Consider the following 111,302-nt stretch of genomic DNA (forward strand, 5'->3'; position numbering starts at 1 on the left):
CTCCAGGGAGACGACGAGCCAGATCAGGCTGATGGCGAGGAAGAGCAGCAGCGCGCTTTGCGATAGGCGGCGCATGCCGACCTTGCCGACGAGCCTCGCGTTGAGGAAGTTCGAGAAGGCGAGCACGGCGGCGACGCCGGCGAAGATCAAGGGAAACAGCTCGCCGACGTGGAAGACGTCGAGATAGATCTGCTGTGCCGAATTGATGAAGCCGAACATCGCGCCGAAGATGAAAGTGCTGGCAAAGGCATAGCAAAGCGCGATGCGGTTGGTGAGCACGATGCGGAAGCCGCCGACCACCGCGTTGACCGTCAGGGGCCGCCGGTATTCCGGATGCAGCGTCTCCGGCAGGCGCAGCAGCGACCATGCCGAAACGATCAGCGCGCCGACGGCCATGGTGACAAAGATCCAGTGCCAGGTGGCGAAGAGCATGATGAACTGGCCGATGCTGGGCGCGACGACCGGGATCGCCATGAACACCATGAAGATCAGCGACATCACCTCGGCCATGCGACGGCCTTCGAAGGTGTCGCGCACGATCGAAACGGCGATGACGCGCGTGGCTGCGGCGCCGAGGCCCTGCACGACACGGCAGGCGAGCAGGATGCCAAAGGTTGGAGCAACAGCAGCAGCAGCCACCGCCGCGACATAGATGATCAGGCCGGCGACCAGCGGCGCGCGGCGGCCGAAACGATCGGAGATCGGTCCGAAGAAGAGCTGTCCGGTGCCGAAGCCAAGGATATAGGCTGTGATCACGTACTGGCGGTGGTTTTCATTCTCGACGCCGAGCGAGGCGCCGATCTGCTGCAACGCCGGCAGCATGATGTCGATGGCGAGCGAATTGAGCGCCATCAGCGCCGCGCAGAGCGCGATGAATTCCCAGCGCGGAATAGGCAAGCTTGTTGCCGATCGCTGCGCCGCAACCTGCTTGTCCACGGCAAAATCCGATCTTGCAAACGAACATTGCGCCGGCAATCCGGCGCATCGGTTCGTCCCGTTCCCGTACCGGGAACTACAGTGCCGAGGTGGGGGCAGCCCCGGAAGTCTTGTTTAGCGTAATTCCGGACGGAAAACCGCTGCGCACTTTTCCCTGGAATTGCTTTGGCAGGCCAGGTAGCCGACTGGCGTTCAATCAGGCGGCGCCTTTGACGCTTACGCCCTTCTCGACCAGGAAATCCTGGAGCTCGCCGGCCTGGAACATCTCGCGCACGATGTCGCAGCCGCCAACGAACTCGCCCTTGACGTAGAGCTGCGGGATGGTCGGCCAGTTGGAATAGTCCTTGATGCCCTGGCGCAGTTCGGCCGAGTCGAGCACGTTCACGCCTTTGTAGTCGGCCCCGATATAGTCGAGGATTTGGACCACCTGGCCGGAGAAGCCGCATTGCGGGAAGCCGGGCGTTCCCTTCATGAAGAGCACGACGTCGTTGCTCTTCACTTCATTGTCGATGTAGTCGTTGATGCCACTCATGGACGATCCTTTCATGCCTGTGGGAGTCAGGCTCGAAGCATGTCCATCAAATAAACCCATAGGTTGGCTGAAACAAGACGTTAGCCGCGACGCATCCGAAATGGCGCAACGGATGGCGCCATTTGGGCCAAGCCCGAGTTACGACAGGCTCAGTCGGGGACGCCGGTCTGAAGCGCCAGCGCATGCAGCGCGCCGCCCATCTTACCCTTCAGCGCGTCGTAGACCATCTGGTGCTGCTGCACGCGGGTCTTTCCCCGAAAGCTTTCCGCCACCACTTCGGCCGCGTAGTGGTCGCCGTCGCCGGCCAGGTCGCGAATCGTCACCTTGGCGTCGGGAATGCCTTCCTTGATAAGTTTTTCGATGTCGTGGGCATCCATTGCCATGGCAAAATCCTGTTCGAGCGGCGGCAGCTAGGCAGCCTTTACGATATGACTCGCGTGAGCCTAAAGCCTTTCCGGTTCGGATTGAAGCCGTTCCGTCCACGATGGAGGACCTACGGGCTATCCTGCCGACGAACCGCACCATCCTCGGCGATGTCGTCGCGCGTCGAGAAAGCGCGGCCCAGGCTGAAGGTCAGCACATAGAGCGGGACATTGATCACGAAGCTGACGATGGGGAGATAGCTGGTCATCTGCCAGAGCGGCGAGAAAAACGGCAGGCCGTAGCCATCGCACATAAGCGAGGAGCCATACGCCCAAAGCGCTCCGATCACGACTGAAACGGCAAAGAGCTTGACGCAGGTGACGATATGCCTTGCCCGAGCCGGCTCCGGCAAGAGCCGCTCCCAGAGGACCAGGCATAGAATCGGAACCGCATAGGCGAGGTTCTGGACGGCGAGCATCGGCAGGGCGCCGTTGGCCGCGGCGAGGAACTCCGCCCGCGTTTCGAGCCGCGGACAGACCTCGCTCGAGGTCGTCGACAACAGGAGAAAGACGAACGGGCCGAGAAACCAGAAGAAGAACAGGGCAGGCCAGAAGACGACTGCAAGCAGCGCCCGGACCGCCAGCCTGGTCAAATGGCCTGTTCCATGAAGCGCGGGAACCAGCCCTCATGGGCGGCCTTCAATTCACTGACCGGTATGGCCCTCGCCTCGCCGAGTTTCAGCACGTCGCCGCCGGTCGTGCCGATCCACGGCGCGAAGATGCCGAGCTTACCCTGCTCCTCGCGGATCCTGTCCCATTCGCCGCTTTGCGGGTCGATCGACAGCGTCAGCAGGTAGCGGCCCTGGTCCTCGCCGAACCAGACCGGGATCGGGTCGGTGCCGGTGAGACCAGGGATGGTGGCGCCGATGCAGGAGGCCATCGCCATTTCGGCCAGCGCCACGGCAAGGCCGCCGTCGGAGACGTCATGGGCGGCAGTCACGATGCCCGAAGCGATCAGCGAACGCACATGGTCGCCGACGCGCTTTTCATGGTCGAGGTCGACGGGCGGCGGCGGGCCGTCGGCGCGGCCATGGATGTCGCGCATATAGACGGACTGGCCGAGATGGCTGCCCCATGTCGGCGGCGCGCCGACCAGCACGATCATCTGGCCTTCGGCGGCAAAGCCGATGCGGGCCATCTTCGACCAGTCGGCGATCAGTCCGACGCCGCCGATGGTCGGCGTCGGCAGGATGCCGCGGCCATTGGTTTCGTTGTAGAGCGAGACATTGCCGGAGACGATCGGGAAGCCGAGCGCGCGGCAGGCATCGCCGATGCCCTTAATTGCCCCGACAAGCTGACCCATGATCTCCGGCCGCTCCGGATTGCCGAAATTGAGGTTGTCGGTAGCGGCAAGCGGCAGGGCGCCGGTGGCGGTGAGATTGCGCCAGCATTCGGCCACCGCCTGCTTGCCGCCTTCATACGGGTCGGCCTCGCAATAGCGCGGCGTGACGTCGGAGGAGAAAGCCAACGCCTTGGTCGGATGGCCTTCGACGCGCACCACACCGGCGTCGCCGCCGGGAAGCTGCAGCGAATTGCCCTGGATCAGCGTGTCGTACTGCTCCCACACCCAGCGGCGCGAGGAAAGATCCGGACCGCCGAGCATCTTCAGCAGCGCGTCGGCGACATCGGCTTTCGGCGCATCGCCGGCCGCGAGCGGTGCGGGCTTCCTAGCTTCGATCCACGGGCGGTCGTATTCCGGCGCCTGGTCGCCCAGTTCCTTGATCGGTAGGTTGGCGACCTCGTCGCCCTGATGCAGCACGCGGAAGCGCAGGTCGTCGGTGGTCTTGCCGACGATGGCGAAATCGAGGCCCCATTTGCGGAAGATCGCCTCGGCTTGCCTTTCCTTCTCGGGGCGCAGCACCATCAGCATGCGCTCCTGGCTCTCCGACAGCATCATCTCATAGGCGCTCATGCGCTCCTCGCGCACCGGCACCTTATCGAGGTCGAGCTCGATGCCGAGATCGCCCTTGGCGCCCATCTCGACCGCCGAGCAGGTGAGGCCGGCGGCACCCATGTCCTGGATGGCAATGACGGCGCCCGACGCCATCAGCTCAAGGCAGGCCTCCAGAAGGCATTTTTCGGTGAATGGGTCACCGACCTGGACGGTTGGGCGCTTCTCCTCGATCTTGTCGTCGAATTCAGCCGAGGCCATGGTGGCACCGCCAACGCCGTCGCGACCGGTCTTGGCGCCGAGATAGACGACGGGCAGGCCGACGCCCTTGGCCTCAGACAGGAAGATGGCGTTGGTCTTGGCGAGACCGGCCGCGAAGGCATTGACCAGGATGTTGCCGTTGTAGCGGGGGTCGAAATTGACCTCGCCGCCGACCGTCGGCACGCCGAAGGAATTGCCGTAGCCGCCGATGCCCGAAACGACGCCGGCGACCAGATGCCGGGTTTTCGGATGGTCAGGCGCGCCGAAGCGCAGCGCGTTCATCGCCGCGACCGGCCGCGCGCCCATGGTGAAGACGTCGCGCAGGATGCCGCCGACGCCGGTCGCGGCACCCTGGTAGGGCTCGATATAGGAGGGGTGGTTATGGCTCTCCATCTTGAAGACGACGCAGTCGCCGTCGCCGATATCGACCACGCCGGCATTCTCGCCGGGTCCCTGGATGACCTGCGGGCCACTGGTGGGCAGCGTGCGCAGCCATTTCTTGGATGACTTGTAGGAACAGTGCTCGTTCCACATCGCCGAGAAGATGCCGAGCTCGGTGAAGCTCGGCTCGCGGCCAACCAGATCGAGGATACGCTGGTATTCATCGGGCTTCAGCCCGTGCGCGGCGACGAGCTCGGGGGTGATCGGCACGGAATTGGAAATGGTCATGAGCGGCGATTTGTATCCGTGGGAGAGGGTGATTTTCGAGTCTCTCTTATCGCAAGCTTTGGCGCGATACACCCCACCGGATGACGAAAAACGCCGGAAAGCAGCCGCGTCGGCGCCTGTTCGGCCGGCAGCGCGCCGGGCGGTCAGGAAAAACTGTCGTAGCCGGCGCGGCCTTCGTCGAGCAGGCGGCGGATGACCGTGACGCCGCCGGCGACATCCTTGCCCTGCCGCGGTTGCGAGACACCGAAGCGGACGCCGTGGAAGACCTGCTCGGAACGGCCGGCCTTGAACTCGTCCTCGTCGTCGATGAGCACGCCCTGCGCCAGGCAGGCATTCTTGAAGGTGCCGGAGAGCCAGGGATCCGGCAAGGTGAGCCAGACGAAGGGCACATTGTCCCGCGCCTTGAAGTCGAAGCCCGCCAGCATCTCGCGCACGACATGGAGACGCGTCTGGATCTCGGCAATGCAGCGCGTGCGGATATCGCTGGCCTGGCCCGATATCACCAGCCTGGTACCCACCTCCGCCAGCAGGAAAGGCAGGCCACCGGTCATCATCTTGTGCGCGACGCGGATACGGTGGCGGTACGCCGGCGGGCAGGAAAGCCAGCCGCCGCGCACACCGGCCGCGACAGATTTCGACAGACCGCCGGCGACGATCGTGCGCTCCGGCGCATATTCGGCAAGCAACGGCGTCGGATCGTCGGTCAGCTCGCCATAGAGGTCGTCCTCGATCAGCGCGACATTGTACTCACGCGCGATGCGCGCGATGGCCTGGCGCCGTTCCGCCGAGAGCGTCACCAGCGTCGGGTTTTTCGCCGTCGGCATCAGGAACATCATCTTCGGGTGTTTCTGCGCGCAGACGCGCTCGAAATCGTCGGGATCGAGACCTTCATCGTCCGTCGAGACCAGCGCCGTCCGGCGTCCGATCAGCCCTGCGCTGCGCGATATCTGCGAATAGGTGAGGTGCTCGAAGACGATCGTGTCGCCAGGCATGGTGAGCGCGGCGATCGCCGCCATCACGGCGGCATGGGTGCCAAGCGTCGGCACGATGGAATCGGGCGAGGGGCTGAAGGAATTGCGCTTGAGCCAGCGGCTGCCCGCCTCGTACCAGCGTTCCGGGAAATCCCTCGTGTAGCTCGAAATCTCATGCGGATGCTCCTCAGCCGTCCTCGCCAGCAGTTCGGCAATGATTGCCCCCTGGCCGACATCGGGTGCGGCGGTGCTGTCGAAACGCAGCTTGCCGCTCGGCGCATCGATGAGGCGTGTACCTAGCGCGGCGGGCTCCAGCTCGGGCTTCGGGCTCTCCGCGGTTTGTGCGAGCACATAGGTCCCGCGCCCGACCTCGCCGCTCACCAGGCCGCGTTCGCGCAACAATTGATAGGCCCTGCCAACAGTGCCGACAGTCGTACCGATGTCATAGGCGAGGTCACGTTGCGGCGGCAATTTTGCACCGGCATCGATCACGCCCTTGTCGATATCTGACTCAATGCTGTCAGCAAGGCGCTGATACAGGGGGCCGGAGCCGGAAGACAGGTCTGGGAGCCAATTTGTCATGGTGACAATTTTCTATATTGCACCGTGTGATGAGTCAATCGATATGAAATCGCGGACGGCAAGGGTACAATTCATAAGCTTGGCAGATCGAAAGATGAATACAATTGATACATTCCGTTGCGATGGCGCCGAATTGCATGGCGGCCCTTTGGGTCGTCGCGGGTTCATCGACCGCGTCGTATTCGTGCTTCATTCCATCGCGAGCCAGATCGACCGGATGCTGGAGCGTCGTCGCGGACGCCTTGCGCTGCTTGAGATGACCGACGAGCAGCTCAAGGACATCGGCATCTCGCGCTGCGACGCCCATCGCGAAGGCATCAGGCCGATCTGGGATTAAAGGCGCTGTCGGGTGAGGCGGCCGGTCCGCGGACTACTTCCGCAGCCGACCGATGCCGTGGTCGACAAGCACGGCGAGCACGCACAGGCCGAGAAACAATGCGGTAATGGTCAGCGCCGAGATGGCGACGCTGGCCGCGCCGTTCTTCGCCACGTCGAGGAACGGGTAGGGCACTTCGCCGGCGAATGGCGCCCGTATCAGCGCATAGGCGAGATAGGCCACGCCAGCGCGTGCTGCCGGCGGCGCTGGCGACCACCCACCACAGCACAAAGATCAGCGGCGCCACATAGTGCAACAGGACGTCGCAGATGAAGAACAGACCCTCCGGCGCCCAAAGGCGCGCGAGCACCGTCGCGTACACGATGAAAACCAGCGTTATGGCGACCGCGACGCAGGCCCGCATGCGCTTCCCGGCAAAGGCGGGGAACCAGGCATAGCCGGCGGGCGAGACCAGAGAAGCATGCACCAGCACCGCGGCGATGTTGGTCAGGATGGTGAAGAAGCTGAAATAGAAGACGATCGAGCCGACTAGGCCGCGGCCCGCCGCCATCGACGCGGGTATGCTGATCGCGAATTGCAGCACAAGCGCGAAAAGTCCGATAATCAATCCCGCAATTTGCAGGAACCGGCCCATGGCGGGCTCACGCGGCAGCGGCGCAGGACGGATTGCCGGCCTGCCAGCGGGCGATGTCGGAGCCGATGCGCGCGCCGAGCGGCTCGGCCATCAGTGGCCCGAACGCATCCACCTTGCTGGAATTGCCCTGCGCCTGCACGACCAGCAGCGGCTTGCCGCCATAATGCTTGGCGGGAACCAGCAGGAAACGCGGCGTGCCGCTGTAGGAGTTGAGCTCGTTGGCCATCTGGTAGGGCTTGAAGGCCGGGTCCTTGCTGGCGATCCAGCATTTGTGCGCGGCTATCGCGACCTGTTCCATGGCAAGCAGCGAGGCGCTCTTGCCTGAGGGCGCCGGCGCGCTCTTCGAGCCGGACTGGCAAGAGGCAAGCGTCAGGCCGGCCGCAGCCAGCAGAGCAAGGCGAGCGATCGTCAGTCTCATGGTCAGGCCGCCCCGGTTGGTCTGAAAGAATTGTTCTGAAGGAATTGTCTGGAAAAGGATCAAGCGGCGATGCCGAGGGCGCCTTCGAACAGCGCCCGGCCGTCGCTGCCGCCGTGTGCTGCTTCGATCAGGTTCTCCGGATGCGGCATGAGGCCGAGCACGTTGCCCTTCTCGCTGACGATGCCGGCGATGTCGTTTATCGAGCCGTTGGGATTGGTGCCTTCGGCATAGCGGAACATCACCTGGCCTTCGCCTTCGAGGCGCGCCAGCGTCTCGGCATCGGCGAAATAATTGCCGTCGTGATGCGCCACCGGCGAGCGGATGATCTGGCCAGGCTTGTAGCGGCGCGTGAACATGGTGTTGGCGTTGGCGATCTCGAGCTTCACCTGCCGGCAGACAAACTTCAGCGATGAATTGCGCATCAGGGCGCCAGGCAGCAGCCCCGCCTCGACCAGAATCTGGAAGCCGTTGCAGACGCCGATGACCATGACGCCCTTGGCGGCCTTTTCGGCCACTGCCCGCATGACCGGCATGCGCGCGGCGATCGCGCCGCAGCGCAGATAGTCGCCGAAGGAAAAGCCGCCGGGAATGGCGATCAGGTCGACATCGGGGATCTCGGTGTCCGTCTGCCAGACGGTCGCCGGCGCCCGACCGGAAATCTTGGTCAGCGCAGCGATCATGTCGCGGTCGCGGTTGAGGCCAGGCAGGAGGACGACGGCTGATTTCATTTGTCAGGCGATCTCCACCGCGTAATTCTCAATCACCGTGTTCGCCAGAAGCTTGTCGCACATGGCCTTGAGGTCGGCCTCGGCCTTGGCTTTGTCGGTTGCGGTGAGCTCGATATCGAATACCTTGCCCTGGCGAACCTGGCCGACACCGTCGAAGCCCAACCCCGAGAGCGCATGCTCGATCGCCTTGCCCTGCGGGTCGAGAACGCCGTTCTTGAGGGTCACGGTGATACGAGCTTTCATCGGTACTCCTGAGTGATCGGTCATGCGGGTGGCCTGCCGTTGCCGGCAGACCGTATGGTAGTCAGTGCTTCATGCCCTTGGGCGGTTCGGAGGAGGCGACGAGCACCGGACCCGTCGGGCGCGGTGGCTCGTTCTCGTTCATGATGCCGAGCCGGCGAGCGACTTCCTGATAGGCTTCGACCAGGCCGCCCATGTCGCGCCTAAAGCGGTCCTTGTCGAGCTTGTCCTGCGTCGCGACATCCCACAGCCGGCAGGAGTCGGGCGAGATCTCGTCGGCGACGACGATGCGCATCATGTCGCCCTCGAACAGTCGGCCGCATTCAATCTTGAAGTCGACGAGCTGGATGCCGACGCCCAGGAACAGGCCGGAGAGGAAGTCGTTGACGCGGATGGCCAAAGCCATGATGTCGTCGATCTCCTGCGGGCTTGCCCAACCGAAGGCTGTGATGTGCTCTTCCGAGACCATCGGGTCGTCCAGCGCATCGGCCTTGTAGTAGAATTCGATGATCGAGCGCGGCAGCACCGTTCCTTCCTCGATGCCGAGGCGCTTTGCCAGCGAGCCGGCGGCGACGTTGCGCACGACCACTTCGAGCGGGATGATCTCGACTTCCTTGATCAGCTGCTCGCGCATGTTGAGCCGGCGGATGAAATGGGTCGGGATGCCCATGCGATTGAGGTGGTTGAAGATGTGCTCGGAAATGCGGTTGTTGAGCACGCCCTTGCCGTCGACCACCTCGTGCTTCTTCTTGTTGAAGGCGGTGGCGTCGTCCTTGAAGAACTGAATCAGCGTTCCAGGCTCAGGCCCTTCATAGAGGATCTTGGCCTTGCCTTCGTAAATGCGGCGGCGATTTTTCATCTGATTTTTTCTCTGGATTGGCGGTCAGGCGGCAAGCGACCGGTTTCCTGTCCGTCCGCCTAAATTAGTTGTGGCGACGGTGGCGTTCAATGCCGGTGTCTATAGCAATCGTAATGTTTGCTCAATCGGCAATCCTGCCGATCAACCGGTTTCGAGACCGAAATGCCGCAGCGCAGCATGCGACGTAGCATATTGACCGGCCCGCAGCCTTTTGGTTTGTGCAGGGTAAGCACACATATTCACCGCTAAGCGAATCGATTTGACCGGAGGGACGTCATGAGCAGCATGAAAGACCGAGAAGAGGGCTTCGAGCGCAAATTTGTTTTCGACGAGGAGCTTCGCTTCAAGGCCTCGGCGCGCCGCAACAGGGCGCTCGGCCTGTGGGCCGCCGAAAAGCTGGGCAAAACCGGCGCCGATGCCGAGGCCTATGCCAAGGAGGTCGTGGTCTCGGACATCGAGGAAGCTGGCGACCACGATGTCTTCCGAAAGATTCGCAAGGATTTCGATGCCGCGGGCGTCAACCAGTCGGACCACCAGATCCGTCGCACGATGGACGAGCTGATGGCGCAGGCGATCGAGCAGATCAAGAACAGCTAACATTCCTGGACCAATCGACCGCCCGGCTCGGTCGGGCGGTTTTTCTTTGCCTTTGCCGCCGTTTCCGGCTGAAACTGCGCATTGTTAACAAGGAAAGTTCAGATGTCGCTCAAGTCCCGCCTGGCTACCGACGAAACGCTGTTCACCGCCTGGTCCGGGGTGCCGGACGCGCTGACGGTCGAAATCATCGCCAAGCAGGGTTTTGATGCCGTCACCCTCGACATGCAGCATGGCGGCCACCATGAGGACAGCGTGCTGCGCGGCCTTGTCCCGGTGCTTGCCGCCAACAAGCCGGCGCTGGTGCGCATTCCGGTCGGCCGCTTCGACATGGCGAGCCGCGCGCTCGATTTCGGCGCTGAGGCGGTGATCGCGCCGATGGTGAATTCGGTGGCGGATGCACGGCAGTTCGCGGCCGCGATGAAATATCCGCCGATGGGCGAGCGCTCCTGGGGGCCGACCTATGCCTTCCCGCGCCACGGCAAGGGCGACCATGGCGAGTGGCTGCGCGACTCGAACCAACGCACAATGGCCTTCGCGATGGTCGAGACGCGGGCGGCGTTCGAGGCGCTGGACGGCATCCTCGGTACGCCTGGCATCGACGGTATCTTCGTCGGGCCGTCGGATTTCTCGATCGCCTGGTCGAACGGCACAGCCGTCAATTCGACGCTGGAAAGCATGATGGAGACGGTCGCCTCGATCGCCGAGCGGACACGCAAGGCCGGCAAGCACGCCGCGATCTATGTCATCGAGCCGGCCGTTGCCGGCCGCGTCGTGTCGATGGGTTACCGGCTGCTCGCCCTGGGCTCGGACCACACGCTGATCTCGCTCGGCGCCAAGACCCTTCTGAAAAGCATGCGGGATTCGATCGGCTCCTAAGCTGCAAAGCCGTATCGCTTTGATTTTGCTCGTGATCCTTTCCGGAAATAGATTCCCATCTCCGGGTCATGGGCCAGCCTCAGGGCTCCTTCAGCTCCGTCAGGAACCTGGCGAAGGTCATCGATCCTTCGGGCCACGGGCCGAAGCCTGAATCCGCGTTGAGGTGGCCGGCCTCGCCGGCATCGATGAACAGCGATCCCCAGGCGGCGGCAATGTCCTCGGCGACCTCGAAGGCGCAGAAAGGATCGTTGCGGCTGGCGATCACGATCGACGGGAACGGCAGGGGCTCGCGCGAATAGGGGCCGAAGGTCATCAGATGCCTCGGCCTGATCTCCGGATTGGCGACATCCGGCGGCGCCACGAAGAAGGCGCCCGCGACCGCTTTCTGGAATTGCGGGACGGCTTGCACCGCCGCCGCCACACCCAGCGAATGCGCGACGATCACCACCGGCCGCTCGGCCTCGTTGACGGCTCTAGCCACACTTGCCGTCCAGTCCTCGCGGACCGGCTTCGTCCATTCCGTCTGCTCGACCCGGCGCGCCGTCGACAGCTTCGACTGCCAACGGGTCTGCCAGTGCTCGGGCCCGGAATTGGTATAGCCCGGCACGATGAGAATATCTGCGTCCTTGACTTTCATCGCGCCGATGTAGCGAGCGGCCTTGTCTCATGCAACCATGCCGGTGGACGCGGCAACATCACAATTGTGAACAACCTGTTCGATTCTTTCCGTCTTGTGTGAACGATCGTGATGGACGATCTGAGATGTGAAACAGGAAGACTAATAAAAACTGGCGCGGCTGCTCTTGGTGGGATCGGCGCCCTAACGGAGAGTTTGATGAGCGAACTGCCTTTTGCCGCGACCACCCCGGTCAGCGTCTCGCGTGTCGGATTGAAGGCGCGCGACGCCGAAAACCTTGCCGCCTATTACCGCGCCGTCGTTGGCCTGCAGGAATTGAGCCGTGCCGACGACGCGATCACGCTTGGCGCCGCCAACCGTCCGCTGCTGGTGCTGGAGCAGGATGCCTCGGCGAGGCCTGACGATCCGCGCAGCGCCGGCCTTTTTCACACGGCCTTCCTGCTGCCGTCGCGCGCCGATCTCGGCCGCTGGATCAACTATGCCGCCGCCAACCGGATCGGCATCGAAGGCGCGTCGGACCATCTGGTGAGCGAGGCGCTTTATCTGACCGACCCGGAGGGCAACGGCATCGAGATCTATGCCGACCGCCGTCCGCAGGACTGGAAATGGGACGGCGACAAAATAGCCATGGCGACCGAGCGGCTGGACCTGCCCGCGGTCGTCGCCAGCGTGCCGGCGGGCGATGCCGGCTGGCAGGGCGCGCCGGAAAACACCATCGTCGGCCACGTGCATCTGCGTGTCGGCCGTCCCGAGGACGCCGAAGCCTGGTGGCATGACGTGTTCGGCTTCGACACGGTGGCCAAATATGGTGGTCAGGCGGTGTTCCTGTCCTCCGGCCATTACCACCACCATATCGGCGCCAATGCCTGGCACAGCGCCGGTGCCGGCCGCCGCGACCCGGCCCGTTCGGGCCTCGCCTGGGTCGAAATGCGCTCGGACAATGTGGCTGGGGAAACGACCCGGGAGGATCCGTGGGGAACGGTGATCAGGACGGTGCCTGGGAAGGCTTGATCGGGCGTCGGCATAGCTTCTTTCTCCCCGTAAACGGGGAGAAGGAAAGGCTCAAGCCTCTCCGAACACCCGCTTGAAGATCGTATCGACATGCTTGGTGTGGTAGCCAAGGTCGAATTTCTCGCGGATCTCGGCCTCGGGCAGCGCCGCTGTGACTTCCTTGTCGGCAAGAAGTTCCTCAAGGAAATCAGCGCCTTGTTCCCATACTTTCATGGCGTTGCGCTGCACCAGGCGGTAGGCATCCTCGCGTGACACTCCGGCTTGCGTCAGCGCCAGAAGCACGCGCTGCGAATGCACCAGGCCGCGGAACTTGTTCATGTTCTTCAGCATGTTGTCGGGATAGACGAGCAGCTTGTCGACGACGCCGGTGAGCCGCGAGAGCGCGAAGTCGAGCGTCACCGTCGCGTCCGGTCCGATCATGCGCTCGACGGAGGAGTGCGAGATGTCGCGCTCGTGCCATAGAGCCACATCCTCCATGGCCGGCATGGCATAGGAGCGCACCATGCGGGCAAGGCCGGTAAGGTTTTCCGTCAGCACCGGGTTGCGCTTATGCGGCATCGCCGACGAGCCCTTCTGGCCCGGCGAGAAATACTCTTCCGCCTCCAGCACTTCGGTGCGCTGCAGATGGCGGATCTCGATGGCCAGCCGTTCGACCGAGGAGGCAATCACGCCGAGCGTGGCAAAGAACATGGCATGACGGTCGCGCGGGATGACCTGCGTCGACACCGGCTCCGGCTTCAGGCCGAGTTTTTTCGCCACGTGCTCTTCGACATAGGGATCGATATTGGCGAAGGTGCCGACGGCGCCCGAGATGGCGCAGGTGGCGATGTCTTCCCGCGCATGCACCAGTCGCTCGCGGCAGCGCGAGAATTCGGCATAGGCCTGCGCCAGCTTGACGCCAAAGGTCGTCGGCTCGGCATGGATGCCGTGGCTGCGGCCGATGGTGATGGTGTCCTTGTGCTCGAAGGCGCGGCGCTTCAGCGCCGCAAGCAGGGCGTCGATATCGGCAAGCAGGATGTCGCTCGCACGGGTCAGCTGCACCGCAAGGCAGGTGTCGAGCACATCCGACGAGGTCATGCCCTGGTGGATGAAGCGGGCGTCCGGACCGACGAATTCGGCAAGATGGGTGAGGAAGGCGATGACGTCGTGCTTGGTGACGCGCTCGATCTCGTCGATCTTGTCGACGTCGAATTCGGCGGCGCCACCCTTTTCCCAGATGGTTTTCGCGGCTTCCTTGGGGATGACGCCGAGCTCGGCCAGCGCGTCGCAGGCGTGCGCCTCGATCTCGAACCAGATGCGGAACCGGGTTTCGGGCGACCAGATGGCCACCATTTCCGGCCGGGAATAGCGAGGGATCATCTGTTTCCGAGTCCTGCTGGGAGAAGCTTTGGCCGCGTCCTAACAGAGGCCGGGCCAATGCTCAACGCCGCTGGCGCGCAAACCAGATGCTGGTGACGGCAAGTGCTGCAAAGCCGAGCGGAAAATAGAGCCGGATACCCAGGACGACGAACTGGTAGAGCGCGGTGAGTATCGTGAACACGAATTCAAACGCCCAGGTCAGCGTCAAGGCCGGCGCATGCCACTCGGCGTAATAGGAACGGTATTGCAGGGCGAACAGGCCGCCGGTGAAAGCAAGCGTCGCGCCGAGCAGGCATACGAAAGCGGCGGCGAGAGTGGTTTCCCAGTGTCGGCCGCGCGACACCAGTCTGGCGAGCGTCAGCCCGACCGGAAAGGCAAGCCCGCCGCCAAGGGCATAGAGCAGCACGACGAAGCGGATCCTGCCCGGCATCTCCCAATAATAGAGATTGAGAAAAGCGCTGGCCGCCATCGCCAGACCCCACAGCAAGGCGCCGGCAACAGCCGTGCCTGCCGAGGGCAGGGCATCGCGCAGGCGGTTTCCCAGGCGCAGACGCAAGGAGGTTGGCTGCAGCGGCGTCACGGTCGAAAGGCCAGGTTCCGCGGCGGCTGGCGGTTCAGGCAGTGTGTCGTCGGCAATGCTCCCTGTCTCATTGACGTTGTCTCATTCGCGTCATGCCTATCACGCCATGGTGAACGAGAGGTGCTGCCCGATGCATCCAATCCGGCCCTCATTTGTTATTGTCGGCCGCCTCATGTCGATAGGGACGCGCGGCCACCATCCAGCGGAGGACCAGCATGACCACCGACCTCAGCAAGATACGCGAGCATATGGAAGTGATCGGCGCCGATGGCGTCCATATCGGCACCGTCGACAACGTCGACGGTCAGCGGATCAAGCTGACCAAGGCCGACAGCGGCATGGGCACGCACAAAGGCCATCACCATTATATTCCGCTCAGCCTTGTCGCGGAGATCGACGGAAAGAAAGTCCGGCTGTCGGCGAATTCGGATGTCGCGGTAACCTTCGAGGAAGAGAAGTCCGACCCGACCTGACAGCAGCGATTTGTTTTTAGGCAATTCCGGGCGGAAGGCTACGGCAAAGGCGCCGAGCCTAACCGCTGCACACCTTTCCTGGAATTGCTCTAGGTCTTTGATTTTAAGCATGTCTTTGTCCCGAAACCGCGGCGCACTTTCGGGAGACATGCTTTAGCGCGACGACCAGACCGGAAACAGATCGCCGTCGGCGGGCGTCGCCGCATGGACGCCGCGGCTGATGGCGCGCGCCATGGTGGCGCCGGCCGTCGCGAAAAGATCGATCGCCGCGTCGGCGCTGAGCTCGATGCCGCTCCTGCCGGTCGCCAGCGCAAAGACGAGATCGCCGTCGGCCGGCGTGTGAGTCGGCCATATGGCGCGCACGAATCCATCATGCGCCGAAATCGCCAGCCGTTTGGCGGCCGCCTTGGAAAGCATGGCGTCGGTGGCAATGACGGCAATCGTCGTGCTGCCGCCCTCTGGCGGCTCCCCGACGTGCCTGTCGCGGTACTTCAAGAGTATTTTTCTGGCGTCTGCCGGCATCGGGGCGGGATAGCCCAGGCCGCCGAATTCGTCGCCGATCTCGAAGGGCGCCGCCCAGAAGTGCCGGCTGCGCCCGACCGTTACAGAGCCGGTCGGATTGACGGCGGCGAGCGCGCCGATGGTGACGCCGCTGTCGAGCACTGTCGAGGCCGAGCCCAGCCCGCCCTTCAGGCCGGAGGTCAACGCGCCGGTGCCGGCGCCGACCGTGCCGATCGGGAAGTCGGCCTTTGCCGCCTGAACCGCCTCATAGCCAAGCTCGCGATAGGGCGGATAGCGGCCCCAATCCTTGTCGCCGCCATTGCGCAGGTCGAAGAGGATCGCCGCCGGCACGATCGGAACGCGAAAACCGCCGACCTCGACGCCGATGTTTTTCTCCCGCAGCGCAGCCTGGACGCCGGAAGCGGCATCGAGGCCGAAGGCCGAGCCGCCGGCCAGCACGACGGCGTGAATGGCCGCGATCGAGTTTTGCGGCTCGAGCAGATCGGTCTCACGCGTGCCCGGCGCGCCGCCCAGCACCTGGACGGCGGCCACTGCCGGTTCCTCGCACAACACCACCGTGACTCCGGATTTCAGCCTGACGTCGGCGGTGTTGCCGACGCTCAAGCCCGCGACATCGGTGATCAGGTTACGTGGACCGGCGCGAAACATCACTTTTCCTCCAGTGGCACGAAATGCGTGCCGTCGAAGCGGAAGGCGCGGAACGGGTTCTGGCTGAGATCGCCCTTTTCGTCGAAGCGGATGGTGCCGATCGCGGTGGCGAAATCATGCCCGGTCAGCGCCTCGGCGAGCGGCTTACCGGAGCTTTCCGCGTCCGCTGTTGCCGCCTTGGCGATCTCGACCCCGGCGTAAGCCGGCAGCGTGTAGCCGTCTGGAACAATGTTCCTTGCGCCGAAGGTCTGCACGACCTTGGGATCGGCGACTTCGGCCCATTCCGGCAATGCGATCATCAGCGTGTCAACCGCGTAAGGCACGTCGCCGCGCGGGGCGCGTAACGCCTCGCCGCCGGCAAAGGTGATGCCGGCATCAAGCTGCGCGGCGTCGCGCCCCATGATAGCGATGTCGTCGCCATCGCCGCCGGCGAACACCTTGGTCGCGCCTGCCTTCTTCAACCGACCGATCAGTCCGATCTGGTTGTCGAGCTGCGGCCGGAACGTGTCGACGAAGGTCGGCTTCAGCGCCGCCCGCTCGGCGGCGCTGCGAAAAGTCTCGGCGATCTCACGGCCATAAATGGTGCCGTCATCGATAATGGCGAACAATTCGTTTTGCCAATGCCGGGTGAGGATCGCGGCTGCCGCGTTGCGTTCGTCGTCGCCGCGCGGCCCGAGCCGGTAGACCGGCCAGCCGGTCTTGGCGCGGCGATCGGTCAGGCTCTCGGTGCGCACACCGATCGTGATGACCGGAATGTCGGCGTCCTTCAGGATCGGAAGCGCCGCCTCAATCGCGTCGGTGCAGAGGAAGCCGACGACGATACTGACCTTGGCATCCACGAATTGCCTGGCGGCCGCTGCGCCGCCGTCGGCCGTGCAGGCGTCATCGACGCTCTTGACCGTGACGCCTTGGGCCTCAGCAGCCAGACCGGCGCCGTTCTCGATCTGCTGCCCGAGGATCGCCGATGGACCGGAGAGCGGCGTGGCGACGCCAACCAGAATATCGGCATTGGCGCTCGCGGCCAGCGACAGCCAGAACAGCGCGGCTATTGTCGTCGTGATATGGCGCATTCGGGCGAAGAGGTCCTCCGTGCCGGACTTATAGTCCGACACTATTCCAGCAAAGAGCTAAAGTCTGGCTAAGCCCCGCGCAACACGCGAATTTCAGGATTACGGTCAAGCACTTCGCTTGTGGCATGCAATATGTGGCCATATATAACGGGCTGGTTTTTTGACAGGTGGATCATCGGGTGCTGAAGATCAACGACATCGGGCCCCAGGCCTATCGCGATGCGATGGCGCATTTTGCCGGCCATGTGCATGTGGTGACCACCGACGGCCCGGCGGGCAAAAGGGGCGCCACGGTGATCGCTGCCTGCTCGGTCTCGGACACGCCGCCGACAGTCCTCGTCTGCCTCAATCGCGAAAATCCGAAGAATGAGCCGTTCATCAGGAACGGCAATTTCGCGCTGAACACGCTGGCCTCGGATCAGGAAGCACTGTCTGTCGGCTTTTCCGGCATCACCGGCCTGCCGCCGGAAGAGCGCTTCGCGCTCGGCGAATGGGATGTGATCTCGACCGGCGCGCCGACGTTGAAAGGCGCGCTCGCCGTGTTCGATTGCGAGATCATCGACAGCAAGGACTTGGCCACCCACCGTGTGCTTTTTGGCAAGGTGACAGGCCTGCGCATCGGCGATAATTTGCGGCCGCTGATCTACCACAACCGCGACTACCACGTTCTGTGAAACGGGTGCGCGGCATCCACGGAGACAAGATGACCACGCCGCGGCCCGCGCCGAAGTCGATCGACGAGACGCTCGATCTGCTGACCGGCGCGGATTATGTCGCGGATCGCTCGCTGGCGACGGTGCTGTTCCTTTCGCTGCGCATGAAGCGGCCGCTGTTCCTCGAAGGCGAGGCCGGCGTCGGCAAGACCGAGATCGCCAAGGTGCTGGCCGATGCGCTTGGCCGCCGGCTGATCCGACTGCAATGTTATGAAGGGCTCGACGTGTCCTCCGCCGTCTACGAGTGGAACTACGCCGCCCAGATGATCGAGATCCGCATGGAGGAGGCGGCGGGCAAGGTCGTGCGCTCCGACATGGAGCGCAACGTCTTTTCCGAAAAATACCTGATCCGCCGTCCGGTGCTCGATGCGCTGACCGGCAAGGCAGGGGCGGCGCCGGTTTTCCTCATCGACGAGCTCGACCGCACCGACGAGGCCTTCGAGGCCTTCCTGCTCGAGATCCTGTCGGATTTCCAGGTGACGGTCCCGGAACTTGGCACCATCAAGGCCGAAGAGCCGCCGATCGTCATCATCACCACCAACCGCACGCGTGAGATCCACGACGCGCTGAAGCGGCGCTGCTTGTATCACTGGGTCGATTATCCGAACGCCGAGCGCGAGCTGGAGATCGTGCGGCGCAAGGTGCCGCAGGCGAATAGCAGGCTGTCGGCAGAGGTCGTCTCCTTCATCCAGAAGCTGCGCCAGGTCGAGCTGTTCAAGGCGCCCGGCGTCGCCGAAACCATCGACTGGGCCGGCGCGCTGACGGAGCTCGACAAGGTGGCGCTCGATCCGGAGACCGTATCGGACACGATCGGCGTGCTGCTCAAATACCAGGACGACATTGCCCGCATCGAACAAGGCGAAGGCCGGCGCATCCTCAATGAGGTGAAGGCCGAGCTTTCGGCCGCGGAGTAGGCGCCATGCCATCGCCGAGCCCGGAACCCAGAGAGGCACTTGCCGACGGGCGCCTCGCCGACAACATCGTCTATTTCGCGCGTGCGCTGCGCAAGGCCGGCATGCGCGTCGGGCCGGCCTCGGTCAAGGACGCCATCGAGGCGGTGCTCGCCGCCGGCATCGGCTCGCGCGACGATTTCTACTGGACGCTGCATGCGGTGCTGGTCTCGCGGCACGAGGACCACCCGGTCTTCGACGAAGCCTTTCGCCTGTTCTGGAAGTCGCGCGAGCTGATCGAGAAGCTGCTGGCGATGTTTTCACCTGTCGCTCCCGACAACGCTGAAAAGCAAAAGCCGCGCGCGGCCGAGAACCGCGTCAGCCAGGCGATGTTCGAAGGGCACCGCAAGAACCAGCCGGTGCGGGAAGTGCCCGAGATCGAGGTCGATGCGCGCTTCACCTTCTCCGGCAACGAGGTGTTGCGCGGCAAGGATTTTGCCCAGATGGATGCGGCCGAGATGGGCGAGGCCAAAAAGGCGATCGCGGCCTTGCGGCTGCCATTCGACCTGGTGCGCACGCGCCGCTTCAAGGCTGACGCGCAAGGGCGCCGGATCGATCCGCGCGCCATGATGCGCTCCGCCGCGCGCACCGGCGGCGCGCTGATCCTTCCGAAATTCCGATCGCCGCGCGAAGCGCATCCGCCGCTGGTCGTGCTGGCCGACATTTCCGGCTCGATGAGCCAGTATACGCGCATCTTTCTCCACTTCCTGCACGCGCTGACGGAAAAGCGCCGGCGCGTCCACGCCTTCGTCTTCGGCACGCGGCTGACGAACCTCACCCGCCAGATGCGCCATCGCGATCCCGACGAGGCGCTGGCCGAATGCTCAACAGCCGTGAAGGACTGGTCCGGCGGCACCCGCATCGGCGACGCGCTCGCCGAATTCAACCGGCTGTGGTCGCGGCGAGTGCTGGGGCAGGGGGCGGTGGTGCTTCTGATCACCGATGGTCTGGAGCGCGATGACGTCACCGGCCTGTCGGAGGAGATGGAGCGGCTGCACAAATCCTGCCGGCGGCTGATCTGGCTCAATCCGCTTTTGCGCTTCGACGGGTTCGAGGCGCGCGCCCGCGGCGTGAAGGCGATGCTGCCGCATGTCGATGAGTTCCGCGCGGTGCATAATCTTGAGGCGCTGGCCGATCTTTGCGCCTCGCTCGACCGGCGGCCGGCGGCTTCGGTCGACCCGCGCCGCTGGCTGCAAACTGGCGAGAGGCGCGCCGCGTAGCCATATGTTTCGCGGCTCTATATTTCTCAGGGATGTTTCCCGGGAAAAACAGACTTGTGGGAAGCGACGATGGACGAGAGCATTTATCTCGATGAGGCCCGCGATCCTCTGATCATCGCGGAAGGTTGGATGAAGGACGGCAAGGATGTCGCCATCGCGACCGTGGTCGAGACCTGGGGTTCGGCGCCGCGCCCGGTCGGCAGCCACCTGGTCATCGACGCCGAGGGGAATTTCCACGGCTCGGTCTCCGGCGGCTGTGTCGAGGGTGCGGTGGTGACCGAGGCGATCGATGTCATCGACAGCGGCAAGGCCAGGATGCTGGAATTCGGCGTTGCCGACGAAACCGCCTGGCAAGTCGGGCTGTCCTGCGGCGGCCGCATCAAGGTCTATGTCGAGCGGTTAGGTTGATTACGGATGGATCCGTACGTTCTCAAAACATTGAACGAAGAGCGCCGCGCACGGCGCGCCGCAGTGCTGGTCACCGATCTCGGCGACGGCCGCGACCGCATCGTGCGCGAGGGCGACCGCGTTGCGGGCGAACTCGGGGCGGCGATCGCCAGTGCGTTCCGCACCGGCAATTCGAGGTCGGTGGAAGCGGAAGGGCGGACCTTCTTCCTCAACGCGCATCTGCCGCGCCCGCGCCTGGTGGTGATCGGCGCCGTGCATATCAGCCAGGCGCTGGCGCCGATGGCCAGGATCGCCGGCTACCCGGTCGAGATCGTCGATCCGCGCACGGCCTTCGCTACGCCGGAGCGCTTTCCCGATGTCGCGCTGCATGCCGAATGGCCGGAAGATGTGCTGAAGCGCGAGCCGCTCGACAGCTATACCGCGCTTGCCGCCGTGACCCATGACCCGAAGATCGACGATTTCGCGCTCAAGGCGGCGCTCGATGCAAGGTGCTTCTATGTCGGAGCGCTCGGCAGCCGCAAGACCCACGCCAAGCGGGTCGAACGCCTGCTGGCTATGGGCGCCGGCGCCGACCAGATCGCCCGCATCCATGCGCCGATCGGTCTCGACATCGGCGCCGCCAGCCCGGCCGAGATTGCGGTCGCGGTGCTGGCGCAGACCATCCACGCCTTTCGCTCGCGTGGCCTGGAAAGCAAAGGCGCCGTGGCGTGAAGTTCGGTCCGGTTCCGATCGAGCAGGCCGAAGGCGCGGTGTTGGCGCATGCGACCACCGCCGGCGAACGACGGTTCCGCAAGGCGCATCGGCTAAGCGGCGAGGACATTGCGGCGCTGAAGGCGGCCGGTATCGGCGAAATCGTCGCGGCCGTCCTGGCTCCCGATGACCTCAGCGAGGATGCCGCGGCCGAAAAGATCGCGTTGAGCATGACTCATCGCAACGTCGAGACGGAGCCGGCTGCAACCGGACGCGTCAACCTGCATGCTGAAACCGCGGGCATCTTCACCGTCGACGCAAAGATGATCGACGCCATCAATGCCGTCGACCCGGCGATCACCATCGCCACGCTGGCGCAGCACGCGCCGGTCGAGAAGGGCCAGATGGTGGCGACGGTGAAAATCATTCCCTTTGCCGTCGCCGCAAGCCTGGTTGATGCGGTGGTCAACATCTGTGCCGGCGGTGAGATCTTTGCCGTCAACGCCTACCAACCGGTCAATGTCGGCGTCATCCAGACGATGCTGCCCGGCATCAAGCCGAGCGTGCTCGACAAGACGCTGCGCGTCACCGAGGCGCGGCTGGCGCGCTCCGGCGGCCGGCTGACGGCGGAGCGGCGCACGCCGCATGAGATCGCGCTCGTAGCGGAAGCAGCAAGCGCGCTGGCGCGCGACAACGACATGGTGGTGATCTTCGGCGCCTCGGCGCTGGCCGACTTCGCCGATGTCATCCCTGCCGCGATCGAGAGGGCGGGCGGCAAAGTCATCCGAGCCGGCATGCCGGTCGATCCCGGCAATCTCTTGGTGCTCGGAACGCTCGACGGCAAGCGCGTCATCGGCGCGCCCGGTTGCGCCCGCAGCCCCAAGGAGAACGGCTTCGACTGGGTGCTGGACCGGCTGATCGCCGGGCTCGACGTGACGGCGGCCGACATCGCCGGCATGGGCGTGGGGGGTCTCCTGATGGAAATCCCGTCCAGGCCGCAGCCGCGCGAGCCACTGCCGCCTCAGTCGGCAAGATCGGAGCCGCGGGTCGACATCGTGCTTCTCGCCGCTGGCCGTTCCAGCCGCATGGGCGGTCCGAACAAGCTGCTGGCGCTGTTCGAGGGCAAGCCGCTGGTGCGCCGCACGGCCGAGCGCGCGCTCGGCTCGAAGGCGGCCAGCACCATTGTCGTCACCGGCCATCAGCGCGAGCGCGTTCGCTCCGCGCTTTCCGGCCTCGATGTTGCGCTCGCCGACAATCCGGACTTCGCGGATGGTCTCGCTTCATCCTTGAAGGCAGGCATCGCGCGGGTCGCGCCCGAAGCGGCCGGCGCCATAATCGTGCTCGGCGACATGCCTGGCGTCTCGTCGAAGGATCTCGACAGCCTGATCGATGCCTTCCGCCGGTCCGGCGGCCGCGCGGTGGTGCGTGCCGCGCATCTCGGAAAGCGCGGCAACCCGGTGCTGTTGCCCCGTTCCTTGTTTGCCGCCGTCGCGCATCTCGAGGGAGACACCGGCGCGCGCCATCTGGTCGAGGCCGAGGGCCTCGACGTCATCGATGTCGAGATCGGGCAGGGCGCTTCGATCGACGTCGACACGCGCGAGGCGCTGGAAGGGGCGGGCGGCGTCCTTCAGGATTGACAAACCGAAGTCGAATTTCGCATGGCTTCGGAATGTCCTTGCGCTTCCGATTTTTCCCTGCACTGCTGGCCGCGTCAGCTTTTTTCCTCTCGGCAACAGAGGGACAGACGCTGGAACTCAAACCCTTCAAGGACGACCTCTTCGCCTACCCGGCGACGCTGTCGAGCGGCGACAACGGCGCCTACACGGTCCTCGACTATCGCGAGATGCGCGACATCAACCAGCGCGACGAGGTGCCGGAAAAGCGCGTGCATGCGCAATATACCGACCCCGGCGTGCGCAGGGTGCAGCAGGACCTCATGCTGAAAACCGATGCCGGCGATGTCAGGCATGTCGCGATCGGCAAGACGGAAGGGGCCGCCATCATCGTGCTCTACCTGCACGGCCAGGGCGGCAGCCGCAAGCAGGGCGTCGACGACTTCACCTTCGGGGGCAATTTCAACCGCCTCAAGAATCTTATGGCCGAAAATGATGGCCTCTATCTTTCACCGGACTTTCCCGATTTCGGCGACAAGGGTGCCGCGCACGTGGCGGCGCTGATCGATCACTACGCCGGGAAATCGCCCGGCGCCAAAATCTTCGTCGCCTGCGGCTCGATGGGCGGCATCCTCTGCTGGAAGCTGGCCGACCGCAAGGATACGGGCGACCGCATCAACGGGCTGCTGCTGCTCGGCTCGCTCTGGGACGAAAGCTTTTTGACCAGCCCCGCCTTCAAGCGTCGCGTGCCGGTGTTTTTCGGCCAGGGCAGCCATGACGTGGTGTTTGATGTGGCGAAGCAGGAAGCCTTCTTCCGCTCGATCCTCGCCAGGTCGAAGACCTATCCGACCCGCTTCGTGCGCTTCGAGACCGGCACGCATGGCACGCCGATCCGCATGGTCGACTGGCGCGGCACGCTCAACTGGATGCTGACGAAAGCGCCTTGACCGGCGCCTTGACCGGTCGCGCCGGCTCAAGGCGGCGTGTTGTAGTCCAGGACGGTTTCGGGGTTGATCTCGCCGTCATAGGACGCATCGACGTCGTACTGCACCAGCGAGAAATTGCCGTTGCGGAACAGATAGGTACCGGTCGACGAAGCGTCGCCGACGCCGCGCCACTTGTTCATGGACGTGATCGTCCTGGTCTTGTCGTCATAGTCGGAATTTACCAGCTGGTCGTCGGTCTGGAAGCCGATGATGTGGACCCCCTCGACCTTGCCTTCGCTGTTGTTGTTCTCGTAGCGGATGTCGAGCTCCGGCGCCGCGAACTGCAGCTGCCGGACACCGGAGACATCGTCGTAGATGTAATAGACCGCGCTCTCATTGTAAGCGGCCATCGAGCAGAAGAAGCGGAATAGCCGCGTCTCGCGCTCCGGCTCGTCGGCTCCAGCATCCTTGTCCTTGTAGTGGATGGAATAAGCCTCGGGCTCGCCCACCGGTTTGCCTTCCGGATTCTCCTTGTCGCACTGTTCGCCGTAGGTGGCGAGGAAGGCCTTCTTGGCCTGTTCCTGTGCTTGGTCCTTCTTGGGCGGCGGCGGGCCGTCGCCGCAGCTCGCCGGCACGGCATCTTCGAAATCCGAAGTCGCCGGCTTCAATGCGCCCTTGTCGATGAAGATCGGCTGGAACGGCGGTTCCTGGATTTGCGCGTTGACCTGGCGAAGCGTGTAGCAGCCGGCAAAGACCTTGGCCTCGCCCTTCTTGTCGGTCGCCTGGATGGCGACCGGAACGCTGTAGTAGATGCTGCCGGCAGCACCTTCGTCCGATACCGCGCCGGTCTTGACCTCGACCGCGTCGGTGTTGTCGTAGCCCTTGACAAAGACGTTGAAATCTTTTGCCGGCTTGGTATCGCCGAAATAGCCCCAGGCGCGGGCGAATTCATGCCGGCCGATGGCGCTGTAGAGTGAGCGGATGACTGCCTCGGCGCTGGACCGGTCGTCGATATAGGGCGCTTGGGCCGCAAGCGCCGCCCGGCCGATGCCGGCAAGGGAGAACAATGCCGTCGCTGCGAGAAGGACACGTCTCATCGGGAATCTCCGCTCGATAACGAAAATACTACCACGGCGATTGCGGCGACGCGGTGACGCCGGGGCAGGACGGCTTGAAGAATCGGGCCGGCAGGCGCTACGTCACCACCCGCGGCGCTGGGGCCGCCTGGAGAGATTACGCACGTGACCATATCGATGTACGACATTTCCGTGGCCGTCTTTTCGGCTCGGCTGAAGGCGCTGGCCAGCGTGCTGGCGCTGGCCGAACAGAACGCTGCCGATCGCAAGATCGATCCGCAGGTGTTCCTGACCGCCAGGCTCGCGCCCGACATGTTCGCCTTGACCCGGCAGGTGCAGATCGCCACCGACCATGCAAAGGGCGCGCCGTCGCGGCTTGCCGGTCGCGAGGTGCCGAAATACGAGGATAATGAATCAAGCTTCGAAGAACTGCACGCCCGAATAGCCAAGACGCTCGATCATCTGGCGACTTTCTCGGCCGCCGATCTGGACGGGTCGGAGGAGCGGATGATCGAACTCAGGCTCGCCGGGCGCGAGGTGTCGATGGGCGGGCTGCAATATCTGCTCAACGCCGCCATGCCCAACTTCTACTTCCACGTCACCACGGCCTACGACATCCTGCGGCACAACGGCGTGCCACTGGGCAAGGCGACGTTCCTGGGACGCTGAAGATCAAAGAGGTTCCCCGTCCTGCGGGGAACCTCTTGTCATCGTTGAATCAGCGCATCGACATTTCGCGGGCGATGCGCGGAAAATCCGCCGGCTTGATGCCGATATCGGCGCGGTCGGCGTTGCTCATCGCATTCAGAAGCGCGAGCGCCGAGCGGTAACGCTGCTGTTCCTGCGGCCGCGGCCGCGCGAACATTTCAGTGAAGAACCCCATATCCCAGGCCCCAGTTTGCCCTCCACAGGCGAGACTATAGGTGATTTGTTACGATTGTGCACTGCAGCAATTGCATGGCAGCCAAACCCGGCGAATTGTTTTCCGGCACAATCGATTTTTCTGAAACTTTTGCGGAAGCCCGACCGTACGCCTCGATGCTGGCCCATGGCCGGCTTTTTCCTCGCCACTCCTGGCGACCCTGCCGGGCTGCACGAAAAACGCAGTCCGGCTTTTTGTTATCGGCCAACGTTTGCAGCTTAAAAGCCCGCAATTGTTAAGGTTGCCGGCATTCATTTTTAACGAGAGCGATCTATGGTCGACGGCGACAATGAATGCCGTCGCGACAGGGAGGTTGAGATCGGCACCGGGAACAAGCTCGATTTCGCTTCGTTGCTCGACGACCTGATCGTCGCCTCGGAGAAGGGCGAGGAGGGGCACGCCCGACCCTCCATTCCGTTCGACTATCTGTCGGTGGCGGACGAGCTTCACTCCGGCCGCATCAAGGTTGCCGGCGAGAGCGTCGCGGCCGAATACCGTGAGGCGGGCGCCGACCTTGCCGCCGAGTTCGCCGCGCTTCTCGACCAGGCCAAGCTGACCCTCGCCGAGGAAGAGCATCGCCCGGAGGAAAAACTGCCGCCGATCGATCCCGAATCGATTGCCGGCGAGCTTGGCCTCGACCGCCCGATCCAAAGCGGCGATTTCGGCCGCATCCGGCGCAACTTCGCCTTCGCCAACCATCCGGACCGCGTCGCCCCGCATCTGCGCCAGCGCGCCATGATCCGCATGCAGGTGGCCAACATGCTGATCGACGAGGCGAAGCGGCGCGCGTTGGCAGCAGCCCGGCGTTAGATCAGCTCGCAATCACGCAAAAGTCGGCGGCGACAGGGCTTGGAGAACCTCCGGCCTATGCTTTATGCTTGATCTGCTCCCCGCGCAGTCCGCGCAAAACCTCCCGCCGGAGACATTCCATGCATAAACGCCGCCTCGGTCGGACCGATCTCCTTGTTTCGCAAATCTGCCTCGGCTCGATGACCTGGGGCCAGCAGAACACCGAGGCCGAAGGCCATGCGCAGATGGACCTGGCCTTTTCGCGCGGGGTGAATTTCATCGACACTGCGGAGCTTTACCCGATTCCGCCCAGGGCGGAGACGCAAGGGTGGACCGAGAGGATCATCGGCAGCTGGATGAAGACGAAGGGCAATCGCGACAAGGTCGTCATCGCCTCGAAAGTGGTCGGCCGCACGGCCAACACCTGGTTTCGCGGCGACCGGCCATCGAAGCTCGTGCGCGCCGACATCTTCGATGCGATCGAAAAGTCGCTGGCGAAACTCGGCACGGACTACATCGATCTCTACCAGATCCATTGGCCGGATCGGGACATTCCATGGGGCTCAAATCCGACGCGCGTCGGCGCGGTAGCACGGCGCGCCGATGCTGTCGGCGCTCCTGCCGGCGAGACGCCGGTCGCCGAGACGCTTGGCGTCTTCGAGGAGTTGGTGAAGGCCGGCAAGGTTCGCCATCTCGGCCTGTCGAACGAAAGCTCGTGGGGCGTCATGCGTTTCCTGGCCGAGTCCGACAAGGGCATCGGCCCGCGCGTCGCCTCGCTGCAGAACGCCTACAATCTCGTCAATCGCACCTTCGAGGTGAACCTGGCCGAGGTTTGCGAGCGCGAAGAGATCGCGTTCCTCCCTTATTCTCCACTGGCGCAAGGCTATCTGACCGGCAAATACGATCACGGCGCGCGGCCGCAAGGCTCGCGCTCGCAGCTCTTCAATCGCGGCCAGCGTTACGAGACACCGAATGCCGCGGAAGTGTTGCTCCAATACAATGAGCTGGCGCGCTCCTTCGGCATGGAGCCGGCGCTCTTCGCCAACGCCTATGTGACGAGCCGGCCGTTCGTGACCGCGAATATCGTCGGCGCCACCAGCGTCGCCCAGCTCGACATGGCGCTGTCCTCGGCCGAGGTCACCTGGACGGAGGAGATGCAGAAGGCGGTCGATGCCATCCACCAGCGCGTCGGCAACCCTTGCCCGTGACCGGAAATCGCTGAGAAAAGAGGGCTGGAGACGATGGCAGACTTTCCGATCGAGGCCGTGCGCGGAAAATTTCCGGCGCTTTCGCTGACCGACCAAGGCCGCCGCCGCATCTATCTCGACAATCCTGCCGGCACGCAGGTGCCGCAGGCGGTGGCGGACGCCGTGTCGCGCTGCCTCCTGACGACCAACGCCAATCTCGGCGGTTTCTTCGAAACGACGCTCGCCGCGCAGCAGGTGGCCGACGACGCGCATGCCGCGATGGCCGATTTCCTCGGTGCGGCAAGCGTCGAGGAGATCATCATCGGCGCCAATATGACGACGCTGACCTACCATATGTCGCGCACGCTCGGCCGGACGATGAAACCGGGCGACGAGATCATCCTCACCCGCATGGACCACGAGGGCAATGTCTCGCCATGGCTGCAGCTTGCCGAGGACCTCGGTCTCGTCGTGCGCTTCCTGCCGTTCGACGAGCAGAGCTGGCAGGTCGAGGAAGCGGCCTTGCAGGCGCTGCTTTCGCAAAAGACGCGGCTCTTGGCGCTGAACTATGCCTCGAACCTCACCGGCTCGATCAACCGGGTGAAAGCACTGACAGCGATCGCCAAGCAGGCCGGCGCATTGGTCTATGTCGATGCCGTCCAGTTCGCGCCGCACGGATTGATCGACGTGCAGGCGCTCGGCTGCGATTTCCTGGTCTGCTCGGCCTACAAGTTCTTCGGGCCGCATATGGGCATATTGTGGGGCCGCCGAGATGTCATCGATGCGCAGAAACCCTACAAATGCCGCTGCTCGTCCAACGGCCTGCCGGAGCGGTTCGAGCTCGGCACGCCGCAGATCGAGCTGATGGCGGGGTTGACCGCGGCCGTCGATTATTTCGCCGGTCTCGGCGCCGCGGCCGGCGAGGGCGGCTCGCGGCGGCAGCGGATCGCGAGAGCCTTCGAGGTGTCGATCGCTTATGAGAATGCGCTGGCCCGGCAGTTGATCGAGGGTCTGTCGGACATCGAGGGCCTGACCATCCGCGGCATTGCCGACTTGGACCGCCTCGGCGAGCGCGTGCCGACGGTCTCCTTCACGGTCGAAGGCATCGCGCCGGAAACGATCGTGCGGCAGACGAATGCCGAAAACATCTTCCTGTGGTCCGGCCACAATTATGCGTGGGAGATCGTCCACCAGCTTGGCGTTCCGCCGGAGCAGGGCGTCGTGCGCATCGGTATTGCGCACTATAACACGGCGGCCGAGATCGACGAAACGCTGGAAAGCGTGCACCGCGTGATCGCGATGCTGAGGCAACAACGCGCCTGAACTATCCCTTCTTGCCGCCGAAGCCGGTCAGGAAAGCGGTGAGGTTGTCGCCCAGCGCATCGCAGAGATAGCCGCCTTCCTGGACGATGACCGTCGGCAGGCCGAGCCCGGCGATGGCTTCGCCGATGCGCGAGAAGCCTGGCGTCGTCACCGAAAGGCCGCCGAACGGATCGCCCTCGAAGGCGTCCAAGCCTAGCGCTACAACCAGCGCATCCGGCGCGAAAGCCCGGATGCGCTGGAAGGCGGTGGCCAGCGCTTCTAGGAAGGCCGCATCCCCAGACTTTCGCGGCAGCGGCAGGTTGAGATTGTAGCCGAGGCCTGCGCCTTCGCCGCGCTCGTCGGCATGGCCCCAGAAGAAGGGATAGAAGCGCACCGGATCGGCATGCAGCGAGACGGTCAGCACATCGGGCCGGGCGTAGAAGATTCCTTGCGTGCCGTTGCCGTGATGCAGGTCGACATCGAGGATGGCGACGCGCGCCGCGTTCCTTCTCAGCACCTGGGCGGCCACCGCCGAATTGTTGATGAAGCAGAAACCGCCGGCCACGTCGGCAAACGCATGGTGGCCCGGCGGGCGGCAGAGAGCGTAGGCCGAAGGCGCCCCCGCCATCACGGCTTCGGCCGCCTCGACCGCGCTCCAGGCGCTCCACAGCGCGCTGTTCCAGGTCTCGGCCGAGATCGGGCAGGCGGTGTCGGCCATGTGATAGCCGGCTTGGCCGACCGCCGATGCCGGGTAGGAGCCGTTGCGGGCGATCGGATGGATGTTCGGGATGACTTCCGCCGAAGCGCCTTCGATGCGCTGCCAGCGCGTGAAGATGTGCTCGAGGAAGTCGAGATATTCGGGCGTGTGCACGGCGGCGATCGGCCCAAGGCCATGGTCATTCGGCCGCTCGATCGTCAAGCCGCCCGATCTCGCGCCGGCTAAAAGTCTCTCGACGCGTTCCGGTTTTTCCTGGTTGGGCTGCGGCGCGCCGCTGGAGAGGAAGGCCTTGGGATTGTGGCGCTTCTGTTCCTCGGCATAGAAGGCTTTCATCGTTCTTCCTCCGGCGCATCGGCAAAGGCGAAGAAAGCCTCGCCGACGATCTTTTGCACCTGCTCGTAGCTCGACCAGCCGATGCCCAGTCTCTCATAGAAGGCCCTGGCGGTCTCGTTGTCGGTATCGACGGAGAGCCTGAGATAAACGCCGCCCGCCGCGCGGCACTCCCTGGCCACGCGCCGCAGCAGTTTCTCGCCAATGCGGCGGCCGCGAAACCGGTCCTCGACATAGAGGTCCTGCACATAGACGCCTGGACGGCCCATCCAGGTCGAGAAGATCGGGAAATGAAGGCAAAGCCCGGCGAACTCGCCGCCGACTTCGGCAATCAGGGTCGAGAAGGCGGGCTTTTCGCCGAAGCCGTAGCGGCGCAGGTCATCGGGTGTCGAGGTGATTTCCTGATGCGCGCCGACGTGGGTGCTGAGGCGGAGCAAGGCAGCGTGGATGGTTGCCACGTCGTCGATGGTGCCGGGGCGGAGGGTGACGGCCTTGCTCACGATAGGCAGGGCGCCCAGGCACCCCCCTCTGTCCTGCCCGTCCTCCGCAGCAGCTGCGCTGCAGCTGCGGAGGGTGGACCGGATCCCGCAAGGGGGGAGATTGGCAGCTTCGAATGCGATGCCACTCCTTCAACGCCGGTGATTGGCGAAACCCGAAATGACATCCAATCTCCCGCCTTGCGGGGGAGATGGCCGGCAGGCCAGAGGGGGGTGGGACGGAACGCAAGCATCTCAGATCGGCTATCTTAGCCTTCCACCGGAAGGTCGAGCTCTGCAGCCAGCGCTTCCAGCGAGTCGCCGATGATGGCGATCATCTCGCCGATCTGCTCAGCTGTGATGATCATCGGCGGCGCCACCATGAAATTGTCGCCGTCGACGCCGCCCTTGACCTTGCGGCCATAGATGATCAGGCCGCGCGCATAGGCGTGGTCGAGCAGGCGCTGTGTCGCCTTTTTCGCCGGCGCGATCGGCGTCAGCGTTTGCGGATCAGCGACCATTTCGGCGCCGAGCAGCAGGCCTTTGCCGCGCACGTCGGCGATGAAGGGGAAGCGCCTTTGCAGTTCCTTCAACTCGCCGATCAGCACGTCGCCCATCGCGGCGGCGTTGGCGATGAGATCGAGCCGGTCCATCTCGCCGAGCACGGCAAGTCCGGCGGCGCAGGCAAGCGGATTGCCGGCATAGGTGTGGCCGTGCTGGAAGCCGCCGGAGGCGAGCAGTGGCTCGACCAGCCGCATGGGTGCCGCCAGAGCGCCGAGCGGCGCATAGCCCGAGCCAAGCCCTTTCGACAGCGCGACGATGTCCGGCTTGCAGTTCCAGTGATCGCCGCCGAGGAATTTGCCGGTGCGGCCCGCGCCGCTCATCACCTCGTCATGGATGAGCAGAATGCCGTAGCGGTCGCAGATCTCGCGGATGCGCGGATAATAACTGTCGGGCGCGACAAGCGCGGCGGTGGCAGCACCCCCGACGGGCTCCATGATGAAGGCGAGAACGCTCTCCGGTCCTTCGGTCTGGATTTTCTCCTCCAGCATGTCGGCGTAGCGCAGCCCGCGCTGTTCCATCGACAGGTTGCCGCGGTCGCGCCAGGCAGCTGGCGCCGGCACGGCCGGCATCACCTGCATCATCGGCGTGAAGGTCTCGGCCAGCGCATCGTCGCCGGTGACGGCAAGCGAGCCCAGCGTTCCGCCGTGATAGGAGGGGAAGCGGGTGATGACCTTCCAGCGCTTCGGCTGGCCGGTGGCGACCGCCCATTGCCGGGCAAGCTTGATGCAGGACTCCGTCGCTTCCGAACCGCCTGAGACGAAGAAGATGCGGTCCATGCCGGCCGGCAGTTTGTTTGCGAGTTCCCGAGCCAGTTCCTCGGCCGGCTCGTTCTCGAAATGCAGCCGGTAGGCGAAGGTCGCCTTGTCCATCTGCCGCTTCATGGCGTCGAGGACGTTGCGGTTGGAATGGCCGATATTGGCGACCATCGGCCCGCTCGAACCGTCGATGAAGCGGCGGCCGTCCTTGGTCCAGAAATAGATGCCTTCGGCGCGGTCGACGAGCGGCCGGCGCAGGCTGGAGAGATAGAACAGATGCGACGGCGATCGATCTTCTGATTGAGGCGAGGGCTGCGCTTCCGGTTTCGGCATGTCAGGACTTTCCGAGATAGCGGTCGAGAACATTTTTCGTCACGCGTTCGACCATGGCGTCCTGCCTTAGCAGTCCGGCGACCCATTCGCAGCTTCCGGCATGGAAGACCTCGCCCTTGCCACGCGGGAAGTTGACGATCATGCCATTGCCGCGCTTGACCTTGTCGAGATTGGCGTCGCTTGCCTCGCCGAACAGCGTCTCGGCGGTGAAGCGGCCGTCCTCGTCGGTGAGGAACTGGTCTTCGATCGGGATGTCGGCGCTTTCCTCGACTTGGCTCGCCATGCCGACGGCAAGCACTTGCAAGCCGTCCGGCGCGCCGCTGGTGGCGGTCGGGTAGGGCAGACCGCCGCGGATCTCGAAATCGAGCCCGTCGACCTCGTAGCCGTAGACATGGCTGTCGGCGCCGAGCAGGTCGCCATAGTAGATGCCGGTGCCGGCGAAGGCCCAGTGCTCGGGCCGGTAGACCGGGAAGCCGCGCACGCCGCGCGGCGCGCAGCCGCCCCAGCCGGCATAGACGCCCCTGGTCGCGTTGAGGCCGAAGGTGGCGCTGCCGGGGCGGCCGATCTCGGGCGCTTCCCAGGAATTGGTGGCGCGGGTGACGTCGTCGCCGCGATAGGCGGGGTCCTCGGCACGCGCTCGGTATTTGTAGCAGACCTGGCGGCGGCCTTCGTCCTCCAGCCTTGTCTGCCACATGAAATTGCCTGCAAAACGGGCGGCATGACCGCCGCGTTCAACATAGGCGTCGACCGCGTCGCGCATCTCCCAGGTCCAGTATTCGTCATGGCCGACGAAGACGACGCAGTCGTAGCCGTCAAGGATTTCGGGCGAGAAGTGCAGCTCGTGCTGGCTGGCGAGATCGATCTGATAGCCGGTGCGCTCGGCGAAACGGAAGAAATGGCTGTCATAGCTTGCCCAGCCGGACGAGGCGTATTTCTTCGAATGGCCGGTGGCGAAGGCCCATTCCATATGCGGATAACGCGGCACGGTTTTTGGCGGCACCGCGACTTCCAGCGGCACGCGCGGCGCGTCCTTGGGCAACACGACGAAGCCGCGGCACCAGGGGCGCTGCGTCGAAACCATCGTCGCGTACTGGTCGCGGTTCGGGCCGGTGATGCCCTGATAGTGGTTGGAGCCGCCCCAGGTGTTGTAGGCGAGCCATGTGCCGGTCGCCGCGACCTGCAGCACGCGACCGGGCTTGCGGCCGGGCAGGGGCGCGACGATGAAGAGATGATGGCTTTGGATCGGCTGACCGTCGCGGCCTTCGGCCGAGAGCGTGACGCGATAGGCGCCTGACGACCAGTCGTCACCGATGCGGAATTCGAACGAGGCTTCCCAGCCGCAGCCCTCGACCGAGCATTGGTCCGGCGTATCCTGCCAACGCGCCGACAGGCCGGTCTTTTCGAAGACCTTGGTTTCGACGCGGCCGTCGCGGACGATGTGGATGCTGAATCGCGGCGCCGTCGAGCTGATATGAAGCACCACTGTCTCGCCTGGCCGATAGGAAAAGCGGTCGCCGTAGCACCAGATCTCGCCGCTCGAGCCATCGATTCCCGGCCATTCGTAATAGTGACCGCGCACCGCCTCGCGGCGCTGCTCGGGCGTCAGTCCGAAATCGGGAAATTCGTTAGGCAGTTGCGTCATGAAACCCGAGACCAAGAGGCCGCCATTGAGACCATTGGCCGGTCAAGCGTCAAATGGAAACAATCGGGCCAGCAGGCGCTTGGCCGTATCCGGCAAACAGACTATGTCATGCCGAGGCGATGTTTCAGGACCGGGAGCCAAGATGCTGCGCGTGCAAAAGGTCAAGGTCGACGACATCTACGTGCCGACGGCGCGGCGCAAGACGCTGCATCCCGAGACCGTGCGCCATCTCGCCGAGGACATTCTCGAAAACGGCATGAAGACGCCGATCCAGGTGCGCCACGACGGTAAGCGCCATGTCCTGGTCGAAGGGCTGCACCGGCTCGAGGCCGCCAAATGGCTGGGCGAGACCGAGATCGACGCCTATCTCGTCCAGGCGCGACGCCACTGACGCAATCCTATTTGTTGCTGTATCACGACAACCGATCGCATCCCATCAAAGCTTTTCAATTGACGCTGCGATGCCGGCCGCTATTACCCGTGCCTGGCTTCCAATAAGCAGGTGCTTGCTATGACGAAATACCAGGGCGGATGCCTGTGCGGCGCGGTGCGCTATCGCGCCGAGGCCGAGCCGATCAACGAACGCGTCTGCCATTGCCGAATCTGCCAGAAGGCGATCGGCGCCGCCTTCAATGCGCGGCTCTTGTACCGTATCGACGACGTGACCATCGAGGGGCTGGTGGCGACGGTCAATTCCTCGCCCGATCTCAAGCGCGGCTTCTGCCCGGCCTGCGGCACGACGATGTTTTCACGCCGCGATTCCAGGGGCATCCTCGGCATCACGTCCGGCTCGCTCGACGATCCGTCCGTGTTCAAGCCCGACATGCATTTCTGGACCGCTTCCATGCAACCGTGGGTGCAACTTGATGACGGTCTGCCGCAATATGAAGGCGCGCCGCCAGCCTGACTCATTTCGGGCCAAGCCTGCACAAAAATTTCATCTTCGATTCACGAGATAGCCGGCAAAGCGTCATTGGCGGGCCATCATTGGCTGCCTATTTAAGCGCCATGCGGGAAGGCATCGAGGAGGCGACGGATGAGCGAGAGCATCAATTCCCTGGACGAGCTTTTGAACGACCCGATGATCCAACTCGTGATGGCGCGCGACCGCGTGCGCCCGGCCGAGCTGCGCATGCTCTTGGAAAAGGCTCGCGACAGGGCGGCCGATGATTCCCGCACCGATCGGATGATGGTGCCGCCGGCGCATGTGGTGGCCACAAGCTGCCTGAAGCAATGGCTGTACCGCTAGGGCCGTGCTCTCATTCCGTCAGCTCGAATGCGCCGGCAAATAGCTGTAATGGCTGCGCAAATAAGCAATCCTGAAACCGAGCCGCGCGTAGTTGCGGTAGGCCGGGCCGTCGCGTTCGGGGCGCGGCGCCTCTATATCGGCGACGAACAGTTTCGCGCCGGCGGCGATGCCGTCGCGGACCAGCCTTTCGCCAAGCATGGCGTCGAGATCGAAGCTCGGCGCCATGATGCCCGGCACCGGCGCGTCGATGCCGCTCCAGGCGGTGCCGTCTGAGATGAACAGGGAGCGCACCGCGGCCACCGCGCCGTCTCGCTTCAGCATGTAGTGATGCCAGCCTTTGCGGCCGACCAGTGCCAGGAGCCAAGGCGAGGTGGGCAGCCTGTACTTGCCATCGATGAAGGAAGCCCATTCGGGAGCCGTTTCAGGCGTAACCTCTTCGACCGACAGATCGTCGGCCGGGAACAGCGGTTCGGCCGCCAGCGGCGTCGCATCGCGAAAGATGCGTTCCCAGCCGCTCTGATGCTGCAGCCCGCGCGCCTCCAGCCAACATCTCAACCGCGACGGCTCGGTATGCGGGCTGGTATAGAACCACGGCCGCAAGATGCCGGCCGCGCGATAATGCGCCAGCAGCGCGTCGACCTCGGCCTCCGTGGCAGGGCCGTCCACGCCGATGTTTTTCACGCAGTTGAAATGGATGAACGGGATCGTCGTGCAGGTGGTCCAGACGAGGTCGCCGTCGCGAGCGATCGACAGGCCGTGCCGCGCCGCGAAATCCGCGGGCGCAGCGTCGTAAAGGTCGAGCCACGCATTGACCTCGGCGTGCTCGATCGCGCGGCTCATATCGCGCGCGACCTCCTCGATCCCGATTTCCGGCTGGTGCGGCTCCGGCGGCGGCTGTAGTTCCGAGAGGGCGGCGGTCGACATGGTGGTCCTCCTCCGATTACCTTACAGTGTAAGATTAGCGAAGAATAATATGACTTCGCCCGTTGTCAAGCAGGATTAGCGGCACCTTACAAATCCGTGAGTTGGATTCACGGGATCGTGCGGCTAAGCCTGTCTCGAGGGACTTCCGGAATGACGATTGACTTCGCCCTGAAAACGACTGGGGCTCTGGGAAAAGGACTGGGATGACCGACGTTTGCACGCAGGGACTGGACACCGGCTTTGTCGGCCTGGGTTATGCCAAGGTGGCGTTTCTCGGCATCGTGCAAGGCATCACCGAACTGCTGCCGATCTCTTCGACGGCGCATATGCGCATCGTGCCCGCCGTGCTCGGCTGGCAGGATCCCGGTTCCGCCTTCTCGGCCGCCATGCAGCTTGCGGCATTGGCCGCGGTGATAAGCTATTTCTGGGGCGATATCAGGGAAGTCGCGGCGGGTTCGCTGTCGGCGCTCGCGCGACGCGATTACGCTAACCGCAACTTCCGCCTGGCGATCGGCATCGTGCTTGCGACCGTTCCGATAATCATGGCCGGCCTTGCGCTATCCAGCGTGCTCAATGCCTGCAATTCGCCGCTGCGCGGGCTGGCCGTGATCGGCTCTGCCTGCATCGTTATGGCGGTGCTGCTTGCGCTGTCCGAAATCTATGCCAGCCACCGGCTGACGCTCGACAAGGTCTCTGTGCTCGACGCCTTGCTCGTCGGCGTTGCCCAGGTCGGCGCGCTCATTCCCGGCGTGTCGCGTTCGGGATCTACGCTGACGGCGGCGCTGGGTCTGGGCTACGCCCGGCCAGAGGCGGCGCGGCTCTCCTTCCTGCTCGGCCTGCCGGCGATCGCGCTTGCCGGCCTGAAGGAGCTTTGGGAGCTGCACAAGATCCACCTCGGTGCCTATGGCTGGTCGGTCCTGGCCGTCGGCCTCGTCGTCGCCTCGATCTCGGCCTTCTTCGCCATATGGGGACTGATGCGCGTGCTCGAGCGCTTTTCCGCCTGGCCCTTCGTCATCTATCGCGGCCTGCTCGGCATCGTGCTGCTTGTCGGCGTCGCAATCGGCTGGCTGAGCTAGAGCGATCCAGCGAATCCGCTATACCAGCACCTGACCTTCGCTTCGGGTGCCCAGATGGATTTGGTGACGCTGCTGCAATCCGTGCCGTTGCTGGCGACGCTGGTGAAATCGGCGCTGCCGGCCGCCGTCGGCACGGGCATGGGTCTTGGCCAGTGGCTGGCGGCGCTGCCGCCGTGCCGCGACCACACCTTCGAGAGCGCGACCTATCTCGTCTGCGAGGCCGATCCGAAACACTATTCGATCGAGCTGTTCTGGAAGGACCCCGACGGCAAGCTCTACCAGTCGCTGCACAATCTTCGAACTGCGCAGCGGGCTGTCGGGCGCACCATGCTCTTCGGCATCAATGCCGGCATGTACCATCCCAATCTCGCGCCGGTCGGGCTCTATGTCGAGCGAGGGCAGCAGATCGCGTCGGCGAAGATCGGCACCGGCACCGGCAATTTTTCCATGCAGCCGAACGGCATCTTCTATCTTGGCGGCGGCAAGGCCGGCGTTCGCGCGACGAAGGATTATCTGAAGCGTCCGCCAAAGGTGGATTACGCCACCCAGTCCGGGCCGATGCTGGTCATCGACGGCAAGCTGCATCCGAAATTCCAGGCCGGCAGCTCCTCGCGAAAAATCCGCGACGGCGTCGGCGTGCGTGCCGACGGCGTTGCCGTCTTCGCCATCTCGAACGACGTCGTGACTTTCCACGAATTCGCGCGGCTGTTCCGCGACGAGCTCGGCTGCCCGAACGCGCTGTTCCTCGACGGCTCGATCTCCAGCCTTTACGCGCCGGCGATCGGCCGCAACGACGATTTCTGGAATCTGGGACCGATGATCGGCGTGTTCAGGCGAGGCCGATAGGCGCCGCGGTGCCTTCGATTCAGTTGGATGCGTCCTGGATTGCGGACAGCAGCCAAGGTCCGCCGGGTTCGCGGGTAAAAGTCCACAGTTCGGTCGTTTCGATCGGCTTGTTTGGATCGCCCTTTTCGACGGCGCCGGTCCGGCGGTTGCGCATGACATCGATGGCCGACCAGCGCATCGCCGCGGTGGCGTAGTCGCGCGAACCCTCTCGCCACGCCTCCGCAATGTCGGCTTCCAGCAGCTCAAGATCTGTCACGTCGTTCTTGAGGCCATGCGTCGCGTTGTCCGCCAGTTCCTCCGAGAGGTAGGAAACCATTTCGGGCGTCGTCAGCCTTCGCAATCCCTGGTGGTCCTCGCGACTGAACGCGGCCTGCACGTCGCCGAGGATACGTTCGAACGCGTCCCGGTCGGTGTCCGTGATGCCGATTTCGTCAGCGCCGGATGCGCCGGTCGCGCCCAAGCCCTGCGTGCCGGACCGATAGCCGGGTTGCGTGCCTCCCCAGCCTTGCCGGCCGAAGGGAAAGCCGGAGCTTCTCATATTGGCCGGCGCGGCATTGTCGCGGCCGAAAAATCGCATCGCCAGCATGATGAGCCCGCCGATCAGCAGCAGCTGGAAGATGAAGCTGAAGCCGCCGCCGATGCCGCCGAAGCCATGACCGAGCATCATGCCGAACAGGCCGTTGAAGAGCAGTCCGCCGACCAGCCCGCCGACAAGGCCGCCGCCAAACCCGTTCCAGAATCCCGGGCGCGCCCGGCCGGGGAACGATTGCGCCGGCGGGATCGACTGGGTGGTGTTCGGCGACATCGAGCGCCTCACGGGCGCGGTATAGGGTGCGGTGTTCGTCGGGGCGGGGGCTTGGAAAGTCCGGCTGCCGCGGCTGCCGAAACTGCCTCCCATGCGCGCCTCGGCCGGGCCTATAGACGCGCTGCCAAGCGCCATCAGCAGGATCAGGAAGATCGACGCGACCTTGGTCGTCCGTGATTTTGACATTGGTGACAGTCCCTGGGTCGGAGCGTTTCAAATGCATCTAGCGAGCCCCTATATGGGTATGAATTGGGGCAGGGTTAGACCATGTGTTTCAAGACGTCGGTTGTAGCGGGGCCTGCAACCGTCCAATCAAGGCCTTGCGGCTTCGGGATTCACGGCGGGGCCAGCCGCGAATCGCCCTGCCGGACCAAAAGTAAATTTTGATTCAAACTTTGTTGGTAATTTCTCATTAGGAATGGGGCTTCCGGCGGCGTCGTTCCTGCCTTCGGTCTGTTTTGTTTTGCGTACAGGTCAAGATGCGGTTCTTCGGCGTCGTCAGTTTCGTGCTCGCAGCGCTTTGCCTTGCCGGCTGCTCGTCCACGTCGGGCGTCGATGCCTTGCAGATGCCGTCCAGCGAGACGACCAGCTCCGTCGTGCGGCCGAGCGCCCCGGTGACGAAGGCCGTGAGGGCGGCCGATACCGAGACAACCGTCGAGACCGCGTCGATGTCGGGCACCGCCCGCATCAGGCCGCCGGCGCCGCTGCCTGGCGATGAGAATGCGCGCCTCGGCGACGTTAATTCGCGCCTTGACGACGAGAATGCGCGTCCCGACGACGAGAATTCGCGTCCTTTCGGCCTCGCCGAGGAAGAGACGGTGGCGTTCCCAGCACCCGACCTGCCGGACAGCGTCGAGCCGCCGGTGGAGGAGGCGGCGCTGGTCTCGACGCCGAGGCGGCTGTCGCGCGCCGCGCCCGCGATGCTGGCCAGCCCGGTCACCCGCTATGCCTTCCGCGATGCCAAGCCGATCAATTTTGGCCGCTCTTCGCCCCGGCATCTTGCCGTCCACGGCGTCGACGTCTCGCGCTGGCAAGGCAACATCAACTGGCAGAAGCTGCGCGGCCAGGGCGCCAACTTCGCCTACATCAAGGCGACCGACGGCGGGGACCATCTCGACCCGATGTTCGCGAAGAACTGGCGCGGCGCGAACGCCGCCGGGCTGAAGCGCGGCGCCTATCATTTCTTCTACTGGTGCCGCACCGCCGGCGAGCAGGCCGACTGGTTCATCCGCAACGTGCCGCGGGTCGCGGGCGCGCTGCCGCCGGTGATCGACGTCGAGTGGAACGGCGACTCCTCCTGCAGGCGCAGGCCGTCGCGCGAAAAAGTGCTGGAGAAGATGCAGGTGTTCATGGACAAGCTGGAGCGCTACTACGGCCAGCGGCCCATCATCTACACCAGCCCCGACTTCTATCGCGACAATCTGCGCGGCGCCTTCCTCGACTATCCGTTCTGGCTGCGCGCGGTGGCCGCGCACCCGTCAAGGGTCTATCCGGGCCGCAGGTGGCTGTTCTGGCAATATTCGGGCTCCGGCCTATCGCGCGGCGTCAGCGGTCGCATCGACCTCAACGTCTTCCACGGCGACGAGCGGCAGTGGCGCGCGTGGCTGGGAGGCGGGCAGATGGTGGCTGACGCGGAATAGGCGGATCAGCTTCGGGTTCTGACTCCGGCGGCTGCCTTTGTCTGACCGGCGATCGGCGGCAATTTCAGCATTTCGCTAACAATCCGCTCACCCTGCCTCTTAGCGGTGCGGCAACGGCTTTCCGGTAACGTAGCCGTGATCGCGTTTGGAGGGGCCGATGCGCAATCCAGTTCTGGCAATCGTGTTCGCAGCCGCCGTCGGCTACGGGTTCTTCGGCCCGGGCAACAAGCCGGTCGCTATCCCGGAGGCCGCGCCCGGCGCCTCACCGACGGCGCCGCGCCCGGTGAAGGAAAATGTCGTCGCTTATTACACCGGCGACAAGGCGATGCAGAACGCCAAGGCGAAGGGCCGTTCGACGCTGCCGCGGTTCCATAAGCTGATGGCCGCCGGCACGCCCGGCACCTACACGGTGAAATTCCCGCTGACCCAGAACGGCGCCACCGAGCATATCTGGATGCAGCTTGTGGGCTTTAGCGACGGCCATTTCGTCGGCCTGCTTGCCGACGAACCGGTCAACGGCAATCAGTACAAGATGGGCGACCGCATGACGGTGGCCGAGGCCGATGTCGAGGACTGGATGATCCGCAATGGTGGCGAAGTCTATGGCGGCTACACCGTGCGCCAGGCGTTTGCCGACATGCCGAAGGAACAGGCGGCAAAGTACGGGATTGCGTTCAAGGATTGAGCGCGCTTTCCCTTCTCCCCTTGTGGGCGTGCGCTACGCCTCGTTGATCATCGCCTCGATGTTGTACCCATCAGGATCGAGCACGAAGCCGGCGTAGTAATTCTCCGCGTAATCCGGACGCGGGCCGGGCGGGCCATTGTCCTTCGCGCCCGCCTCGAGCGCCGCCCGATAGAACGCATCAACCTCCGCCTTGCTCTTCACCCGAAACGCGACGTGCAGATGCGTGAGCGGCGGCTTCTCGCCCGTGCGCTGGATCTCGAACAGGCAGCCATTGCCGACATCGAAGGCCCAGAACACGACCTCCACCGAAGGAGAGGCTGTAGCCCAACGGCGCAAAGGCCTTTTCGTAGAAGCGCCTGCTCTTATCGAGGTCACTCACTTCGATGGTGATGTGGTCGATCATGGATTGTCTTGCAGAATCGCGACCAAGCTAATGCGGCCACTCACAACGGAGATGGCCGATGTGGCTATGCCTCTATGTATTCCGCCAGACTGACGCCTTTCGGCACATCCAGCCCGTCAGCGCGCAAGCCCTCGATATGGAAGCGAATTGCATCCCGGATTTCGGTTTCCACTTCAGCGACCGTGGCACCGGTGGCGATGCAGCCAGGCAGATCCGGCACATAGGCGGAAAAATTGTTTCCCGCTTTCTCAATGACTACGGCGTAACGCATGCCATCACTCCTTTAGTCCGGACTGCTTGAGGATGCTGTTCAAATGTTCCTGGCGCAACCTCTTCAGACGGCTTGCCGGCCACGGTGACGCGGCCGGCTTTGATGTCATGCTTATATTGGCGATGGCTGGCTTTGGTTGCAACCAAATACCAGCCATCGGCTTCCAGCATGCGAATGACTTCGCGGACTCAGCCCAGGGGCGGCATCGGGTCTCAGCTGCACCCGCTCGTCGACCCGCACGTGTCGCACTTCTCGCAGGTGCCGTTCCGCACCATGGTGAAGTTGTGGCACTCGGAGCATTCGTTGCCGGTGTAGCCTTGGAGCAACGACTGCTGGCGCCTGGTGGCGGCGAGCTTCTTTGCCTCGGCGGCCTCGTTGGCGGCGGCGTCGGTGAAGAGCGCCTCGGCGCCGCCGGCGGCCTCGGCTTCCTGTTCCACCATCTCCTCGGCCAGTTCCCTGGCGCGGTCTTCATAGTCGCGCTTGTAGGCGATCGCCTCGTCGCTCGCCGGCTTCAGCGCCAGCACGTTGGAGCCGGCAAAGGCGGTCGGCGCTGCGCGGGCAGGGGCCGTCGTCGGGGTCGAGCCGCCAAAGCCCTTGGGCTCGCTGCCGATGCCAGACACCAGCTTCACCGGCGAGGCGCCGCGATAGAGGCCCTTGGAGAAGGGCGTCGCCTTGCCTTCGGTGATGCCGCGGCCAAGTGCTGTCTTGTCGAAATCCGACTGGTCGACATGGGCGAGGTCGTGGCGGCCGAGATAGGAGACCGCAAGCTCGCGGAACACGTAGTCGAGGATCGACGTCGCGTTCTTGATCGCGTCGTTGCCCTGCACCATGCCGGCCGGCTCGAACTTGGTGAAGGTGAAGGCCTCGACATATTCATCGAGCGGCACGCCGTATTGCAGGCCGAGCGAAATCGCGATGGCGAAGTTGTTCATCATCGCGCGGAAGGCAGCACCTTCCTTGTGCATGTCGATAAAGATCTCGCCGAGGCGCCCGTCGTCGAACTCGCCGGTCCTGAGATACACCTTGTGGCCGCCGACGACGGCCTTCTGCGTATAACCCTTGCGGCGGTTCGGCAGCTTCTCGCGGTCACGATAGAGCCGCTCGATAACGCGCTCGACGATCTTTTCCGTCACCTGCACGGCGCGCTGCGCGGCGGGTGCCGCGATCAGCTGCTCGACCGCTTCGTCCTCATCCTCGTCGTCATCGGCGAGCAGCGAGGCGTTGAGCGGCTGCGAGAGCTTCGAGCCGTCGCGATAAAGCGCGTTGGCCTTCAGCGCCAGCTTCCACGACAGCATGTAGGCGTTCTTGGCGTCCTCGACCGTCGCCTCGTTCGGCATGTTGATGGTCTTGGAAATGGCGCCCGAGATGAAGGGCTGCGCCGCCGCCATCATCAGGATGTGGCTCTGGATCGAAAGCGAGCGCTTGCCGATCTTGCCGCAGGGGCTGGCGCAGTCGAATACCGGCAGATGCTCGGCCTTGAGGAACGGCGCGCCTTCGAGCGTCATGGCGCCGCAGACATGGATGTTGGCCGCGTCGATCTCCTTTTTGGAGAAGCCCAGCGCAGGCAGCATCTCGAAGGAGAGGTCGCCGAGTTGCTCGTCGGTGAAGCCGAGCGTCTCCTTCACCCAGTCGGCGCCCAGTGTCCACTGGTTGAACACGAACTTGATGTCGAAGGCCGACTTCAGCGCCGCGTTCAGCACCGCGATCTTCTCGTCGGTGAAGCCCTTGGCCTTCAGCGAAGACGGGTTGATGGCCGGCGCCTGGTTGAGGTTGCCGTGGCCGACCGCGTAAGCCTCGATCTCGGCGATCTGGCTTTCGGAGTAGCCCAGCGTGCGCAGGGCTTCCGGCACGGCGCGATTGATGATCTTGAAGTAGCCGCCGCCGGCGAGCTTCTTGAACTTAACCAGCGCGAAGTCGGGCTCGATGCCGGTGGTGTCGCAATCCATCACCAGGCCGATCGTGCCGGTCGGCGCGATCACGGTCGCCTGCGCGTTGCGGTAGCCGTGCTCCTCGCCGAGCTCGATGGCGCGGTCCCAGGCGGCGCGGGCGTGCTCGGCCAGCGCCTGCTGCTTGAGGTCGGAAGCGACCAGCGACACCGGATTGACGGCGAGCTTCTCGTAGCCGTCCTTGTCGCCATAGGCGGCGCGGCGGTGGTTGCGCATGACGCGCAGCATGTTCTGCGCGTTGCGGTCATAGTCCGGGAAGGCGCCGAGCTCGGAGGCCATTTCGGCCGAGGTCGAGTAGGCGACGCCGGTCATAACAGCGGTGAGTGCTGCGCAGATGGCGCGGCCCTCGTCGGAGTCATAGGGGATGCCCGAGGTCATCAGCAGGCCGCCGACATTGGCGTAGCCGAGGCCGAGCGTGCGGTACTCGTAGGAGAGCTTGGCGATCTCCTTCGACGGGAACTGCGCCATCATCACCGAGATTTCGAGCACGATGGTCCACAGCCGCACCGTGTGCTCGTAAGCCGCGATGTCGATCGTGCCGTCGGCCTTGCGATAGGGCAAAAGGTTGATCGAGGCGAGGTTGCAGGCCGTGTCGTCGAGGAACATGTATTCCGAGCACGGGTTGGAGGCCCGGATCGCACCGGCCGAAGCGCAGGTGTGCCAGTCGTTCATGGTCGTGTTGAAGTGCAGGCCCGGATCGGCCGACGCCCAGGCGGCGTAGCCGATCTTTTCCCACAGGTCGCGCGCCTTCAGCGTCTTCAGGACCTTGCCGTCCTTGCGGGCGGTGAGCTGCCAGTCGCCGTCGGCCTCGACGGCGCGCAGGAAATTGTCCTGCAGCGACACCGAATTGTTGGAGTTCTGGCCGGAGACGGTGAGATAGGCGTCCGAATCCCAGTCGGTGTCGTAGGTCTTGAACGACATCGAGGTGTAGCCCTGACGGGCGAACTGGATGACGCGGTAGATGTAGTTCTCCGGCACGGCGTCCTTCTTGGCCGCCTTGATCTCGCGCTTCAGCGCGGTGTTGATGGCCGGGTCGAAGCAGTCGTCGTCATGGCCTTCGCAATTGACGCAGGCCTTCATGATCGCTTCGAGATGCTTCTTGACGATCTTCGAGCCGGTCACCAGCGAGGCGACCTTCTGCTCTTCATTGACCTTCCAGTCGATGAATTCCTCGATGTCGGGATGGTCGGCGTCGACGATGACCATCTTGGCTGCGCGGCGCGTCGTGCCGCCCGACTTGATGGCGCCCGCGGCGCGGTCGCCGATCTTGAGGAAGCTCATCAGGCCGGACGAGCGGCCGCCGCCCGACAGCTTTTCGCCTTCGCCGCGCAGCATCGAGAAGTTCGAGCCAGTGCCGGAGCCGTATTTGAACAGGCGCGCCTCGCGCACCCACAGGTCCATGATGCCGCCCTCGTTGACGAGGTCGTCCTGCACGCCCTGGATGAAGCAGGCATGCGGCTGCGGATGCTCGTAGGCGGACTTCGACTTGGTCAGCTTGCCGGTGAAGGGGTCGACATAGAAATGGCCCTGGCTCGGGCCGTCGATGCCATAGGCCCAGTGCAGGCCGGTGTTGAACCACTGCGGCGAGTTCGGCGCGACGCGCTGGGTAGCGAGCATATAGGCAAGCTCGTCGCGGAAAGCGCGCGCGTCTTCTTCCGATTTGAAGTAGCCGCCCTTCCAGCCCCAATAGGTCCAGGTGCCGGACAGCCGGTCGAAGACCTGGCGGGCATCGGTTTCCGAACCATAGCGTTCAGCTTCGGGGAGCTTGGCGAGCTCGGCCTCGTCGGCAACGGAGCGCCACAGGAAGGAGGGGACATCGTTCTCCTCGACTTTCTTCAGGCGTGCCGGCACACCGGCCTTGCGGAAATACTTTTGGGCCAGGATGTCGGCCGCGACCTGGCTGAACTGGGCCGGCACATCGATGTTGTCCAAGCGGAACACCACCGAGCCGTCGGGATTTTTGATCTCCGACAGGGCCTTGCGGAATTCGATCTCAGCGTAAGCAGATTGTCCTGGCTTGGTGAAGCGACGCTCGATGCGCATTGGTCCGGTCCTCTTTATCTACATATAGCGCTTTTCCCCAGGGATTTCTGCCCAAAAGGCGATAAGCGCGGTCCGCCGTTTGCCGGCACGCAAGGCATGCCGGCATTGTCCTGGTCGCGGGCGCCGGCATGCAGACGACAAAACGCCTTGCCCAAGCATCTTGCCCAGGCTGCAGACCGACCCTGCGGGTCCCTCAACTGAAACTTTGATCGATTCCCTCCGTAGAGGGAGGTTCACACTATCTAGGGTCGAGCCTGCCTGCAAACACTAAATATAGTGTTAACAGATCATTTTTTCCAGCCCGACAATTCTCCCTTTCGCCACCCCAAGCCCTACATTCCCAACGCTTCCGCCGACCTCTTGAACAGGCGGAAATGCGGGCAAAACGCACAAAATCCGGGAAAAAAGACCGGCCTCTGAACTCTCCGGTCACGCTCGCAAACAGAAGCGCATGGCCTATAAAAAGCGACTCGTTCTGACCCGTCAAGGATTCGTTTTTGTAGCTTTTGTGACCCCAATATGTTGTGTGTCACATATGTGGATAACGGGGACAGAAAGGCACCTCGAAAAGCCCGGATCTGGAGGTCATTGGGCGCGGTTCGCCAGTGGCCGGAGGGTTGGCCCCGACGAGCGGCTTTTCATTTTAGCTGGCTTGCACTATCTCTTGCGCTTGCGCGGGGGCGTGTCTTGTCAAGCCTAAAAGCATTCGCTACGCCCCGCTCATGACAGTTACCGTTCGTTTCGCCCCATCGCCGACCGGCCGCATCCATATCGGCAATGCGCGCACCGCGCTGTTCAACTGGCTGTTCGCCATGAACAACAAGGGCCGTTTCATCCAGCGCTTCGACGATACCGACGTTGCTCGCTCGACACAGGAATTCGCCGATTCGATTCTCTACGACCTGCATTGGCTTGGTATTTTCCCGGATGCTACCGAGTATCAGTCGCGCCGCGTCGAGATCTACGATGCGGCGGTGGAGCGGCTGAAGGCGGCGCGGGTGCTCTATGCTTGCTACGAGACGCCCGAGGAACTGGATCTTCGCCGCAAGGTGCGCCGCACGCGCGGCCTGCCGCCGGTCTATGGCCGCGAGGCGCTGACGCTGACCCCGGAACAGGTGGCCGAATACGAATCCGACGGGCGCCGGCCGCACTGGCGCTTCCTGCTGCCGAACTTCACCGGCGATCCGCTGCAGCCGGAGCGGACCGAGGTGCGCTGGAACGACCTGGTGCGCGGCGAGGAGACCGTCGACCTCGCCTCGCTGTCCGACCCGGTCCTGGTGCGCGAGGACGGCACCTATCTCTACACGCTGCCGTCGGTGGTCGACGACATCGAGATGGGCGTCACCCACGTTATCCGCGGCGACGATCATGTCACCAATACCGGCGTGCAGATCGCGCTGTTCCAGGCGCTGGGCGCCGAGCCGCCGGTCTTCGGGCACCATAATCTGCTCACAACGGTCTCTGGCGAAGGACTGTCGAAGCGCACCGGCGCGCTGTCCATTCAAAGCCTGCGCGAGGACGGCATCGAGCCGATGGCGGTTGCTTCGCTGGCGGTGCTTGTCGGCACGTCGGAGAATGTCACGGCTGCGCATGACCTCAGCGAGCTTGCCGGGCACTTCGACCCCGCGGCGACGTCCAAGTCTGCAGCCAAGTTCGACCCGGATGAGCTGTTCGTGCTCAACCGGGCGCTGCTGCATCATATGCCGTTCGAGGAGGCGCGCGACCGGCTGATTGTGCTCGGCATTTCCGGCGACAAGGCCGAGCCGTTCTGGCTGGCGGTGCGCGGCAATCTGGACCGCTTGTCGGATGCGGTCGCCTGGTGGCGGATCCTGGGCGACGGCCCGCAGGAGCCGGCGGAGTTCTCCGGCGAGGACCGCGATTTCCTCGACCAGGCGTTCGATCTTCTGCCGGAAGAGCCATGGAACGGCACAGTCTGGAAGGATTGGACCGGCAAGATCAAGCAAGCGACGGGCCGCAAGGGCAAGCCGCTGTTCATGCCGCTGCGACTCGCTCTTACCGGGCGCTCTTCCGGGCCGGAGCTTGCAGATCTATTGCCGCTGATGGGTCGGGAAGGAACGCTGGCCCGACGACCCTGACCTTGCGCTGTTCCGGCGGCAATGCTGAAACCGGCGATACCGGCGTCTCGGTGGTCAGGCGCTTGATAGCCTCGCGATCGAGCTCGCCTTCGGCATTTGCGAGCGTTTCGGGATCGGCGCCCGGATCGGGCTTGGCGGCCGGCATCGGAATGAAGGGCCTCGCCTCGCGGTCGGGCTGCGACGGTTCCGGATTGGGCGGATTGCCGGCGATGATCGAGAAGTTTTCAGCCTGGGCGTTGCAACCGCATTGCGGCGGCCGCGAGAAGTTCGCGCTCTTGTAGAGATAGGCCGTCGGCAACTCGCTGTAGGGGCGGCCGGTCGCCGACGAGGTCATGTTGCCGGCGTCATCGTCCATGGCATGCGTGTAAAAAACCTGCATCTCGGTGCCGGGGCAGCTCGATTCGCAATTCTTCTGGTCGCGCTCGAAATCGCCGTAAGAGGCGGCGTTCGACATCGGGAAGAAATAGCCGTCGCAGGTGCGCACGCAAACCGTGCGGAACTCGCCGTTCATCCTCGGCAGATCCATGCCGTCCGGCTGGTTGATCATGCGGCGGATGTTGCGCGCGCTGGGGTCGTCCGACGGAACATCGGGCGCTCCAGGCATATCGGTGTCGATCTCCTGATCGCTACGGCCGAAAAGCTGCTCGAACAGATTGCCGTTGCCACTGTCGCGCGCGGCCTCCTGAATAGGCGCGCGACGCGGCGCGACCTCGTCGTCGCGGCAGCCATTGGCGTCGAGCGCTGCAAGAATGCGGCTGCGATCGCGCCGCGTGCCGCCGCCGGCCAGCCGCTCGCGCTTGGCCTGCAAGGTATCGAGATTGGCGTTCATACGCTCAATCGAGGCATTGATCGCCGCGCATTGGCTGACATTGCGCGAAAACAGCGTGAAGCCGCAATTAGCATCGCCGGCGCGGCTGCGCGCCTTCGCCAGTTGGTCGCGCTGGCGCGCGATCGCGTCGTCATATTTGCGGATCAGGCCCGGCCCGCCGCCACCGCCGCGAGTGGCGGCGAGCTCGGCTTCGAGCTGGCGGCACGTGCGGGAGGCTGCTTGCGGCTCGGTCACGGCTACGGCTGACCCCGCCAGCGCTGCAAGCACCGCCGCAAAATGGGTCAGCTTCAACCCCGCGCCTTTCATTCGCCTGAAACCCCGATTGCCTATGGCCGGAAGGCTACCGTGTTCGTGGTTAACTGTTCCCTAGTAAAGGCAAGACCGATGCCAGCAAAAGCAGGACGATTCCAAAAAACGCAACGTTCCAAACGAGCGAGCGGAGTAGGGGAACGCCGAATGCATAGAGCGGAAGATAGACCAGCCTGGCCGAAAAATAGAGTCCGGCTCCCCATTTGCTGAGCGCGGCTTCGTGGCCAACCGCATGGACAAGAAAAACCGCCGCCACGAACACCGGAAATGTCTCGACGAAGCTCCGCAGTGCCCTTTCCAGGCGCCCCTGCCATCCCCGTGAGCGGAGGGACTTCGGCGTCTCGGGCGCTGGCCGTCCAGCGGTAACCTCGCTGAAAGCTCGCCGAATGCGAGGTGAGAACAATGTGAATGAAACAGAGCACGCAACTTGCGGCGAGCATGGCTAGTTCGAAGCTCATTCAACCCTCGCATTTGCCCATTCGTCTATTGCGTTTGAATGTCGAAGCGCAATGGCGTGGCCGCAATCGCCGCCACCAACCTGCAATGAGCGCCATCGGTGCTCGCAGCCAGAGTCATCTTCAACCCAAATGGGCGATCGCCTGCGCCTTGTGCGCCGCCTCGACCACCGCCAGCGCCGTCATGTTGACGACGCCGCGCGAGGTCACCGAAGGCGTCAGGATATGCGCCGGCTTGTCGGTGCCGAGCAGGATCGGCCCGACATGCAACGCGTCCATCATGGCACGCAGCGCCGTCAGCGTTATGTTGGCCGAATCGAGGTTCGGGAACACCAAGAGATTGGCTTCGCCCTTGAGCCGCGAATGCGGGTAGACGCGTTGGCGCAGATGCTCCGACAGCGCGGAGTCGGCATGCATCTCGCCGTCGCACTGCAAGTCCGGGGCGATGCGCGCCAGGATCGACGCCGCCTCGCGCATCTTCAGCGCGCCGGGCGAATCGCGCGAGCCGAAATCCGAATGCGATAGAAGCGCTGCCTTCGGCTCGATGCCGAAGCGCTGGATTTCCTCAGCCGCCAGCACGGTCATCTCGGCGATTTCCTCCGCCGTCGGGTCGACCGAGACGTGGGTGTCTGTCAGGAAGATGATGCCGCGCTGCGAGATCAGCATCGAAAGCGTCGACAGGTCCCGGTCCTTGATGCCGGGGCGGGCTCCGATGATCAGCGTCACATTGCGCAGATGCCGCTCGAAACGGCCCTCGAGGCCGCAGACCATGGCGTCCGCATCGCCGCGCTTCAGCGCAAGCGCGGCGATCACAGTATTGTTGGTGCGCACCATGGTGCGGGCGGCTTCCGTCGTTATACCGCGGCGGCCGGCAAGCTCGATCAGGAGATCGACATAGTGGCGGTAGCGCGGGTCGTCTTCCGGGTTGATCAGGCCGAAATCGACGCCTGGCTTGATGCGCAGGCCGTAGCGCTTCAGCCTCACCTCAACCACATGCGGGCGGCCGATCAGGATCGGCTCGGCGATGCCTTCCTCCAGCACCACCTGTGCCGCCCGCAGCACGCGCTCGTCCTCGCCGTCGGCATAGATGACACGCTTGGCGCTCGAGGCCTTGGCCGAGGAGAACACCGGCTTCATCACCAGCCCGGAGCGGAAGACGAAGCGGTTGAGCTTGTCGATGTAGGCCGAGAAGTCGGCGATGGGCCGGATCGCCACGCCGGTGTCACAGGCTGCCTTCGCCACCGCCGGCGCGATGCGCAGGATGAGGCGCGGGTCGAAGGGCGAGGGGATCAGGAAGTCCGGGCCGAAGACCGGCGTCTCGCCGGAATAGGCGCGCGCGGCGACATCCGAAGGCTCCTCGCGGGCAAGGGCCGCGATCGCCCGCACCGCGGCCATCTTCATCTCCTCGTTGATGGCGCTGGCACCGCAGTCGAGCGCGCCGCGGAAGATGTAAGGAAAGCACAGCACATTGTTGACTTGATTGGGAAAATCGGAGCGCCCGGTGCAGATCATGGCGTCCGGCCGGGCAGCCCTTGCCACTTCGGGCATGATCTCCGGCGTCGGGTTGGCCAGCGCCAGGATCAGCGGTTTCGGCGCCATATGCTGCAGGAGCTCGGGCTTCAGTACGCCGGCGGCGGAGAGGCCGAGGAAGACATCGGCGCCGGGTATGACGTCGGCCAGCGTGCGCGCTTGCGTGTCTTTCACATAAGGGTCTTTCCAGCGGTCCATCTCCTCGACGCGGCCCTTGTAGGCGACGCCGAAACGGTCGGTGACCCAGATGTTTTCCACCTTGGCGCCGAGCGAGACGAGGAGATTGAGGCAGGCGAGCGCCGCGGCACCCGCGCCGGAGGTGACGATCTTGATGTCGGCAATCGTCTTGCCTGCGAATTCGAGCCCGTTGAGCACCGCCGCGGCAACGATGATCGCGGTGCCATGCTGGTCGTCATGGAAGACCGGAATGCCCATGCGGGCCTTCAGCCGCTCCTCGACCTCAAAGCATTCCGGCGCCTTGATGTCCTCGAGATTGATGCCGCCGAAGGTCGGCTCGAGCGCCGCCACCGTTTCGACCATACGATCGATCTCGGGCGCGTCGATCTCGATGTCGAAGACGTCGATGCCGGCGAACTTCTTGAACAGCACCGCCTTGCCTTCCATCACCGGCTTAGAGGCGAGCGGGCCGATATTGCCCAGCCCAAGCACGGCTGAGCCGTTGGAGACGACGCCGACCAGATTGGCGCGCGCGGTATAGTCGGCGGCGGTCGCGGGATCGTCGCGGATCTCGAGGCAGGGTGCTGCGACACCCGGCGAATAGGCGAGCGCGAGATCCCGCTGGTTGCCGAGCGGCTTGGTCGCCTGGATCTCGAGCTTTCCCGGGGTGGGGTGCTTGTGGAAGAAGAGCGCGGCCTCGTCGAGGTCCGACCGGGCCGTTTTCCTGCTCTCGCCGTCCATCGCGGCCCCTCCTTGCGCTTGCTGCTTTCGAGCCTTTTAGCATGCGGCGACGATTCTTCGCGACGTCAAATCGCGCTGTCGGCGTTCACATTGCCGAAGCTGAAATAGCCAAGTTATTTCAGCCGTTTGGAGCGAGACTCTCCGGCCTGGGCGGCCGCCGCGGGATCGATCCGGTCAAAACGCGCTGACATAGAGGCCGCCATCCACCGGAATGTTCTGTCCAGTGAGATAGCCGGCATGGATCGAGCACAGGAAGGCGCAGATCTGGCCGAATTCCTCCGGCGTGCCGAGACGCTTTGCCGGCACATCGGCGCTGATGCGGGCCTTGCGCGCGGCGGCCGCTGCGGGGTCTTCCTGCGTGCCGGCCTCATGCGGGCCGCGCAGCCGGTCGGTGTCCAGCTTGCCGGGCAACAGGCTGTTGATGGTGACGTTGCGGTCGATCACCGTGCGCGCCACGCCGGCGAGGAACGAGGTCAGGCCGGCGCGGGCGCCGGACGAAAGGTCGAGGCCGGGGATCGGGACATAGACCGACAGCGAGGTGATGTTGACGATGCGGCCGAAGCCTCGCTTGGCCATGCCGTCGATCACCGCCTGGATTAGCTCGATGGGCGTCACCATGTTCTGGGTCACGCCTTCGAGGATCTTTGCGCGGTCGAGTTCGCGGAAATCGCGAAGCGGCGGGCCGCCATTGTTGTTGACCAGGATGTCCGGGTTGGGGCAGGCGGCAAGCAACGCCTTCTGCACCTCCGGCTTGGAGACGTCACCGGCGATCTCGATCACCTCGACACCGAATTTTTCGCGGATTTCCTGCGCGGTCTTCGCCAACAGCTCGGCGTTGCGGCCATTGACGACGAGGTCGACGCCGGCCTCAGCCAGCGCGATCGCGCAGCCGCGCCCCAATCCCTTGCTCGAGGCGCAGACGATGGCTTTCTTGCCGCGAATGCCGAGATCCATGGTGATTTCTCCTTTTTCGAGGGCGGCAAGCTAGCGCCTGGGCTGGACCAACCGCAACCGTCATACGGTTGTTGCATGAATCGAGGCATAGGCACGCGAAAGAAAGGTGGAAATCGCGATGTCCGGTCCAGAGCCCCGCACTTTTCGCACCATGTTTGTTTCCGACGTGCATCTCGGCTCGAAAGCGGCCAAGGCCGATTTCCTGATCGATTTCCTGCGCCATCACGACGCCGACACCATTTATCTGGTCGGCGACATCGTCGACGGCTGGCGCCTGCGGCGCAACTGGCACTGGCCGCAGAGCCACAACGACGTGGTGCAGAAATTGCTGCGCAAGGCGCGCAAGGGTGCCTCGATCACATATATTGCCGGCAACCACGACGAGTTCGCGCGCCAGTTCCAGGGCGTGCATTTCGGCGGAATCGTCGTTGCCGATCGCGCCATCCACGAAACCGCCGACGGCAGGCGTCTGCTGGTCATCCATGGCGACCAGTTCGACACCGTCGTGCACAACCAGCGCTGGCTCGCCTATCTCGGCGACTACGCCTATGACACGGCGATGCTGGTCAATCGGGCCGTGACCAAGCTGCGCCATCTGCTCGGGTTGCCTTACTGGTCGTTCTCGTCCTGGGCGAAGGTCAAGGTCAAGAAGGCGGTGAACTTCATCGGCTCGTTCCAGACGGTGCTCTCTGAAGAGGCGCGGCGCTCGCATGTCGACGGCGTCATATGCGGCCACATCCACCACGCCGCGATCGAAAACTACGGCGATGTGCAGTACATCAACACCGGCGACTGGGTGGAAAGCTGCACGGCGGTGGTCGAGCATTTCGACGGCCGCATGGAAATCCTGACCTGGGCGCATGTGCTGCCCGAGGTTGCGTCCGGCAAGGGTGCGCTGGTGCCCGTCGATATCGTCGATCTCAAGGGCAGGGCGGTCAAGGCTGCCTGAGCGCTCTCCCGCCTTCTCGGCTCCGAGAGTGCTTGTCCTTCAACAGCTTTAGCCTGATCGATTGATCCAGGCAGTTCCGCCGCGCCTTACCTCATGTTAGGGATCGTGACGCGTTGCGGGTCGTGGAATGCAGCGTAATTGGATCGATTCATGTCGCTGCCGCCGCTATCGCCTGAACAACTCGTCAAGCCCGCCCATTTCGAACTGCGCATGAGCCTGATCTTCGCGACATTGTTCGTGTCGCAGGGCACGCATCTGCCTTATTTTCCGCTCTGGCTGCAGGCGAAAGGCTTCCACGCCGAGCAGATCGCCGTCATCCTGGCGGCGCCGATGTTCCTGCGCGTTGTGACGACGCCGATACTCACCGCGCTGGCCGATCGGGCAAAGGATCGCGCCAACGTCTATATCGCGCTTGTCGCGGCCACGATTATCATTTCGGCCGGCTATTTCCTGCCGGCGTCCTATGCGGGCGTGCTGGCCGTATCGCTGCTGCTCTCGATCGCCTGGACGCCGCATTCGCCGATGGCCGATTCGCTGGCCTTGTCGGGCGTGCGCCGCTTCGGCTCGAACTACACCGCCATGCGCAAATGGGGTTCGATCTCCTATTTCTGCACCAATGTGGCAGGCGGCTTCATCCTCGCAGCCACGGGTCCGCAAGCCGTTCCGGTGATCATCTTCGTGGCTCTTGCCGCAGCCCTTGTCGCAGGGTTGTGGGCGCCTCGCATGGGACGGCCGCGCAAGGCGTCGCCGCTGTCGGCGACCGACATCCAGCATTCGGCGCCGAGCCTCTTCAACGCCTATTTCCTCTATTTCACCCTTGGCGTCGGCATCATCACCGCCAGCCATGCCTTCCTCTACGGCTTCGTGTCGATCTACTGGAAGTCGATCGGCATCAGTGATTCCGTCGTTGGGCTGCTGTGGGCCTGGGGGGTGGTGTCGGAAGTCTGCATGTTTTTGTTCTTCAACCGCATTTTCGCCTCGGTTTCCGTTGCCAAGGTGATGGTGATCGCCGGCATCGGCTCGGTCGTGCGCTGGATCGCCTTTCCGCTGATCTGGCCGCTCGGCCTGGGCATCGCCGGCTTCTTCGGCGTCCAGACCCTGCATGCGGTGTCGGTGGCGATGGTGCTGATCGGCCTGCAGAAGATGATCGGCGAAACGGTTTCCGAAGAGCGCACGGGCGCCGCGCAAGGCATTGCCTATTTCTTCAACGGTTTCTTCATGGCCGCGGTGACGCTCGCCTCCGGCCCGCTCTACGACCGTCTCGGCGTCGATGGGTTCCTGGCTATGATCCCGATCGCGATTGTCGGCCTGGCGTTGATCGGGCTTGCCGCACGCTCAGCCCCACAGCATCCGGTCAGGGGGTGACACCAGCGATCCCTGGTAGATGAGACCGGGATCGCGATCGCGCGCCAAGAGCAGCGGCCCGTCGAGGTCGACGAAATCGGCATCTTGGGCAAGCAGCACTGCCGGCGCCATGGCGAGCGACGTGCCGACCATGCAGCCGACCATGATGCCGAAACCCAGCTCGCGGGCACGATCGCGAAGGCTCAGCGCTTCGGTCAGTCCGCCCGACTTGTCGAGCTTGATGTTGACGGCGTCATAGAGGCCGACGAGCGCTTCGAGATTCCTCGCCTCGTGCACGCTTTCGTCGGCGCAGATCGGCACGGGATGCGCGATTTCGCGCAAGATGCCGTCACGGCCGGCCGGCAGCGGCTGCTCGATGAGCGCTATGCGGTGCTCCGCCGCGAATGCGAGATTCTCGACGATGTTGGTGTCCGTCCAACCCTCATTGGCGTCGAGGATGATGCGGCTTTGCGGAGCCGCTTCCGTCACGGCGCGAATCCTCGCCATGTCGTCGTCGCCGCCGACCTTGACCTTGAGCAGTGGCCGCGAGGCATTGGCACGCGCTTGCGCGGCCATCGCCTCAGGTTCGGCGAGCGACAGCGTGTAGGCGGTTTCCAGCGCCTTCGGCGAAGCAGCGCCGATCGTGTCCGTCACCGGCCTGCCGCTCAGCTTGGCCTCAAGGTCCCACAGGGCACAGTCGATGGCGTTGCGGGCCGCGCCGGCCGGCATCGCGGCCAGCAGGGCGGCGCGATCGATGCCGCCGGCGATCTGGTCGCGCATGGCCTCGATTGCGGCGTGCACGCCCTCCATGGTCTCGCCGTAGCGCTTGTAAGGAACGCATTCGCCGCGGCCGGTGTGCCCATGCTCACCGATCGTCACCGTGATGACCTCGGCCTCGGTTTTCGATCCGCGCGATATGGTGAAGGTGCCCGCGATCGGGAATCGCTCCGCCTCGACCGAAATGACACGCGCCATATTTTTCTTCTCCGGCTGTGCGACACCGGTCTGCCGGCAAATCGACACGCCAGCGCCGTCACGCTAAACAGGACGCCATGTTGACCATCCGCAAACGCGACGCAAGCCGCACGCCCGCCGGTGAAGCCAATCACCAGCCGCGCATTGCCGTCGGCGAGGAAGGCGGTGTGCTGGGCTGCGCCTTTTCCGGTGTCTGGACGACGCGGACGGTCGCCTCGGTCGACGGCGAGATGCGCAAGATCGAAAAGCGCGACAGCGCCAAGACGTTGATGCTCGACCTTTCCCAGATCGAGAAGATGGACACGGCCGGCGCCTGGGTGATCGATCGGCTGGCCAGCGCCTTCGAGAAGAAAGGCGTCGAGGTCCATGTGCAGGGGCAGAGCGAGATCGCCTCAATCCTGCTCGGCGCCGTCGGCGACGCGGTGCGGCGCGAGCCCGAATCGGGGCCGGCCGGCCCGCCCAACATCATCCTGCGCGCGCTGGAGCTGGTCGGCCGCCGCGTCTACGAGATGCGCGACGACTTCCTCGCCTCGATGAACATCCTCGGCGCCACCATCCGCGGCGCGCAGATGAAGCTTGGCCGCGGCCATGCCGTCAACCCGGCCGCGATCTTCAATCAGATCGACCGCATGGGCGTCGGCGCCATTCCCGTGGTGGTGCTGATGTCGGCCATCGTCGGCGCCATCGTTGCCCAGCAGGGCGCCTATCAGCTCAGCTACTTCGGCGCAGACATCTTCGTCGTCGACCTCGTCGGCGTGCTGATCCTGCGCGAGCTCGGTGTGCTGATGACGGCAATCATGATCGCAGGCCGTTCGGGGAGCGCCATCACCGCCGAGATCGGCTCGATGAAGATGCGCGAGGAGGTCGACGCGCTGAAGGTGATCGGGCTCAACCCGATCGGCGTGCTGGTATTTCCAAGGCTCGTCGCGCTGGTGATCGCGCTGCCATGCTTGACGATCATCGCCAATTTTGCCGCTCTGGGCGGCGGCATCATCGCCGCATGGCTCTATTCCGACATTCCGCCGGCCGCGTTCATCGACAGGTTGCGTGTCGCCATCGACCTCAGCACCATCTTCGCCGGACTGATCAAGGCACCGTTCATGGCCATGATCATCGGCACCATCGCGTCGGTCGAGGGCATGAAGGTCGGCGGCAGCGCCGAATCGCTCGGCCGGCATGTGACCGCCTCGGTGGTGAAATCGATCTTCGTCGTCATCATCCTCGACGGGCTTTTCGCCATGTTCTACGCAGCGATCGAGTTCTGAGATGGCAATCGCAAGCGGCAACGGGGTCAAGACGGCGCAGAGCGCGGGTGAGAACGAGATCGTGCTCTCGGTGCGGGACGTCACCGTCGCCATCGAGGACAAGCTGATCCTCGACAAGCTTTCCCTCGACATCAAGCGTGGCGAGATCCTGGGCTTCGTCGGCGCCTCCGGCGCCGGCAAGTCCGTCCTGTTGCGCACCATCCTCGGGCTGATGCCGAAGCAATCGGGAACCATCAAGCTGTTCGGCCTCGACGTCGACAAGGCAAGCGAGGTCGAGCGCCTGCGTGTCGACATGCGGCTTGGCGTCCTGTTCCAGCACGGCGCGCTGTTCTCGGCGCTGACGGTGCAGGAGAACGTGCAGGTGCCGATGCGCGAATATCTCGACCTGCCGAAGAAGCTGATGGACGAGCTCGCCATGCTGAAGGTCGAGCTGGTCGGGCTGCCGCCGGACGCGGCGCAGAAATTCCCCTCCGAGCTGTCGGGCGGCATGATCAAGCGCGCGGCGTTGGCGCGCGCGCTGGCGCTCGATCCGGACATCGTCTTCCTCGACGAACCGACCTCGGGCCTCGATCCGATCAGCGCGGCCGAATTCGACGAATTGGTCGTCAAGCTGCGCGATACGATGGATTTGACGGTCTACATGGTCACGCATGACCTCGACACGCTGTTCACCGCCTGCGACCACGTGGCAGTTCTTGGCAAGAAGAGGGTGCTGGTCGAAGGCACGATCGACGACATGCTGAAGAGCGAGGAGCCGTGGGTCAAATCCTATTTCCGCGGAAAACGTGCCCGGCAGCTTGATCTTGCGGCGCGCGCATAGCCATAAGTGAGGCAATGGAAACCAGAGCCAACTACGTAATTGTCGGCATCTTCACACTGGCCGCGATCCTCGCGGCCTTCGCCTTCGTCTATTGGACGGCCGCAATCGGCGAGCGTGGCGAGACGACTCTCCTGCGCGTGCGCATCCCGGGCTCGGCTTCGGGCCTCGGCCGCGGCAGCTTCGTGCTCTTCAACGGCGTCAAGGTGGGCGACGTCAAACGGGTCTATATCGACGTCGACAACCCGACCGTCGCCATCGCCGACACCGAGATCGACCGCATGACGCCGATCACCAAGTCGACGCAGGCCGATATCGGGCTTGCCGGCCTTACCGGCCAGGCCAATATCGAGCTGAAGGGCGCCGATCCCAAGGAAGTGAAGCTGCTCGACCAGGCCGAGAAGGAGGGCAGGGTTCCGGAGATCGTCGCCAACCCGTCGGCCGTGACGAACCTTCTGCAGACGGCGCAGAACATCTTCACCCGGGCCGACAAGGTGCTCTCCGAACTCGAGGGCTTCACCAAGGACGTTCGCGGTCCGCTGACGCAGACCGTCAAGAACGTCGAGACCTTCTCCAACGCGCTGGCCAAGAATTCAGACGGCATCGACAAGTTCCTGTCCGCCGTGAGCTCGCTTTCGGAGCAATTGCAGAGTGTGTCGGGCCGACTCGACAGCACTCTGAAGGCGGCCGAGGGCCTGCTCAACTCGGTCGACAAGGACCAGATCAAGAGCATCGTCGCCAACGTCGACACGGTGACCGCCAACCTCAAGGAAACCAGCAAGCAGTTCGATACGACCATCGAAAACGTCAACACGGCGGTCGGCTCGATCAACGATTTCGCCAAGCAGACGCAAGGGACGCTCGCCAAGGTCAACGGCGTGCTCGACGGCATCGATCCCGCGGATGTTCGCTCCGCGCTGGCCAATATCCAGAAGGCGAGCGACAACGCCAACAAGGCGGCCGCCGACATCGCCAAGGTCACCGACAAGATCGCCAACCGCTCCGACGACATCAATGAGACCATCAAGGACGCCCGCCAGCTCGCGCAGCGCCTAAACGACGCCTCGGAGCGCGTCGACGGCATCCTTGCCAAGGTCGACCAGCTTCTCGGATCCGGCGAGGCCAATGGCGTGATGGCCGACGCCAGGGCGACGCTGAGATCCTTCAAGCAGGTTGCCGACACGCTGAACTCCCGCCTCGGCACTATCGTCGACAATCTGTCGCGCTTCTCCGGCTCGGGGCTGCAGAATGTGGAAGCGCTGGTGCAGGATAGCCGGCGCTCGATCAACCGCATCGAGGAAGCGGTGAGCGATCTCAGCCGCAACCCGCAGCGCATCCTGACGGGCGGCGAAGGAGAGGTCCGTCAGTTCGACGGCAGGGCGCGGCGTTGACTTCGGCTGCCGTGGACGCCAAGAAGATGGGGTGCAGCTGTAAGTTGATCGTCAGATCCGGGGACAACGGGGATCGCGCGTGAAGTCGGTGAGAGGGTTGAAGTCGGTCGCTGCCGCGGCGCTCGTGTTGACGCTTGCTGGTTGCGCGGCACTGGGAGGCAAGCCGGCGCCGCTCGACACGTTTGAGCTTTCCGCTCCGCCGGTCGGCATGCGCGGCCACAGCCGCCGTCAGATCCTGATCGCCCAGCCCTCGGCGCTGAAGGCGCTGGACAGCCAGAACATCGTCATCAGGCCGTCCGACCAGTCGATCCAGTTCCTCAAGGGTGCGCAATGGGCGGACCGCCTTCCGCTGATCGTGCAGGCGAGGCTCGCCGAGACCTTCCAGCGCTCCGGCAGCTTCGCCGGCGTCGGCAAGCCGGGCGAGGGGCTGGCGATCGACTACCAGGTCATCGTCGAGGTCCGCTCCTTCGAAGTCCGGGTCGACGGCGGCGAACATGCCGATGTCGACCTGTTCGTGCGCATCCTCAACGACCGCAACGGCGAGGTGCGCGCCTCGAAGAGCTTCACGGCGAGCGCACCGGTGTCGGGCAGCGGCAACGCCGCCTATGTCGGCGCGCTCGACAGTGCGTTTGGGCAGGCGGCGAAGGATATCGTGCGCTGGACGGATTCGGTGATCTGAAGGCCAGCAAAGCCGCCGCTGTACTTGGAGGCAATGATGGCCGTCAGTTTTGTTCAAAGGACATTTTCGGTCGATGGAGCGGAGGTGACCTGCCGGTTCTTTTTGCCCGAACCCGAGCAGGGCGGACATTTCCAGTGCCGGTATGAAATAGCATGGCCGGAAGGCTCACGTTTTCGAAAAGCTTACGCGGTCGACGAGGTGCAGGCGCTATTGCTCGCAATGCAAATGGCCCATGCTGAACTTTTGTCAGAACGCGAAAATAACGGACGCCAAGTACTATGGCTCGATCAGCGAAGCCTCGGATTGCCTATAGCCAATTCAATTCGTGATTTGGATCCTGGCAGCAGTTTCTGAACATGAGCCATATGAAAAAAGCGGGCTTTCGGCCCGCCTTTTTCATATCCTCGATAGGCCCGGCTTACTGCAGGCGGCCGCTGGCGTGGGCTAGCATGGTGTAGACCTTGCCGGTATCCGACGTCAGATAGGTCTGCGCCATGATGTTGTCGCGGTCGTTGCGCGAGACATCCTTGAGCAGCTTCTCGAAATCGTCGCAGTAGCGGTCGACGGCGGCGCGGAACTCGGCCTCGGTCTGATACTTGCGGCGGATCTCGTCGAAGGTCTGCTGGCCTTTCAGCGTGTAGAGGCGGCGCGTGAACACGTCGCGCTCGCCGCGGCGATAGCGGTTCCACAGCTCGATCGAGGCGTCGTGGTCGATGGCGCGCGCGATGTCGACGGACAACGAGTTGAGCGATTCCATAACATGCAGCGGCGAGCGCTGGGCGGGGGCCGCGCGCGGCGCTTCCGCCGGCGCCGCCGGCTTCAGCTCTTCCTCGCGCGAAGCGTTGGTCAGAAGATCACGCACCCACCCCCCCTGCGCCGTGCGGCCGTTCGGATCGCGGCGTGGCGCCTCTGCGGGACGCTCGAGATCGAGCGCGCCGCGCAGGGTCGTCTCGCCGAGCGGCGCCTGCGGGGTCTGGCGCTCCGGCTGAGGCTGCGGCGGCGCCGCCGGGCGGCGCAGCGGCTGCTCGGCGGGGCGGGCAGGCGCCTGCGGCGCGGGACGCAGGCTGCGGGGCTCGCCGGCCTCGCTGCTGCCGCTGCGGCCGGATTTCGCAACGATATCCGACAATTCCTTGAGCGCGTTGATCTGCTCGGAGACGGCGCGGCGGATAGCCGAGGTCGACTCCTTGGCTTCTTCCGGCATCTCGATGACGCCCTTCTTGAGTTCGGCGCGGGTGAGGTCGAGCTCGCTCTTGATGGAGCCCGCGGTGCGCCGCATCTCCTCGGTGGCATCGGCGAAGCGACGCGTCGCCGAATCGACGACATCGGCGATGGCCGTACGGATCTTCTCCGCCGATTCCATCGTCCGGCCCTCGGCGTTCTGCATCGTCTGACCGACAAGGCTCTCGAAGGAGCGCATGACCTTTTCGAGGTCTTCCGACTTCTTGACCAGGCCGACGGCGAGGTCTTCCAGCGAGGACTGCCGCTCCAGCGTGTGCTCGAGATTGCTCTGCGCGGAGCTCAGCAGGTCCGAGGCGCTCGACAGCAGACGGCTGTGCTCGTCGAACTTGGTCGCGATCGAGGCGACCTCGCGCAACGTCGCCGACGACAGATCGGTGAGCCGCGTCGTGTTGGAATCGACGAGACGCGCCGAGCTGGCAAAGGTCTGGGCTGCCTTTTCCGTGGTGGTGGCAAAGCTCTGCGTGCTGCCGGTGAGGCGTTCCTCTACATGGCCGAGATTGACGGCCGCCTGGTCGATCAGCTGGCCGAGCTGGGCGCTGGAGGTGGTCATGCGGCCGATGAGGTCGGCAACGCTGTCGGCCAGCGTCGAGCGCGCGCCCTCGACCGCCGAAAGCGTCTCGGCGGTGCGGCTGGCAAGCGCGTTGACGAGATTTGCGTTTTCGCTGCGCAGCTTCTCGGCCGCCCGTTCGGTGACTTCTTCCATGCTCCTCTGAAGTTCCGAGCCGCCCTGGGCGAAGCGCTCGACCAGGGGGCGCGCCGTCTCGTCGAGGATCCTCGACATTTCGGCGGAGCGCGCCGCGAGCATGGTGTTGAGCTCGCGGGTGTTGGCGCCGATGGTCTTTGCCGCCTCGTTGGTGCTCTGGCCGATATGCTGGCCGACCGCCGTGAAGGTTTCGGCGATGACGTTGGCGCGCGAGATGAGCTGCGCTTCGGCGCCGGAGACCTGCTCGTTGAGCTTCTGGCCCATCGTTTCGGCGGTGTAGGCGAGGCGGTTCTCGACGCTCGCCACTTGCTCCTCGACGCGGGCCGCCGCAGCAGCGGCGCTCGAGGCCAGCCGCTCGTCGGCACCGGCCAGCGCCTGCTCGATCTCGCGGGCGTGGACGGCAAGTTCCTGACCGGTCTGCCGGGCACGATCGGCGACGCGCTGCTCGGTGGTGGCGAACGCGCCGACAATGGTGTCGGCATGCTCGCCGATGGTCGAAGTGCTGCTGGCGATGCGCGACACCAGGCGGTTGTCCGCGTCGTCGAAGATGCGGGCAATTTCGGACGCCCGCGACGACAATGCTTCCGAACCCTCGGCAATGCGCGAGATCAGATGCTGGTCGGCGGCATCGAAGATGCGGCCGAGATCGGAGGCGCGTGCGGCCAGCGCTTCGGCCGATTCGGTGATGCGCATGCCCAGCCGCTCGTCGGCGCCCTCGAAGTTGCGCAGGATGTCGCCGGCGCGCGCGGCAAGCGACTGCGCCGTTTCGACTGCCCGAGCGACCAGCTTCTGGTCCGCGGCGTCGAAAGTGCCGGCGATCTCGCCAGCGCGCGCGGCCAGCTTGTCGGCGGTTTCCTCGGCGCGGGCCATGAGCGCGTTGGACGCATCGTCGGCGCGGGCCATCAGCATGCTGGAGGTGTCCTGGGCGCGCTCGTGCAGGCGGCGGTCGGCCTGCTCGAAGGCGTTGGCAATGTCTTCGGCCCTGGCGAGCAGCGCGGCCGAGGTCTGCTCGGCGCGTTCGGCGATCTTGCGGTCGGCGTCGCTGAAGGCGGCTCCGGCCTGCTCGTGCAGCGCGCTGGTGACTTCCATCACCTTGTCGCGCAGCGCGCCGGCAACGAAGACGGCGGTCTTTTCGAGAACGCCGCGGACATTGTCGACGCCGGTCGAGAGCGCACGCTCCATGGTGCTGGCGCGCTCTTCGATGATGCCGGTCTGGCGGCTGAAGGCCTGCTCTATCTTCTCGACATCGGCCGAGATCGCCGCCGAGATGTCGCCGCTTTTGGCGGCGATCTGGTCGATGTGGCCGGACACCGAACGGTCGACGTCCTTGCGCGCTTCGGCGAGCTTGGCGAGATCCTCCTCGAGGGCGCGAGCTAGCGTGTTGCGGCCTTCGGACAGTTTGCCGACATGGCCGGCAATGACCTCGTCGATTTCGGAGCGGCTTTCGGCCAACTTCTGCAGGTCGGCTTCAAGAGCGCGCTTGAGGATATCGCGACCCTCGGCGAGCTTCTCGACCTGGCCGGAGACCAGCCCATCGAGACCGGCGCGGCTCTCGGCCAGTTTGGCAAGGTCGGCTTCCAGGGCACGCTTGAGGATGTCGCGGCCTTCGGCGAGCTTCTCGACCTGGCCGGCGACCAGGCCGTCGATGCTGGAGCGGCTTTCGGCCAGCTTGGCGAGGTCGTCCTCCAGGGCCTTGGACAGCATCGCGCGGTCTTGCGAGAGACTGTCGGCGTGGGTCTGCATGAGGCCGCTGGCATTGGCCATGTCGGCATCGAGGGCGCGTGACAGCTCGGCGCGGTGGTCGGTGATCTTCTGCGAATGATCGACGATGGCGCCCTGGATGGTGTTGAGGTCCGCTTCCAAGGCCCGCTTGAGGATATCGCGGCCTTCGGCGAGCTTCTCGACCTGGCCGGCGACCAGGCCGTCGATCGAGGAGCGGCTCTCGGCGAGCTTCGCCAGATCGTCTTCGAGCGACTTCGACAGCACCGAACGATCCTGCACAAGCCGGTTCTGGTGATCGGATATCGCGCTGCCGACAGTCTGCAGGTCGGCCTCCAGGGCCTTCGACAGTTGAGCGCGCTCTTCCACCAACTTGTCGGAGTGTCCCGCAATGGCGCCCTTGATCGTGTTGAGGTCTGCTTCGAGCGCGCGCTTGAGGATGTCGCGGCCTTCGGCGAGCTTCTCGACCTGGCCGGCGACCAGGCCGTCGATCGACGCGCGGCTCTCGGCGAGCTTGGCAAGGTCGGCCTCCAGCGTCTGCGACAGCAGGCTGCGGTCGTCCGCGAGCTTGCCGGCGTGACTGTCGATCAGGTCGCGGATGCCGCCGAGGTCGCTCTCCAGGGCGCGGCTGAGCTCGCCCCGATCCTCGGCGAGCTTGGTCGAATGGGTCTCGATCAGGCTCCTGATGCCGACGATGTCGGTCTCGAGCGCCTTGGCAAGCACCGCACGCCCTTCGGCGATCTTCTCGACCTGGCCGGCGACGAGGCCGTCGATCGAGGCGCGGCTGTCCGCCAGCTTGCCGAGATCGGCTTCCAGCGCACGCGCCAGAATGTTGCGGCCCTCGGCCAGCTTGCCAACATGGCCAGCGACCATTTCATCAATCATCGTGCGGGCTTGCACGAGTTTGCCCGAGTCTTCGTTCAATGCCTGGGAGAGGCGGTTGCGACCCTCTTCGAGCTGCTCGAGATGGCTGCCCAGCGAAGCGTCGATGGCGGCGCGCGATTCGTTGACCTTGCGCAGGTCCTCTTCCAGGGCGCGCGAGATCAGATTGCGGCCTTCCGCCAGCTTCTGCACCTGGTCGGTGACCGCGGCATCGATTGCCGCGCGGCCCTCGGCAAATTTCGCCAGATCCTCCTGCATGGCGGCAGCCATGCGGTCGCGGCTCTCGGAAAGCTTGAGGCTGTGGTTCTCGACCGCCTCCTCGATGCCGACGCGGGCATCGGCCAGCCGTTGGATGTCGGCGTCGAAGGAACGCGACACGACGTGGCGGGCGGCCTCCATGCGTCCGGCGAAATCGGTGGCGCGGGCTTCGAGCATGGACGAGGTCGACGAGATGATGTCGGCCATATCCGCGCCGATCTGTGTCTTGCCCTGGTCGATCATCGCCGACAGCGTATCCTTGCTCTCGGCAAAGGTGTTGGCGATCTCGCGCGCACGTTCGACCAGAGTCTCGTTGATCTGGCGGGCACGCGCCTCGAGCGCGGCGTTGAGCTTCTGCGTGCCGGTATCGAGCGCCTCGGCACGGGTCTGGAACTCGCTGATCAACGCTTGGCCGCGCTCGGCCAGCGTCCGCTCGATGCCGTTGAGGCTCGCTTCGAATTCGGAGTTTAGCGTGCGCGCCGCTCCGCCGAGCAGCGAGACCATGCCGCTGGTGCGGTCGTCGAGCAGGTCTGTCAGCGAGCGGGTGAGGCCGTCGGTGGTGTCGGTCAGCTTGGCGATGCGGGTGTCGAGCAGGCTGGCGAAGGCTTCGCCGGAGGTCGACAGGCGGTCGGTGATCGAATCGAGCCGGGTTTCGACCGAATCGAAGATCGACGTCGAGCTTTCGTTGATGCGATCGATCAGCGTGTCGCCGGAATTGTTGATCGTCATCGACAGCTTGGTCGAGGCATTGAGGATCGAGTCGCGAATGATGTCGCTGGCGGCGCCGATCTCGTCCCGCAGCGTCTCATGGGCGCCATGGATCGAAGCGCGCACGCGTTCGGCATGGGTGACAACCGCCTCGCGCTCGCTGCCGAGGCCGTCGACCAGCGAGCGGATGCGGGCCTCGTTCTCGGAATAGGAGCGCTCGATCTGGCTGACTTCGCTGTGGACGAGCGTTTCGAGCTCGACGGCGCGCGCCAGCGTGCGCTCGATGCCTTCGCCCATGGCCGCTACCTCGCGGCGAACGGCCTGGCCGATCATCATGACGCGGTCCTGGGCCAGGTTTTCCGGCTCGGCGAGGCGGAAGGCCACTTCGGTCATCGATTGCGCGGCAATGCGCATTTCTTGCGCGCGCCGGATCATCGCGGCGAATGCCCAGAACAGAATGACCGGGATGATCACCGCAACCGCCAGGCCGATCAGCTCGGGGCGGGCGAAGAACTGGTCGAAGGTGCGGATCTTCCAGATGCTCGGACCGAACAGAAGGTTGGCGAGGCCGCCGGCGCCTGCGATCCAGGCAATCGAAACGAACGCTACGACCCAGTAGACGGTGCTCGACGCACGCCGGTTGAGGCTTTGCAAAAGCGTCCGGTAATCCTTCTGGCGATCGTCATTGGCGGGCGTGAAACCGGCCGGCTGCGAACCGCGCGATTCGGCCGGGCGCAGCTCCGCCGGCTTTGACTGAGGCGTTGCCTTGGCGGCCTGAGGCTCATTTGCCGGCTCGATTCTCTGGCTGCGGCCTTCACGCGCCAATTCGTCCGCGGCCGCCGAAATCTGGGCCTCGAGATCTTCCATCGACGCCGCCATGTCGAGCCCGCCGTCGTCGCCGTTGAGGTCGAGGTCAAGCGCCTTTTCCAGTTCCGCGGCTACGTCGCTCTCGAGAGATTTGGTCGTCGTCGGTTTCTTAGCCATGCCTTCGCTACCCTGTACTAGCTGCCGCGGGACTTATGATTTTGGCCTGATTCTGGCTTGTCTGGTCCCAGACAGGAGGCTGAAAATGGACGTTCGTATCGTAATGACACACTGGGGTAAAGAAAACATGCATTCCGGGCGATACGTAAAACTTTAAATATAAGGTTAACGGAGGCGTGATTTGGGCTGCCTCCGTGACAACATTTTTCCCTGGCAACCGTTAACCCGATGGCGACGGGGATCGCCTATTTTTTTGGCGGCTGACCGCCTTTTGTAGGAGTTGCAGTGCGTATGCGTGGCGAAAGTGGAGTTGCGTTTTCCATGCCCGGCGGCGACGTGTCGGGGACGGCAGGTTCGCGACCTGTGGATTTGGCCCATCTTGCGCGGCAGACGATGGACGATCGCGCGCTCGAGCAGGAAGTGCTGGCGATGTTCGTGCAGCAGGCGCTTTCGGTGCGCGACAAGATCCTCGAAGCCGATGCCAAGGAGCGGGTGCTCCTGGCGCACAGCCTGAAGGGCTCGGCGTGCGGCATAGGGGCCTTTGCCGTCGCCGAATGCGCGGCAGTCATCGAAAAGCAGCCCGAGGACGCCCGCACCCTGAAAAAGCTTGGGGTGCTGATCGAGGAAGTGCGGGACTTCATCGCCGCCATCAGCCGCTGAAACCTCGTGCTTGAGAAGATTCGAGCGACGCGCTTCCAGCCCGCCGCCGCGCCTCGGCGCCGGCGAACAGCCACCTTCTGAAAAACGCCATTTGGTGGCGTTTTCCCGCCGCAGTTGACTTGTGCGGTGGAGTGATTATCTCCGCTGCGACTCCCTCAGGTGACCAATGACCAAGCTGACTTACATCGCCCATGACGGGACCCAATTCGACGTGGAAGCCGAAAACGGCTCGACCGTCATGGAAAACGCGATCCGCAACGCGGTGCCCGGCATCGAGGCGGAATGCGGCGGCGCATGCGCCTGCGCGACCTGCCATGTCTATGTCGACGAGGCTTGGACGGCCGAAGTCGGCGAGCCGGAGGCGATGGAGGAGGATATGCTGGATTTCGCCTACGAGGTCCGGCCGAACTCGCGCCTGTCCTGCCAAATCAAGGTGCGCGACGCGCTCGACGGGCTCGTCGTCCGGGTGCCCGAACGCCAGGGCTGAACCAACTCTGCATTTTCCAATTTTGCCGGTGGCTGCTTGGCAGCAGGCCAATGCTCATGCAGTGTCGCGCCAGTTTGGCACAAGGCGCATCGTATGACCGATACAATCAAGACTGACGCACTTATTGTCGGGGCCGGGCCGGTCGGCCTGTTCGCCGTATTCGAGCTCGGGCTCTTCGATATGAAGTGCCATCTCATCGACATCCTCGACCGTCCCGGCGGGCAATGCGCCGAGCTCTATCCGGAAAAGCCGATCTACGACATTCCCGGCTGGCCATTGATCACTGCCCAGGGCCTGGTCGACAAGCTGCTTGAGCAGATCCACCCCTTTAGGCCCGACTTCACCTTCAACCGTATGGTCTCCAGCCTCGAAAAGCTCGAGGATGGCAGCTTTCGCATCACCACCGACGAAGGCGAGATATTCGAGGCCAAGGTGGTGGTGATCGCCGCTGGCGGCGGTTCGTTCCAGCCCAAGCGCCCGCCCATCCCGGGCATCGAGGCCTATGAAGGCAAGAGCGTCTTCTATTCGGTCCGGCGCATGGAGGAATTTCGCGGCCATGATCTGGTCATCGTCGGCGGCGGCGATTCGGCGCTCGATTGGACGCTCAACCTGCAGCCGATCGCCAAAAGCGTGACGCTCGTCCACCGGCGCCCGGAGTTCCGGGCCGCACCCGACAGCGTCAACAAGATGTATGCCATGCAGGAGATGAAAGAGCTGGAATTCCTGGTCGGTCAGGTGAGCGGCCTCGCCGGGGCCGACGGCCAGTTGTCATCCGCGACCATCAAGGGCGGTCCGGACGGCGATGTCGAGGTGCCTTGCACCCGCATGCTGCCGTTCTTCGGCCTCACCATGAAGCTCGGGCCGATCGCCGAATGGGGGCTGAACCTGCACGAGAACCTGATCCCGGTCGACACCCAGAAGTTCCAGACGTCGGTTCCCGGCATCTTCGCCGTCGGCGACATCAACTGGTATCCGGGCAAGCTGAAGCTGATCCTGTCAGGCTTCCACGAGGTCGCCCTGATGGCGCAGGCGGCCAAACGCATCGTCAGCCCCGGCGAGCGCATCGTCTTCCAGTACACGACCTCGTCGACCAGCCTGCAGAAGAAGCTCGGCGTCCACGATTGATGCCGTCATTCGGCGAGCACGGGCGCGGCCTGCTCGTCCTTGCCGCGCAGCGGCTTTTCCGGCATCAGCGCCAGCGCGATCAATGCCAGGACGAGCGTGATGCCGGCGGTGAGGAAGATCATCACGAACGGCATCGCAGATGTCAGCTCGATATGCGTCTGCGAGCCCTCGGCTGAGAGCGGCAGGCCGTAGCCGAGCGCGACGGCCCCGAGCAGGGCAACGCCAAGCGCGCCGCCCAGCGAACGCAGGAACGTCAGGACGCCGGTGGCGACGCCGAGATGGGCGCGATCGACCGCGTTCTGGACCGAGACGGTGCTGACCGGGAAGGTCGTGCCGCTGCCCAGGCCGATGAGGGTCGTCAGGATTTCGACTTCGAGCAGCGAGGCTTGTCCCGCGATGGCGCTGAGCACGCCGATGCAGACGATCGCCAAGATGACGCCGACCATGGCGATGCGCTTGTAATGAACGAAGCGCGGAATCATGCGGCCGCTGAATGTGGCGCCGGCGACGGTGCCGAGCAGGAGACCGAGCATGGCGGTGCCGGATTCGCTGACCGAGAGCCCGACGACCGACTGCAGATAGACCGGCAGGTAGACCGAGGCGCCGATGTTTGCCGCCTGCAGCAGGAACATCGACAGCGTGCCGGCGAGCACGATCGGATTGCCCAGCACTTCGAGTGAGATCAGCGGCTCGCTGGCCCTCATTAGCCGCAGCGCGAACAGCGCCCAGAACACGGCCGAGCAGGCCACCAGCCCGAGGATTTCCGATGAGAACCACGGATAGGTGCTGCCGCCCCAGTTGAGCGCCAGGAGCAGCAGCGCCGTGGCGATCACCAGAAGCACCGCGCCCAGCCCGTCGATGCGGTGGTGCTTGGCCGCGATCGGCAGCTTCTTCAGCGGATTGTTGATGATCGCCATCGCCAGGAAGCCGATCGGCAGGTTGATCCAGAAGATCAGCGACCAGTGCAGGTGCTCTGCGAAGATACCGCCAAGCAGCGGACCCGCGACGCTGGCGACCGCCCAGGTGCCGGCTATCCAGGCGGCGTAGCGTGCCCGCTCGCGCGGCGGCACGAGATCGCCAATGACGGTTTGCGTCAGCGCGAACAAGCCGCCGCCACCCGCGCCCTGGATCGCCCGGCCGATGACCAGCACCAGCATGTTGGGGGCCAGAGCGCTGACCAGCGATCCCAGGAGAAAGATCAAAATAGCGGCGTAGATGACCGGCCGACGGCCATAGACGTCGGAAATCTTGCCGTAGAGCGGCGCCATCGCGGTGGCCGTCAGCAGATAGCCGGTGACGATCCAGGGCAGGTATTCGGCATGGCCGAGCGCGCGCGCGATGGTCGGCAGAGCAGGGGCGACGATGGTCTGGTCAAGCGCCGCCAAAAGCATCGACAAGAGAACGCCGCCGATGATGGCGTTCTTCTCGCTCTCGGTGATCGAAGGCGAGGCGGTTGTCGCCATCGTCGTGCGATTGTCGACGGTCTGGTCCATGCGTCGTTCTTTCAAAACAAAGGCTGGCTTTCAAAAAAGGCTGGCTTTCAAAACAGTGGCTGGCTCTCAAAGGCTGGCGCGCAGTCCGCACGAAGCTGCCGATGCGGGGCGACTTCCGCCTGTCGTTGGTGGTCTCGTGTTTCCAAAGCCCGCCGGACGGCGAACCCGATACATGTCGTTCGATATAGGCCGTTTTCGACCGCCGCTCGAAAGTTTTTCGAATCTGGCACTACGTTTCCGTGGAAGTGGCCTTCGCAGCCAGCACCCCACTCCACGGTCAAGCCGGCGGCAACTGGCCGCTTTGGATGCGCTGCATCCGGTAGCGCAGGAGCCGGATGATCCGGCTTTCGAAGTTGACGCTTTCGACGCGGTCGAACTGCACCTGGGCGCGATCGTGCTTGGCGAGGACGGCGGCCGAGATTTCGGCGGCCTTCGCCTTCGCCGCTTCGCAGGTTTTTTGCGGATAAGTCGCCTTCAGCGCGTCCTCGAGTTCGCGCGCGTGATTCTTGGCGATCTCGACGTGGCGCTCCTCATGGCGCTTGATGTCGGCCGACAGCGTGTCCCAGAACAGCCTGACGTCCGGACCGGCCTTGCGCGACCGCCGCCATTCCGGGAGGATCACCTTGACCTTCACGGTTACCTGCGCGTTCGCGATACGGCAGGAATTCGCCGTCTGCGCGTAGCTGGCGCGGGTGGTGAAGGCCATCTGCGTTGCGCCCGGATGTCTGGAGCCGGTGCTCTTCACCTCCGGGCCGTTTTTCGTCAGCTGGTTTTCGATATCGCCCAACGTGCGGCCGCCAACGCTGAAATAGCTGTATGTCTTGACCAGACTGGCCGCGCCGGCCGGCATGGCGGCGAGCGAAAGCATCAGGGCGCAGAGCAGGGAGCGGTTCATCATGTTGCCTCTTCTCGCACCTTGCTTTACGGCCGTTGCCGGCGCAACGGAATTGATTTCGCGCGGATCACAGATGGTTGATGGACAATGACGACAAGGCGATGGCAGCTCGCGCATGGACGCCATCTCGACCTCGGCCCGAAGGCGGTCGTCGTCGGCATCCTCAACGTCACGCCGGATAGTTTTTCCGACGGTGGATTGTTCATCGCGCCGGAGAAAGCGATAGCCCAGGCGCGCCGCATGACCGAAGAGGGGGCGGCCGTCATCGATGTCGGCGGGGAATCGACGCGGCCGGGTTTTGCCCCGATCACCGCAGAGGAAGAACAGGCGCGGGTGCTGCCGGTGATTGAGGCGCTCGCGGCATCGGGCGCGGCGCTGATTTCGGTCGACACCTATCGCGAGGATACCGCGCGGCGTGCCGTTGCTGCCGGCGCGCATATCGTCAACGATGTCTGGGGCCTGCAGCGCGAACCCGGCATCGCGCGCGTCGCGGCCGAGACCGGCGCGGGGCTGATCATCATGCACACCGGACGCGAACGGCAGAAGCTGCCGGACGCGATCGAGGACCAGTTCCGGTTCCTGCGCAAGTCGTTGGAGATCGCGCGCGAAAGCGGCGTCGCCGACGGACAGATCGTGCTCGACGCCGGCTTCGGCTTCGCCAAGGAAACGACGGAGGAAAACCTCGACCTGATGGCACGGTTCTCCGAGCTTCAGGCGCTTGGCTTTCCGCTGATGGCGGGGACGTCGCGAAAGCGCTTCATCGGCGCCGTCACTGGGCGCGAGCCTGCCGAGCGAGCGGCCGGCACCGCGGCCGCCAGCGTCATCCTGCGGCTCAAAGGAGCCGATCTTTTTCGCGTGCACGATGTCGCAATCAACGTGGATGCGCTGGCGGTGGCCGATGCTATGCTGGCGCGCGAAACCGACCTTCCGCCCGGACGCTGAGCATGTATGTCATCCGCATGAAGAACTGCGCCTTCTTTGCCCGGCACGGCGTGCTGGACGAGGAGGAGACGCTTGGCCAGCGTTTCTATATCGACGCCGAACTCACCGTCGAGCCCAGCCGCCCGCTGGAGGAAGACTCCATCGAGGACACCGTCAACTACGGCGTCGCCTTTGCGGTCATCGAGAAGATCGTCACCGGGCATAGGCGTTTCCTGATCGAGGCGCTGGCGCTGGAAGTGGCGAAGGCGCTGGCGGCGCGGTTTCCGCAGATCAGGAAAGCCGAGATCACGGTGCGCAAGCCGAACGCCCCGGTGCCGGGCGTGCTCGATCATGTCGAGGTGACCGTTGTCTGGCCCCAATAGCGCCGTCTACCTCAGTCTCGGCGGCAATCTCGGCGATCCGGCGAAATCCATGGCCGCGGCGCTGCGCATGCTTGACGGCGACGACAGGACGCGCGTCACGGCCGTCTCCTCGCTCTACCGCACGCCGCCCTGGGGCAAGCTCGACCAGCCGGATTTCCTCAACGCAGCGGCCGCGATCGAAACGGCGCTGTCGCCGCGCGCCTTGCTCGATCTTTGCCTGGACGTCGAAAAGCGGTTGAAGCGGGTGCGCGAGGAGCGCTGGGGGCCGCGCCTGATCGACATCGATGTCCTGGTGTTCGGCGACCGGGTGATCCACGAGACCGGTCTCGAAGTGCCGCATCCGCGCATGCTGGAGCGGGCCTTCGTGCTGGCGCCGCTGGCCGAAATTGCGCCCGACCTCGCAGTCGGCGGCAAAAGCGTGTCGGAACGGCTCGGCGCTGTCGACGCATCGGGGATAGAGCGGCTGCCGTCGGGCCGGGAATGGTGGCTCGGCTGAGCCGTAGTTTTCACGCAATTCCGGACGGAAAACCGTTACACACGTTTCCTGGAATTGCTCCGGCTGTCAGCCGGAGAAGCCGCCGCCGTCGAGAAATACCTTTTCCTCGGGCGTCGTCTCGCGGCCAAGCATCCGGTTTCGGTGCGGAAAGCGGCCGAAGCGCTGAATGATCTCCAGGTGCTCCTTGGCGTATTTGAGATAGTCCGGCGCCCGCGCAGCGGTGAGCTCCACCGACCGCTCCTGGTCCGCGAGCAATTCCGAATGCTCGAAGGGTAGATAAAGGAAGACGCGGAGCGCTTCTTCTAGGGCCAGATCCTGGCCGGCGGCGATCGCCCTGTCGGCGAAATACCTCGCCAGCGGATCGGTCGCATACATATGTCCGGTACCGCGGAAGCAGTTGCGCGGGAACTGGTCGAGCAGGATCATCAGCGCCAGCGATCCTTCGGCATGCGCGTTCCAGTCGTCGCATTCGCGCCGGGCGGCGGCATGGTGCAATTCCAGAAAGCGGTTGCGGAAATCCGCGTCGAACGCGTCGTTCTTCTCGAACCAGGCGTCTTCGCCGGCATCGCGCCAGAATTTGGTGACGGAAAGCGCTCGCGCGTCGAGCACTGCCATGCGTTACCCCATCAGCTCTTCGTTTCTGCCTTGTTCAGCACGCCGGCCGTCTCTTCATTCAGCGCCCGGCCGGCGTGGCGGGGCTGTGTCAGCGGCGTCGGGATCGGCGTGCCGATATTACCCTTCAGGAAGCGCTGGCCGGCGCGCACGCCCTCGGCCAATTGCGTTTCAAAGCGGGCTTCGTCGCGGCGGCGAACATCTTCGATGACATCGGCGACCTCTTCCGGGTCGACGCCCAGCGCCTCCAGCGCCGAGCCGCCGAGGACCAACGCCGATTCGAAGGTCTCGCGCAGCTGATAGTCGACGCCGGCGCGCACAAGCTGCAGCGCGGTGCCGCGGTCGAAGGCGCGCGCCAGGATGGTGACCAGCGGGAACTCGGCCTTGATCAGCTTCGCGATGCGCACGGCGGCGTCCGGCTTGTCGACGCAGATCAGCACGGCGCGCGCCCGGCCGGCGCCGGCGGCATGCAGGATGTCGAGCCGCGTGCCGTCACCGTAATAGACCTTGAAGCCGAAATCGGCCGCCGCCTGGATCATCTCGACCTCGTTGTCGATGATCGAGACGTCGAGGCCGCGCAAAAGCAACGGCTGGCTGGCGATCTGGCCGAAGCGGCCGAAGCCGATGATCAGCACGCTGCCGGTGAGGCCGTCGGCAATGTCGACGCCTTCGAGCGATTGCTCGTCGCGTGGCGTGAGATAGCGCAGCGCCGCGATTGCCAAGGGCGTCAGCACCATGGAGATGATGACGATGGCGGTCAGCGTGGCATTGGCCTGCCCGTCGATGATGCCGACCGCGGCCGCCGAGGAATAGAGCACGAAGGCGAATTCGCCGCCTTGCGCCATGAAGACGGCGCGTTCGAGCGCCTCGCGGTGGCCGCTCTTGAGCATGCGCGCGACGATATAGATGCCGAGCGCCTTCATGGTCATGTAGGCGACGACATAGATGGCGACGAGCCGCCAGTTCTGGGCGACGACGCCGAGATCGAGCGACATGCCGACGGCGAGGAAGAACAGGCCGAGCAGGATGCCGCGGAACGGCTCGATGTCGGCTTCGAGCTGGTGGCGGAAGGTCGATTCGGAGAGCAGCACGCCGGCGAGGAAGGCGCCCATCGCCATCGACAGGCCGGAAAGCTGCATGGCTAAAGCCGATCCAAGCACCACGAGCAGCGCTGCAGCCGTCATCACCTCACGGGCGCGGGCATCGGCCAGGATGCGGAAGAGCGGGTTGAGCAGATAGCGTCCCGCCACAACCAGCCCGACGATCGCCGCGACGCCGATGCCGACCTCGGTCAACCGTTCGGACAGGCTGGTATCAGCTCCGCCTGGCGCAAGGAACGCGACCAGCGCCAGAAGCGGCACGATCATCAGGTCTTCGAGCAGAAGGATCGAGACGATGCGCTGGCCCTTGGGCGTGGCGATCTCGCCGCGCTCCTCGAGCAGCTGCATGACGATCGCCGTCGATGTCAGCACGAAGCCGGCGCCGGCGACGAAGGATTGCGCGATCGGAAAGCCTCCGGCCAGCCCGACGAGCGTCAAGAGAACGGCGCAGACGCCGACTTGCAGCGCGCCGAGGCCGAAGATCTCGCGGCGCAGGCCCCAGAGCCGAGACGGCTGCATTTCCAGGCCGATGATGAACAGGAACATGACGACGCCGAGCTCGGCGACGTGAAGGATGGCTTCCGATTCGGAAAAGACGCGAAGGCCGAACGGCCCGATGACCACGCCGGCGGCAAGGTAACCGAGGATGGAACCCAGCCCCATACGCTTGAAGATCGGCACGGCGACCACGCCGGCAGCAAGCAGCGCCACTACCTGTACGAGATCGCTGCTCGATGCTTCAGCCGCCATGCCTGTCGTCCCGTTGTCTCGAAGCACTCCTTGCATGCAGGGTGACCGAGAGGCAAGGGCGGCGAGCCTGGCAGGAAGAGCAGGGCTTTTAGTGGGAAAAGACGACGGCCCCAGGCAAAGTCCTGTTGCAGCTTCGTTACACAAGTTTACGCGGCCCGGTCGTTGCGTGTCGCCACAATCAGAGGTTAAGGCACGGTCGGCTTTGGCCATTGGGCTTCGGCCATTGGAAGGCAGCGGTGATGGGCCGCTGCCTTTTTTGAGGAGATGACTGACATGAAGAACTTTTTGCTCGTTGCCGTTGGTGTTGCGGCGCTGGCCGGCTCAGCCTGTTCGAAGGGACCGGAGTGCACGCAGGAGATCGCCGCCAAGAAGGCGCAGGACATGGCCGCCGCGCTTCAGGAAGCGGTCACCAAGGATCCGAGCAAGGCGGCCGACCTGACGGCCAAGGTGCAGGCCGTGACAACGAAATATCAGAGCGCCACGACGCTGGACGAAGCCTGCAAGGCCTATGACGAAGTAACCGCCGCCATCAAGGGTTGAGCGACGTCAAAACGAAAGAAGGCGGTAGCCAGGTGGCTACCGCCTTTTGTTTACCCGGCTGACCTCGCTTGCTCTAGTTTTTGGCGATGGAGCCGACCTCGACCGCGTCGATCCGCTTCAGGCTCATGCCGATGACCGGCACCAGCTGCTTGTTGACACGCACGGCGACCGTCACGGTCATCGAATTGTCGCCGGGGATACGGGCCTGCATGACGCCGTTCAACTGGTTGCGGTTGATGGTGAAGACCACCTTCTGGGCATCGACGACGTTGCCGCCGATAATGTCGAGTCCGTTGCCGGCGGAGCCGCCCATAAAGTTGCCTTTGTAACCCTCGCGGCCCTTGCGTTCGACGGTCGCGGACATCTTCTGGGTGAAGACGCCGACCCGGCAATCGCCGTCCAGCGTCATGCCGAGCTTGCCGTCCGGCGTGGAGCCGTTCAAATTGCAGGTGAATTTCGTGCCCTTGTATTTGCCGGCGATGATTTCGCCAGGGCCGACCCATTTGCCTTCGACCGAGCGGAAAAACTGCTTGTCAGGCTCTGCGCCAAAGGCCCTTTCGGCAAAGCCAAGCGGCACGGCGACCGCGGCGGTTGCGGCCATGACGCAGGACAAGAGTACGCTTTTCATAGACAACACCCGGCACGAACGAGTCTGCTGTTGGAACCAGAGTGACCATGAAGAAGATTGGTTAATGCTTCGTCACTGGCGGCCGTTTGCGCATTTACCTTACCGCTCGGCCTTATTGTTCGCTTTGGCTCTCCTTTCGCGTCGCGAACGAAGTCAACGCCGAGAGGAAATCGCCTAGCCCCGGTCGCTTTGCCGCGATGAACGGCAGCGGGCGCGTCGTTTCCATCGCCGCAATGCCGATGCGCGCGGTCATCATGCCGTTGACCACGCCTTCGCCAAGCTTCGCGGAGAGTTTCGCGGCCAAGCCATGGCCGACGATCTGCTGCACGAAACTGTCGCCGACGGCGATCGAACCGGTCACCGCCAGATGGGCGAGCACACCGCGCGCCAGCCGGAAGAAGCCGAGCGTGCCGGGGCGGCCGCCATAGAGTTCCGAAAGGCGCCGGATCAGCCTGCCGGCCTCGAACACGACATAGGCGACGTCGACGAGCGCGCGCGGGCTGACCGCCGTCACCAGCGAGACGCGCTTTGCGGCCTCGAGGATCATCGTCTTGGCACGGGCGTCGAGCGGCGACAGGATCTCGGTTTCGGCGAGCCGCACCAGATTGCCACCGTCGATGATCTCGCCGCGCAGTTCGGCAAGCGAGCGCCGGCCGGCCGCGGTCTCGGGTTTTGCGGCGACGAAAGCGGAAAGCTCGTCGACCAATGCGCGCGCGGCCTTGGGATCATCGCGTGCTACCGCATCCAAGGCCCGCCGCTGCAGCTTCTCGACTTCGGCGAGGCGCGCTATTGCCAGGAATTCGCGCATGAGGATGACGAGCAGCGACAAAAGCGCGATCGCCGCCATGCCGGCCGCCAGCCAGCCCAGCCATTCGGCGCGCTGGAACAGGTCGCGGATGAGCTGGTCCGTCCACAGGCCGACAGCGAGCGAGACCAGCACGCCGAAGGCGCCGAAGAACAGACGGGCGAGCAGCGAGCGTTTCCTTGGGGCGGTCGCCGGAGGCGGCGCGGCCTGCTCGATGTCCGGTTCGTCGAAGACGTCGATTTCCGAAGGAATGACGACCGCGACGTCTGACCGGGCGGCCTGCGGCTTGCGCGCGGGCCGTTCGTCGGCGCGCTGCTTCCGCGGCGCCTCCTGCCTCGGCGCTGGCTCGGGCTCGATGCGGAAGGCCGCCGGTTTGCGGGTCATGCCAGGTGATCTCCGATCAGGAACTGCAGCGCGCGGTCGAGCCGGATATGCGGCAACGAGAGCGTGACGCCTTCGGCCGTGCGTTCGAGCTTGGGCGGACGGAAACGCACGAAGCGGATCGCCGGTTCATTGTTTTCCGCCTGCGGCCCGGAAACATCGAACACTGCATCGACTTTTTCCGGCAAGTCGCCGGGAAATATGGCTGTTTCGGTTTTGCCGTCGAATGTATCGCCGTTGATCTGCTCGCCTTTCAATGGTGTGCCGATGATGACCGGCAATGTCTCGCGGCCTTGCTTGACCGTGCCCTCGCGGGTCGACCGGATAGCGGCCATGGCGGCCACATCGACGGCGGCGCCGCTGAAATTCGCCCGCGCCACCGCCCGATCGGCCAGCCTGCGCACGATCGCCTGCAGCCGGTCGTGGCTCTCATGGTGCAACTGGTCGGCCTTGGTCGCCGCCACCAGGATGCGGTCGATGCGTCTGGAAAACAGGTCGGTGACGAAATTGCCGCGCCCTGGCCGGAAACAGGAGAGGATTTCGGTGACGGCCCGCTCCAGATCGGCCATAGCGGCCGGGCCGGCGTTGAGCGCCTGCATGGCATCGATCAGCACGATCTGACGGTCGAGGCGGGCGATGTGCTCGCGAAAGAACGGTTTTACGACATGCGTCTTATAGGCCTCGAAGCGGCGCTCCATCATCGCTTGTACCGATCCGGAACGGGGGCGTCGCTCCGACAGCTTCACCAGCGGCGCAAAGGTGAGCGCCGGCGAGCCTTCGAGATCGCCCGGCATCAGGAAACGGCCGGGCGGCAGCGTCGAAAGCGCGCGTTCGTCGAGCTTGCAGGCCTTGAGGTAGGCGGTGAAGCTTTCGGCGAGACGGCGCGCCGTCATCTCGTCGGCGTCGGCATCCGGATCGATGGTCGAAGCCAGCTCCCGCCAGGCTTGCGATAGATCGGAGCGCGCGGGCAAGGCCGCAAGTTCGACCGCTTCGCGGGAGAAATCGGCGAAGGATTTGCCGAGCAGCGGCAGGTCAAGCAGCCATTCGCCGGGATAGTCGACAATGTCGACCGACAGTTTTCCGGCCGAAAACAGCCGGTTCCAGCCGGAGGCCGACTCGTACTCGATGGTGAGCCTCAGCTCGGAAATGGCGCGCGTCGAATCCGGCCAGACGCGGTGGTCGACCAGGGCCGCGACATGGTCCTCGTACTGGAAGCGCGGGACGGCGTCGTCCGGCTGCTCCTCGAGGAAGGCGCGGGCGATGCGGCCCGATTTCTGCGCTTCGAACAGCGGCAGCCGCCCGCCATGGATAAGGTTGTGCACGAGAGCGGAAATGAACACTGTCTTGCCGGCGCGGGAAAGACCGGTGACACCCAGTCGCAGCGATGGAGCGAAGAGCCCGGCGGCACGGCCCGACAGCGTGTCGAGCGCAATCCTTGCCTCGTCGGTGAAAGTGGTCAGCGATGATGCCAAATCTGCCTCTGGGTCGCCCGTCAGGGCCCGATATAGGCCTTGGGCAAGGCGTTTGAAATGGTGTCAGAGATCGGCGGGGGTGAGAAAGGCTTCGAGATAGCCGTTGCCTTGACCCGCCTCACCGAGGCTGCCGGGAAAACGCACGACGGCGAGGCCGGAGGTGGGAAAGCCGTGGTTGAGCATGCCGCGCGCGGTCTCGTCGCCGTCGCCCGATACCGCCATGGCGAGGTCCTCCGTCATCGGATTGTGGCCGATGACCAGCAATGAGCCGGTCCCGCCATTCCGGCGGATGATTTCGAGGTAGCCGGCGGCATCCTCGCTGTAGAGCGTGTCGAAGAACAGCACCCGGCCGGTGTCGGTACGGCCCGCGAGGCCTTCCAGCGTCTGCCGCGCCCGCTTAGCGTTGGAGCAGAGCGTGACGTCCGGCACATAGTTGCGGGCCCGCATGGCGTCGCCCATCGCCTCGGCGTCGGCCATGCCCGATTCGTCGAGCGGGCGATCGAAATCGCGCACGCCCGGCAGCGCCCACCCGGCTTTCGCATGCCTCAACAGGCAGAGTCTGCTCACTCGATTCCCCTCGACTGGCGCCAAGCAACGAAAATCTGTCCAAAGCGTTATGGGATTAGCCAGGAAATCCCTCTACGCACAATGGCTGACACCGCACAAGCGCAACGAATCATGCAGGAATTCGGCCGTGCCCTTATTGCGAAAGGCCTCGTCTGTGCTTGCCTGCCCGACATTAACAATTGCGTGAAACCGTCGCCGATTGCGCTTGTGCAGCCTTCGGTCCGCGAATATATAGGCGCCAAATTTGGGGTTGTTGGGTGAGTCGAATGAACGATATCGCTACCGCCGATTACGTACCCTCCGAAGACGAGCCGTTCATGAACGAACGGCAGAAATCTTACTTCCGCATGAAGCTTGTCACATGGAAGAACGATATCCTTCGCGAGGCGCGTGAAACTCTCGAAATCCTTCAGCAAGAAAACGCCAATCACCCAGATCTGGCTGACCGCGCCTCTTCCGAAACCGACCGAGCCATCGAACTGCGCGCCCGCGATCGCCAGCGCAAGCTCATCTCGAAAATCGATTCCGCGCTGCAGCGCATCGACGAAGGCACGTACGGCTATTGCGAGGAAACCGGCGAGCCGATCGCGCTGAAGCGGCTCGACGCCCGCCCGATCGCGACGCTGTCGATCGAGGCGCAGGAGCGCCATGAGCGCCGCGAGAAGGTCTACCGCGACGACTGATGCGGGTAGGCAGGCAAGGATTGAAGAATGGCCGGGTTTCCCGGCCATTCTTTTTGGGCAGTCTTGCGCCGGCTGCAGATAGGCGCCGCCTGCAGCCGTCCGCTGTCTACTCGCTGAGGGCGCCCATGGTCAGGTTGACGGTGGTTCCCGTCATCCCGCTTGCCCGGTCCGAGGCCATGAAGGCGGCCATGTTGGCCACCTCGTCGAGCGCCATGACGCGCCTGGAGTGCGTGGTGCCGGCGAGATAGGCCTGGAACTGGTCCCAGTTCATGCCCGAGGCCTCTGCCTTGAGCTCGAAGAGGTTCCGCATCGTGCTGGTCCCAGGAATGCCGTGCGGCCGCAGGCTGACGACGCGAATGCCTTGCGGCGCAAGCTCGTAGGACAGGTCCCGGGTAAGCGCTTCCTTGGCGGCCTGCGCTGGTCCGTATCCGCCGTTCAGTGGCGTCCCGATCCGCGCGGGCAGGGCGGTAACGGTCATAATCACCCCGGCCTTGTTGGGGATCATGTGCCTGGCGGCTGCGCGCGCGGTCAGGAAGTAGGACGTCGTGTAGGCCACTATCGGCAACGAAAATTGGCCGACTTCGATTTTGACCAGCGGCACGCCCAATATAGCCGCATGCGCCACACCGACGGCGTTGAACGAGATGTCGATCCGACCTGCCTTCTCGACCACGGATTGGAGGTGTGTCTCCACGGCCTGTTCGTCGAGCGCATCGACTGCCGCCGCTTCGGCGGCACCGCCCGCCCAGACGATGTCTTTCACGGCGGCCTCGATGGGCGCTTGGTTGTGTCCGGCCAGAAAAACCTTGGCGCCCTCGCTTGCAAATGCGCGTGCGACGGCACCGCCGATTGCGCCGCCTGCGCCATAGATCACCGCGACCTTGTCCTTTAGCAACATGTCCTGTTCCTTTCGATTTTGCTTCCTGGCCGCTCGAACGCATCGGTGCGTTGGAGCCGTCCGCGGATAGAGACACCGCCGCATTGCAAAACTGGGCGCCGCCCATTTCACGCGATGGCCGGTGTCTAACGGGTGAAGCGATTACGAGACGCGGGAGAGCGATGATGAGTATGGCCGGTCTGATCGAGAAGGCCCGGGCAGGCGATGGCGAAGCGTTCCGGGAACTGATTGCCCCGCACCGGCGCGAGCTCCAGCTGCATTGCTACCGCATGCTCGGGTCCTTCCAGGATGCCGAGGACGCCCTTCAGGACACGCTGCTCTCGGCCTGGCAGGGTTTTCACGGTTTCGAAGGGCGCGCCTCCCTGCGCACATGGCTCTACCGGATTGCTACCAACCGCTGCCTCAACGCCCGACGCACCGCCAGCCGGCGGCCCGCCAAGGCGTGGGATATTCCCGGCGTCGAGCCGCCCGAGCCGACCGGGCTCGGCGAGGTCGTCTGGCTGGAGCCGTTTCCCGACAGCCTGCTCGACGGTGCTTTCAACGCGGCGCTCGGCCCGGATGCGCTCTACGAGCGGACGGAATCCATTTCGCTCGCCTTCGTCACCGCCATGCAAGTGCTGCCGCCGCGCCAACTCGCCGTGCTTATCCTGCGCGATGTTCTCGGTTTCGGTGCGAAGGAAGTTGCCGAAATGCTGGATTCCACTGTGGAATCGGCCAACAGCGCTCTCAAGCGAGCGCGCGCCGCCCTGCAGCGGCGGCCGCCGCCATCCGCGGGCCGCAAGCCGCCGCCTGCCGCCCATTCAGCGCGCGAGAGGGCGATCGTGGCGAAGTTCGTCGGAGCCTATGAAGCCGCGGATCTCGATACGCTGGTGACGCTGCTGACCGACGATGTGTTCATTTCGATGCCGCCGATGCCGCTCGAATATCAGGGGCGGGATCTCGTGGCTCGTTTCTGCGCCGGCATTTTCGGTGCGGAGCGCAGGTTCGACCTCGTGGCGACCAGGGCCAATGGCCAGCCGGCCTTCGGCGCCTATCTGCGCGGATCCGACGGCATCAGCCATGGGATCGGCCTCATCGTGCTGACCCTGTCCGGGGATCGGATCTGCGCCATGACCAGGTTCGAAAACAGCGTTTTGTCATGGTTCGACCTGCCACGGACGCTTCCGGGCCGATAAACCGCCGGCTGCCGGTCGTGTAGTAGCGGGTCAGCGTTTGTGGCTGGCAAGCTCGCCGAGAAGCTTGGTCATCTCGTCATCGAGCGAAGGCTTCGCCGCCGGCTTGCTGCTCGCCGGTTTGGGGTGCGCCTCCTCCAGCGATGCCTCGAGTTCGTGCATCAGCGTATCGTCGATCGAGTCGTTGGAGGGCGGCGGCGGGGCATGCCGGACACTACCATTCGGCGTTCCATAGGCAGGGAGCGGCATGACTTTCGCAGTCGGCTGGCTTGGGGCCATCGGCTTGGGCGCGGAGCTCACCGAGCTCACCGTGCGCGGACGCGCAGCCGGCTCGGTGGCTGGAGCAGGCGCCGACGCTGGAGATTGCCTCGCCGGTGCTGGCGCGGGCTGCGGCGCGCGCGGGCGCGGCGCGGCGGCCTGCTGCTGGCCGCTGTCGCCGGTCAGCGCAGGGCGGCGGGGTGCTGCCAGCCTTATGTCGCGTTCGACCACGACATCCGTCGGGCCGCCGATCAGGATCAGGTGCTCGATATCGTCGCGCCGCACCAGCACCAGCCGGCGGTGGCTGTCGACAGCGGTGGCGTCCATGACGGCGAGCCGCGTCTTGCGGTTCCTGCCGCCGGCGACGAAGGTGCCGAAAGTCAGGTTACGGACCACCTTGATGACGAGGAGGACGACGACAAGCAGGATAAGGGCCGCAAACGTCCATAGGATTGCAGCGACATAACCCGGACCCGCCACGCTATCCAGCCACTGCAGCATCGGTGCACCCAATCGCCTTCTTGAAGTGAGGCGACACTAGACCGTGGGGACTAGCGACCGCAAGTTCGCATCACGCATCGTGAACAGTTTGAAACATGAATCGTTGATTTTATCGGACATTTGCCGCCAGGGCCTTTTCCGCTACAGGAGAATGTGATTCAACCGGCCGTTCGCGGGTGTCGGGGCATCGGAATCACGAGCAGGGGGCACATGGCCAAGGAAGCGCGCGGCGATTTCTATCCGGTACCGATCGTCGACCAAAACACGCGTCCGGGTGCCGTCGCCAGGCTCATCGTCTTCATCGTCGTCTTGACCGGCGCTGCGGTCGTCTTCGGGTTGTTCCGCGAGCGCCTTGGCGATCCGTTCCTGCTCGGCATGCTTGGCGTGCTCGCCATGATCGGCGTCGGGTTTCTGTTCGCGACGGCGATCGGCTTCGTGCAGATCGCACCGCGCTCGACCGGCGACGAGCTGTCGAAAGCCTTCGTCGATTCGATGTCGCAAGGCCTCCTGGTCACCGACACCAAGGGTCGCGTCGTCTACGCCAACCGGGCTTATGCCGACATGACGGGTGCTGGCTCGGCTGCGGACCTCAAGACGGTCGAGGGGCTGCTTTCGGATGTCCCCGAGGCTTCGATGACCATCTACCGGCTGGCGTCCGGCCTGCGTGACGGCCAGGCTGGCGACGGCGAGTTCCGGCTGGCGCAGTCGATCAAGCCCGGCGCCGAGCCCGGCGCGCGCTGGTACCGCGCCCGCGCGCGTGCCTTCAACGTCCCGGGCCAGCGGCTGCCGATGCTTGCCTGGCAGATCGCCGACATCTCGCAGGAGCGGGCGGAGCAGGAGCGTTTCTTCCTCGACCTGCAAAAGGCGATAGACCATCTCGACCACGCGCCGGCCGGCTTCTTCTCGGCCGACCAGGAAGGCCGCGTCACCTATATCAACGCAACGCTTGCCGAATGGCTGGGCATCGACCTTGCCAGTTTCACTCCGGGCGCGGTGACGCTGCCGGAGATCGTCGCCGGCGACGGCATGGCGCTCGTCCGCTCGGTCAAGGCGGATCCCGGCAGCACGCGCAATGCCGTCATCGACCTCGATCTCACGACGATGAGCGGCCAGGCGCTGCCGGTCCGCTTCATGCACCGCGTCTCGGCGAGCCGCGAAGGGTTGAACGGGCCGACCCGCACCATCGTGCTCAACCGCACCCAGGGCGAGGACGCCTCCGCCGACCTGCGCGCCTCGGAGGTCCGCTTCACCCGCTTCTTCAACTCGACGCCGATGGCGATTGCCGGCGTCGATGCGAGCGGGCGCATCCTGCGCACCAACGCGCCGTTCCTGTCGCTGTTTTCGTCCGTCGTCGACCGCGACGCGGTCGACCGGCGCGTGCGCTTCGAGACCGTGGTGCACGAGCGTGACCGGCCGGCCTTCGCCGCCGCCTTCGAGAAGGCGCGGCAGAGCCAGGCCAATATCGAGCCGATCGACTCGCTGCTACCCGGCAATGACGAGCGCCATATCCGCTTCTACGTCAACGCCGTCGCCGACGGCGCCGGCGGCGAGGGAGCGGAAGAATCTGCTATCGTCTACGCTGTCGAAACCACCGAGCAGAAGGCGCTCGAAGGCCAGATGGCGCAGAGCCAGAAGATGCAGGCGGTCGGCCAGCTTGCCGGCGGCATCGCGCACGACTTCAACAACGTTCTCACCGCCATAATCATGGCGTCCGACCTTCTGCTCACCAACCACCGGCCGTCGGATCCCTCCTTCCCCGACATCATGAATATCAAGCAGAACGCCAACCGCGCCGCCTCGCTGGTCCGGCAGCTGCTCGCCTTCTCGCGCAAGCAGACCTTGCGGCCGGAAGTGCTCAACCTGACCGACGTCCTGGCCGATCTGCGGATGCTGCTTGCCCGCCTGGTCGGCAACGACATCAAGCTGAAGATCGACCATGGCCGGGATCTGTGGCCGGTCAAGGTCGATATCGGCCAGTTCGAGCAGGTGGTGGTCAATCTCGCCGTCAACGCGCGCGATGCGATGCCCGCCGGCGGCGACCTTACCGTGCGCACCCGCAACGTCATGGCCGAAGAGTGCAAATCCTTCGCCTATCGCGAGCTTACCCCGGCCGAGTATGTTCTCGTCGAGGTCGAGGATACCGGCAGCGGCATCGCGCCGGACGTGCTGAAGAAGATCTTCGAGCCCTTCTTCACCACCAAGGAGATCGGCAAGGGCACGGGCCTCGGCCTCTCGATGGTCTACGGCATCATCAAGCAGACCGGCGGCTTCATCTACTGCGATTCCGAGGTCGGCAAGGGGACGGTGTTCCGCATCTTCCTGCCGCGCCACATCGCGGAGATGAAGAAGGCGAGCGAGCCGGCGGACACCGCGGCGGTCGCCGCGGCACCGGCAAAGTCGGCCGACACCGCCAAGGACCTCTCCGGTTCGGCGACCGTGCTTCTGGTCGAGGACGAGGACGCCGTGCGCATGGGTGGTGTTAGGGCGCTGACCTCGCGCGGCTACACGGTCCACGAGGCGTCCTCCGGAGTCGAGGCGCTGGAGATCTTCGAGGCGCTCGGCGGCAAGGTCGACATCGTCGTGTCCGATGTTGTGATGCCGGAAATGGACGGCCCGACGCTGCTCGGCGAGTTGCGCAAACGGCAGCCGGACATCAAGTTCGTCTTCGTGTCCGGCTATGCCGAGGACGCCTTCGCCAAAAACCTGCCGGCCGACGCGCATTTCGGCTTCCTGCCCAAGCCGTTTTCGCTCAAGCAACTGGCGACGATCGTCAAGGATGTGCTGGAATCCTAAAATAGCTGCCGCTTGCACATTGGCGCGACCCTGCCATGATGGAGATCGGACGGGTCCTGTCATGGGGGTGATAGCGCGTGACGCCGCACATTGAGGCGGGCCGGGGGGATTATGCCGAAACCGTGCTGTTGCCGGGCGACCCCGAGCGCGCTCAATGGATGGCGGAAACTTTCCTGGAGACGCCGCGCTGCGTCAATCGCCGCCGGGGCGCCCTTGGCTTCACTGGCCAGTTCCGTGGCAAGTCGGTGAGCATCCAGGCAACCGGCATCGGCGTCTCATCCTTCCTGATCTATGCCCACGAGCTGCTGGATTATCATGGCGTCAAGACGCTGATCCGAACAGGAACATGCGGCGCGCTGTCGGAGGACGTTCCGCTGCGCGGCGTGGTCATCTCCAGCGCCGTACGCGCCGAGGGCGCAATCAGCGGGCAGGTGTTCGGACTTTACCAGCCGGCGGGGCCCGACGATGCGCTTCATGCGCTGGCGCTGCAGCGGGCCGCCGATCTCGGCATCGCCTGCAGCGCCGGACTGACGGTCTGCAGCGACGTCTTCCATCATCCCGATGGCCGCGCCCGTTTCGACGAGCCCAAGGCGCTCGGCGCGCTGGCGGTCGACATGGAAACCAGCGCGCTCTACCGCATCTCGGCGCGGTTCGGCGCGCGCGCGCTGTCGCTGCTGACTGTGGTCGATCACGTCGCCACGGACGAGCAGACCGACTATTCCGAACGCCAGGCCCTGTTCACCGACATGACACGCTTGGCGCTGGAAGTCGCGGCGAACGCCTAAGCGGCTTCGCGCTTGAGTGCTGCCTGCTGTTGCGCCGCTGGCCGGTGACCGCGCAGGTAAAGCGCGCAGGTCGTGCGCAGCATCGAGGCGAAGTTGGGAATCTGGCCGTTGATCTCGATCGCCTCGTCGTAGAGCGTCGAGATGAATTTGGGCGTCGTCAGCCCCTGGCTCTCGGCGATCTCGTCGAGCAGCGTCCAGAACGTCGCCTCGAGCTGGATGCTTGTGGAATGCCCGTCTATGCGGATCGACCTGTTGATCTGCCGGTAGCCTTCCGGATCCTGTCCGGCAAAGACTCTGCACATCGTTACCTCCCGTTTTTGTTGGTCTTGGGCGCCGATTGAGCGGTTGGCGCCTTTTGAACACTGCCTGCACTTTCATCTTCGGCCTGACAACCCGTGTCGGCAATCGGACTTTCGTCTTTAAAACCGGCGTCCTTAAAACCGGCGCGACACTATCCGTTTTCCAGCCGCATGCGTGGTAATCGGCTGCCACCACCTTTTTTCGCCGGCGCGCATAATCGCCTTCCAGAGTACCAAAGCTGCGGAGTCCGATTTGGCGAAGGCGATCCACACCATGATCCGGGTTCTCGACGAGACCCGGTCCGTCGATTTCTACAATAAGGCCTTTGGCCTCGATATCGCGCAGCGGCTCGATTTCGAGACTTTCACGCTCATTTATCTCAGCAATGCCGACACGCCGTTCGAGGTCGAATTGACCGTGAACAAGGGGCGCGCCGAGCCCTATGCGCTTGGTGATGGCTACGGCCATCTCGCGGTCTCCGTCGCCGATCTCGACAGCGAGCACGGCCGGCTCGGCGCGCTCGGCCTCAACCCGAAGAAGATCGTGGAGTTCAACCGCGACGGCGCGCAGATCGCCCGCTTCTTCTTCATCGAGGACCCTGACGGCTACAAGATCGAGGTCCTGCAGCGGGGAGGGCGCTTCCAATAGGGGATACCCGCCGCGCGGACAGGCGCGGCGCCAGCAACGGCACTCTCCAGAGTGCGAACAGCAAGCAGGGAGGAAACTATGGTCACGATCTATGAAAGGCAGCCCCATGAGAGGAAGCCTGGCCTGTCACGGCGCGAGCTTCTCAAGCGCGGCGGCGCCGGTGCGTTGCTCATCATTTCGGGCGGCGCCGTCATCAGCCCCGAACATGCCTGGGGGCTGGAAACCGCGGCGCTGAAGCCCGAGACGATGGCGACGCTGATCCAGGTGGCGCGCGACATCTACCCGCACGACCAGGTCCCGGACAAATACTACGCCATCGCTGTCAAGGGCCACGACGAGACGGCCGCCAAGGATCCGGCCCATAAGGAGCTGATCGAAAAGGGCATCGCCGATCTCGACAAGAAGGCCGGCAGCGGCGGCTATCGCGGGCTCGGCTGGGAAGAACAGCGGGTCGCACTGCTGAAGGAGGTCGAGAAGACGCCCTTCTTTCAGGCGGTTCGCGGCGGCCTCGTCGTCAGCCTCTACAACCAGAAGGAGGTGTGGCCGATCTTCGGTTACGAGGGCGAGTCCTACTCGAAGGGCGGCTACATCGCGCGCGGCTTCAACGACATCGAGTGGCTCTGAGGCGCTCTGTCCCAAGCCGCTTTGACCGATTGAACGGCTTTTGACCGATTTCATGGGAGGAAACCATGGCAGCACAATTTGATCTCAAGAACGACGGTGTGGTCGTCATCATCGGCTCGGGCGCCGGCGGCGGCACGCTCGGCAACGAACTGGCGCAGAAAGGCATCGACGTCGTCATCCTCGAGGCGGGCGCCCGCCACGAATACGAGGATTTTGTCAACGACGAGTGGGATTCCTTCGCCCAGCTCGCGTGGAAGGACAAGCGCACCACCTCCGGCGACTGGCGCGTGGCGAAGGATTTCCCGAACCTGCCGGCCTGGATCGTCAAGTCCGTCGGCGGCTCGACCACGCACTGGGCGGGCGCGTCGCTGCGCTTCCAGGAGCATGAGTTCAAGGCGCTTTCGTCCTACGGTAAGGTGAAGGGCGCAAACCTTCTCGACTGGCCGGTCACGCTCGCCGAGATGGAGTCCTATTACGCCAAGGCCGAAGCCAAGATGGGCGTGACCGGCACCAACGACTGGCCGCGCCTGCCGGGCAACAACAATTTCAAGGTGCTCAAGGCCGGCGCCGACAAGCTGGGCTACAAGGAATGCCACACCGGCAACATGGCCATCAATTCGGTCGAGCGCGACGACCGCAACTCCTGCCAGCAGACCGGCTTCTGCTTCCAGGGCTGCAAATGGGGCGCCAAATGGTCGACGCTTTATACCGAGATCCCGAAGGGCGAAGCCACCGGCCACCTCGAGGTCCGGCCGAATTCCATGGCCATCAAGATCAACCATGACGCCTCAGGCAAGGTGACGGGCGTCGTCTATGCCGACAAGGACGGCAAGCTGCAGGAACAGAAAGCGCGCATCGTCGCGGTCGCCGGCAACTCGATCGAGAGCCCGCGCCTGCTGCTCAATTCCGAATCAAGCAAGTTCCCGCACGGCCTCGCCAACTCGTCGGGGCAGGTAGGCAAGAACTACATGCGCCACACGACCGGCTCGGTCTACGCCATCTTCGACAAGCCGGTGCATATGTATCGCGGCACCACCATGGCCGGCATCATCCGCGACGAGGCACGCCACGATCCGTCCCGCGGCTTCGTCGGTGGCTACGAGATGGAGACGCTGTCGCTCGGCCTGCCGTTCATGGCCGCCTTCCTCAATCCCGGCGGCTGGGGCCGTTCCTTCACCACGGCGCTCGACCATTACGACCATATGGCGGGGCTGTGGATCGTCGGCGAGGACATGCCGCGCGAGGAGAACCGCATCACGCTGCATGCCGACGAAAAGGACGAGCACGGCATGCCGATCGCCGACGTCCATTTCGACGATCACGCCAACGACACAGCCATGCGCGACCACGCCTACAGCCGAGGCCAGGCCTTGTACGCGGCGGTGGGGGCGACCCGGACTTTCCCGACGCCGCCCTATCCCTCGACCCACAATCTCGGCACCAACCGGATGAGCGAGAAGCCGGCCGACGGCGTCGTCAACAAGCACGGCCAGACGCACGACATCAAGAACCTGTTCGTGTCGGACGGCAGCCAGTTCACCACCGGCGGCGCCGAAAATCCGACACTAACGATCGTGTCGCTGGCGATCCGCCAAGCCGACTACATCGCCGCGCAAATGTCGGCGAAGAGCATTTAAGCACGACCTCCCGACTGCCTGCTGGCGCGGGACCCTGCCGGGTTCCGCGCCCTTTTTTGCCGGCTATCTCTTCGTGCAGGTCGAAGCGGTGAAGGCTCCGTCGGGCTGCTTCATGATGATGTCGAAGGAGGGGCCGCCCGGGTCGTGGAGCGTCGCCTGCGTCATCGAGATCGAGTTGCCGCCGCTGGTGTAGCCGCCGAGGGGACCCAGCCAGCTGATCTCGCCATTGGGATTCATCTGATAGTTGTAGGCCAGCGGCGCGCTGCCGAAGGTCACCGGGCCGCTGTAGAGGTTGCCCTTGATGGTGATGTCGCCGAGGCTAAGGAACATGCCGAGCAGGTAGACCTCGCAGTGATAGGTTCCGTCGGGCAGCTTGCCGTCGGTGAAGTCGGCGCGAGCACCGCCCGCGGCGGACATGAGAAGCAGGAAACCCAGGATGATTCGTAAGGCCATGACGTCGCTCGTTTGCGCGGCGACCTTGCCCCATTTTGCCATCATCTCGCAACCGTCAGTGGACTGCGGAATGCGTGGCTGAGATGAAAGTTTGGGCATTTTCATAATTTGGGCAAAATCTAGGCAGATGTGCGTAAAGTTTTCTCAATCCGTCCGCACCGAAAAGCCTCGATATGTTCGACGGCTATATGATAACCAATTGTAAACACTGATCTATCGCTCTCCACCCAGCCACGCCGCCGCGTTTGGCACGTCGCTTGCACCGCTATATTGCAATGCAAAACAACCAGCTTGGGAGCGTGGAACATGAGGGGTAATTTCTCGACAATAACAAAAATGTTTTCGGCCGGCGTGGTCGCTGCCGGTCTGGCGATGTCGGCGCCCGCCAAGGCGGCCGACGACACGATCAAGGTCGGCATCCTCCATTCGCTGTCGGGGACAATGGCGATTTCGGAGACGACGCTGAAAGATGTGATGCTGATGCTGATCGAGGAGCAGAACGCCAAGGGCGGTCTGCTCGGCAAGAAGCTCGAGGCGGTGGTCGTCGATCCGGCGTCCAACTGGCCGCTGTTCGCCGAAAAGGCACGCGAGCTGATTTCGAAGGACAAGGTGGCGGCGGTGTTCGGCTGCTGGACTTCGGTGTCGCGCAAGTCGGTGCTGCCGGTGTTCAGCGAGCTCGACAACATCCTGTTCTATCCCGTCCAGTATGAGGGCGAGGAGAGCGAGCGCAACGTCTTCTACACCGGTGCGGCGCCGAACCAGCAGGCCATTCCGGCCGTCGACTATCTGATGAGCGCCGATGGCGGCTCGGTGAAGCGCTGGGTGCTCGAAGGCACCGACTATGTCTATCCGCGCACCACCAACAAGATCCTTGAAGCCTACCTGAAGGCGAAGGGCGTGCCGGCCGAGGACATCATGGTCAACTACACACCGTTCGGCTTCTCCGACTGGCAGACCGAGGTCTCGGCGATCAAGAAGTTCGGCTCGGCCGGCAAGAAGACGGCGGTCGTGTCGACCGTCAACGGCGACGCCAACGTGCCGTTCTACAAGGAGCTCGGCAACCAGGGCGTCAAGGCCGAGGACATTCCGGTCATGGCCTTCTCGGTCGGCGAGGAAGAGCTGGCCGGCCTCGACACCGGGCCGCTTGTCGGTCATCTCGCCGCCTGGAACTACTTCGAGAGCGTCGACACGCCCGAGAACAAGAAGTTCATCGACGACTGGCACAAGTTCATCAAGAGCGACAAGCGCACCACCAACGACCCGATGGAAGCCCATTACATCGGCTTCAACATGTGGGTGAAGGCGGTCGAGAAGGCCGGCACCACCGATCCGGACAAGGTGATCGACGCTATGGTCGGCGTGTCGGTGCCCAACCTCACCGGCGGCTATTCGACGATGATGCCCAACCACCACATCACCAAGCCGGTGCTGATCGGCGAGATCCAGGCCGACGGTCAGTTCGAGACCGTGTCGCAGACGCCGGGCCTCGTGATGGGCGACGAATGGTCCGACTACCTGCCGGATTCCAAGGACCTGATCTCCGATTGGCGCGCGCCTTTGTCCTGCGGCAACTTCAACGTCGCCACCGGCAAGTGCGGCGGCAAGGGCACCAACTGATCCTCCCGGGTCTTCCGGGTCGCGGATTTCCGCGACCCGAGACCGCAAGTCGCTCCGGGCGGGCTCTTCCTCCAGCCCGCCCGGACACAATCCGAACCTTTCGAGAATGATCGCTAACCGATGATCTTGATCCGCGCGATTGGCCTGACGCTGCTGCTAGTGATTGCAAGTCTGCTGCCGTCCAGCGCGGCCGAGGCCGACCTTCGCGCGACCATCGCCAAGTTCGCGACCGCCACGAATTTCTCAGGCACGGAAGCCGTCGTGCGCGAGCTGGCCGCGAGCGGCGATCCGGCCGTCGAACGCCCGCTCTCGGCTCTCGCCGACGGCAATCTCTATATCCGCAAATCCGATTCCCAGGTCTTCGTCGGCAAGGAGGCCGGAGACGGCATCGAGCTGCTCGATCCGTTGAGCGGCGAGAAGGCTGCCGACGCCGCAAAGACCGATCTCACCAAGATCAAGGTCAACAACGGCCTGCGCCGCACGATCCGCGATGCGCTGGGCACGCTGACGCTGCGCGCCAAGGACGCCGGCGTGCGCCTCGCCGCCGCGGCGACCATGTTCAAGACGCCCGATGCGGCGAACATCGAGCCGCTCGATGCCGCGATCGCCGCCGAGACGGAGCCGGGCGTGAAGGCTCTGTTCGAACAGGCCCGGGCGGCGTCGGTTCTGGTCTCGGACAAGCCCGAGGCCGACAAGCTCGCGGCAATCTCCCTGATCGCCGCGCGCGGCGACCGCGACGCGCTTTCGTTGCTGACCTCGGTTGAAGCCAGTTCCCAAGGCCCGGTCAAGGACGCGGCAACGGCCGCTATCGGCACCATCAATTCGACGCTGGCGCTGTGGGATGCCGGCCAGAACATCTGGTACGGCATCTCGCTCGGATCGGTGCTGCTGCTTGCCGCGATCGGGCTGGCCATCACCTTCGGCGTCATGGGTGTCATCAACATGGCGCATGGCGAGATGGTGATGCTCGGCGCCTACACCACCTTCGTCGTCCAGCAGGTGATCCGCACGTCGTTCCCCGGCCTGTTCGACTGGTCGCTGGTCATCGCGCTGCCGCTCGCCTTCCTCGTTGCCGCGCTGGTCGGCCTCGCCATCGAGCGCGGCCTCATCCGCTTCCTCTACGGCCGGCCGCTGGAGACGTTGCTTGCCACCTGGGGCGTCTCGCTGATCCTGCAGCAGGCGGTGCGCACCATCTTCGGGCCGACCAACCAGGAGGTCGGAAATCCGTCCTGGATGTCGGGCTCGTTCGATATCGGCCAACTGGCCGTGACCTGGAACCGACTGTGGATCCTGGTGTTCGCGCTGCTGGTGTTCGGTGTGCTGCTCTACGTTATGAAGCGCACGCCCTGGGGGCTGCAGATGCGCGCCGTCACCGCCAACCGCCGCATGGCCGCCTCGATGGGCATCCGCACGCCATGGGTCGACGCGCTGACCTTCGCTCTGGGATCCGGCATCGCCGGTATTGCCGGCGTGGCACTCAGCCAGATCGACAACGTCTCGCCCAATCTTGGCCGCGGCTACATCATCGACAGCTTCATGGTCGTCGTCTTCGGCGGCGTCGGCAATCTTTGGGGCACGCTGGTCGGCGCCTTCTCGCTGGGCATCGTCAACAAGTTCCTCGAGCCCTATGCCGGCGCCGTGCTCGGCAAGATCGTCGTGCTGGTGCTGATCATCCTGTTCATCCAGAAGCGCCCGCGCGGTCTGTTCGCGCTGAAGGGCAGGGCGGTGGAAGCATGATCACGCAGCGCTTCTTCAGCGCCGACCGCCGCATCGCCGTCGCCGTCTTCATCCTGCTCGCAGCCGCCGTCGTCGTGCCGCTGCTCAATCTTGCCATCGCGCCGTCGAGCGCGCTCTACGTGCCGCCCTATATCGTGGCGCTGGTCGGCAAATATCTTTGCTACGCGCTGCTGGCGCTCGCGCTCGATCTTGTCTGGGGCTATTGCGGCATCCTCTCGCTCGGCCACGGCGCCTTCTTCGCGCTCGGCGGCTATGCGATGGGCATGTATCTGATGCGCCAGATCGGCTCGCGCGGCGTCTATGGCAACCCGATCCTGCCGGACTTCATGGTGTTCCTGAACTACAAGGAACTGCCCTGGTTCTGGCACGGCTTCGACCACTTCTGGTTCGCTGCAACGATGGTGCTCGCCGTGCCCGGCCTGCTCGCCTTCGTCTTCGGCTGGTTCGCCTTCCGCAGCCGCGTCACTGGCGTCTATCTCTCGATCATCACCCAGGCGATGACTTATGCACTGCTGCTCGCCTTCTTCCGCAACGACATGGGTTTTGGCGGCAACAACGGCCTGACCGACTTCAAGGACATTCTCGGCTTCAACGTGCAGGCCGATGCGACGCGCTCGGCATTGTTTGCGGCAAGCGCCGTCACGCTGGCGCTCGCGGTTCTTCTCACCGCGGCCATCGTCGGTTCCAAATACGGCAAGCTCTTGATGGCGGTGCGGGACGCCGAGAGCCGTACCCGCTTCCTCGGCTGGAGGGCGGAGAACGTCAAATTGTTCGCCTTCACCGTCTCTGCGATCATGGCCGGCATTGCCGGCGCTCTCTACGTGCCGCAGGTCGGCATCATCAACCCCGGCGAGTTCGAGCCGTCCAGTTCGATCGAGGTGGTGATCTGGACCGCGGTCGGCGGGCGCGGCACCATCGTCGGCCCGATCATCGGCGCGTTGCTCGTCAATGCCGGCAAATCCTGGTTCACCGGCGTGCTGCCGGAATTCTGGCTGTTCGCGCTGGGCGGGCTGTTCGTCGCCGTCACCCTGCTGCTGCCCAAGGGCATCGTCGGCATGTGGGATTCATGGCGCGGCAACGCCAGGGCGACGCGCGCGGCCTCGCTCGCCGCGGAAGCCGGCGCCGATCCGGAGGCGCCGAAGATCGTGCGCTCGGCCGCACGGACGCCAGGCGCATGGTCGGCTTCCGGCGCCGAGCCGCAGCCGGCGGAGTGAGCGATCATGAGCAAGTCGAACACCATCCTCTATCTCGACGGCGTCTCGGCTTCCTTCGACGGTTTCCGCGCCATCAACAATTTGTCGCTGGTGCTCGACAAGGGCGAGATGCGCGCGATCATCGGGCCCAACGGCGCCGGCAAGACGACGATGATGGACATCGTCACCGGCAAGACGCGGCCGGACGAGGGCGAGGTCTTCTTCGACGGCCAGGTCGACCTCACCCGGCATGACGAGGCCGAGATCGCCATGATGGGCATCGGTCGCAAGTTCCAGAAGCCGACCGTCTTCGAGAACCACAGCGTCGAGGACAACCTGATGCTGGCGCTGAAGGGGCCGCGCTCGATCTTCCCGGCGCTCTTCCATCGCCGCTCGGCGGCCGAGGCCCGGCGCATCGACGACATTCTCGGCATCATCCGTCTCGGCGACAAGCGCGACGAGCTCGCCGCCAATCTCAGCCACGGCCAGAAACAGTGGCTGGAGATCGGCATGCTCTTAGCGCAGGATCCGAAGCTGCTCCTCGTCGACGAGCCGGTCGCCGGCATGACCGACGCCGAGACCGAGGAGACGGCGCGGCTGCTCAAGGACATTGCCCGCGATCATTCGGTGATCGTCGTCGAGCACGACATGCATTTCGTGCGCGAGCTTGGCGTCAAGGTCACCTGCCTGCACGAGGGCTCGGTGCTGTCCGAAGGCACGCTCGATTTCGTTTCGGCCGACGAACGTGTCGTCGAAGTCTATCTGGGGCGATGAGCATGGTCTGGCGGGTTCCGTTCCACCGTTTCGATTTCGCTTTTCTGAAGCGCTGGAGAAGGCGCTGACCATGCTCGAAGTCTCCAATGCCACGCTCCATTACGGCGCCGCGCAGGCGCTGCGCGGCGTTTCGCTGAAGGCCGGCGCCGGCAGGATCACTTGCGTGCTCGGCCGCAACGGCGTCGGCAAGACCAGTTTGATGAGATCGATCGTCGGCCATCACCGGCTGACGAGCGGAAGCGTTGCCTTCGAGGGGAAGGCGCTCGACCGGAGCGCGGCGTATGACCGCGCCCGGTCGGGCATCGCATTCGTGCCGCAGGGCAGGGAAATCTTTCCCCTGCTCACGGTGCGCGAAAACCTGGAGTCGGGCTTCGCGCCGCTGAAGCGCGTCGACCGTAACATTCCGGCGCATGTCTTTGAGCTGTTTCCGGTGCTGAAGCAGATGCTGTCGCGGCGCGGCGGCGATCTCTCCGGCGGTCAGCAGCAGCAGCTTGCCATCGGCAGGGCGCTGGTCATGCGGCCGAAGCTGCTTGTGCTCGATGAGCCGACCGAAGGCATCCAGCCATCGATCATCAAGGACATCGGCCGCGCCATCCGCTATCTGCGCGACCAGGCGGGGATCGCGGTGCTGCTGGTCGAGCAATATCTCGACTTCTGCCGCGAGCTTGCCGACGAGGTCAACATCATGGACCGCGGCCAGATCGTGCACACCGGCTCGGCCGAGGATCTCGATCGCGCGGATGTAAGGAAATTCCTGACGGTGTAATCTAAAATGAGGGTGGTGGTCCTGCTGGATAGCGGATTGTAAGCCTTGAAGATTAGCTGAGCCGCCTTTCGCGTCGTCATCCTTGGGCGAAGCAAGGAGCGCAGCGACGCGGCGCAGACCCAAGGATCCATGCCATTACGTCTGCCGAACAGTGCGGCGGTGCAGAATACAATCCGTTCTCCCGCGCCTCAACCATTCTAGATTCTGCACCGTTAGTGACGCTCCGAAGCAACGGCATGGATCCTTGGGTCTTCGCTCCGCTTCTCGTCGCTACGCCCAAGGATGACGAAGTTGTTGAGCCCTCTGGCGCCATTAATACCACATGCTAGTCTTTTCCTGGCCTTGGTGAGTCGGCCGCTTATCCGTGCCAGTCGCGAATGAGGGGAAGGGGGCGGGCCCCGCCGCAAGTTCCACGCAAGCATGCCTGCCTAGCTTTCCCGCAGTGATTGTCGGTCAATGCGTCCAACAAAGAGCTTGCCAGGGGAAGGCGATGGAACGTTTTGTCGAGGACTATCAGAAGCGGCGCCTCACCGAACGCGTCGACATCATGACGGCGATCAACATCCTGATGTCGCAAGGCTATGACGAGGACGATCTGCTCGGCGAAATAACCAAGGTTTTTTATGTCGACCTCGACGCCTATTACGAAGTGATCGGTCACCACTGACGGCTTGGACTTTCCAGCTTCAAGCGCAGCGGCGGACGTCAAGCACGCGGCTGCGGCCGCCGCGCTTGGCTGCATAAATCGCCCTGTCGGCGGCGCTGAGCACCTTTGTCGAAGCTCATGCCTTCACTGCTGCCGAAGGCGAAGCCGGCGTTGGTGCATTAGTGCAGCAAGGAAGTATCGATTACGCTACGATAGCCAAGAAGGTGCGCGGATTCCCCGTGCGTCAGGATGTCACCCGCTTCATCAAAGCCATGGCGCCGAAGGGCGCGCGCACCTTGCCCTCGGTGATAAAGTAGACGAACACATCGCGCGGCTTGACCGGCGCGTCGGTCCCAGTATCGGCGCGCGGCAGGTCGGCCGGCTGTTTGCCTTCGGCCCAGGTCTTTGCCCGCGCCGCCCACTCGTCGAGGCCTTTCGGCGTGTAGCAGTCGGGATTGTCGTCGCTGCCGGTCTGCAGCCGCGCATAGACGAAATCGCCGGTGACGTCGGCGATCGCCGGATATTTGGCATGGTCGGCATAGACGATCGCGGCATTGTATTTTCGCGCCAATGCCGGGAATTCCGGCACGATGAAGCTGTCGTGCCGGACTTCGAGCGCATGGCGCAGCGGCACGCCGTCCTGCTTCTCGGGCAGCAGCTTCAGGAAGGCCTCGAAATCGTCCGCATCGAATTTCTTTGTCGGCGCGAACTGCCACAGGATCGGCCCCAGCTTGTCGCCGAGCGCGGCGATACCCGAGCCGAGGAAGCGCATTATCGACTCGCCGGCTTCGCCGAGCACGCGTCGGTTGGTGACGAAGCGGTTGCCTTTCAGCGAATAGACGAAACCGTCAGGCGCTTCGCCAGCCCATTTGACGAAGGTCGGTTCCTTGAAGTTGGAATAGTAGGTGCCGTTGACCTCGATGGTCGGCACCTGACGGCTTGCATAGTGGAGTTGCTTCGCCTTCGACAGCTTGTCCGGATAGAAGGAAGTGTCCCACGGCTCGAAGGTCCAGCCGCCCATGCCCGAGCGGATTTTTCCTTGGCTGGCCATTATTATCCTCCTAGTTTCGAATTGCGATCAGGCGGCTTTGTCGAGGGGTTTGACCATGTCGACCACGGTCCATCGCGGCCGGTACGGATTGGGCCGGCGACCGGTCTCGCGATAGCCATAGGCCGTATAGAGCGCGATGTTCCGCTCCATCCGCGAATTGGTGTAGAGCCGAACCTCCTGCAAGCCCCACAGTCGTGCCTGTTCGTCGGCGAAGTTGAGCAGCTTGATGCCGAGCTTCCTGCCCTGGAAGGCCGGCGCGACGGCGACGCTGAAGATCATGGCGTGGTCGGGAAGCCGCTCGAGGACGATCAGCCCGGTCAGCTCGGTATCCTCTTCCAGGAGCCAGATCTCGCCGCCCTCGTTGCGCGGCGCGTAATCTTCCGTGACCGGGATCGGCGGCGCGCCGAACAGGGCGGTGTAGGGCGCGTAGGCGGCCGTCGTCAGCGAAACTACTGCCGGGAGATCTCCGGAAAGCGCTCTTCTAAGGGTCATTCAAACGCTCTCCGGGCACTAACGATTTGCGCGCTCATTCCGCCGCTTCGCGCTTGCCTCCGGGGCGCCGCTCCAGAAGCTCCTTCAGGAACTGGCCGGTGTAGCTGCGCTTCTCGCGCACGATCGCTTCCGGCGTGCCCGACGCAACCAGCTCGCCGCCGCCGTCGCCGCCTTCGGGGCCGAGGTCGAGCACCCAATCGGCGGTCTTGATGACTTCGAGATTGTGCTCGATCACCACCACCGTGTTGCCCTGATCGACCAGCTCATGCAGCACTTCGAGCAGTTTGGCGACATCGTGGAAATGCAGGCCGGTCGTCGGCTCGTCGAGGATGTAGAGCGTCTTGCCGGTCGCCTTGCGCGACAGCTCCTTGGCGAGCTTGATACGCTGCGCCTCGCCGCCCGACAGCGTCGTCGCCTGCTGGCCAATATGGATATAACCCAGGCCGACCTGCTTCAGCGTCTCCAGCTTGTCGCGCACGCCGGGCACGGCGGTGAAGAAGTCGACGCCTTCCTCGACCGTCATGTCGAGCACGTCGGCGATCGACTTGCCCTTGAACAGCACATCCAGCGTCTCGCGGTTGTAGCGCTTGCCGTGGCAGACGTCGCAGGTGACGTAGACGTCGGGCAGGAAGTGCATCTCGATCTTGATGACGCCGTCGCCCTGGCAGGCCTCGCAGCGGCCGCCCTTGACGTTGAAGGAGAAGCGTCCCGGCTGATAGCCGCGCGCCTTCGCTTCCGGCAGCCCGGCGAACCAGTCGCGGATCGGCGTGAAGGCGCCGGTATAGGTTGCCGGGTTGGAGCGCGGCGTGCGCCCGATCGGCGACTGGTCGATGTCGATGACCTTGTCGAGGAACTCCAGCCCCTCGATGCGATCATGCTCGGCCGGATGCTCGCGCGAGCCCATAATGCGGCGCGAGGCGGCCTTGAACAGCGTCTCGATCAGGAAGGTCGACTTGCCGCCGCCGGACACGCCGGTGACGCAGGTGAAGGTGCCGAGCGGGATCTCCGCCGTGACGTTCTTCAGATTGTTGCCGCGCGCGCCGACGACCTTGATCCGGCGGCTCTTCTTTGCCTCGCGGCGCACTTCCGGCGTAGCTACCTCCAACTCGCCCGAAAGATATTTGCCGGTGATCGAGGCGGGTGTCGCCATGATCTGCTGCGGCGTGCCCTGCGCGATGATCTCGCCGCCATGGATGCCGGCGGCCGGGCCAATGTCGACGACATAGTCGGCATGCAGGATGGCGTCCTCGTCATGCTCAACGACGATCACCGTGTTGCCGATGTCGCGCAGGTGTTTCAGCGTATCGAGCAGCCGCGCATTGTCGCGCTGGTGCAGGCCGATCGACGGCTCGTCCAGAACGTAGAGCACACCGGTGAGGCCGGAGCCGATCTGCGAGGCCAATCGGATGCGCTGGCTCTCGCCGCCCGACAGCGTGCCGGAATTGCGCGACAGCGTCAGGTAATCGAGGCCGACATCGTTCAGGAAGCGCAGGCGTTCGCGGATTTCCTTCAGCACCCTGACCGCAATCTCGTTCTGCTTGTCGTTCAGCTGCGCCGGCAGGTCGGTGAACCACTGGTCGGCCTTGCGGATCGACATCTCCGTGACCTCGCCGATATGCTTTCCGGCGATCTTGACCGCCAGCGCTTCCGGCTTCAGCCGGTAGCCGTTGCAGGCAGGGCAGGGCGTCGCCGACATGAAGCGCTCGATCTCCTCGCGCATCCAGGCCGATTCTGTTTCCTTCCAGCGCCGGTCGAGGTTGGGAATGACGCCCTCGAAGGTCTTGGTCGTCTTGTAGGAGCGCAAGCCGTCGTCATACTGGAAGGTGATCTCGCGCTCGCCCGTGCCGTGCAGCACGGCCTGCTGCGCCTCGGCGCTCAGATCCTTGAACTTGTCGCCGAGCTTGAAGCCATAGGCCTTGCCGAGGGCTTCCAACGTCTGCGCGTAATAGGGCGAGGTCGACTTCGCCCACGGGCTGATGGCGCCGTCGCGCAGCGAGACGTTCTCGTCGGGCACCACGAGATTGGCGTCGATGGCGCGCTGGCTGCCGAGGCCATCGCAGGTCGGGCAGGCGCCGAACGGGTTGTTGAAGGAGAACAGCCTGGGCTCGATCTCCAGAATGGTGAAACCGGAGACCGGGCAGGCGAATTTTTCCGAGAACATGATGCGCTCATGCGTCTCGTTCTTCGACTTGTTGACCGAGTCCTCGCCGGTCTGGCTGGCGTCGAGCGGCCTGTCGGCGAACTCGGCCACCGCCAGCCCCTCGGCGAGCTTCAGCGCGGTTTCCATCGAGTCCGCCAGCCGCGTCGCCAGATCGCCGCGCACGACGATGCGGTCGACGACGACGTCGATGTCGTGCTTGTACTTCTTGTCCAATGCCGGCACGTCGGCGATCTCGTAGAAGACGCCGTCGACCTTGACGCGCTGGAAGCCCTTCTTTTGCAGCTCCAAAAGCTCTTTGCGGTACTCGCCCTTGCGGCCGCGCACGATCGGCGCCAGCAGATAGAGGCGGGTGCCTTCGTCCAGCGCCAGCACGCGGTCGACCATCTGGCTGACCGTCTGGCTCTCGATCGGCAGGCCGGTCGCCGGCGAATAGGGGATGCCGACGCGCGCGAACAGCAAGCGCATATAGTCGTAGATCTCGGTGACGGTGCCGACCGTCGAGCGCGGATTGCGCGAGGTGGTCTTCTGCTCGATCGAGATGGCGGGCGACAGGCCGTCGATCTGGTCGACGTCCGGCTTCTGCATCATCTCCAGGAACTGGCGGGCATAGGCCGACAGACTCTCGACATAGCGGCGCTGGCCCTCGGCATAGATGGTGTCGAAGGCAAGCGACGACTTGCCGGAGCCCGACAGGCCGGTCATGACGATCAGGCTGTCGCGCGGCAGGTCGAGATCGACATTCTTGAGATTGTGCTCGCGCGCCCCGCGAATGGAAAGGTATTTATGGTCGGCCATCGCCGGTCGCCGCCTCAGGTCTGGAATTCATGGGATCGGCGGGGTTTTCCCGGCCATCCCCTATGTAGGTAGTTTCGCCGCCACGTCGAGAGACGCCACAAATCTCGACAGAAGCCTTTAATCGTCTTTCGCGCGAGCGGGCAAGCGGAAAGAACAAAGGCCGAACACGCTCCTGACAAAGCGCTGTGGAAACAATGCTCCCGACGCGCTGCCGCTTTGATCCACATAGGTGCTCGACTTACCCGCACGTAACCTCCTGGCGATCACATTTTTCGGTAATCGGCTATTGGACGGTTGACGCCGGCGACCCGCGGGAGCAGTCTCTGGACGTCAGCGAAGCCGGCCGTCTTTCGATGGCCTCGCCACCCGAAGGTGGCCTGCGAGACGCCGCAGGCGTTGGCGATTGAGCTTCGTAAGACAATGGTCGCAACGGACAGAAGGAGCGGAGCATGACGCCACCGGACAGTCCCTTGAGGCTCCACACGATGATGGAGCCGCGGCGGGCATAAGTGCCAGGGCAGGCGTGAGCGCCGCCCGACAAACCGTGACCTGCCGATTCGCTACAATCAGAGACTACAGTCGGATCGTCGGCTGAACGCCGCGTTGCATCCGAAACAGAACGCCGGCAGTCCACTCCCGGCTAAAATTGGATTTCAGATCCATGAAAGCCCCGTCCACCTGCGGAAGCAGCGGCGGGGCTTGCATTTTATGGGGCGCGGACGCTTCTTCACCGACAGACAGGAACGCCTCAATGGTTTGGCGGTCTGATGCCGCCGGTCGCCATGTCGATGGTTATGCTGCCGGAAATCCTGACATCGGTGTTGCCGATCTTGAACGTGCCGTTGCTGCCGGCCGGCTGCGCGTCGTCCGGCTCGGGCTGCGGCGCGGGCTTGGCGATACGGTAGTCGCCGCTGACGCCCGGAAGTTTCTGCGCCGAATTGTCGTCCGCGAAGGCAGCGGTGCCGGTTATCAGCACGCCGGCGAACGCGGCGAGGGCAATACACGAATTGGATCTCGGATGCCTGATCATCCGCCGACTATAGAGGCGCGTCGGGAGCGGGGCCAGACGCGTGGCAATCAAATTGCCGCGCGTCGCTCAGGCCGCCTTCTTGCGCGTGTCGTAGACATGATCGACGAGACCCCAGGCTTTCGCCTCCTCGGCGGTCATGAAATAATCGCGGTCGAGCGTGCGCTCGACCTCCTCATAGGTTCGGCCGCAGTGCCTGGCATAAAGCTCCGTCATGTGACGCTTGGTGCGCAGGATGTCCTCGGCATGGCGCTGGATGTCGGAGGCCTGGCCCTGGAAGCCGCCCAGCGGCTGGTGCAGCACGATCCGGGTGTTGGGCAGCGCGATGCGCCGCCCGGGTGAGCCGGCCATCAAAAGGAAAGAGCCCATCGAGGCCGCGAAGCCCATGCACACCGTCGACACCGGGCAGGAGATGTACTGCATCGTGTCGTAGATGGCGAAGCCGCTGGTCACCACGCCGCCCGGCGAGTTGATGTAGATCGATATCTCCTTGTCGGGATGGTCCGATTCCAGCGACAAGAGCTGCGCGCAGACCAGCGCCGACACGCCGTCATTGATCTCGCCGTTGATGAAAACGATGCGCTCGCGCAGCAGCCGCGAGAAAATGTCGAAGGCGCGTTCGCCGCGGCTCGACTGCTCGATCACCATCGGCACCAGATTGGCAAAGGCGCTCATCGCAGATCTCCTCGGTTGTCTTTGATCAGGCCGCGCGCAGCATCATGCAGGGCGCATTGGCGGCGGTTGGGTTCTTGCGCGCGTCGAACGAAAGGCCGCAGCCGGCGCCGGAAACGGCGACGACAGGCTGCGCCGCCGGCACGAAGCCATCATGGACGACGCTGAGATGCGTGCCGCCGGAGACCGTGCGAGCGAGCGTGAAGGTGACGACGCTGTCGAATGCCGGCAGATGGTCGGCATCCTCGGCACCTGGCCGCTCGCGCCAGGAATAGCGCAGCAGCTTGCCGGGCTCGGCATCGAGCACCTCGCATTCGATCGACGCGTCCGGTCCCGCAAAGGCAAAGCGCTTGCCGGTTTCCGGCTTGATGTCGTTCGGCATCATCCAGGCGGCGAGCAGTTCGGGCTCGGTGAGCGCCCGCCAGACTTTTTCCGGCGGATCGGGAAGCTCGCATTCGAAGCTGAGCGGCGCCTCGGCTGCTGATGGGTGTTTTATTGCCGTCATTGATCCATTCCCTTCAGAACCGTCTTCAACTTCTCGATGCGCTCCGGCCAGAAGGCGCGGTAGCGTTCGATCCAGCCGAGCAGCGGATCGAGACCTTGCGGGTCGGCGCGGTAATAGGTGTTGCGGCCTGCGCGCCGCTCGACCACGAGGCCGGCGCCGCGCAGCACGGCAAGGTGCTGCGAGACCGCCGGCTGCGACACGCTCATGCCGGCGCGCAGCTCGGACACGCTCATCTCGCCGCCCGCGAGCCGCTCATAGACGGCGCGCCGCGTCGAATCGGCAAGCGCCCGGAAAATCTCTGCCTCGACCATGGCAAAAGCATAAGTCGATACTTATTGGTTTGGCAAGTGCTGTTTTATCGCCATATGAAGAGACGCCGCCGTTGCTGACATTCCTTGACAGAACCGGCAACCACGACTAGAACGAAAAGAGAACAAAAACCTTGTGGGAAAAGCCAGCCTTCGCAGGCAGTGGCGTCCCATAGGCTGTAAGGTGCGGCGACGTAGATTTTGTTTCGGATGAGCGCGGAGAAGTAAGATGGCGGGTAGCGTCAACAAGGTCATTCTGGTCGGCAACCTCGGGGCGGACCCTGAAATCCGCCGCCTGAATTCGGGCGAGCCAGTGGTCAACATCCGCATTGCCACATCGGAAAGCTGGCGCGACAAGAACTCCGGCGAGCGCAAGGAGAAGACCGAGTGGCACAATGTCGTCATCTTCAACGACCAGATCGCCAAGGTGGCCGAGCAGTATCTGAAGAAGGGTATGAAGGTCTATGTCGAGGGCCAGTTGCAGACGCGCAAATGGCAAGACCAGACCGGCAATGACCGCTACACGACAGAGATCGTGCTGCAGAAATTCCGCGGCGAGCTGCAGATGCTCGATGCGCGCGGCGAGGGTGGCGGCCAGGTCGGCAATTATGCCGGCGGCGGCGGCAGCCGTGGTTCCGACTTCGGCCAGTCCGGCCCGAACGAAGGCTTCAGCCGTGGCGGCGGCGGCGGTTCCAAGGGCGGCGGTGGCGGCGGCTCGTCGCGCGAGCTGGACGACGAGATACCGTTCTGAGCGTTTGGACTGCGTGACAAGCATCTGAGGAAAGCGGATGTCGCTCGGGCCGCTTCTATCGGCGTCGCCTCCCATTCCGTGGCATGCGTTCGCCGCCTCTGCGGCGCTCGCGGTCGGCGGCGCGCAGCTGGCGCTGCCGAAAGGTACGCCACGCCACCGCGTGCCGGGCTATGTCTGGGCCGGGCTGATGCTGGTCATCGCGATCAGCAGCTTCTGGATCCAGCAGATCCGTCTCGTCGGTCCGTTCAGCCCGATCCATTTGCTGTCGATCCTGGTGCTGGTCACCGTGCCGCTGGCGGTATGGCATGCGCACAACCATCTCGTCGGCAAGCATCGCCGCGTCATGGTTGCGCTCTATGTTTTCGCTTTGGTCGGCGCCGGCGTCCTTACGCTGCTGCCCGGCCGGATCATGCACGCCGTCGTGTTCGGTCAATAAGGCGGCAAGAACCTCGTAGGGAAGATCATCGTGAAAGCACGCGTCATATGGGTCGAGGAACGCACCTTTGTCGGCGAGTCCGGCAGCGGCCATAAAGTCGTGCTGGGCACGGCGCACGGGCCGGAAGGCCGCACGCCGGGGCCGAGCCCGATGGAACTCGTGCTGATCGGCACCGGCGGGTGCTCGGCCTATGACGTCGTCCATATCCTCGAGAAAGGCCGCGAGGCGGTCGAGGATTGCGTGGTCGAGCTTGACGCCGATCGTGCGGAGACCGAGCCGCGCGTCTTCACCCGCATCCGCATGCATTTCATCGTCAAGGGCCGCGCGCTGTCGCGCGACAAGGTCAAACGGGCGATCGATCTCTCGATCGAAAAATACTGCTCGGCCACCGCGATGATGGCCAAGACGGCAACGGTCACGCATGATTTTGAGGTCGTCGATACGGCGGAGAGATAAGGCAGTAGGCAGTGGGCAGTAGGCATGCTGCTCAAGCGGCCATCAGTGCCCTGATTCCGTCCGCCACGAACTGCACGGCGAGCGCCGCCAGGATGACGCCGAGCAGCCTGGTCAGGATCGAGCGGCCGGTTTGGCCGAGGATGCGGTCGATGCGTTCTGACAAGACGAACACCAGATAGGTGAGGACAAGGCAGATCGCGATGATGCCGACGAGTGCTGCCTGCGGGCCAAAACCCTGGAAGGAGCCGGAAAGCAGCACGGTCGCCGAAATCGCGCCGGGGCCGGCGATCAGCGGGATCGCCAGCGGGAAGGCGGCGATGTTGTGGATCATGTCCTTGGTGATGGCGACGTCGCCGATCTTCTCCTTGCGGTCCTGCCGGCGCTCGAACACCATTTCGAAGGCGATGAAGAAGAGCAGGAAACCGCCGGCGACACGGAAGGCCGGCAGCGTGATGCCGAACACCGATAGGATCGACGCGCCGGCGACGGCGAACAGCGCCATCACCAGGAAGCCGATCACCGAGGCGCGCACCGAAACCTGCTGGCGCTCGTCGCGGTTCATGCCGCGCGTGACGGCGAGGAAGAGCGGCGCCAGCCCCGGCGGGTCGATGGTCACCAGGATGGTGACGAAGGCGTTGAACAGGCTGTCGAAGCTCGGCATCGCTGGTCCCCTCCGGCCGGGCGAAGCCCAAGCTCTGCAATTGGTAGAGCAAAGCCCGGGCGCTGGGAACAGGCGGAAGGGGATCGGTTGGCTATTCCGCTTTGCCGCAATAGGCCTCAAGGCGGTAGCCGTCGGGGTCGATGACGAACGCCGCATAGTAGTTGTCGCCATAGGCCGTGCGCAGCCCAGGCTGACCATTGTCCTTGCCGCCCTCGCGCAACGCCGCCGCATGGAAGGCATCGACGCCGGTGCGGCTTGGCGCGGCGAAGCAGAAATGCAAGCCGGAATCCATATCGGCTGGAACCGGGCGGCCGGCCTCATTGACCCAAAGCTCCACCGTTTTCGCGCCATAGCCGAGCGAGCCAGGCGATTGGCTAAGGCAAGAATAGCCGAGCGGCTGCAAGGCGGCGTCGTAGAAGCGTTTCGAGGAGTCGGTGTCGCGGACGCCGATCGAGATATGGTCAAGCATCGTTTTCTCCATGATTACAGATGGTTGATCGCTCAGGTTGGAGTCACCCGCCGCGCCAAAAACTCGACCTCGATGCGCCAGGTCGCGCCGCCGTCATGCGAGCGCTCGCCCAGCCAGCGGAACGAATTCCCGGTGATGCGCGAAAAGCTCCAGCGCACCGAGGAGCCGGTGTCGTCTGCGCCTTGCTGTACGATCGTGTCGCCCTCGGCGCGGCCGAGCTGGCGGCTGAAATAGCGGCTGCGCGGGTCGCTCCAAAAGATGTGCCAGGCGTCGATGCCGGGATCGTAGACGCGCAGCGTTGTGCCGTAGAAGGTCCACGGCCCAAGAGAGGTCTGCACGCCGGTATTCCGCAAGGGCAGGATCCAGACGTCCTGGACCGCCTTACCCTCCAAAACCCAGCCGAAATGCACCTCGCCGCGACCCGTAAGCTTAGTCCCGTCCTCGAGCGTACGCGTGGCGTCAAATGTCCAGGAGCCGATGAAGCGGCCGTAGAGTTTCAGCTTTTCGGCGAGGTCCGGATTGGGGCCGTCGCTGTGCAGGGCTTCGGCAAAGGGATCGGTCATGGCTGCTGCCTCGTTTGTCAGGAGAGGGCAAGCAATAGGAGCATGCGGGGTTCTGCGCTTGGGATAAATTGCTATTTTTCGGTGATGGCGACGACTGAGAAAAAACTTGCTTCGGGACCGGGCTGGCAGGTGTCCGACGTGATCTGCACCGCCGGCGTCGGCGACAAGCCGTTCGAGGAACAGCACCTCAGTTTCTGTGTCGCCGCCGTGACCAGGGGCACGTTCCGCTACCGCACGCGCCAGGGCACGGCAATGCTGGCGCCCGGCGCCATCCTGCTCGGCAATCCAGGCGCTTGCTACGAGTGTGGCCACGAGCACGGCGCCGGCGACCGCTGTCTCTCCTTCCATTTTTCGCCCGCCTATATGGAGCGCGTCGTCGCCGATGTACCGGGCGCCAAGCGGCTTGGCTTCGCCGGTCCACGCCTGCCGCCCTTGCCGGCGCTGGCGCCGTTGCTGGCGCAAGCGGAGGCCGCACGGGAAACGGGAGATCGCGAAGCGTTCGAGGAATTCGGCCTGCGCATTGCCGGCGCGGTGGTCGCGGCTGCGACCGGCTCTTCCACGGTCGCACGGGCACCCAGCCGCCGCGACCAGAAACGTGTCGCCGAGGCGGTGCGCCTGATCGAGCTCAACGCCGAACGGCCGCTATCGCTGAGCGAGCTCGCCAACGGCACGGCGACCAGCCCGTTTCATTTCCTGCGCACGTTCCGGCATGTCGCCGGCATGACACCCTACCAGTTCCTGTTGAGGACCAGGCTGCACCGCGCGGCCGTGCGGCTGCGCGCGTCGGACGAGGCAATCTCGACGATCGCTTTCGATGCCGGATTCAACGACCTTTCGACCTTCAACCGCCGGTTCCGGCGCGAGATGGGCGAGGCTCCCGGTGCCTGTCGCGCCAAACGGACGGGCGGACGCGGACATTAGCCAAGGCCGTCCGATATCGCCGACCTTGCCCCTGTGGCGGCGAAATGCAGCTTGGCCTATCGTCGCAATCAGCGGTATCCTTTTGAAATTGCCGCCGAAATTGTCTCTGGAAAAGTGTGGTCGCCATTGGAGTTTCAGCCCGGCTTCCTATATAAGCGGCGAGTGATTCCCGACTGGATTGTGACCTGATTTGACCGACCAGAAGACACCGCGCGGGCCGGAGGGTGGCCCCACCGGCATCGAGCCGATTTCGATCATCGAGGAGATGCAGCGCTCCTATCTCGATTACGCCATGAGCGTGATCGTCAGCCGAGCGTTGCCCGACGTGCGCGACGGGCTGAAGCCAGTGCACCGCCGCATCCTCTACGCCTCGCATGAAAGCGGCTACCACTGGAATCGCAAATATGTGAAGTCGGCGCGCCCGGTCGCCGACGTGATGGGTAAATACCACCCGCATGGCGACGCCTCGATCTACGACGCGCTGGTGCGCATGGCGCAGGACTGGTCGCTGCGCGTGCCGCTGATCGACGGTCAGGGCAATTTCGGCTCTATCGACGGCGATCCGCCGGCGGCGATGCGCTACACCGAGTCGCGGCTGACCAAGGTCGCGCACGAGTTGCTGGAGGACATCGACAAGGAAACCGTCGATTTCCAGGATACTTACGATGCTTCAGGCAGCGAGCCGAAGGTGCTGCCGGCGCGCTTCCCGAACCTTCTCGTCAACGGTTCGGGCGGCATCGCCGTCGGCATGGCAACCAACATCCCGCCGCACAATCTGGCAGAGGTCTGCAACGGCGCCATCGCCATCATCGACAATCCGGCGATCGACCTGCCGTCGCTGATGGAAATCGTGCCCGGTCCGGATTTCCCGACCGGCGGCATCGTGCTCGGCCGTTCCGGCATCTACAACGCCTATTCGACGGGCCGCGGCTCCATCGTCATGCGCGGCCGCGTCAATATCGAGGCGCGTGGCAACGACCGTGAATCGATCATCATCACCGAGATTCCCTACCAGGTGAACAAGTCGGCGATGATCGAGAAGATGGCCGAGCTGGTGCGCGAGAAGCGCATAGAAGGCATCTCCGACATCCGCGACGAGAGCGACCGCCAGGGCTATCGGGTCGTCATCGAATTGAAGCGCGAGGCGGTCGCCGACGTCATCCTGAACCAGCTCTACCGCTTCACGCCGCTGCAAACCTCCTTCGGCGCCAATATGGTGGCGCTGAACGGCGGCAAGCCGGAAGTGCTGACGCTGATCGACATGCTGAAGGCCTTCGTCGGCTTCCGCGAGGAAGTGATCAGCCGGCGCACGAAATACCTTTTGCGCAAGGCGCGCGAGCGCGCCCATGTGCTGGTCGGTCTCGCTATCGCCGTCGCCAACATCGACGAGGTGATCAAGCTGATCCGCACCGCGCCCGATCCGCAGACGGCGCGCGAGCAGTTGATGGAGCGGCGCTGGCCTTCCCACGACGTCGCTCCGCTGATCCAGCTGATCGACGATCCGCGCCACCGCATCAACGAGGACGGTACCTATAATCTGTCCGAGGAGCAGGCCCGCGCCATCCTCGACCTGCGCCTGCAGCGCCTGACCGCGCTCGGCCGCGACGAGATCGCCGACGAGTTGAACAAGATCGGCGTCGAGATCGTTGATTATCTTGACATTTTGTCTTCCCGCGCGCGCATCCAGAAGATCGTCAAGGACGAGCTCATCGCCGTCCGCGACGAGTTCGGCACGCCGCGCCGCACCGAGCTCACCGAGGGCGGAGCGGACATGGAAGACGAGGACCTGATCCAGCGCGAGGACATGGTCGTCACCGTCAGCCATTCCGGCTACATCAAGCGTGTGCCGCTCTCGCTCTACCGGGCGCAGCGCCGCGGCGGCAAGGGCCGCTCCGGCATGTCGACCAAGGAAGAGGATTTCGTCACTCGGCTGTTCGTGGCCAACACGCATACGCCGGTGTTGTTCTTCTCCTCGCGCGGCATCGTCTACAAGGAAAAGGTGTGGCGTCTTCCCATTGGCAATCCGCAGTCGCGCGGCAAGGCGCTGATCAACATGCTGCCGCTCGAGCAGGGCGAGCGCATCACCACCATCATGCCGCTGCCGGAGGACGAGACCAGCTGGGGCGAGCTTGACGTGATGTTCGCCACCACGCGCGGCACGGTGCGGCGCAACAAGCTATCCGACTTCGTCCAGGTCAACCGCAATGGCAAGATCGCGATGAAACTGGAGGAAGAGGGCGACGAGATCCTCGGCGTCGAGACCTGCACCGACAATGACGACGTGCTTTTGACGGCGAGCTCCGGTCAGTGCATCCGCTTCCCGGTCGGCGACGTGCGCGTCTTCCAGAGCCGCAATTCCGTCGGCGTGCGCGGCATCGCCATGGCGGAGACCGATCGCGTGATCTCCATGTCGGTGATCGAGCATGTCGATGCTTCGCCCGCCGAACGCGCCGCTTATCTCAAGCGCGCGGCCGC

General features: G+C 64.2%; 109 protein-coding genes and 4 pseudogenes (2 of these 113 only partly in view). 57 read left to right on the plus strand and 56 right to left on the minus strand.

Going from position 1 to position 111,302, the window contains the following annotated elements:
* The 6 genes from EH240_RS09865 to EH240_RS09890 form a co-directional block, all read right to left on the minus strand.
* Positions 1-852: the 5' portion of a multidrug effflux MFS transporter gene (locus tag EH240_RS09865; protein ID WP_425374782.1), read on the minus strand. The gene continues 309 nt to the left of window position 1, outside the view; only the first 852 of its 1,161 coding nucleotides appear in the window; the start codon lies at positions 850-852; its stop codon lies beyond the left edge, outside the window.
* Between the two features lie 280 nt (positions 853-1,132).
* A complete protein-coding gene (gene grxD / locus EH240_RS09870) occupies positions 1,133-1,468 on the minus strand; it encodes a Grx4 family monothiol glutaredoxin (RefSeq protein WP_095806028.1) in 336 nt (111 codons plus the stop codon).
* A 149-nt stretch (positions 1,469-1,617) separates the two neighbouring features.
* Positions 1,618-1,851 carry a BolA/IbaG family iron-sulfur metabolism protein gene (locus EH240_RS09875; RefSeq protein ID WP_124997618.1) on the minus strand — a complete coding sequence of 78 codons (234 nt, stop codon included), beginning with the start codon at positions 1,849-1,851 and terminating at the stop codon, positions 1,618-1,620.
* A 110-nt stretch (positions 1,852-1,961) separates the two neighbouring features.
* Positions 1,962-2,483 (minus strand): hypothetical protein, encoded by a 522-nt coding sequence (locus tag EH240_RS09880; protein ID WP_124997620.1) that lies wholly within the window; start codon positions 2,481-2,483, stop codon positions 1,962-1,964.
* Entirely contained in the window at positions 2,480-4,711 is a 2,232-nt protein-coding gene (purL, locus tag EH240_RS09885; RefSeq protein ID WP_124997622.1) for a phosphoribosylformylglycinamidine synthase subunit PurL, read from the minus strand. The genes EH240_RS09880 and purL overlap by 4 nt, the downstream gene beginning before the upstream one ends.
* Before the next feature lie 143 nt (positions 4,712-4,854).
* A complete protein-coding gene (locus tag EH240_RS09890; RefSeq protein ID WP_124997624.1) occupies positions 4,855-6,264 on the minus strand; it encodes an aminotransferase-like domain-containing protein in 1,410 nt (469 codons plus the stop codon).
* A 94-nt stretch (positions 6,265-6,358) separates the two neighbouring features.
* Here EH240_RS09890 and EH240_RS09895 point away from each other — a divergent pair, with 94 nt between their 5' ends.
* On the plus strand, positions 6,359-6,601 hold the full coding sequence (locus EH240_RS09895) for a DUF1127 domain-containing protein (RefSeq protein WP_124997847.1): 243 nt from the start codon (positions 6,359-6,361) through the stop codon (positions 6,599-6,601).
* 33 nt (positions 6,602-6,634) lie between these two features.
* Here EH240_RS09895 and EH240_RS09900 read toward each other — a convergent pair.
* The 5 genes and pseudogenes from EH240_RS09900 to purC all read right to left on the minus strand — a co-directional run bounded on the left by EH240_RS09900 (position 6,635) and on the right by purC (position 9,480).
* Positions 6,635-7,235 (minus strand): annotated as a pseudogene (locus tag EH240_RS09900) (Pr6Pr family membrane protein).
* A 7-nt stretch (positions 7,236-7,242) separates the two neighbouring features.
* Positions 7,243-7,653 (minus strand): hypothetical protein, encoded by a 411-nt coding sequence (locus EH240_RS09905; RefSeq protein ID WP_124997626.1) that lies wholly within the window; start codon positions 7,651-7,653, stop codon positions 7,243-7,245.
* Positions 7,654-7,712: 59 nt separating this feature from the next.
* Complete coding sequence (gene purQ, locus EH240_RS09910; RefSeq protein ID WP_124997628.1) at positions 7,713-8,381, minus strand: phosphoribosylformylglycinamidine synthase subunit PurQ; 669 nt, start codon at positions 8,379-8,381, stop codon at positions 7,713-7,715.
* A 3-nt stretch (positions 8,382-8,384) separates the two neighbouring features.
* Positions 8,385-8,624: a phosphoribosylformylglycinamidine synthase subunit PurS gene (gene purS / locus EH240_RS09915; protein WP_124997630.1), complete on the minus strand. Its 240-nt coding sequence runs from the start codon at positions 8,622-8,624 to the stop codon at positions 8,385-8,387.
* Positions 8,625-8,685: 61 nt separating this feature from the next.
* Positions 8,686-9,480: a phosphoribosylaminoimidazolesuccinocarboxamide synthase gene (gene purC, locus EH240_RS09920; protein WP_124997632.1), complete on the minus strand. Its 795-nt coding sequence runs from the start codon at positions 9,478-9,480 to the stop codon at positions 8,686-8,688.
* A 276-nt stretch (positions 9,481-9,756) separates the two neighbouring features.
* Between purC and EH240_RS09925 the strand changes: the two genes are divergently transcribed.
* Together EH240_RS09925 and EH240_RS09930 are read left to right on the plus strand one after the other, a co-directional pair.
* Entirely contained in the window at positions 9,757-10,077 is a 321-nt protein-coding gene (locus tag EH240_RS09925; protein ID WP_124997634.1) for a DUF1476 domain-containing protein, read from the plus strand.
* A 102-nt stretch (positions 10,078-10,179) separates the two neighbouring features.
* Complete coding sequence (locus tag EH240_RS09930; protein WP_124997636.1) at positions 10,180-10,953, plus strand: HpcH/HpaI aldolase family protein; 774 nt, start codon at positions 10,180-10,182, stop codon at positions 10,951-10,953.
* Between the two features lie 79 nt (positions 10,954-11,032).
* On the opposite strand, the gene EH240_RS09935 is transcribed toward EH240_RS09930, so the two are convergent.
* Complete coding sequence (locus EH240_RS09935) at positions 11,033-11,590, minus strand: RBBP9/YdeN family alpha/beta hydrolase (protein ID WP_124997638.1); 558 nt, start codon at positions 11,588-11,590, stop codon at positions 11,033-11,035.
* A 198-nt stretch (positions 11,591-11,788) separates the two neighbouring features.
* Here EH240_RS09935 and EH240_RS09940 point away from each other — a divergent pair, with 198 nt between their 5' ends.
* Entirely contained in the window at positions 11,789-12,601 is an 813-nt protein-coding gene (locus EH240_RS09940; RefSeq protein ID WP_124997640.1) for a VOC family protein, read from the plus strand.
* A gap of 51 nt (positions 12,602-12,652) precedes the next feature.
* Here EH240_RS09940 and purB read toward each other — a convergent pair whose 3' ends face one another.
* A complete protein-coding gene (gene purB / locus EH240_RS09945; RefSeq protein WP_124997642.1) occupies positions 12,653-13,960 on the minus strand; it encodes an adenylosuccinate lyase in 1,308 nt (435 codons plus the stop codon).
* A 61-nt stretch (positions 13,961-14,021) separates the two neighbouring features.
* Positions 14,022-14,510: a hypothetical protein gene (locus EH240_RS09950; protein ID WP_245435908.1), complete on the minus strand. Its 489-nt coding sequence runs from the start codon at positions 14,508-14,510 to the stop codon at positions 14,022-14,024.
* A gap of 245 nt (positions 14,511-14,755) precedes the next feature.
* Here EH240_RS09950 and EH240_RS09955 point away from each other — a divergent pair, with 245 nt between their 5' ends.
* Positions 14,756-15,013: a DUF2171 domain-containing protein gene (locus tag EH240_RS09955; protein ID WP_124997644.1), complete on the plus strand. Its 258-nt coding sequence runs from the start codon at positions 14,756-14,758 to the stop codon at positions 15,011-15,013.
* 153 nt (positions 15,014-15,166) lie between these two features.
* Here the strand turns inward: EH240_RS09955 and EH240_RS09960 are convergent, their stop codons facing one another.
* Both EH240_RS09960 and EH240_RS09965 read right to left on the minus strand, forming a co-directional pair.
* Positions 15,167-16,183: a P1 family peptidase gene (locus tag EH240_RS09960; protein WP_124997646.1), complete on the minus strand. Its 1,017-nt coding sequence runs from the start codon at positions 16,181-16,183 to the stop codon at positions 15,167-15,169.
* Positions 16,183-17,253 (minus strand): branched-chain amino acid ABC transporter substrate-binding protein, encoded by a 1,071-nt coding sequence (locus EH240_RS09965; RefSeq protein WP_124997648.1) that lies wholly within the window; start codon positions 17,251-17,253, stop codon positions 16,183-16,185. The genes EH240_RS09960 and EH240_RS09965 overlap by 1 nt, the downstream gene beginning before the upstream one ends.
* Positions 17,254-17,432: 179 nt before the next feature.
* Here EH240_RS09965 and EH240_RS09970 point away from each other — a divergent pair, with 179 nt between their 5' ends.
* From EH240_RS09970 to EH240_RS10000, 7 genes are all read left to right on the plus strand, one after another.
* Positions 17,433-17,927, plus strand: coding sequence for a flavin reductase (locus tag EH240_RS09970; protein WP_124997650.1), 495 nt, complete (start codon positions 17,433-17,435; stop codon positions 17,925-17,927).
* Positions 17,928-17,956: 29 nt separating this feature from the next.
* The gene (locus EH240_RS09975) at positions 17,957-18,880 is read left to right on the plus strand and encodes an AAA family ATPase (RefSeq protein WP_124997652.1); all 924 of its coding nucleotides are present in this window, start codon (positions 17,957-17,959) and stop codon (positions 18,878-18,880) included.
* Between the two features lie 5 nt (positions 18,881-18,885).
* Complete coding sequence (locus EH240_RS09980; protein ID WP_124997654.1) at positions 18,886-20,136, plus strand: vWA domain-containing protein; 1,251 nt, start codon at positions 18,886-18,888, stop codon at positions 20,134-20,136.
* A gap of 69 nt (positions 20,137-20,205) precedes the next feature.
* Positions 20,206-20,544 carry an XdhC family protein gene (locus EH240_RS09985; protein WP_124997656.1) on the plus strand — a complete coding sequence of 113 codons (339 nt, stop codon included), beginning with the start codon at positions 20,206-20,208 and terminating at the stop codon, positions 20,542-20,544.
* Between the two features lie 6 nt (positions 20,545-20,550).
* On the plus strand, positions 20,551-21,255 hold the full coding sequence (locus EH240_RS09990; protein ID WP_124997658.1) for an XdhC family protein: 705 nt from the start codon (positions 20,551-20,553) through the stop codon (positions 21,253-21,255).
* A complete protein-coding gene (locus EH240_RS09995; RefSeq protein WP_124997660.1) occupies positions 21,252-22,871 on the plus strand; it encodes an NTP transferase domain-containing protein in 1,620 nt (539 codons plus the stop codon). The genes EH240_RS09990 and EH240_RS09995 overlap by 4 nt, the downstream gene beginning before the upstream one ends.
* A 32-nt stretch (positions 22,872-22,903) precedes the next feature.
* Positions 22,904-23,794, plus strand: a complete 891-nt coding sequence (locus EH240_RS10000) for an alpha/beta hydrolase family protein (RefSeq protein ID WP_124997662.1) — start codon at positions 22,904-22,906, stop codon at positions 23,792-23,794.
* A 26-nt stretch (positions 23,795-23,820) separates the two neighbouring features.
* Here the strand turns inward: EH240_RS10000 and EH240_RS10005 are convergent, their stop codons facing one another.
* Positions 23,821-24,870, minus strand: a complete 1,050-nt coding sequence (locus EH240_RS10005) for a DUF1176 domain-containing protein (protein ID WP_124997664.1) — start codon at positions 24,868-24,870, stop codon at positions 23,821-23,823.
* Between the two features lie 144 nt (positions 24,871-25,014).
* On the opposite strand from EH240_RS10005, the gene EH240_RS10010 reads away from it, so the two are divergent.
* A complete protein-coding gene (locus EH240_RS10010) occupies positions 25,015-25,518 on the plus strand; it encodes a DUF1993 domain-containing protein (protein ID WP_124997666.1) in 504 nt (167 codons plus the stop codon).
* A 49-nt stretch (positions 25,519-25,567) separates the two neighbouring features.
* On the opposite strand, the gene EH240_RS10015 is transcribed toward EH240_RS10010, so the two are convergent.
* Positions 25,568-25,732: a DUF1127 domain-containing protein gene (locus EH240_RS10015; protein ID WP_124997668.1), complete on the minus strand. Its 165-nt coding sequence runs from the start codon at positions 25,730-25,732 to the stop codon at positions 25,568-25,570.
* A gap of 312 nt (positions 25,733-26,044) precedes the next feature.
* Between EH240_RS10015 and EH240_RS10020 the strand changes: the two genes are divergently transcribed.
* From EH240_RS10020 to EH240_RS10030, 3 genes are all read left to right on the plus strand, one after another.
* On the plus strand, positions 26,045-26,581 hold the full coding sequence (locus EH240_RS10020) for a hypothetical protein (RefSeq protein WP_425374781.1): 537 nt from the start codon (positions 26,045-26,047) through the stop codon (positions 26,579-26,581).
* A 119-nt stretch (positions 26,582-26,700) separates the two neighbouring features.
* Complete coding sequence (locus EH240_RS10025) at positions 26,701-27,768, plus strand: aldo/keto reductase (protein WP_124997670.1); 1,068 nt, start codon at positions 26,701-26,703, stop codon at positions 27,766-27,768.
* Positions 27,769-27,801: 33 nt separating this feature from the next.
* Positions 27,802-29,070 carry a cysteine desulfurase-like protein gene (locus EH240_RS10030; RefSeq protein ID WP_124997672.1) on the plus strand — a complete coding sequence of 423 codons (1,269 nt, stop codon included), beginning with the start codon at positions 27,802-27,804 and terminating at the stop codon, positions 29,068-29,070.
* Between the two features lies 1 nt (position 29,071).
* Here EH240_RS10030 and EH240_RS10035 read toward each other — a convergent pair whose 3' ends face one another.
* The 4 genes from EH240_RS10035 to EH240_RS10050 form a co-directional block, all read right to left on the minus strand.
* A complete protein-coding gene (locus EH240_RS10035) occupies positions 29,072-30,100 on the minus strand; it encodes a histone deacetylase family protein (RefSeq protein WP_124997674.1) in 1,029 nt (342 codons plus the stop codon).
* Positions 30,097-30,597, minus strand: a complete 501-nt coding sequence (locus EH240_RS10040; RefSeq protein ID WP_245435902.1) for a GNAT family N-acetyltransferase — start codon at positions 30,595-30,597, stop codon at positions 30,097-30,099. Before EH240_RS10040 ends, EH240_RS10035 begins: the two co-directional genes overlap by 4 nt.
* 245 nt (positions 30,598-30,842) lie before the next feature.
* The gene (locus tag EH240_RS10045) at positions 30,843-32,225 is read right to left on the minus strand and encodes an aminotransferase family protein (RefSeq protein ID WP_124997678.1); all 1,383 of its coding nucleotides are present in this window, start codon (positions 32,223-32,225) and stop codon (positions 30,843-30,845) included.
* 1 nt (position 32,226) lies between these two features.
* A complete protein-coding gene (locus EH240_RS10050; protein WP_124997680.1) occupies positions 32,227-33,867 on the minus strand; it encodes a N,N-dimethylformamidase beta subunit family domain-containing protein in 1,641 nt (546 codons plus the stop codon).
* Positions 33,868-34,009: 142 nt separating this feature from the next.
* On the opposite strand from EH240_RS10050, the gene EH240_RS10055 reads away from it, so the two are divergent.
* The 3 genes from EH240_RS10055 to EH240_RS10065 all read left to right on the plus strand — a co-directional run bounded on the left by EH240_RS10055 (position 34,010) and on the right by EH240_RS10065 (position 35,116).
* On the plus strand, positions 34,010-34,258 hold the full coding sequence (locus EH240_RS10055) for a ParB N-terminal domain-containing protein (RefSeq protein ID WP_059189249.1): 249 nt from the start codon (positions 34,010-34,012) through the stop codon (positions 34,256-34,258).
* 120 nt (positions 34,259-34,378) lie between these two features.
* Positions 34,379-34,774, plus strand: a complete 396-nt coding sequence (locus EH240_RS10060) for a GFA family protein (protein WP_124997682.1) — start codon at positions 34,379-34,381, stop codon at positions 34,772-34,774.
* A gap of 129 nt (positions 34,775-34,903) precedes the next feature.
* On the plus strand, positions 34,904-35,116 hold the full coding sequence (locus tag EH240_RS10065) for a hypothetical protein (protein ID WP_124997684.1): 213 nt from the start codon (positions 34,904-34,906) through the stop codon (positions 35,114-35,116).
* A gap of 18 nt (positions 35,117-35,134) precedes the next feature.
* Here EH240_RS10065 and EH240_RS10070 read toward each other — a convergent pair whose 3' ends face one another.
* Positions 35,135-36,040 (minus strand): hypothetical protein, encoded by a 906-nt coding sequence (locus EH240_RS10070; protein WP_124997687.1) that lies wholly within the window; start codon positions 36,038-36,040, stop codon positions 35,135-35,137.
* A gap of 203 nt (positions 36,041-36,243) precedes the next feature.
* Between EH240_RS10070 and EH240_RS10075 the strand changes: the two genes are divergently transcribed.
* Both EH240_RS10075 and EH240_RS10080 read left to right on the plus strand, forming a co-directional pair.
* Positions 36,244-37,116 carry an undecaprenyl-diphosphate phosphatase gene (locus EH240_RS10075; protein ID WP_124997689.1) on the plus strand — a complete coding sequence of 291 codons (873 nt, stop codon included), beginning with the start codon at positions 36,244-36,246 and terminating at the stop codon, positions 37,114-37,116.
* Positions 37,117-37,170: 54 nt separating this feature from the next.
* Positions 37,171-37,962: a phosphodiester glycosidase family protein gene (locus EH240_RS10080; RefSeq protein WP_124997691.1), complete on the plus strand. Its 792-nt coding sequence runs from the start codon at positions 37,171-37,173 to the stop codon at positions 37,960-37,962.
* A gap of 19 nt (positions 37,963-37,981) precedes the next feature.
* Here the strand turns inward: EH240_RS10080 and EH240_RS10085 are convergent, their stop codons facing one another.
* Positions 37,982-38,953: a Tim44 domain-containing protein gene (locus tag EH240_RS10085; RefSeq protein ID WP_124997693.1), complete on the minus strand. Its 972-nt coding sequence runs from the start codon at positions 38,951-38,953 to the stop codon at positions 37,982-37,984.
* 293 nt (positions 38,954-39,246) lie between these two features.
* Between EH240_RS10085 and EH240_RS40015 the strand changes: the two are divergent.
* From EH240_RS40015 to EH240_RS10095, 3 genes and pseudogenes are all read left to right on the plus strand, one after another.
* A pseudogene (locus EH240_RS40015) lies at positions 39,247-39,388 on the plus strand (glycoside hydrolase family 25 protein); the annotation flags it as partial.
* A 158-nt stretch (positions 39,389-39,546) separates the two neighbouring features.
* Positions 39,547-40,407 (plus strand): annotated as a pseudogene (locus EH240_RS10090) (glycoside hydrolase family 25 protein); the annotation flags it as partial.
* Between the two features lie 157 nt (positions 40,408-40,564).
* Positions 40,565-41,092, plus strand: a complete 528-nt coding sequence (locus EH240_RS10095; RefSeq protein ID WP_124997696.1) for a DUF2314 domain-containing protein — start codon at positions 40,565-40,567, stop codon at positions 41,090-41,092.
* A 33-nt stretch (positions 41,093-41,125) separates the two neighbouring features.
* Here the strand turns inward: EH240_RS10095 and EH240_RS10100 are convergent.
* The 4 genes and pseudogenes from EH240_RS10100 to EH240_RS10115 all read right to left on the minus strand — a co-directional run bounded on the left by EH240_RS10100 (position 41,126) and on the right by EH240_RS10115 (position 45,755).
* Positions 41,126-41,495 (minus strand): annotated as a pseudogene (locus EH240_RS10100) (VOC family protein).
* A gap of 64 nt (positions 41,496-41,559) precedes the next feature.
* Positions 41,560-41,766 carry a type II toxin-antitoxin system HicB family antitoxin gene (locus EH240_RS10105; RefSeq protein WP_124997698.1) on the minus strand — a complete coding sequence of 69 codons (207 nt, stop codon included), beginning with the start codon at positions 41,764-41,766 and terminating at the stop codon, positions 41,560-41,562.
* Complete coding sequence (locus EH240_RS10110; protein WP_206075244.1) at positions 41,751-41,936, minus strand: type II toxin-antitoxin system HicA family toxin; 186 nt, start codon at positions 41,934-41,936, stop codon at positions 41,751-41,753. Before EH240_RS10110 ends, EH240_RS10105 begins: the two co-directional genes overlap by 16 nt.
* 42 nt (positions 41,937-41,978) lie before the next feature.
* Entirely contained in the window at positions 41,979-45,755 is a 3,777-nt protein-coding gene (locus tag EH240_RS10115) for a vitamin B12-dependent ribonucleotide reductase (protein WP_124997700.1), read from the minus strand.
* 722 nt (positions 45,756-46,477) lie between these two features.
* On the opposite strand from EH240_RS10115, the gene gltX reads away from it, so the two are divergent.
* On the plus strand, positions 46,478-47,851 hold the full coding sequence (gltX, locus tag EH240_RS10120; protein WP_124997702.1) for a glutamate--tRNA ligase: 1,374 nt from the start codon (positions 46,478-46,480) through the stop codon (positions 47,849-47,851).
* Here gltX and EH240_RS10125 read toward each other — a convergent pair.
* The 4 genes from EH240_RS10125 to EH240_RS10140 form a co-directional block, all read right to left on the minus strand.
* Positions 47,769-48,986, minus strand: a complete 1,218-nt coding sequence (locus EH240_RS10125; RefSeq protein WP_124997705.1) for a DUF2865 domain-containing protein — start codon at positions 48,984-48,986, stop codon at positions 47,769-47,771. The two genes, gltX and EH240_RS10125, sit on opposite strands and share 83 nt — an antisense overlap.
* A 49-nt stretch (positions 48,987-49,035) precedes the next feature.
* Positions 49,036-49,392: an MAPEG family protein gene (locus EH240_RS40020; RefSeq protein ID WP_206075245.1), complete on the minus strand. Its 357-nt coding sequence runs from the start codon at positions 49,390-49,392 to the stop codon at positions 49,036-49,038.
* A gap of 175 nt (positions 49,393-49,567) precedes the next feature.
* Entirely contained in the window at positions 49,568-51,892 is a 2,325-nt protein-coding gene (locus tag EH240_RS10135) for an NADP-dependent malic enzyme (RefSeq protein WP_124997707.1), read from the minus strand.
* Positions 51,893-52,066: 174 nt separating this feature from the next.
* Positions 52,067-52,846 carry an SDR family oxidoreductase gene (locus EH240_RS10140; RefSeq protein WP_124997709.1) on the minus strand — a complete coding sequence of 260 codons (780 nt, stop codon included), beginning with the start codon at positions 52,844-52,846 and terminating at the stop codon, positions 52,067-52,069.
* A gap of 118 nt (positions 52,847-52,964) precedes the next feature.
* On the opposite strand from EH240_RS10140, the gene EH240_RS10145 reads away from it, so the two are divergent.
* Both EH240_RS10145 and EH240_RS10150 read left to right on the plus strand, forming a co-directional pair.
* Positions 52,965-53,795, plus strand: a complete 831-nt coding sequence (locus EH240_RS10145) for a UDP-2,3-diacylglucosamine diphosphatase (RefSeq protein ID WP_124997711.1) — start codon at positions 52,965-52,967, stop codon at positions 53,793-53,795.
* A 150-nt stretch (positions 53,796-53,945) separates the two neighbouring features.
* Complete coding sequence (locus tag EH240_RS10150) at positions 53,946-55,160, plus strand: MFS transporter (RefSeq protein ID WP_124997712.1); 1,215 nt, start codon at positions 53,946-53,948, stop codon at positions 55,158-55,160.
* Here EH240_RS10150 and dgcA read toward each other — a convergent pair.
* A complete protein-coding gene (gene dgcA, locus EH240_RS10155) occupies positions 55,131-56,114 on the minus strand; it encodes an N-acetyl-D-Glu racemase DgcA (protein ID WP_124997714.1) in 984 nt (327 codons plus the stop codon). The genes EH240_RS10150 and dgcA overlap by 30 nt on opposite strands.
* Before the next feature lie 77 nt (positions 56,115-56,191).
* Here dgcA and EH240_RS10160 point away from each other — a divergent pair, with 77 nt between their 5' ends.
* The 5 genes from EH240_RS10160 (at position 56,192) to EH240_RS10180 (ending at position 60,620) form a co-directional block, all read left to right on the plus strand.
* Positions 56,192-57,379: an ABC transporter permease gene (locus EH240_RS10160; protein WP_124997717.1), complete on the plus strand. Its 1,188-nt coding sequence runs from the start codon at positions 56,192-56,194 to the stop codon at positions 57,377-57,379.
* Position 57,380: 1 nt separating this feature from the next.
* Positions 57,381-58,199: an ABC transporter ATP-binding protein gene (locus EH240_RS10165; protein ID WP_124997719.1), complete on the plus strand. Its 819-nt coding sequence runs from the start codon at positions 57,381-57,383 to the stop codon at positions 58,197-58,199.
* 14 nt (positions 58,200-58,213) lie between these two features.
* Positions 58,214-59,587: an MlaD family protein gene (locus tag EH240_RS10170; RefSeq protein WP_124997721.1), complete on the plus strand. Its 1,374-nt coding sequence runs from the start codon at positions 58,214-58,216 to the stop codon at positions 59,585-59,587.
* A gap of 88 nt (positions 59,588-59,675) precedes the next feature.
* Positions 59,676-60,266, plus strand: coding sequence for an ABC-type transport auxiliary lipoprotein family protein (locus EH240_RS10175; RefSeq protein ID WP_124997853.1), 591 nt, complete (start codon positions 59,676-59,678; stop codon positions 60,264-60,266).
* Positions 60,267-60,302: 36 nt separating this feature from the next.
* Positions 60,303-60,620 (plus strand): DUF6968 family protein, encoded by a 318-nt coding sequence (locus EH240_RS10180; protein ID WP_124997722.1) that lies wholly within the window; start codon positions 60,303-60,305, stop codon positions 60,618-60,620.
* Between the two features lie 64 nt (positions 60,621-60,684).
* Here EH240_RS10180 and EH240_RS10185 read toward each other — a convergent pair whose 3' ends face one another.
* Complete coding sequence (locus tag EH240_RS10185) at positions 60,685-66,759, minus strand: apolipoprotein A-IV repeat region-like domain-containing protein (RefSeq protein ID WP_124997724.1); 6,075 nt, start codon at positions 66,757-66,759, stop codon at positions 60,685-60,687.
* Between the two features lie 291 nt (positions 66,760-67,050).
* Between EH240_RS10185 and EH240_RS10190 the strand changes: the two genes are divergently transcribed.
* The 3 genes from EH240_RS10190 (at position 67,051) to EH240_RS10200 (ending at position 69,031) form a co-directional block, all read left to right on the plus strand.
* Positions 67,051-67,419 carry an Hpt domain-containing protein gene (locus tag EH240_RS10190; RefSeq protein WP_124997726.1) on the plus strand — a complete coding sequence of 123 codons (369 nt, stop codon included), beginning with the start codon at positions 67,051-67,053 and terminating at the stop codon, positions 67,417-67,419.
* A 166-nt stretch (positions 67,420-67,585) separates the two neighbouring features.
* On the plus strand, positions 67,586-67,906 hold the full coding sequence (locus EH240_RS10195) for a 2Fe-2S iron-sulfur cluster-binding protein (RefSeq protein ID WP_124997728.1): 321 nt from the start codon (positions 67,586-67,588) through the stop codon (positions 67,904-67,906).
* A gap of 93 nt (positions 67,907-67,999) precedes the next feature.
* Positions 68,000-69,031, plus strand: a complete 1,032-nt coding sequence (locus EH240_RS10200) for an NAD(P)/FAD-dependent oxidoreductase (RefSeq protein ID WP_124997730.1) — start codon at positions 68,000-68,002, stop codon at positions 69,029-69,031.
* A gap of 5 nt (positions 69,032-69,036) precedes the next feature.
* Here EH240_RS10200 and EH240_RS10205 read toward each other — a convergent pair whose 3' ends face one another.
* The gene (locus tag EH240_RS10205; protein WP_124997732.1) at positions 69,037-70,524 is read right to left on the minus strand and encodes an MDR family MFS transporter; all 1,488 of its coding nucleotides are present in this window, start codon (positions 70,522-70,524) and stop codon (positions 69,037-69,039) included.
* A gap of 277 nt (positions 70,525-70,801) precedes the next feature.
* Entirely contained in the window at positions 70,802-71,422 is a 621-nt protein-coding gene (locus EH240_RS10210; RefSeq protein WP_124997734.1) for a DUF922 domain-containing Zn-dependent protease, read from the minus strand.
* 84 nt (positions 71,423-71,506) lie between these two features.
* On the opposite strand from EH240_RS10210, the gene folP reads away from it, so the two are divergent.
* The 3 genes from folP to folK are packed head-to-tail and all read left to right on the plus strand — an operon-like array spanning position 71,507 to position 73,219.
* Entirely contained in the window at positions 71,507-72,361 is an 855-nt protein-coding gene (gene folP, locus EH240_RS10215) for a dihydropteroate synthase (protein ID WP_124997736.1), read from the plus strand.
* Positions 72,362-72,363: 2 nt separating this feature from the next.
* Positions 72,364-72,723, plus strand: a complete 360-nt coding sequence (folB, locus tag EH240_RS10220; protein WP_124997738.1) for a dihydroneopterin aldolase — start codon at positions 72,364-72,366, stop codon at positions 72,721-72,723.
* The gene (gene folK, locus EH240_RS10225) at positions 72,707-73,219 is read left to right on the plus strand and encodes a 2-amino-4-hydroxy-6-hydroxymethyldihydropteridine diphosphokinase (RefSeq protein ID WP_124997740.1); all 513 of its coding nucleotides are present in this window, start codon (positions 72,707-72,709) and stop codon (positions 73,217-73,219) included. Before folB ends, folK begins: the two co-directional genes overlap by 17 nt.
* Before the next feature lie 66 nt (positions 73,220-73,285).
* Here the strand turns inward: folK and EH240_RS10230 are convergent, their stop codons facing one another.
* A complete protein-coding gene (locus tag EH240_RS10230; RefSeq protein ID WP_124997742.1) occupies positions 73,286-73,834 on the minus strand; it encodes a DUF924 family protein in 549 nt (182 codons plus the stop codon).
* A gap of 11 nt (positions 73,835-73,845) precedes the next feature.
* The gene (locus EH240_RS10235) at positions 73,846-75,681 is read right to left on the minus strand and encodes a monovalent cation:proton antiporter-2 (CPA2) family protein (protein ID WP_124997744.1); all 1,836 of its coding nucleotides are present in this window, start codon (positions 75,679-75,681) and stop codon (positions 73,846-73,848) included.
* A 273-nt stretch (positions 75,682-75,954) separates the two neighbouring features.
* Here EH240_RS10235 and EH240_RS10240 point away from each other — a divergent pair, with 273 nt between their 5' ends.
* Entirely contained in the window at positions 75,955-76,221 is a 267-nt protein-coding gene (locus EH240_RS10240; protein ID WP_124997746.1) for a hypothetical protein, read from the plus strand.
* A gap of 73 nt (positions 76,222-76,294) precedes the next feature.
* Here the strand turns inward: EH240_RS10240 and EH240_RS10245 are convergent, their stop codons facing one another.
* The 4 genes from EH240_RS10245 to EH240_RS10260 form a co-directional block, all read right to left on the minus strand.
* Positions 76,295-76,849, minus strand: coding sequence for a hypothetical protein (locus EH240_RS10245; RefSeq protein WP_124997748.1), 555 nt, complete (start codon positions 76,847-76,849; stop codon positions 76,295-76,297).
* Positions 76,850-76,961: 112 nt separating this feature from the next.
* Entirely contained in the window at positions 76,962-78,038 is a 1,077-nt protein-coding gene (locus tag EH240_RS10250; RefSeq protein WP_124997750.1) for a YcjF family protein, read from the minus strand.
* Positions 78,035-79,507: a YcjX family GTP-binding protein gene (locus EH240_RS10255; RefSeq protein WP_124997752.1), complete on the minus strand. Its 1,473-nt coding sequence runs from the start codon at positions 79,505-79,507 to the stop codon at positions 78,035-78,037. The genes EH240_RS10250 and EH240_RS10255 overlap by 4 nt, the downstream gene beginning before the upstream one ends.
* Before the next feature lie 63 nt (positions 79,508-79,570).
* Positions 79,571-80,074 (minus strand): SixA phosphatase family protein, encoded by a 504-nt coding sequence (locus EH240_RS10260; protein ID WP_124997754.1) that lies wholly within the window; start codon positions 80,072-80,074, stop codon positions 79,571-79,573.
* A gap of 266 nt (positions 80,075-80,340) precedes the next feature.
* Here EH240_RS10260 and dksA point away from each other — a divergent pair, with 266 nt between their 5' ends.
* The gene (gene dksA / locus EH240_RS10265) at positions 80,341-80,757 is read left to right on the plus strand and encodes an RNA polymerase-binding protein DksA (RefSeq protein WP_124997855.1); all 417 of its coding nucleotides are present in this window, start codon (positions 80,341-80,343) and stop codon (positions 80,755-80,757) included.
* Positions 80,758-80,863: 106 nt separating this feature from the next.
* Here the strand turns inward: dksA and EH240_RS10270 are convergent, their stop codons facing one another.
* Complete coding sequence (locus tag EH240_RS10270; protein ID WP_124997755.1) at positions 80,864-81,655, minus strand: SDR family NAD(P)-dependent oxidoreductase; 792 nt, start codon at positions 81,653-81,655, stop codon at positions 80,864-80,866.
* Positions 81,656-81,819: 164 nt separating this feature from the next.
* Between EH240_RS10270 and EH240_RS10275 the strand changes: the two genes are divergently transcribed.
* Entirely contained in the window at positions 81,820-82,830 is a 1,011-nt protein-coding gene (locus tag EH240_RS10275) for a sigma-70 family RNA polymerase sigma factor (RefSeq protein ID WP_124997757.1), read from the plus strand.
* A gap of 30 nt (positions 82,831-82,860) precedes the next feature.
* Here the strand turns inward: EH240_RS10275 and EH240_RS10280 are convergent, their stop codons facing one another.
* A complete protein-coding gene (locus EH240_RS10280; protein ID WP_124997759.1) occupies positions 82,861-83,586 on the minus strand; it encodes a flagellar biosynthetic protein FliO in 726 nt (241 codons plus the stop codon).
* A gap of 210 nt (positions 83,587-83,796) precedes the next feature.
* On the opposite strand from EH240_RS10280, the gene cckA reads away from it, so the two are divergent.
* The gene (gene cckA, locus EH240_RS10285) at positions 83,797-86,379 is read left to right on the plus strand and encodes a cell cycle histidine kinase CckA (protein WP_124997761.1); all 2,583 of its coding nucleotides are present in this window, start codon (positions 83,797-83,799) and stop codon (positions 86,377-86,379) included.
* Positions 86,380-86,456: 77 nt separating this feature from the next.
* A complete protein-coding gene (locus EH240_RS10290) occupies positions 86,457-87,164 on the plus strand; it encodes a purine-nucleoside phosphorylase (protein ID WP_124997763.1) in 708 nt (235 codons plus the stop codon).
* Here EH240_RS10290 and EH240_RS10295 read toward each other — a convergent pair.
* Positions 87,161-87,466 carry a ribbon-helix-helix domain-containing protein gene (locus tag EH240_RS10295; RefSeq protein ID WP_124997765.1) on the minus strand — a complete coding sequence of 102 codons (306 nt, stop codon included), beginning with the start codon at positions 87,464-87,466 and terminating at the stop codon, positions 87,161-87,163. The genes EH240_RS10290 and EH240_RS10295 overlap by 4 nt on opposite strands.
* A 250-nt stretch (positions 87,467-87,716) precedes the next feature.
* Between EH240_RS10295 and EH240_RS10300 the strand changes: the two genes are divergently transcribed.
* The 3 genes from EH240_RS10300 (at position 87,717) to EH240_RS10310 (ending at position 90,373) form a co-directional block, all read left to right on the plus strand.
* A complete protein-coding gene (locus EH240_RS10300) occupies positions 87,717-88,112 on the plus strand; it encodes a VOC family protein (RefSeq protein ID WP_124997767.1) in 396 nt (131 codons plus the stop codon).
* Positions 88,113-88,190: 78 nt separating this feature from the next.
* Complete coding sequence (locus EH240_RS10305) at positions 88,191-88,736, plus strand: gluconate 2-dehydrogenase subunit 3 family protein (RefSeq protein WP_124997769.1); 546 nt, start codon at positions 88,191-88,193, stop codon at positions 88,734-88,736.
* Positions 88,737-88,801: 65 nt separating this feature from the next.
* Positions 88,802-90,373: a GMC family oxidoreductase gene (locus EH240_RS10310; protein ID WP_124997771.1), complete on the plus strand. Its 1,572-nt coding sequence runs from the start codon at positions 88,802-88,804 to the stop codon at positions 90,371-90,373.
* Between the two features lie 63 nt (positions 90,374-90,436).
* Here the strand turns inward: EH240_RS10310 and EH240_RS10315 are convergent, their stop codons facing one another.
* The gene (locus EH240_RS10315) at positions 90,437-90,826 is read right to left on the minus strand and encodes a hypothetical protein (protein ID WP_124997773.1); all 390 of its coding nucleotides are present in this window, start codon (positions 90,824-90,826) and stop codon (positions 90,437-90,439) included.
* A 336-nt stretch (positions 90,827-91,162) separates the two neighbouring features.
* On the opposite strand from EH240_RS10315, the gene urtA reads away from it, so the two are divergent.
* The 6 genes from urtA to EH240_RS10345 all read left to right on the plus strand — a co-directional run bounded on the left by urtA (position 91,163) and on the right by EH240_RS10345 (position 97,580).
* On the plus strand, positions 91,163-92,443 hold the full coding sequence (gene urtA / locus EH240_RS10320) for an urea ABC transporter substrate-binding protein (protein WP_245435918.1): 1,281 nt from the start codon (positions 91,163-91,165) through the stop codon (positions 92,441-92,443).
* Positions 92,444-92,563: 120 nt separating this feature from the next.
* A complete protein-coding gene (urtB, locus tag EH240_RS10325) occupies positions 92,564-94,180 on the plus strand; it encodes an urea ABC transporter permease subunit UrtB (protein WP_124997777.1) in 1,617 nt (538 codons plus the stop codon).
* A complete protein-coding gene (urtC, locus tag EH240_RS10330; RefSeq protein WP_124997779.1) occupies positions 94,177-95,394 on the plus strand; it encodes an urea ABC transporter permease subunit UrtC in 1,218 nt (405 codons plus the stop codon). Before urtB ends, urtC begins: the two co-directional genes overlap by 4 nt.
* 6 nt (positions 95,395-95,400) lie before the next feature.
* A complete protein-coding gene (gene urtD, locus EH240_RS10335) occupies positions 95,401-96,147 on the plus strand; it encodes an urea ABC transporter ATP-binding protein UrtD (protein ID WP_124997781.1) in 747 nt (248 codons plus the stop codon).
* A gap of 70 nt (positions 96,148-96,217) precedes the next feature.
* Positions 96,218-96,913: an urea ABC transporter ATP-binding subunit UrtE gene (urtE, locus tag EH240_RS10340; RefSeq protein WP_124997783.1), complete on the plus strand. Its 696-nt coding sequence runs from the start codon at positions 96,218-96,220 to the stop codon at positions 96,911-96,913.
* A 490-nt stretch (positions 96,914-97,403) separates the two neighbouring features.
* Positions 97,404-97,580, plus strand: coding sequence for a hypothetical protein (locus tag EH240_RS10345; RefSeq protein ID WP_124997785.1), 177 nt, complete (start codon positions 97,404-97,406; stop codon positions 97,578-97,580).
* A gap of 223 nt (positions 97,581-97,803) precedes the next feature.
* Here EH240_RS10345 and EH240_RS10355 read toward each other — a convergent pair whose 3' ends face one another.
* From EH240_RS10355 to EH240_RS10385, 7 genes are all read right to left on the minus strand, one after another.
* On the minus strand, positions 97,804-98,610 hold the full coding sequence (locus EH240_RS10355) for a DUF72 domain-containing protein (RefSeq protein ID WP_124997787.1): 807 nt from the start codon (positions 98,608-98,610) through the stop codon (positions 97,804-97,806).
* 27 nt (positions 98,611-98,637) lie between these two features.
* Positions 98,638-99,102: a GNAT family N-acetyltransferase gene (locus tag EH240_RS10360; protein WP_124997789.1), complete on the minus strand. Its 465-nt coding sequence runs from the start codon at positions 99,100-99,102 to the stop codon at positions 98,638-98,640.
* Positions 99,103-99,136: 34 nt separating this feature from the next.
* Complete coding sequence (uvrA, locus tag EH240_RS10365) at positions 99,137-102,058, minus strand: excinuclease ABC subunit UvrA (RefSeq protein ID WP_124997791.1); 2,922 nt, start codon at positions 102,056-102,058, stop codon at positions 99,137-99,139.
* A 748-nt stretch (positions 102,059-102,806) separates the two neighbouring features.
* Positions 102,807-103,088: a hypothetical protein gene (locus tag EH240_RS10370; protein ID WP_124997793.1), complete on the minus strand. Its 282-nt coding sequence runs from the start codon at positions 103,086-103,088 to the stop codon at positions 102,807-102,809.
* 66 nt (positions 103,089-103,154) lie between these two features.
* Positions 103,155-103,760 (minus strand): ATP-dependent Clp protease proteolytic subunit, encoded by a 606-nt coding sequence (locus tag EH240_RS10375; protein ID WP_124997794.1) that lies wholly within the window; start codon positions 103,758-103,760, stop codon positions 103,155-103,157.
* Positions 103,761-103,785: 25 nt separating this feature from the next.
* Entirely contained in the window at positions 103,786-104,262 is a 477-nt protein-coding gene (locus EH240_RS10380; protein WP_124997796.1) for an SRPBCC family protein, read from the minus strand.
* On the minus strand, positions 104,259-104,573 hold the full coding sequence (locus EH240_RS10385) for an ArsR/SmtB family transcription factor (RefSeq protein WP_124997797.1): 315 nt from the start codon (positions 104,571-104,573) through the stop codon (positions 104,259-104,261). Before EH240_RS10385 ends, EH240_RS10380 begins: the two co-directional genes overlap by 4 nt.
* Positions 104,574-104,799: 226 nt before the next feature.
* On the opposite strand from EH240_RS10385, the gene ssb reads away from it, so the two are divergent.
* Genes ssb through EH240_RS10400 form a run of 3 tightly spaced genes read left to right on the plus strand, consistent with a single transcriptional unit; the run spans position 104,800 to position 106,213 of the window.
* The gene (gene ssb / locus EH240_RS10390) at positions 104,800-105,321 is read left to right on the plus strand and encodes a single-stranded DNA-binding protein (RefSeq protein WP_124997799.1); all 522 of its coding nucleotides are present in this window, start codon (positions 104,800-104,802) and stop codon (positions 105,319-105,321) included.
* A 37-nt stretch (positions 105,322-105,358) separates the two neighbouring features.
* Positions 105,359-105,757: a DUF2306 domain-containing protein gene (locus EH240_RS10395; protein WP_124997801.1), complete on the plus strand. Its 399-nt coding sequence runs from the start codon at positions 105,359-105,361 to the stop codon at positions 105,755-105,757.
* A 30-nt stretch (positions 105,758-105,787) separates the two neighbouring features.
* Complete coding sequence (locus tag EH240_RS10400) at positions 105,788-106,213, plus strand: OsmC family protein (RefSeq protein ID WP_124997803.1); 426 nt, start codon at positions 105,788-105,790, stop codon at positions 106,211-106,213.
* Positions 106,214-106,244: 31 nt separating this feature from the next.
* Here the strand turns inward: EH240_RS10400 and EH240_RS10405 are convergent, their stop codons facing one another.
* The 3 genes from EH240_RS10405 to EH240_RS10415 all read right to left on the minus strand — a co-directional run bounded on the left by EH240_RS10405 (position 106,245) and on the right by EH240_RS10415 (position 107,906).
* Positions 106,245-106,874, minus strand: coding sequence for a MarC family protein (locus EH240_RS10405; RefSeq protein WP_124997805.1), 630 nt, complete (start codon positions 106,872-106,874; stop codon positions 106,245-106,247).
* Positions 106,875-106,965: 91 nt separating this feature from the next.
* A complete protein-coding gene (locus EH240_RS10410) occupies positions 106,966-107,343 on the minus strand; it encodes a VOC family protein (RefSeq protein ID WP_124997807.1) in 378 nt (125 codons plus the stop codon).
* A 32-nt stretch (positions 107,344-107,375) separates the two neighbouring features.
* Positions 107,376-107,906 carry a hypothetical protein gene (locus tag EH240_RS10415; RefSeq protein WP_124997809.1) on the minus strand — a complete coding sequence of 177 codons (531 nt, stop codon included), beginning with the start codon at positions 107,904-107,906 and terminating at the stop codon, positions 107,376-107,378.
* Positions 107,907-107,990: 84 nt separating this feature from the next.
* On the opposite strand from EH240_RS10415, the gene EH240_RS10420 reads away from it, so the two are divergent.
* Positions 107,991-108,827, plus strand: coding sequence for a helix-turn-helix transcriptional regulator (locus EH240_RS10420; protein ID WP_124997857.1), 837 nt, complete (start codon positions 107,991-107,993; stop codon positions 108,825-108,827).
* A gap of 190 nt (positions 108,828-109,017) precedes the next feature.
* A protein-coding gene (gene gyrA / locus EH240_RS10425; RefSeq protein ID WP_124997811.1) for a DNA gyrase subunit A crosses the window boundary here: on the plus strand, positions 109,018-111,302 show its 5' portion. Its footprint extends 505 nt past the window's final position; 2,285 of the gene's 2,790 nt are visible here — the first part of the coding sequence; the start codon lies at positions 109,018-109,020; the stop codon falls past the right edge of the window.

Source organism: Mesorhizobium tamadayense (assembly GCF_003863365.1).
Taxonomy (GTDB): Bacteria; Pseudomonadota; Alphaproteobacteria; order Rhizobiales; family Rhizobiaceae; genus Mesorhizobium; species Mesorhizobium tamadayense.

Excerpts from the sequence above, each read along its gene's own strand:
- grxD (WP_095806028.1), bottom strand. The coding sequence starts at position 1,468 with ATGAGTGGCATCAACGACTACATCGACAATGAAGTGAAGAGCAACGAC.
- EH240_RS09875 (WP_124997618.1), bottom strand. The coding sequence starts at position 1,851 with ATGGCAATGGATGCCCACGACATCGAAAAACTTATCAAGGAAGGCATT.
- purL (WP_124997622.1), bottom strand. The coding sequence starts at position 4,711 with ATGACCATTTCCAATTCCGTGCCGATCACCCCCGAGCTCGTCGCCGCG.
- EH240_RS09890 (WP_124997624.1), bottom strand. The coding sequence starts at position 6,264 with ATGACAAATTGGCTCCCAGACCTGTCTTCCGGCTCCGGCCCCCTGTAT.
- EH240_RS09895 (WP_124997847.1), top strand. The coding sequence starts at position 6,359 with ATGAATACAATTGATACATTCCGTTGCGATGGCGCCGAATTGCATGGC.
- EH240_RS09905 (WP_124997626.1), bottom strand. The coding sequence starts at position 7,653 with ATGAGACTGACGATCGCTCGCCTTGCTCTGCTGGCTGCGGCCGGCCTG.
- purQ (WP_124997628.1), bottom strand. The coding sequence starts at position 8,381 with ATGAAATCAGCCGTCGTCCTCCTGCCTGGCCTCAACCGCGACCGCGAC.
- purS (WP_124997630.1), bottom strand. The coding sequence starts at position 8,624 with ATGAAAGCTCGTATCACCGTGACCCTCAAGAACGGCGTTCTCGACCCG.
- purC (WP_124997632.1), bottom strand. The coding sequence starts at position 9,480 with ATGAAAAATCGCCGCCGCATTTACGAAGGCAAGGCCAAGATCCTCTAT.
- EH240_RS09925 (WP_124997634.1), top strand. The coding sequence starts at position 9,757 with ATGAGCAGCATGAAAGACCGAGAAGAGGGCTTCGAGCGCAAATTTGTT.
- EH240_RS09930 (WP_124997636.1), top strand. The coding sequence starts at position 10,180 with ATGTCGCTCAAGTCCCGCCTGGCTACCGACGAAACGCTGTTCACCGCC.
- EH240_RS09935 (WP_124997638.1), bottom strand. The coding sequence starts at position 11,590 with ATGAAAGTCAAGGACGCAGATATTCTCATCGTGCCGGGCTATACCAAT.
- EH240_RS09940 (WP_124997640.1), top strand. The coding sequence starts at position 11,789 with ATGAGCGAACTGCCTTTTGCCGCGACCACCCCGGTCAGCGTCTCGCGT.
- purB (WP_124997642.1), bottom strand. The coding sequence starts at position 13,960 with ATGATCCCTCGCTATTCCCGGCCGGAAATGGTGGCCATCTGGTCGCCC.
- EH240_RS09955 (WP_124997644.1), top strand. The coding sequence starts at position 14,756 with ATGACCACCGACCTCAGCAAGATACGCGAGCATATGGAAGTGATCGGC.
- EH240_RS09960 (WP_124997646.1), bottom strand. The coding sequence starts at position 16,183 with ATGTTTCGCGCCGGTCCACGTAACCTGATCACCGATGTCGCGGGCTTG.
- EH240_RS09965 (WP_124997648.1), bottom strand. The coding sequence starts at position 17,253 with ATGCGCCATATCACGACGACAATAGCCGCGCTGTTCTGGCTGTCGCTG.
- EH240_RS09975 (WP_124997652.1), top strand. The coding sequence starts at position 17,957 with ATGACCACGCCGCGGCCCGCGCCGAAGTCGATCGACGAGACGCTCGAT.
- EH240_RS09980 (WP_124997654.1), top strand. The coding sequence starts at position 18,886 with ATGCCATCGCCGAGCCCGGAACCCAGAGAGGCACTTGCCGACGGGCGC.
- EH240_RS09985 (WP_124997656.1), top strand. The coding sequence starts at position 20,206 with ATGGACGAGAGCATTTATCTCGATGAGGCCCGCGATCCTCTGATCATC.
- EH240_RS09990 (WP_124997658.1), top strand. The coding sequence starts at position 20,551 with ATGGATCCGTACGTTCTCAAAACATTGAACGAAGAGCGCCGCGCACGG.
- EH240_RS10000 (WP_124997662.1), top strand. The coding sequence starts at position 22,904 with ATGTCCTTGCGCTTCCGATTTTTCCCTGCACTGCTGGCCGCGTCAGCT.
- EH240_RS10005 (WP_124997664.1), bottom strand. The coding sequence starts at position 24,870 with ATGAGACGTGTCCTTCTCGCAGCGACGGCATTGTTCTCCCTTGCCGGC.
- EH240_RS10015 (WP_124997668.1), bottom strand. The coding sequence starts at position 25,732 with ATGGGGTTCTTCACTGAAATGTTCGCGCGGCCGCGGCCGCAGGAACAG.
- EH240_RS10020 (WP_425374781.1), top strand. The coding sequence starts at position 26,045 with ATGGTCGACGGCGACAATGAATGCCGTCGCGACAGGGAGGTTGAGATC.
- EH240_RS10025 (WP_124997670.1), top strand. The coding sequence starts at position 26,701 with ATGCATAAACGCCGCCTCGGTCGGACCGATCTCCTTGTTTCGCAAATC.
- EH240_RS10030 (WP_124997672.1), top strand. The coding sequence starts at position 27,802 with ATGGCAGACTTTCCGATCGAGGCCGTGCGCGGAAAATTTCCGGCGCTT.
- EH240_RS10035 (WP_124997674.1), bottom strand. The coding sequence starts at position 30,100 with ATGAAAGCCTTCTATGCCGAGGAACAGAAGCGCCACAATCCCAAGGCC.
- EH240_RS10045 (WP_124997678.1), bottom strand. The coding sequence starts at position 32,225 with ATGCCGAAACCGGAAGCGCAGCCCTCGCCTCAATCAGAAGATCGATCG.
- EH240_RS10050 (WP_124997680.1), bottom strand. The coding sequence starts at position 33,867 with ATGACGCAACTGCCTAACGAATTTCCCGATTTCGGACTGACGCCCGAG.
- EH240_RS10055 (WP_059189249.1), top strand. The coding sequence starts at position 34,010 with ATGCTGCGCGTGCAAAAGGTCAAGGTCGACGACATCTACGTGCCGACG.
- EH240_RS10060 (WP_124997682.1), top strand. The coding sequence starts at position 34,379 with ATGACGAAATACCAGGGCGGATGCCTGTGCGGCGCGGTGCGCTATCGC.
- EH240_RS10065 (WP_124997684.1), top strand. The coding sequence starts at position 34,904 with ATGAGCGAGAGCATCAATTCCCTGGACGAGCTTTTGAACGACCCGATG.
- EH240_RS10070 (WP_124997687.1), bottom strand. The coding sequence starts at position 36,040 with ATGTCGACCGCCGCCCTCTCGGAACTACAGCCGCCGCCGGAGCCGCAC.
- EH240_RS10075 (WP_124997689.1), top strand. The coding sequence starts at position 36,244 with ATGACCGACGTTTGCACGCAGGGACTGGACACCGGCTTTGTCGGCCTG.
- EH240_RS10080 (WP_124997691.1), top strand. The coding sequence starts at position 37,171 with ATGGATTTGGTGACGCTGCTGCAATCCGTGCCGTTGCTGGCGACGCTG.
- EH240_RS10085 (WP_124997693.1), bottom strand. The coding sequence starts at position 38,953 with ATGTCAAAATCACGGACGACCAAGGTCGCGTCGATCTTCCTGATCCTG.
- EH240_RS10095 (WP_124997696.1), top strand. The coding sequence starts at position 40,565 with ATGCGCAATCCAGTTCTGGCAATCGTGTTCGCAGCCGCCGTCGGCTAC.
- EH240_RS10105 (WP_124997698.1), bottom strand. The coding sequence starts at position 41,766 with ATGCGTTACGCCGTAGTCATTGAGAAAGCGGGAAACAATTTTTCCGCC.
- EH240_RS10110 (WP_206075244.1), bottom strand. The coding sequence starts at position 41,936 with ATGCTGGAAGCCGATGGCTGGTATTTGGTTGCAACCAAAGCCAGCCAT.
- EH240_RS10115 (WP_124997700.1), bottom strand. The coding sequence starts at position 45,755 with ATGCGCATCGAGCGTCGCTTCACCAAGCCAGGACAATCTGCTTACGCT.
- gltX (WP_124997702.1), top strand. The coding sequence starts at position 46,478 with ATGACAGTTACCGTTCGTTTCGCCCCATCGCCGACCGGCCGCATCCAT.
- EH240_RS10125 (WP_124997705.1), bottom strand. The coding sequence starts at position 48,986 with ATGAAAGGCGCGGGGTTGAAGCTGACCCATTTTGCGGCGGTGCTTGCA.
- EH240_RS10135 (WP_124997707.1), bottom strand. The coding sequence starts at position 51,892 with ATGGACGGCGAGAGCAGGAAAACGGCCCGGTCGGACCTCGACGAGGCC.
- EH240_RS10140 (WP_124997709.1), bottom strand. The coding sequence starts at position 52,846 with ATGGATCTCGGCATTCGCGGCAAGAAAGCCATCGTCTGCGCCTCGAGC.
- EH240_RS10145 (WP_124997711.1), top strand. The coding sequence starts at position 52,965 with ATGTCCGGTCCAGAGCCCCGCACTTTTCGCACCATGTTTGTTTCCGAC.
- EH240_RS10150 (WP_124997712.1), top strand. The coding sequence starts at position 53,946 with ATGTCGCTGCCGCCGCTATCGCCTGAACAACTCGTCAAGCCCGCCCAT.
- dgcA (WP_124997714.1), bottom strand. The coding sequence starts at position 56,114 with ATGGCGCGTGTCATTTCGGTCGAGGCGGAGCGATTCCCGATCGCGGGC.
- EH240_RS10160 (WP_124997717.1), top strand. The coding sequence starts at position 56,192 with ATGTTGACCATCCGCAAACGCGACGCAAGCCGCACGCCCGCCGGTGAA.
- EH240_RS10165 (WP_124997719.1), top strand. The coding sequence starts at position 57,381 with ATGGCAATCGCAAGCGGCAACGGGGTCAAGACGGCGCAGAGCGCGGGT.
- EH240_RS10170 (WP_124997721.1), top strand. The coding sequence starts at position 58,214 with ATGGAAACCAGAGCCAACTACGTAATTGTCGGCATCTTCACACTGGCC.
- EH240_RS10180 (WP_124997722.1), top strand. The coding sequence starts at position 60,303 with ATGGCCGTCAGTTTTGTTCAAAGGACATTTTCGGTCGATGGAGCGGAG.
- EH240_RS10185 (WP_124997724.1), bottom strand. The coding sequence starts at position 66,759 with ATGGCTAAGAAACCGACGACGACCAAATCTCTCGAGAGCGACGTAGCC.
- EH240_RS10190 (WP_124997726.1), top strand. The coding sequence starts at position 67,051 with ATGCGTGGCGAAAGTGGAGTTGCGTTTTCCATGCCCGGCGGCGACGTG.
- EH240_RS10195 (WP_124997728.1), top strand. The coding sequence starts at position 67,586 with ATGACCAAGCTGACTTACATCGCCCATGACGGGACCCAATTCGACGTG.
- EH240_RS10200 (WP_124997730.1), top strand. The coding sequence starts at position 68,000 with ATGACCGATACAATCAAGACTGACGCACTTATTGTCGGGGCCGGGCCG.
- EH240_RS10205 (WP_124997732.1), bottom strand. The coding sequence starts at position 70,524 with ATGGACCAGACCGTCGACAATCGCACGACGATGGCGACAACCGCCTCG.
- EH240_RS10210 (WP_124997734.1), bottom strand. The coding sequence starts at position 71,422 with ATGATGAACCGCTCCCTGCTCTGCGCCCTGATGCTTTCGCTCGCCGCC.
- folP (WP_124997736.1), top strand. The coding sequence starts at position 71,507 with ATGACGACAAGGCGATGGCAGCTCGCGCATGGACGCCATCTCGACCTC.
- folB (WP_124997738.1), top strand. The coding sequence starts at position 72,364 with ATGTATGTCATCCGCATGAAGAACTGCGCCTTCTTTGCCCGGCACGGC.
- EH240_RS10230 (WP_124997742.1), bottom strand. The coding sequence starts at position 73,834 with ATGGCAGTGCTCGACGCGCGAGCGCTTTCCGTCACCAAATTCTGGCGC.
- EH240_RS10235 (WP_124997744.1), bottom strand. The coding sequence starts at position 75,681 with ATGGCGGCTGAAGCATCGAGCAGCGATCTCGTACAGGTAGTGGCGCTG.
- EH240_RS10240 (WP_124997746.1), top strand. The coding sequence starts at position 75,955 with ATGAAGAACTTTTTGCTCGTTGCCGTTGGTGTTGCGGCGCTGGCCGGC.
- EH240_RS10245 (WP_124997748.1), bottom strand. The coding sequence starts at position 76,849 with ATGAAAAGCGTACTCTTGTCCTGCGTCATGGCCGCAACCGCCGCGGTC.
- EH240_RS10250 (WP_124997750.1), bottom strand. The coding sequence starts at position 78,038 with ATGACCCGCAAACCGGCGGCCTTCCGCATCGAGCCCGAGCCAGCGCCG.
- dksA (WP_124997855.1), top strand. The coding sequence starts at position 80,341 with ATGAACGATATCGCTACCGCCGATTACGTACCCTCCGAAGACGAGCCG.
- EH240_RS10270 (WP_124997755.1), bottom strand. The coding sequence starts at position 81,655 with ATGTTGCTAAAGGACAAGGTCGCGGTGATCTATGGCGCAGGCGGCGCA.
- EH240_RS10275 (WP_124997757.1), top strand. The coding sequence starts at position 81,820 with ATGAGTATGGCCGGTCTGATCGAGAAGGCCCGGGCAGGCGATGGCGAA.
- EH240_RS10280 (WP_124997759.1), bottom strand. The coding sequence starts at position 83,586 with ATGCTGCAGTGGCTGGATAGCGTGGCGGGTCCGGGTTATGTCGCTGCA.
- cckA (WP_124997761.1), top strand. The coding sequence starts at position 83,797 with ATGGCCAAGGAAGCGCGCGGCGATTTCTATCCGGTACCGATCGTCGAC.
- EH240_RS10295 (WP_124997765.1), bottom strand. The coding sequence starts at position 87,466 with ATGTGCAGAGTCTTTGCCGGACAGGATCCGGAAGGCTACCGGCAGATC.
- EH240_RS10305 (WP_124997769.1), top strand. The coding sequence starts at position 88,191 with ATGGTCACGATCTATGAAAGGCAGCCCCATGAGAGGAAGCCTGGCCTG.
- EH240_RS10310 (WP_124997771.1), top strand. The coding sequence starts at position 88,802 with ATGGCAGCACAATTTGATCTCAAGAACGACGGTGTGGTCGTCATCATC.
- EH240_RS10315 (WP_124997773.1), bottom strand. The coding sequence starts at position 90,826 with ATGGCCTTACGAATCATCCTGGGTTTCCTGCTTCTCATGTCCGCCGCG.
- urtA (WP_245435918.1), top strand. The coding sequence starts at position 91,163 with ATGTTTTCGGCCGGCGTGGTCGCTGCCGGTCTGGCGATGTCGGCGCCC.
- urtB (WP_124997777.1), top strand. The coding sequence starts at position 92,564 with ATGATCTTGATCCGCGCGATTGGCCTGACGCTGCTGCTAGTGATTGCA.
- urtC (WP_124997779.1), top strand. The coding sequence starts at position 94,177 with ATGATCACGCAGCGCTTCTTCAGCGCCGACCGCCGCATCGCCGTCGCC.
- urtD (WP_124997781.1), top strand. The coding sequence starts at position 95,401 with ATGAGCAAGTCGAACACCATCCTCTATCTCGACGGCGTCTCGGCTTCC.
- urtE (WP_124997783.1), top strand. The coding sequence starts at position 96,218 with ATGCTCGAAGTCTCCAATGCCACGCTCCATTACGGCGCCGCGCAGGCG.
- EH240_RS10345 (WP_124997785.1), top strand. The coding sequence starts at position 97,404 with ATGGAACGTTTTGTCGAGGACTATCAGAAGCGGCGCCTCACCGAACGC.
- EH240_RS10355 (WP_124997787.1), bottom strand. The coding sequence starts at position 98,610 with ATGGCCAGCCAAGGAAAAATCCGCTCGGGCATGGGCGGCTGGACCTTC.
- EH240_RS10360 (WP_124997789.1), bottom strand. The coding sequence starts at position 99,102 with ATGACCCTTAGAAGAGCGCTTTCCGGAGATCTCCCGGCAGTAGTTTCG.
- uvrA (WP_124997791.1), bottom strand. The coding sequence starts at position 102,058 with ATGGCCGACCATAAATACCTTTCCATTCGCGGGGCGCGCGAGCACAAT.
- EH240_RS10370 (WP_124997793.1), bottom strand. The coding sequence starts at position 103,088 with ATGATCAGGCATCCGAGATCCAATTCGTGTATTGCCCTCGCCGCGTTC.
- EH240_RS10375 (WP_124997794.1), bottom strand. The coding sequence starts at position 103,760 with ATGAGCGCCTTTGCCAATCTGGTGCCGATGGTGATCGAGCAGTCGAGC.
- EH240_RS10380 (WP_124997796.1), bottom strand. The coding sequence starts at position 104,262 with ATGACGGCAATAAAACACCCATCAGCAGCCGAGGCGCCGCTCAGCTTC.
- EH240_RS10385 (WP_124997797.1), bottom strand. The coding sequence starts at position 104,573 with ATGGTCGAGGCAGAGATTTTCCGGGCGCTTGCCGATTCGACGCGGCGC.
- ssb (WP_124997799.1), top strand. The coding sequence starts at position 104,800 with ATGGCGGGTAGCGTCAACAAGGTCATTCTGGTCGGCAACCTCGGGGCG.
- EH240_RS10395 (WP_124997801.1), top strand. The coding sequence starts at position 105,359 with ATGTCGCTCGGGCCGCTTCTATCGGCGTCGCCTCCCATTCCGTGGCAT.
- EH240_RS10405 (WP_124997805.1), bottom strand. The coding sequence starts at position 106,874 with ATGCCGAGCTTCGACAGCCTGTTCAACGCCTTCGTCACCATCCTGGTG.
- EH240_RS10410 (WP_124997807.1), bottom strand. The coding sequence starts at position 107,343 with ATGCTTGACCATATCTCGATCGGCGTCCGCGACACCGACTCCTCGAAA.
- EH240_RS10415 (WP_124997809.1), bottom strand. The coding sequence starts at position 107,906 with ATGACCGATCCCTTTGCCGAAGCCCTGCACAGCGACGGCCCCAATCCG.
- EH240_RS10420 (WP_124997857.1), top strand. The coding sequence starts at position 107,991 with ATGGCGACGACTGAGAAAAAACTTGCTTCGGGACCGGGCTGGCAGGTG.